This window comes from Williamsia serinedens, assembly GCF_024171725.1.
In the GTDB taxonomy this organism is placed as follows: Bacteria; Actinomycetota; Actinomycetes; order Mycobacteriales; family Mycobacteriaceae; genus Williamsia_A; species Williamsia_A serinedens.
Map to the genome: position 1 here is coordinate 1 of NZ_JAMTCG010000008.1, position 106,218 is coordinate 106,218.

93 protein-coding genes are annotated in these 106,218 nt (G+C 70.5%); 45 read left to right on the forward strand and 48 right to left on the reverse strand.

Annotated features, from left to right (window positions below; genetic code table 11):
• Positions 1 to 290: 290 nt before the first annotated feature.
• From LX12_RS19940 to LX12_RS19950, 3 genes are all read left to right on the forward strand, one after another.
• Positions 291 to 1,799 carry a glutamate-cysteine ligase family protein gene (locus LX12_RS19940; protein ID WP_253656360.1) on the forward strand — a complete coding sequence of 503 codons (1,509 nt, stop codon included), beginning with the start codon at positions 291 to 293 and terminating at the stop codon, positions 1,797 to 1,799.
• On the forward strand, positions 1,799 to 2,851 hold the full coding sequence (locus LX12_RS19945) for a threonine aldolase family protein (RefSeq protein WP_253656361.1): 1,053 nt from the start codon (positions 1,799 to 1,801) through the stop codon (positions 2,849 to 2,851). Before LX12_RS19940 ends, LX12_RS19945 begins: the two co-directional genes overlap by 1 nt.
• Positions 2,852 to 2,942: 91 nt before the next feature.
• Complete coding sequence (locus LX12_RS19950; RefSeq protein WP_253656362.1) at positions 2,943 to 4,928, forward strand: OPT family oligopeptide transporter; 1,986 nt, start codon at positions 2,943 to 2,945, stop codon at positions 4,926 to 4,928.
• Positions 4,929 to 4,934: 6 nt separating this feature from the next.
• Here the strand turns inward: LX12_RS19950 and LX12_RS19955 are convergent, their stop codons facing one another.
• Positions 4,935 to 5,516, reverse strand: coding sequence for a TetR/AcrR family transcriptional regulator (locus LX12_RS19955; RefSeq protein ID WP_253656363.1), 582 nt, complete (start codon positions 5,514 to 5,516; stop codon positions 4,935 to 4,937).
• A gap of 97 nt (positions 5,517 to 5,613) precedes the next feature.
• On the opposite strand from LX12_RS19955, the gene LX12_RS19960 reads away from it, so the two are divergent.
• Genes LX12_RS19960 through LX12_RS19975 form a run of 4 tightly spaced genes read left to right on the forward strand, consistent with a single transcriptional unit; the run spans position 5,614 to position 9,696 of the window.
• The gene (locus LX12_RS19960) at positions 5,614 to 6,753 is read left to right on the forward strand and encodes an acyl-CoA dehydrogenase family protein (protein WP_253656364.1); all 1,140 of its coding nucleotides are present in this window, start codon (positions 5,614 to 5,616) and stop codon (positions 6,751 to 6,753) included.
• An 18-nt stretch (positions 6,754 to 6,771) separates the two neighbouring features.
• Complete coding sequence (locus tag LX12_RS19965; RefSeq protein ID WP_253656365.1) at positions 6,772 to 8,025, forward strand: acyl-CoA dehydrogenase family protein; 1,254 nt, start codon at positions 6,772 to 6,774, stop codon at positions 8,023 to 8,025.
• Between the two features lie 37 nt (positions 8,026 to 8,062).
• Entirely contained in the window at positions 8,063 to 8,920 is an 858-nt protein-coding gene (locus LX12_RS19970; RefSeq protein WP_253656366.1) for an SDR family oxidoreductase, read from the forward strand.
• Positions 8,917 to 9,696: an enoyl-CoA hydratase/isomerase family protein gene (locus LX12_RS19975; protein ID WP_253656367.1), complete on the forward strand. Its 780-nt coding sequence runs from the start codon at positions 8,917 to 8,919 to the stop codon at positions 9,694 to 9,696. Before LX12_RS19970 ends, LX12_RS19975 begins: the two co-directional genes overlap by 4 nt.
• A 21-nt stretch (positions 9,697 to 9,717) precedes the next feature.
• Here the strand turns inward: LX12_RS19975 and LX12_RS19980 are convergent, their stop codons facing one another.
• Positions 9,718 to 10,797, reverse strand: coding sequence for an NAD(P)H-dependent amine dehydrogenase family protein (locus LX12_RS19980; protein WP_253656368.1), 1,080 nt, complete (start codon positions 10,795 to 10,797; stop codon positions 9,718 to 9,720).
• A gap of 344 nt (positions 10,798 to 11,141) precedes the next feature.
• Positions 11,142 to 13,427: a phosphoribosylformylglycinamidine synthase subunit PurL gene (gene purL, locus LX12_RS19985; RefSeq protein WP_253656369.1), complete on the reverse strand. Its 2,286-nt coding sequence runs from the start codon at positions 13,425 to 13,427 to the stop codon at positions 11,142 to 11,144.
• A gap of 116 nt (positions 13,428 to 13,543) precedes the next feature.
• On the opposite strand from purL, the gene eccA reads away from it, so the two are divergent.
• From eccA to LX12_RS20015, 6 genes are all read left to right on the forward strand, one after another.
• A complete protein-coding gene (gene eccA / locus LX12_RS19990) occupies positions 13,544 to 15,343 on the forward strand; it encodes a type VII secretion AAA-ATPase EccA (protein WP_253656370.1) in 1,800 nt (599 codons plus the stop codon).
• A 76-nt stretch (positions 15,344 to 15,419) separates the two neighbouring features.
• Positions 15,420 to 18,875: an ATP-binding protein gene (locus LX12_RS19995; RefSeq protein ID WP_253656446.1), complete on the forward strand. Its 3,456-nt coding sequence runs from the start codon at positions 15,420 to 15,422 to the stop codon at positions 18,873 to 18,875.
• A gap of 112 nt (positions 18,876 to 18,987) precedes the next feature.
• A complete protein-coding gene (locus LX12_RS20000; protein ID WP_253656371.1) occupies positions 18,988 to 20,391 on the forward strand; it encodes an FAD-binding oxidoreductase in 1,404 nt (467 codons plus the stop codon).
• A gap of 125 nt (positions 20,392 to 20,516) precedes the next feature.
• On the forward strand, positions 20,517 to 20,954 hold the full coding sequence (locus LX12_RS20005; RefSeq protein ID WP_253656372.1) for a VOC family protein: 438 nt from the start codon (positions 20,517 to 20,519) through the stop codon (positions 20,952 to 20,954).
• A gap of 13 nt (positions 20,955 to 20,967) precedes the next feature.
• Entirely contained in the window at positions 20,968 to 21,351 is a 384-nt protein-coding gene (locus tag LX12_RS20010) for a VOC family protein (protein ID WP_253656373.1), read from the forward strand.
• Positions 21,352 to 21,408: 57 nt separating this feature from the next.
• Positions 21,409 to 22,161 (forward strand): SDR family oxidoreductase, encoded by a 753-nt coding sequence (locus LX12_RS20015; RefSeq protein WP_253656374.1) that lies wholly within the window; start codon positions 21,409 to 21,411, stop codon positions 22,159 to 22,161.
• Between the two features lie 7 nt (positions 22,162 to 22,168).
• Here LX12_RS20015 and eccCa read toward each other — a convergent pair whose 3' ends face one another.
• Positions 22,169 to 26,185, reverse strand: a complete 4,017-nt coding sequence (gene eccCa / locus LX12_RS20020; protein ID WP_253656375.1) for a type VII secretion protein EccCa — start codon at positions 26,183 to 26,185, stop codon at positions 22,169 to 22,171.
• An 82-nt stretch (positions 26,186 to 26,267) separates the two neighbouring features.
• Between eccCa and eccD the strand changes: the two genes are divergently transcribed.
• The 4 genes from eccD to LX12_RS20040 are packed head-to-tail and all read left to right on the forward strand — an operon-like array spanning position 26,268 to position 30,812.
• Positions 26,268 to 27,821, forward strand: a complete 1,554-nt coding sequence (gene eccD / locus LX12_RS20025) for a type VII secretion integral membrane protein EccD (protein WP_253656376.1) — start codon at positions 26,268 to 26,270, stop codon at positions 27,819 to 27,821.
• A gap of 35 nt (positions 27,822 to 27,856) precedes the next feature.
• A complete protein-coding gene (mycP, locus tag LX12_RS20030; RefSeq protein ID WP_253656377.1) occupies positions 27,857 to 29,314 on the forward strand; it encodes a type VII secretion-associated serine protease mycosin in 1,458 nt (485 codons plus the stop codon).
• A complete protein-coding gene (locus tag LX12_RS20035; RefSeq protein ID WP_253656378.1) occupies positions 29,314 to 30,081 on the forward strand; it encodes a hypothetical protein in 768 nt (255 codons plus the stop codon). The genes mycP and LX12_RS20035 overlap by 1 nt, the downstream gene beginning before the upstream one ends.
• A complete protein-coding gene (locus LX12_RS20040) occupies positions 30,078 to 30,812 on the forward strand; it encodes a pirin family protein (protein ID WP_253656379.1) in 735 nt (244 codons plus the stop codon). The genes LX12_RS20035 and LX12_RS20040 overlap by 4 nt, the downstream gene beginning before the upstream one ends.
• Before the next feature lie 13 nt (positions 30,813 to 30,825).
• Here the strand turns inward: LX12_RS20040 and eccB are convergent, their stop codons facing one another.
• Positions 30,826 to 32,265 (reverse strand): type VII secretion protein EccB, encoded by a 1,440-nt coding sequence (eccB, locus tag LX12_RS20045; protein ID WP_253656380.1) that lies wholly within the window; start codon positions 32,263 to 32,265, stop codon positions 30,826 to 30,828.
• 113 nt (positions 32,266 to 32,378) lie between these two features.
• On the opposite strand from eccB, the gene eccE reads away from it, so the two are divergent.
• Positions 32,379 to 34,178 (forward strand): type VII secretion protein EccE, encoded by a 1,800-nt coding sequence (gene eccE, locus LX12_RS20050; RefSeq protein WP_253656381.1) that lies wholly within the window; start codon positions 32,379 to 32,381, stop codon positions 34,176 to 34,178.
• Positions 34,179 to 34,191: 13 nt separating this feature from the next.
• Here the strand turns inward: eccE and LX12_RS20055 are convergent, their stop codons facing one another.
• The gene (locus LX12_RS20055) at positions 34,192 to 34,545 is read right to left on the reverse strand and encodes a hypothetical protein (protein ID WP_253656382.1); all 354 of its coding nucleotides are present in this window, start codon (positions 34,543 to 34,545) and stop codon (positions 34,192 to 34,194) included.
• A gap of 112 nt (positions 34,546 to 34,657) precedes the next feature.
• Between LX12_RS20055 and LX12_RS20060 the strand changes: the two genes are divergently transcribed.
• Positions 34,658 to 34,966, forward strand: coding sequence for a hypothetical protein (locus LX12_RS20060; RefSeq protein ID WP_253656383.1), 309 nt, complete (start codon positions 34,658 to 34,660; stop codon positions 34,964 to 34,966).
• Positions 34,967 to 35,009: 43 nt separating this feature from the next.
• On the opposite strand, the gene LX12_RS20065 is transcribed toward LX12_RS20060, so the two are convergent.
• The 8 genes from LX12_RS20065 to LX12_RS20100 form a co-directional block, all read right to left on the reverse strand.
• The gene (locus tag LX12_RS20065) at positions 35,010 to 36,116 is read right to left on the reverse strand and encodes a GGDEF domain-containing protein (RefSeq protein ID WP_253656384.1); all 1,107 of its coding nucleotides are present in this window, start codon (positions 36,114 to 36,116) and stop codon (positions 35,010 to 35,012) included.
• A gap of 242 nt (positions 36,117 to 36,358) precedes the next feature.
• Positions 36,359 to 36,661 (reverse strand): WXG100 family type VII secretion target, encoded by a 303-nt coding sequence (locus tag LX12_RS20070; RefSeq protein ID WP_253656385.1) that lies wholly within the window; start codon positions 36,659 to 36,661, stop codon positions 36,359 to 36,361.
• A gap of 31 nt (positions 36,662 to 36,692) precedes the next feature.
• Positions 36,693 to 37,016, reverse strand: a complete 324-nt coding sequence (locus LX12_RS20075; RefSeq protein ID WP_253656386.1) for a WXG100 family type VII secretion target — start codon at positions 37,014 to 37,016, stop codon at positions 36,693 to 36,695.
• Positions 37,017 to 37,101: 85 nt separating this feature from the next.
• Positions 37,102 to 37,887 (reverse strand): ESX secretion-associated protein EspG, encoded by a 786-nt coding sequence (locus LX12_RS20080; protein ID WP_253656387.1) that lies wholly within the window; start codon positions 37,885 to 37,887, stop codon positions 37,102 to 37,104.
• Positions 37,887 to 38,849: a PPE domain-containing protein gene (locus tag LX12_RS20085; protein ID WP_253656388.1), complete on the reverse strand. Its 963-nt coding sequence runs from the start codon at positions 38,847 to 38,849 to the stop codon at positions 37,887 to 37,889. The genes LX12_RS20080 and LX12_RS20085 overlap by 1 nt, the downstream gene beginning before the upstream one ends.
• Positions 38,850 to 38,903: 54 nt before the next feature.
• A complete protein-coding gene (locus LX12_RS20090) occupies positions 38,904 to 39,206 on the reverse strand; it encodes a PE domain-containing protein (RefSeq protein ID WP_253656389.1) in 303 nt (100 codons plus the stop codon).
• A 27-nt stretch (positions 39,207 to 39,233) separates the two neighbouring features.
• On the reverse strand, positions 39,234 to 40,493 hold the full coding sequence (locus tag LX12_RS20095) for a hypothetical protein (protein WP_253656390.1): 1,260 nt from the start codon (positions 40,491 to 40,493) through the stop codon (positions 39,234 to 39,236).
• Positions 40,494 to 40,576: 83 nt separating this feature from the next.
• Entirely contained in the window at positions 40,577 to 40,894 is a 318-nt protein-coding gene (locus tag LX12_RS20100) for a type VII secretion target (protein ID WP_253656391.1), read from the reverse strand.
• Between the two features lie 258 nt (positions 40,895 to 41,152).
• Between LX12_RS20100 and LX12_RS20105 the strand changes: the two genes are divergently transcribed.
• Positions 41,153 to 41,599, forward strand: a complete 447-nt coding sequence (locus tag LX12_RS20105; RefSeq protein ID WP_253656392.1) for a hypothetical protein — start codon at positions 41,153 to 41,155, stop codon at positions 41,597 to 41,599.
• Positions 41,596 to 42,009, forward strand: a complete 414-nt coding sequence (locus LX12_RS20110; RefSeq protein WP_253656393.1) for a YbaB/EbfC family nucleoid-associated protein — start codon at positions 41,596 to 41,598, stop codon at positions 42,007 to 42,009. The genes LX12_RS20105 and LX12_RS20110 overlap by 4 nt, the downstream gene beginning before the upstream one ends.
• Positions 42,010 to 42,024: 15 nt before the next feature.
• On the opposite strand, the gene LX12_RS20115 is transcribed toward LX12_RS20110, so the two are convergent.
• From LX12_RS20115 to LX12_RS20130, 4 genes are all read right to left on the reverse strand, one after another.
• Positions 42,025 to 42,777, reverse strand: coding sequence for a 3'(2'),5'-bisphosphate nucleotidase CysQ (locus LX12_RS20115; protein WP_253656394.1), 753 nt, complete (start codon positions 42,775 to 42,777; stop codon positions 42,025 to 42,027).
• Positions 42,778 to 42,797: 20 nt separating this feature from the next.
• A complete protein-coding gene (gene cysC, locus LX12_RS20120) occupies positions 42,798 to 44,681 on the reverse strand; it encodes an adenylyl-sulfate kinase (RefSeq protein WP_253656395.1) in 1,884 nt (627 codons plus the stop codon).
• Positions 44,681 to 45,604: a sulfate adenylyltransferase subunit CysD gene (cysD, locus tag LX12_RS20125; RefSeq protein ID WP_253656396.1), complete on the reverse strand. Its 924-nt coding sequence runs from the start codon at positions 45,602 to 45,604 to the stop codon at positions 44,681 to 44,683. The genes cysC and cysD overlap by 1 nt, the downstream gene beginning before the upstream one ends.
• 110 nt (positions 45,605 to 45,714) lie before the next feature.
• A complete protein-coding gene (locus LX12_RS20130) occupies positions 45,715 to 46,611 on the reverse strand; it encodes a helix-turn-helix domain-containing protein (RefSeq protein WP_253656397.1) in 897 nt (298 codons plus the stop codon).
• A gap of 105 nt (positions 46,612 to 46,716) precedes the next feature.
• Between LX12_RS20130 and LX12_RS20135 the strand changes: the two genes are divergently transcribed.
• The 4 genes from LX12_RS20135 to LX12_RS20150 are packed head-to-tail and all read left to right on the forward strand — an operon-like array spanning position 46,717 to position 50,877.
• On the forward strand, positions 46,717 to 47,613 hold the full coding sequence (locus tag LX12_RS20135) for an enoyl-CoA hydratase (RefSeq protein ID WP_253656398.1): 897 nt from the start codon (positions 46,717 to 46,719) through the stop codon (positions 47,611 to 47,613).
• Positions 47,613 to 48,785: an acyl-CoA dehydrogenase family protein gene (locus LX12_RS20140; RefSeq protein WP_253656399.1), complete on the forward strand. Its 1,173-nt coding sequence runs from the start codon at positions 47,613 to 47,615 to the stop codon at positions 48,783 to 48,785. Before LX12_RS20135 ends, LX12_RS20140 begins: the two co-directional genes overlap by 1 nt.
• On the forward strand, positions 48,782 to 49,768 hold the full coding sequence (locus LX12_RS20145; protein WP_253656400.1) for an acyl-CoA dehydrogenase family protein: 987 nt from the start codon (positions 48,782 to 48,784) through the stop codon (positions 49,766 to 49,768). Before LX12_RS20140 ends, LX12_RS20145 begins: the two co-directional genes overlap by 4 nt.
• Complete coding sequence (locus LX12_RS20150) at positions 49,765 to 50,877, forward strand: acyl-CoA dehydrogenase family protein (RefSeq protein WP_253656401.1); 1,113 nt, start codon at positions 49,765 to 49,767, stop codon at positions 50,875 to 50,877. The genes LX12_RS20145 and LX12_RS20150 overlap by 4 nt, the downstream gene beginning before the upstream one ends.
• 54 nt (positions 50,878 to 50,931) lie before the next feature.
• Here LX12_RS20150 and LX12_RS20155 read toward each other — a convergent pair whose 3' ends face one another.
• Both LX12_RS20155 and LX12_RS20160 read right to left on the reverse strand, forming a co-directional pair.
• Positions 50,932 to 51,606 carry a response regulator gene (locus LX12_RS20155; protein WP_253656402.1) on the reverse strand — a complete coding sequence of 225 codons (675 nt, stop codon included), beginning with the start codon at positions 51,604 to 51,606 and terminating at the stop codon, positions 50,932 to 50,934.
• A gap of 39 nt (positions 51,607 to 51,645) precedes the next feature.
• The gene (locus LX12_RS20160; protein WP_253656403.1) at positions 51,646 to 52,902 is read right to left on the reverse strand and encodes a sensor histidine kinase; all 1,257 of its coding nucleotides are present in this window, start codon (positions 52,900 to 52,902) and stop codon (positions 51,646 to 51,648) included.
• 169 nt (positions 52,903 to 53,071) lie between these two features.
• On the opposite strand from LX12_RS20160, the gene LX12_RS20165 reads away from it, so the two are divergent.
• Both LX12_RS20165 and LX12_RS20170 read left to right on the forward strand, forming a co-directional pair.
• Positions 53,072 to 53,728 carry a DUF4352 domain-containing protein gene (locus tag LX12_RS20165; RefSeq protein WP_253656404.1) on the forward strand — a complete coding sequence of 219 codons (657 nt, stop codon included), beginning with the start codon at positions 53,072 to 53,074 and terminating at the stop codon, positions 53,726 to 53,728.
• A gap of 151 nt (positions 53,729 to 53,879) precedes the next feature.
• Complete coding sequence (locus LX12_RS20170) at positions 53,880 to 55,124, forward strand: sensor domain-containing phosphodiesterase (protein ID WP_253656405.1); 1,245 nt, start codon at positions 53,880 to 53,882, stop codon at positions 55,122 to 55,124.
• 9 nt (positions 55,125 to 55,133) lie between these two features.
• On the opposite strand, the gene LX12_RS20175 is transcribed toward LX12_RS20170, so the two are convergent.
• From LX12_RS20175 to hsaA, 6 genes are read right to left on the reverse strand one after another with little or no spacing between them, the layout of a single operon-like run.
• Positions 55,134 to 56,285 (reverse strand): sulfotransferase family protein, encoded by a 1,152-nt coding sequence (locus tag LX12_RS20175; protein ID WP_253656406.1) that lies wholly within the window; start codon positions 56,283 to 56,285, stop codon positions 55,134 to 55,136.
• A 19-nt stretch (positions 56,286 to 56,304) separates the two neighbouring features.
• Complete coding sequence (locus LX12_RS20180) at positions 56,305 to 57,087, reverse strand: SDR family oxidoreductase (protein ID WP_253656407.1); 783 nt, start codon at positions 57,085 to 57,087, stop codon at positions 56,305 to 56,307.
• Positions 57,084 to 58,298, reverse strand: a complete 1,215-nt coding sequence (locus LX12_RS20185) for a hypothetical protein (RefSeq protein ID WP_372505112.1) — start codon at positions 58,296 to 58,298, stop codon at positions 57,084 to 57,086. Before LX12_RS20185 ends, LX12_RS20180 begins: the two co-directional genes overlap by 4 nt.
• The gene (gene hsaB, locus LX12_RS20190; RefSeq protein WP_253656408.1) at positions 58,295 to 58,867 is read right to left on the reverse strand and encodes a 3-hydroxy-9,10-secoandrosta-1,3,5(10)-triene-9,17-dione monooxygenase reductase subunit; all 573 of its coding nucleotides are present in this window, start codon (positions 58,865 to 58,867) and stop codon (positions 58,295 to 58,297) included. The genes LX12_RS20185 and hsaB overlap by 4 nt, the downstream gene beginning before the upstream one ends.
• Positions 58,868 to 58,873: 6 nt before the next feature.
• The gene (gene hsaC, locus LX12_RS20195; protein ID WP_253656409.1) at positions 58,874 to 59,791 is read right to left on the reverse strand and encodes an iron-dependent extradiol dioxygenase HsaC; all 918 of its coding nucleotides are present in this window, start codon (positions 59,789 to 59,791) and stop codon (positions 58,874 to 58,876) included.
• Positions 59,792 to 59,846: 55 nt separating this feature from the next.
• Positions 59,847 to 61,028, reverse strand: coding sequence for a 3-hydroxy-9,10-secoandrosta-1,3,5(10)-triene-9,17-dione monooxygenase oxygenase subunit (gene hsaA / locus LX12_RS20200; RefSeq protein ID WP_253656410.1), 1,182 nt, complete (start codon positions 61,026 to 61,028; stop codon positions 59,847 to 59,849).
• A gap of 199 nt (positions 61,029 to 61,227) precedes the next feature.
• Between hsaA and LX12_RS20205 the strand changes: the two genes are divergently transcribed.
• The 4 genes from LX12_RS20205 to LX12_RS20220 all read left to right on the forward strand — a co-directional run bounded on the left by LX12_RS20205 (position 61,228) and on the right by LX12_RS20220 (position 64,836).
• The gene (locus LX12_RS20205) at positions 61,228 to 62,430 is read left to right on the forward strand and encodes a 3-ketosteroid-9-alpha-monooxygenase, oxygenase component (protein WP_253656411.1); all 1,203 of its coding nucleotides are present in this window, start codon (positions 61,228 to 61,230) and stop codon (positions 62,428 to 62,430) included.
• Position 62,431: 1 nt separating this feature from the next.
• Entirely contained in the window at positions 62,432 to 62,806 is a 375-nt protein-coding gene (locus LX12_RS20210; RefSeq protein WP_253656412.1) for a hypothetical protein, read from the forward strand.
• Positions 62,807 to 62,889: 83 nt separating this feature from the next.
• On the forward strand, positions 62,890 to 63,687 hold the full coding sequence (locus LX12_RS20215; protein ID WP_253656413.1) for a VOC family protein: 798 nt from the start codon (positions 62,890 to 62,892) through the stop codon (positions 63,685 to 63,687).
• Between the two features lie 225 nt (positions 63,688 to 63,912).
• A complete protein-coding gene (locus LX12_RS20220) occupies positions 63,913 to 64,836 on the forward strand; it encodes a type IV toxin-antitoxin system AbiEi family antitoxin domain-containing protein (protein ID WP_253656414.1) in 924 nt (307 codons plus the stop codon).
• A gap of 61 nt (positions 64,837 to 64,897) precedes the next feature.
• On the opposite strand, the gene dmpG is transcribed toward LX12_RS20220, so the two are convergent.
• The 3 genes from dmpG to LX12_RS20235 are packed head-to-tail and all read right to left on the reverse strand — an operon-like array spanning position 64,898 to position 67,694.
• On the reverse strand, positions 64,898 to 65,965 hold the full coding sequence (dmpG, locus tag LX12_RS20225) for a 4-hydroxy-2-oxovalerate aldolase (protein WP_253656415.1): 1,068 nt from the start codon (positions 65,963 to 65,965) through the stop codon (positions 64,898 to 64,900).
• Complete coding sequence (locus LX12_RS20230) at positions 65,962 to 66,867, reverse strand: acetaldehyde dehydrogenase (acetylating) (RefSeq protein ID WP_253656416.1); 906 nt, start codon at positions 66,865 to 66,867, stop codon at positions 65,962 to 65,964. The genes dmpG and LX12_RS20230 overlap by 4 nt, the downstream gene beginning before the upstream one ends.
• Before the next feature lie 38 nt (positions 66,868 to 66,905).
• Positions 66,906 to 67,694, reverse strand: a complete 789-nt coding sequence (locus LX12_RS20235; protein ID WP_253656417.1) for a 2-keto-4-pentenoate hydratase — start codon at positions 67,692 to 67,694, stop codon at positions 66,906 to 66,908.
• A 134-nt stretch (positions 67,695 to 67,828) separates the two neighbouring features.
• Between LX12_RS20235 and kstD the strand changes: the two genes are divergently transcribed.
• Together kstD and chsH3 are read left to right on the forward strand one after the other, a co-directional pair.
• Complete coding sequence (gene kstD, locus LX12_RS20240; protein WP_253656418.1) at positions 67,829 to 69,550, forward strand: 3-oxosteroid 1-dehydrogenase; 1,722 nt, start codon at positions 67,829 to 67,831, stop codon at positions 69,548 to 69,550.
• Entirely contained in the window at positions 69,550 to 70,410 is an 861-nt protein-coding gene (chsH3, locus tag LX12_RS20245; protein ID WP_253656419.1) for an enoyl-CoA hydratase ChsH3, read from the forward strand. Before kstD ends, chsH3 begins: the two co-directional genes overlap by 1 nt.
• Positions 70,411 to 70,414: 4 nt before the next feature.
• Here the strand turns inward: chsH3 and LX12_RS20250 are convergent, their stop codons facing one another.
• Positions 70,415 to 71,032, reverse strand: coding sequence for a TetR/AcrR family transcriptional regulator (locus LX12_RS20250; RefSeq protein ID WP_253656448.1), 618 nt, complete (start codon positions 71,030 to 71,032; stop codon positions 70,415 to 70,417).
• Positions 71,033 to 71,135: 103 nt separating this feature from the next.
• Entirely contained in the window at positions 71,136 to 71,267 is a 132-nt protein-coding gene (locus LX12_RS22090; protein WP_301284917.1) for a hypothetical protein, read from the reverse strand.
• A 177-nt stretch (positions 71,268 to 71,444) separates the two neighbouring features.
• Here LX12_RS22090 and LX12_RS20255 point away from each other — a divergent pair, with 177 nt between their 5' ends.
• Complete coding sequence (locus LX12_RS20255) at positions 71,445 to 73,109, forward strand: MFS transporter (protein ID WP_253656420.1); 1,665 nt, start codon at positions 71,445 to 71,447, stop codon at positions 73,107 to 73,109.
• A 201-nt stretch (positions 73,110 to 73,310) separates the two neighbouring features.
• Here LX12_RS20255 and LX12_RS20260 read toward each other — a convergent pair whose 3' ends face one another.
• The 7 genes from LX12_RS20260 to LX12_RS20290 form a co-directional block, all read right to left on the reverse strand.
• Complete coding sequence (locus LX12_RS20260) at positions 73,311 to 74,987, reverse strand: AMP-binding protein (RefSeq protein ID WP_253656421.1); 1,677 nt, start codon at positions 74,985 to 74,987, stop codon at positions 73,311 to 73,313.
• Positions 74,984 to 76,159, reverse strand: a complete 1,176-nt coding sequence (locus LX12_RS20265; protein WP_253656422.1) for a lipid-transfer protein — start codon at positions 76,157 to 76,159, stop codon at positions 74,984 to 74,986. The genes LX12_RS20260 and LX12_RS20265 overlap by 4 nt, the downstream gene beginning before the upstream one ends.
• Positions 76,156 to 76,584, reverse strand: a complete 429-nt coding sequence (locus LX12_RS20270) for a MaoC family dehydratase (RefSeq protein ID WP_253656423.1) — start codon at positions 76,582 to 76,584, stop codon at positions 76,156 to 76,158. Before LX12_RS20270 ends, LX12_RS20265 begins: the two co-directional genes overlap by 4 nt.
• Positions 76,581 to 77,627, reverse strand: a complete 1,047-nt coding sequence (locus LX12_RS20275; RefSeq protein ID WP_372505113.1) for a bifunctional MaoC family dehydratase N-terminal/OB-fold nucleic acid binding domain-containing protein — start codon at positions 77,625 to 77,627, stop codon at positions 76,581 to 76,583. The genes LX12_RS20270 and LX12_RS20275 overlap by 4 nt, the downstream gene beginning before the upstream one ends.
• 7 nt (positions 77,628 to 77,634) lie before the next feature.
• Positions 77,635 to 78,801, reverse strand: coding sequence for an acyl-CoA dehydrogenase family protein (locus tag LX12_RS20280; RefSeq protein WP_253656424.1), 1,167 nt, complete (start codon positions 78,799 to 78,801; stop codon positions 77,635 to 77,637).
• A 1-nt stretch (position 78,802) separates the two neighbouring features.
• Positions 78,803 to 79,852 (reverse strand): acyl-CoA dehydrogenase family protein, encoded by a 1,050-nt coding sequence (locus tag LX12_RS20285; protein WP_253656425.1) that lies wholly within the window; start codon positions 79,850 to 79,852, stop codon positions 78,803 to 78,805.
• Between the two features lie 175 nt (positions 79,853 to 80,027).
• Positions 80,028 to 81,194 carry a beta-ketoacyl synthase N-terminal-like domain-containing protein gene (locus LX12_RS20290; RefSeq protein WP_253656426.1) on the reverse strand — a complete coding sequence of 389 codons (1,167 nt, stop codon included), beginning with the start codon at positions 81,192 to 81,194 and terminating at the stop codon, positions 80,028 to 80,030.
• A gap of 229 nt (positions 81,195 to 81,423) precedes the next feature.
• Here LX12_RS20290 and LX12_RS20295 point away from each other — a divergent pair, with 229 nt between their 5' ends.
• Positions 81,424 to 83,919: a sensor domain-containing protein gene (locus LX12_RS20295; protein ID WP_253656427.1), complete on the forward strand. Its 2,496-nt coding sequence runs from the start codon at positions 81,424 to 81,426 to the stop codon at positions 83,917 to 83,919.
• Between the two features lie 13 nt (positions 83,920 to 83,932).
• Here the strand turns inward: LX12_RS20295 and LX12_RS20300 are convergent, their stop codons facing one another.
• The gene (locus tag LX12_RS20300; RefSeq protein ID WP_253656428.1) at positions 83,933 to 86,122 is read right to left on the reverse strand and encodes an acyl-CoA dehydrogenase family protein; all 2,190 of its coding nucleotides are present in this window, start codon (positions 86,120 to 86,122) and stop codon (positions 83,933 to 83,935) included.
• Between the two features lie 200 nt (positions 86,123 to 86,322).
• On the opposite strand from LX12_RS20300, the gene kstR reads away from it, so the two are divergent.
• The 4 genes from kstR to LX12_RS20320 all read left to right on the forward strand — a co-directional run bounded on the left by kstR (position 86,323) and on the right by LX12_RS20320 (position 90,524).
• Complete coding sequence (gene kstR, locus LX12_RS20305; RefSeq protein ID WP_253656429.1) at positions 86,323 to 86,964, forward strand: cholesterol catabolism transcriptional regulator KstR; 642 nt, start codon at positions 86,323 to 86,325, stop codon at positions 86,962 to 86,964.
• A 56-nt stretch (positions 86,965 to 87,020) separates the two neighbouring features.
• Positions 87,021 to 88,205: an iron-containing alcohol dehydrogenase gene (locus tag LX12_RS20310; protein WP_253656430.1), complete on the forward strand. Its 1,185-nt coding sequence runs from the start codon at positions 87,021 to 87,023 to the stop codon at positions 88,203 to 88,205.
• A gap of 73 nt (positions 88,206 to 88,278) precedes the next feature.
• Positions 88,279 to 88,665 carry a DUF6264 family protein gene (locus LX12_RS20315; RefSeq protein ID WP_253656431.1) on the forward strand — a complete coding sequence of 129 codons (387 nt, stop codon included), beginning with the start codon at positions 88,279 to 88,281 and terminating at the stop codon, positions 88,663 to 88,665.
• Positions 88,666 to 88,745: 80 nt separating this feature from the next.
• The gene (locus LX12_RS20320; RefSeq protein ID WP_253656432.1) at positions 88,746 to 90,524 is read left to right on the forward strand and encodes an acyl-CoA dehydrogenase; all 1,779 of its coding nucleotides are present in this window, start codon (positions 88,746 to 88,748) and stop codon (positions 90,522 to 90,524) included.
• A gap of 4 nt (positions 90,525 to 90,528) precedes the next feature.
• On the opposite strand, the gene LX12_RS20325 is transcribed toward LX12_RS20320, so the two are convergent.
• The 3 genes from LX12_RS20325 to LX12_RS20335 all read right to left on the reverse strand — a co-directional run bounded on the left by LX12_RS20325 (position 90,529) and on the right by LX12_RS20335 (position 93,238).
• Positions 90,529 to 90,861 carry a DUF3140 domain-containing protein gene (locus LX12_RS20325; protein ID WP_253656433.1) on the reverse strand — a complete coding sequence of 111 codons (333 nt, stop codon included), beginning with the start codon at positions 90,859 to 90,861 and terminating at the stop codon, positions 90,529 to 90,531.
• A gap of 94 nt (positions 90,862 to 90,955) precedes the next feature.
• Positions 90,956 to 91,915: a ferritin-like domain-containing protein gene (locus LX12_RS20330; protein WP_253656434.1), complete on the reverse strand. Its 960-nt coding sequence runs from the start codon at positions 91,913 to 91,915 to the stop codon at positions 90,956 to 90,958.
• A 129-nt stretch (positions 91,916 to 92,044) separates the two neighbouring features.
• On the reverse strand, positions 92,045 to 93,238 hold the full coding sequence (locus tag LX12_RS20335) for an FAD-dependent monooxygenase (protein ID WP_253656435.1): 1,194 nt from the start codon (positions 93,236 to 93,238) through the stop codon (positions 92,045 to 92,047).
• A 67-nt stretch (positions 93,239 to 93,305) separates the two neighbouring features.
• On the opposite strand from LX12_RS20335, the gene LX12_RS20340 reads away from it, so the two are divergent.
• Positions 93,306 to 93,767: a MarR family winged helix-turn-helix transcriptional regulator gene (locus LX12_RS20340; protein WP_301284918.1), complete on the forward strand. Its 462-nt coding sequence runs from the start codon at positions 93,306 to 93,308 to the stop codon at positions 93,765 to 93,767.
• Between the two features lie 98 nt (positions 93,768 to 93,865).
• On the opposite strand, the gene LX12_RS20345 is transcribed toward LX12_RS20340, so the two are convergent.
• Positions 93,866 to 96,394, reverse strand: coding sequence for an ATP-dependent Clp protease ATP-binding subunit (locus LX12_RS20345; RefSeq protein WP_253656436.1), 2,529 nt, complete (start codon positions 96,392 to 96,394; stop codon positions 93,866 to 93,868).
• Positions 96,395 to 96,703: 309 nt separating this feature from the next.
• Here LX12_RS20345 and LX12_RS20350 point away from each other — a divergent pair, with 309 nt between their 5' ends.
• On the forward strand, positions 96,704 to 98,134 hold the full coding sequence (locus LX12_RS20350) for an acyltransferase (RefSeq protein ID WP_253656437.1): 1,431 nt from the start codon (positions 96,704 to 96,706) through the stop codon (positions 98,132 to 98,134).
• A gap of 9 nt (positions 98,135 to 98,143) precedes the next feature.
• Here LX12_RS20350 and LX12_RS20355 read toward each other — a convergent pair whose 3' ends face one another.
• Positions 98,144 to 99,085, reverse strand: coding sequence for an SGNH/GDSL hydrolase family protein (locus LX12_RS20355; protein ID WP_253656438.1), 942 nt, complete (start codon positions 99,083 to 99,085; stop codon positions 98,144 to 98,146).
• The gene (locus LX12_RS20360; RefSeq protein WP_372505114.1) at positions 99,082 to 99,534 is read right to left on the reverse strand and encodes a winged helix-turn-helix transcriptional regulator; all 453 of its coding nucleotides are present in this window, start codon (positions 99,532 to 99,534) and stop codon (positions 99,082 to 99,084) included. The genes LX12_RS20355 and LX12_RS20360 overlap by 4 nt, the downstream gene beginning before the upstream one ends.
• A gap of 85 nt (positions 99,535 to 99,619) precedes the next feature.
• On the opposite strand from LX12_RS20360, the gene LX12_RS20365 reads away from it, so the two are divergent.
• A complete protein-coding gene (locus LX12_RS20365) occupies positions 99,620 to 100,468 on the forward strand; it encodes an NmrA family NAD(P)-binding protein (RefSeq protein ID WP_253656440.1) in 849 nt (282 codons plus the stop codon).
• A 6-nt stretch (positions 100,469 to 100,474) separates the two neighbouring features.
• Here the strand turns inward: LX12_RS20365 and LX12_RS20370 are convergent, their stop codons facing one another.
• Positions 100,475 to 101,092: a TetR/AcrR family transcriptional regulator gene (locus LX12_RS20370; protein WP_253656441.1), complete on the reverse strand. Its 618-nt coding sequence runs from the start codon at positions 101,090 to 101,092 to the stop codon at positions 100,475 to 100,477.
• 67 nt (positions 101,093 to 101,159) lie between these two features.
• Between LX12_RS20370 and LX12_RS20375 the strand changes: the two genes are divergently transcribed.
• Positions 101,160 to 102,029 carry an alpha/beta fold hydrolase gene (locus LX12_RS20375; protein WP_253656442.1) on the forward strand — a complete coding sequence of 290 codons (870 nt, stop codon included), beginning with the start codon at positions 101,160 to 101,162 and terminating at the stop codon, positions 102,027 to 102,029.
• Between the two features lie 78 nt (positions 102,030 to 102,107).
• Here LX12_RS20375 and LX12_RS20380 read toward each other — a convergent pair whose 3' ends face one another.
• Together LX12_RS20380 and LX12_RS20385 are read right to left on the reverse strand one after the other, a co-directional pair.
• On the reverse strand, positions 102,108 to 102,869 hold the full coding sequence (locus tag LX12_RS20380) for a VOC family protein (protein WP_253656443.1): 762 nt from the start codon (positions 102,867 to 102,869) through the stop codon (positions 102,108 to 102,110).
• A 44-nt stretch (positions 102,870 to 102,913) separates the two neighbouring features.
• Positions 102,914 to 103,858: an esterase/lipase family protein gene (locus LX12_RS20385; RefSeq protein WP_253656444.1), complete on the reverse strand. Its 945-nt coding sequence runs from the start codon at positions 103,856 to 103,858 to the stop codon at positions 102,914 to 102,916.
• 118 nt (positions 103,859 to 103,976) lie between these two features.
• On the opposite strand from LX12_RS20385, the gene LX12_RS20390 reads away from it, so the two are divergent.
• Together LX12_RS20390 and LX12_RS20395 are read left to right on the forward strand one after the other, a co-directional pair.
• Positions 103,977 to 104,465, forward strand: a complete 489-nt coding sequence (locus tag LX12_RS20390; RefSeq protein ID WP_253656451.1) for an RNA polymerase sigma factor — start codon at positions 103,977 to 103,979, stop codon at positions 104,463 to 104,465.
• Complete coding sequence (locus LX12_RS20395; RefSeq protein WP_253656445.1) at positions 104,462 to 105,718, forward strand: VOC family protein; 1,257 nt, start codon at positions 104,462 to 104,464, stop codon at positions 105,716 to 105,718. The genes LX12_RS20390 and LX12_RS20395 overlap by 4 nt, the downstream gene beginning before the upstream one ends.
• Positions 105,719 to 106,218: the final 500 nt, after the last annotated feature.

Genomic DNA, 106,218 nt, shown 5'->3' on the forward strand with positions numbered 1-106,218 from the left:
CTCAAACGCTACGTAGCCCGCGAGATCTACCACCACATCGCCGCAACACCCGTCCCGCTCGCGGCTTGACTCTTATAGGAGCATCGCTCGGCGGGCATCTTCCGCACGCTCGACGGGATTTTCCGCACGCTCGACGGGCTTTTTCCGCACGCTCGGCGGGCTTTTTGTGCACGCTCGGCGGGGTGTATCGGCACGCTCGGCGGTGAAACGCGTCGACGACGGGTGTGGGGCACCCGACACGGTGTCCGATTCGGTGGCTCGAACCCCCGTGGCGGTGACACGATCGACCGATGGGCGCCGAGGTCAGCAGACGCGAGTTCACCCGGGAGGACCGGCGACGTTTTCGTGCGCAGGTGACGCGCGGTACCGAGGCGATCGCGCGGATGCTCGCCGAGGGCGCCTTCGTCGACACCGACGTCGCGCCCGCCCCGCTGCTCGGCATGGAGGTGGAGCTCAACCTCGTCGACCGCGCCATGAACCCGGCGATGGCGAACGACGCTGTGCTGCAGGCGATCGCCGACCCCGACTACCAGACCGAGCTGGGCCAGTTCAACATCGAGATCAACGTCGCACCGCGCCCGTTCGCCGACGACGCGATGCTCTCACTTGAGAGTGCGCTGCGCGCCTCGCTGAACCGCGCGGAGGCGCAGGCGGCGACCACCGACAACCGGTTGGCGATGATCGGCATGCTCCCAACCGTCCGACTCGAGCACCTGACGCCGGAGTGGATCTCCGCCGACCCGCGGTACGAACTGCTGAACGACCAGATCTTCGCCGCCCGCGGCGAGGACATCGAGCTCGACATCGACGGCGTACCGCTCGGCGGCGTGCGGTCGGGCGAACGGCTCAGCGCCACCACGGAATCCATCCTCCCCGAGGCGGCGTGCACGTCGGTGCAGTTGCATCTGCGTGTGGCCCCGGAGGACTTCGCCGACCACTGGAACGCCGCCCAGGCCATCGCGGGCATCCAGGTGGCCGTCGCCGGCAACTCGCCGTTCTTCGCCGGGAAGGCGCTGTGGCACGAGACCCGCATCCCGGTGTTCACCCAGGCCACCGACACCCGACCGCTCGAGCTGAAGAACCAGGGCGTCCGACCCCGCGTCTGGTTCGGCGAACGCTGGATCACCACGATCTTCGACCTGTTCGAGGAGAACACGCGCTACTTCCCGGCGCTGCTACCGGTGTGTGAGGACGAGGATCCGCTGGAGGCACTCGACGCCGGCCGCATCCCCGCACTGTCGGAGCTGAACCTGCACAACGGCACCGTCTACCGGTGGAACCGGCCGATCTACGACGTCGTCGACGGCGCGGCCCATGTGCGCATCGAGAACCGTGTCCTGCCTGCGGGTCCCAGCGTGATCGACACCATGGCCGACGCCGCGTTCTTCTACGGGCTGATGCGGGGCCTCGTCGACGCCGACCGCCCGCTGTGGTCCCAGATGTCCTTCGACGCGGCGACCGAGAACCTCACCGCCGGTGCGCGCGACGGGCTCGAGGCGCAGATCTTCTGGCCCACGGTCGGGTGGGTACGGCCCGACGAGCTCGCCCTGCGTCGACTGCTGCCCGCCGCCGATCGCGGTCTCGCCGCCTACGGCGTCGGCGACAAGGCCCGGCGACGGTACCTCGGCATCATCGAGGGCCGCTGCCAGAGCCGGCGTACCGGGTCGGTGTGGCAGCGCGAGGCGGTCGTCGCGCGGGAGAAGGCCGGTGAGTCCCGGGAGGTCGCGCTGGCGGGGATGCTGCGCGACTACCTCGAGCGGATGCACGACGGGCAACCCGTGCACACCTGGGACCTGTGATGACGCGGACGATCCTGCGTGGCTACGCCAGCGACAACACCGCCGGAGCCACCGCCGAGGTCCTGGCGGCGATGTCGGAGGCGTCGGCGGGACTCGCCGCCCCGTACGGCACCGACGACCTGTCCCGATCGGTCGTCGCGCAATTCGAGGACGTCTTCGAACGCCCCGTCGACGTGTTCCCGGTCGGGTCCGGGTCGGCGGCGAACGGGATCGCCCTGGCGGCGCTGACGCCCCCGTGGGGCGCGATACTCGCCCACCCCAGCTCGCACATCACCGTCGACGAGGCGGGTGCGCCCGAGTTCTTCACCGCGGGAGCGAAGTTCGTCCATGTCGACGGCACCGACTCGACCATCGACGCCGACGCCCTGGCTGCGGCCGTGACCCGCCGACGGGGTGACGTCCACAGCGTCCAGCCGTCTGTCGTGAGCATCACGCAGGCCACGGAGACCGGCAGCGTCTACTCCCTCGACCACCTGCGCACTCTCGCCGACATCGCCCACGACGCCGGCCTCCGCGTCCACATGGACGGCGCCCGGTTCGCCAACGCACTGGTGACGCTGGGTGTCTCGCCGGCGGAGATGACGTGGCGACTCGGGGTCGACATCCTCTCCTTCGGGGCGACGAAGAACGGGACCATGACCGCCGACGCGATCGTGTCGTTCGACCCGTCCCTGGCGACAGAACTCTCCTACCGCCACAAGCGGGGCGGCCAGCTCACCGCCAAGATGCGCTTCCAGACGGCGCAACTCGGCGCCTATCTGCGCGACGACCTGTGGCTCGCCACCGCCCGCCAGGCCAACGCGATGGCGCAGCGTCTGCGTGCCGGACTCGCCGAGGCGCCCGGCGTAGACGTGCTCGGCGATCCCGGCGCGAACATCCTCTTCTGCCGGTTCCCGGACGGGCTCATCCGGACACTGCAGGACCAGGGCTATACGTTCTACTCCGACCGATGGGAACCGGGCGTCGTCCGTCTCGTGACGAGCTTCGCCCACCGCACGGAGGACATCGACGACCTCCTCGACGCGGTCCGGGCCTTCACCGGTACCCACTGACCCCGCGGCGCCCGTCACGGCGCTTCGGCCACCGACGCGGCGCGCGCAGTCGCATACTCGACGGGCACGTCGACGAGAAGGAGTCACACCGATGGCGTTGAGCACCGCGAGTCGGAGCAGCATCAAGGAGTTGACCGTCCGAGGGGTCATCCTGGGTGGTCTCATCACGCTGGTCTTCACCGCGGCCAACGTCTACCTGGGCCTCAAAGTGGGCCTGACGTTCGCGACGTCGATCCCGGCCGCGGTGATCTCGATGAGCGTGCTGCGCTACTTCGCCGACCACACCGTCGTCGAGAACAACATCGTGCAGACCATCGCGTCGGCCGCGGGCACACTCTCGGCGATCATCTTCGTGCTGCCGGGCCTGATCATGGTCGGCTGGTGGACCGGGTTCCCGTACTGGACGACGGTGGCGGTGTGCGCCATGGGCGGCATCCTCGGCGTCATGTACTCGATCCCGCTGCGGCGGGCTCTGGTCACGGGATCCGATCTGCCGTATCCCGAAGGGGTTGCGGGCGCGGAGGTCCTGAAGGTCGGCGACTCCGCGGCCGGTGTCGAGGACAACCGCGGCGGCCTGCGCATCCTCACCGTCGCCGGCCTCGCCGCGGCGGCGTTCTCGCTCGTCGCCTCGCTCAAGGTCCTCAGCAACTCGGTGTCGGCGGCGTTCCGTGTCGGGTCCGGCGGCACGATGTTCGGCGCGAGCCTGTCGCTGGCCCTGATCGGCGTCGGACACCTGGTCGGCATCACCGTCGGCATCGCGATCTTCATCGGCCTGCTCATCTCCTACGGCGTCCTGGTGCCCATCCGCACCTGGGGCGACCTGCCGTCGGGCGAATCGCTCTCCGACGCCGTGTCGTCGGTGTTCTCCTCCGACGTCCGCTTCATCGGTGCGGGCACCATCGCCGTCGCCGCCATCTGGACCCTGCTGCGCATCCTGCGGCCGATCGCGACCGGCATCGTCGCCTCCGCCCGGTCGGCGCGGCAGCGTCGCGGTGGCGAGACGGTCGACATCACCGAGCGCGACATCCCGATCCAGATCGTCGGCGGTGTCGCGGTCCTCATGCTCATCCCGATCGCGTTCCTGCTCTTCGACTTCGTCAGCGGCACACAGCTCGACGGCAACGCCGGCGGGATCATCGCGGTCAGCCTGGTGTTCGTGTTGGTGCTCGGCCTGTTGATCGCCGCGGTGTGCGGGTACATGGCGGGGCTCATCGGCTCGTCGAACAGCCCGATCTCCGGTGTCGGCATCCTCGTCGCGATCGGCGCGGCACTGCTCATAAAGGTCACCTTCGGCAGCGCCGACCCCGGCCAGTCGACGGCACTCGTGGCGTTCACGCTGTTCACGACGGCCGTCGTGTTCGGTGTCGCGACCATCTCCAACGACAACCTGCAGGACCTGAAGACGGGGCAGCTCGTCGGGTCGACACCGTGGAAGCAGCAGGTGGCGTTGATCATCGGCGTGCTGTTCGGTTCGGCCGTCATCCCGCCGATCCTCCAGCTGATGCAGACGGCGTTCGGCTTCGTCGGCGCACCCGGAGCGGGAAAGGACGCACTCGCGGCTCCGCAGGCGTCGCTCATCTCCTCGCTGGTCGACGGCGTCTTCGGCGGGTCCATCGACTGGGCGCTCATCGGCGTCGGCGCCCTGATCGGCCTCGGCGTCATCCTCGTCGACGAGATCCTCGGCAGGACAACGCGTTTCCGTATCCCGCCGCTCGCTGTGGGCCTCGGCATGTATCTGCCGATCGCGCTGACGATCATCATCCCGATCGGCGCGGTGCTCGGCTTCTTCTACAACCGATGGGCCGACGGACGCGCGAACCCGGGTCGCACCAAGCGGATGGGCACGCTGCTCGCCTGCGGTCTCATCGTCGGGGAGTCGCTGTTCGGCGTGCTGTTCGCGGCCATCGTCGCGGCCACCGGCGACGACTCACCGTTGGCAATCATCGGCGACGGCTTCGACAACCCGGCACAGATCATCGGCGCGATCGTCTTCGTCGCCCTGGTCGGCTGGCTCTACCGGTGGACGTCGCGCACCGCGACCGCTCCGGCACCCGCGGACGCGGCACCGAAGGTCTGACATCCGTCAGGCCATGATGCCGGCAGTCAGGATCCCGGCCAGTTCGCGGTAGGCGGCGGCGTCGTCGAGGCCGGTCGCGGTGTGCACCCCGCGCTGCTGGATGCGCACCATCATGGTCGCGACGAGGTCGGCGGCGAACGCTGCGTGCACGTCGCGGAACGCCCCCGCGCGAACACCCTCGGCGATCAACTCCTGGACGCGGTCCGCGGCGAGTCGGGTGTTCTGCTCGTAGACCTCACGGGCCGGCGCGAAGGCGTCCATGTCCGACATGAACTGCGCCGACGCGGTCCCGAGCTCCTCGCCGACCGCGGACAGGTAAGCGGTGATGCGCTCGCGCGGGTCCGCGACCGCGGCCACCCGGGCCTCGACGGCATCGGTCGCCCGCCGGAAGAAGTGGACGGTACCCGCCCTGACCAGCTGTTCCTTGCTGCGCGCGAGCGTGTAGAGCGTCGTCTTCGAGCATCGCAGGCGCGCGGCGATCTCGTCGAGGGTGAGGTGTGCGAACCCCTCGGCAAGGAACAGGTCGAGGAGGTTGTCGAACAGCTCCTCGCGCCGACGGGTCGCGAAGGTCGGCGTCGTCTCGGTCACGGACGTCGATGATACTGACGCCGCCCTTGCAGTACTGTCGAACCCGGTAGTACTTTCGGACGTACTCCAGTACTACCCATTGTGTGAGGAGCCCGCAGTGCCCGTCGACCGCCTTCTGCCCACCGAGGAAGCGCGCGACCTCGTCAAGCTCACCCAGGAGATCGCTGACCGGGTCCTCGCACCCAAGGTCGACGAGCACGAGAAGACGGCGACCTACCCCGACGGCGTGTTCGCCACCCTCGGCGAGGCGGGGCTGCTGAGCCTCCCGTACCCCGAGGAGTGGGGTGGCGGAGGTCAGGGCTACGAGGTGTACCTGCAGGTGCTCGAGGAACTCGCCGCCCGCTGGGCGACGGTCGCGGTCGCCGTGAGCGTGCACGGCCTCGCATGCCATCCGCTCTTCGCGTTCGGCACCGAGGAGCAGAAGCAGCGCTGGTTGCCGGACATGTTGGGCGGCAGCACGATCGGCGCCTACAGCCTGTCGGAACCACAGGCCGGTTCCGACGCCGCCGCTCTCACCTGCAAGGCGGTCCCGACCGGCGACGACTACGTCATCAGCGGCGAGAAGGCGTGGATCACCCACGGCGGGATGGCCGACTTCTACAACCTCTTCGCGCGGACCGGCGAGGGCTCGAAGGGCGTGTCCTGTTTCCTCGTCCCCGGCGACACCGAGGGCCTCTCCTTCGGCGCGCCCGAGGACAAGATGGGTCTGCACGCGGTCCCGACGACCGCCGCGTACTACGACAAGGCTCGCATCTCCGGTGACCGTCGCATCGGCACCGAGGGTCAGGGACTCCAGATCGCCTTCAGCGCACTGGACTCCGGCCGCCTCGGGATCGCCGCCGTCGCCGTCGGACTCGCGCAGGCAGCGCTGGACGCCGCCGTCGAGTACGCCCACGAGCGCACGACGTTCGGTCGCAAGATCATCGACCACCAGGGCCTCGGGTTCCTCCTCGCCGACATGGCCGCCGCCGTCGACTCCGCACGGGCGACCTACCTTGACGCCGCACGCCGCCGCGACGTCGGTGTCACCTACTCGCGACAGGCCTCCGTCGCGAAGCTCGTCGCGACCGACGCGGCCATGAAGGTCACCACCGACGCGGTGCAGGTGTTCGGCGGTTACGGCTACACCCGCGACTTCCCCGTCGAGCGGTACATGCGCGAGGCGAAGATCACGCAGATCTTCGAAGGCACCAACCAGATCCAGCGCCTGGTGATCAGCCGGTCGCTGGCCCGCTGACCCGACCCGGGAGACCCGATGGACACCACCACTGCCGCCGCCCGATCCACCCTCGAGGACCTGCCCCGCACCGCGGACCGCCTGTTCGACGACTCCCACCTGCCCGCCGAGACCATCGAGATCCGCTCGCAGGCGCGGGACTTCGCGTCATCGGTCCTGCTGCCCCGCGCAGCCGAACTGAACTCGGCGGAGGAGTCGCTGGAGGCATTCCCCCGCAACCTGGTGACGGCAATCGCCGACGCCGGCCTGTACCGCGTCCTGTTCCCGACCGACGTCGGCGGTCTCGGACTCGAGTTCCCCACCCTCGCCGCTGCCGTCGTGCTCGAGGAGCTCGGCTACCACAGCCCCGGCGTCGCGTCGGCGCTCTACGACGGACAGGCGCTCCTCGTCGGCCGGACCCTCGACAACGCCCCGGCTCCGCTACGCGCCGAGTACCTGCCGCGCCTCGTCGCCGGTGAGATCGTCGGGTCGTTCGCCACCAGCGAGCCCGACGCCAGCACCGACCTGTCCGCGGAACAGATGGCCACCGTCGCTCGCCCGGTCGACGGCGGGTACCGCGTCGCCGGACGCAAGCGCTGGATCACGAACTCCTGCGCCGCCGACATCATGACGACGTTGTGTGTCTGCGACGGCGCGCAACTCATGCTGCTGATCGACATGCAGGAACCGGGTGTCACCGTGCTCGCCCCCGACCGTAAGATGGGCAACCGGGTGCAGTTGACGTCCGACGTCATCCTCGACGAGGTCTTCGTCCCGAGCTCGCACGTCATCGCCGAGCCCGGCCGCGGACTGCCCGCCGCACTGGCGAGCTTGTCGGTGGGGCGCATCGGGATCGGGGCCGTGGGCGTCGGGATGGCCCAGGCGGCATTCGATCTCGCCGCGCGACACATGGGGCGACGCGAGGCGTTCGGTCACCGCCTCGGCGAGTTCCAGCACTGGCAGTTCCGATTCGCCGAGCACGCCATCGCACTGGAGTCCGCGCGGTCGCTGTACCAGAAGGCCGCGCGGAAGATCGACGTCACCCAGCGCGCCGAGCCCGAGGCGGCGATGGCGAAGGTGACCGGCAGCCGCGTCGCCGTCGACGTCGCCCGCGACGCCATCCAGGTGCACGGCGGCTACGGGTTCGTCCGGTCGCTGACCGCCGACCCGGTGGTCAACCACCTCGAATCCATCTGGCGCGACTCGAAGATCGGCGAGATCTACGAGGGCGCCAACGAGGTCCAGCTCTGGTCGATCGCCCGCGTCGCCCTCGGACGCGACCTCACCGGCTGACGCCCCCCGACCCTCCCCCGGAACCAGGAGTACCACCGTGGCCACCGAACCCGGCACGCTGCGCGGGCGCACCCTCATCATCTCCGGCGGCAGCCGCGGGATCGGCGAGGCGATCGCCGTCCGCGCCGCGCGCGACGGCGCGAACGTCGCCCTCGTCGCCAAGACCTCCGATCCGCACCCGAAGCTCCCCGGCACCATCCACACCGCCGCGACCGCCATCGAGGAGGCGGGCGGCCACGCCCTGCCGATCGTCGGCGACATCCGCGACGACGACCTCGTCGCCCGGGCCGTCGCGCAGACGGTCGAGCAGTTCGGTGGGCTCGACATCGTCGTGAACAACGCGAGCGCGCTGGACCTCACGCCGTCGGCCGAGCTCGGGATGAAGCGTTTCGACCTGATGCAGAGCATCAACGGACGCGGCACGTTCTCGTTGTCCACCACCGCGATCCCGCATCTGCGCGTCTCCGACAACGCCCATATCCTCAGCCTCGCGCCACCGATCCGCCTCGAGCCGGAGTTCTTCGACCGCACCCCGGCGGCCTACACGCTCTCCAAGTTCGCGATGACGATCGTGACGCTCGGCCTCGCGCGCGAGCTCCGCGGCGACGGCATCGCCGCGAACAACCTGTGGCCCCGGACCACGATCAGCACCGCCGCGGTCCGCAACATCCTCGGCGCCGACCTCATCGCGCGCAGTCGCACCGCGGAGATCATGGCCGACGCCGCGTACGTGATCCTCACGTCGCCGGCCGCGGAGACCACAGGGAACTGCTTCATCGACGACGAGGTCCTCACGGCCGCAGGCGTCGACGACCTCGGCGCGTACCGCGACACCGACCGCGACAGCGATCTCGAGCTCGACTTCTGGACCGAGCACCTCGAGGACGCCCGATGACCGACTCCGAGTACGTGTCCGAGTCCGACGGAGTACTGACGATCACCGTGTCGACGGCCGCGGCGGGCACGTCGTTGGCGCCGGGCGCTCTCGTCGACGGCGCCGCGGCGCTGCGCGAGGTCGCCGGCGGACGACGCGACGTCGGGGCCGTCCTGCTGGTGGGCGCGGGAGCGAACTTCTGCGCGGGCGGCGACGTACGCGCGTTCGCCGGTGCGGACGACCGCTCGCTGCTCATCCGCGACCTGGCCGACACGTTCCACGAGTTCATCCGAGCGCTCCGCGATGCCGACCGGCCCGTGGTCGCAGCGGTCACCGGCTGGGCCGCCGGCGCCGGGATGAGCATCGTCCTGCACGCCGACGTCGCCGTCGCCGGCCCGTCCAGCCGTCTGCGACCCGCCTATCCCGGCATCGGGCTCACACCCGACGGCGGCATGACCTGGATGCTGTCGCGCGCGGTGGGTCCCGCCCGTGCGCGACGGATCATCCTCACCGACGAGATCGTCGACGCCGACGCCGGACTCGCGCTCGGCGTGCTGTCGACCGTCGTGGCCGACGACGACGTGCGGACCACCGCAGCGGACACGGCTCGCACGTTGGCCGACGGTCCACGCGAGGCACTCTCGGCGGCGAAGGATCTGCTGACCGCCGCGCTCACGACCGATCTCGACGAGCACCTCGACCTCGAGGCCGCGTCGATAGCGCGGATGGCCGGACGTCCCGACGGGATCGAGGGCGTCGACGCGTTCGTGGAGCGACGCCGACCCTCGTTCTCCTGACTCGAGTTCTCGCGTCAGGAGTCAGGCCTTCGCGACCAATCCCCGACCGGTGATCAGCGGGAGGTCCAGTGCCGTCACGAGTCCCGGCCGGGCCGCGACCACGGCCTCGACCGCGTTGACGAGACGCATGGCGGTGGTGATCATGCCGGAGATGTTGTGGTCGCCGTTCTCACCCTTGTGGACGAAGTCGACGGTCATCATCGGCTCACCGGTGATCTCGACCCGGTAGCAGCCGTCACCCGTCGTCGGCGTCGGCCAGTCGGGGCGCTGCGCAGGATGGGTGCGGGTGATGTGGTCGAGGACGACGCGCTCGACGCCGTCGACCGTGCCCGCCACCTGGAACCGCACCGCGGCCATCGTCCCGGCGGCGATGTCGACGGAGACGGTCGAGATGTCCTCCTCCGCCGCGTACTTCTCGACGTGTTCGTTGAGCGGCTCGTCGAGCACGAGGTCGAGTCCGGCGGCGATCTGGCGGACGACGCTGCCCCACGCCATCGACAGCACGCCGGGCGTGAAGAGCATCGGCGTCTCGTCGAGCGGCTTGCCGAAGCCGAAGATCTCCCGCATGACGACGGGTTGGTAGTAGGTCGAGTAGTCGGCGATCTCGTAGCACCGCACCTGGTCGATGCGCTGCGACAGACTCGTGAACGACAGCGGCAGAATGTCGTTCGCGAATCCGGGGTCGATGCCGTTGACGTGCAGGCTGGCGTTGCCCTGCACCCCTGCGGCATGCACCCGCTGTACGAGATCGTCGGGGACGACGCCCGTCGGGAACTGCAGCAGCACCGGTCCCGACGAGACGACGTTGATGCCGTTCTCGAGGAAGAACACGAGGTCGTCGATGGCCTCGAAGATGCGGTCGTCGGTCATCGCGGTGTGCACGATGGCATCCGGCTTCAGCGCGATGAGTGCGTCGCGGTCGTTCGTGGCCTGCACCCCGAGGTCGCGTCCGAGATCGGCGAGGTCACCGGCGTCGCGGCCGACCTTGGCGGGGTCGGACACCCACACCCCGACCAGCTCGAGTTCCGGACGTGCGTCGATCCCGGCGATCGCGTGCCGCCCGACCGTGCCCGTCGACCATTCGACCACTCGCAGTGTCATCGCGCCCTCTCGTCTCGCCTGCCCCGTGGGCCGAGAGTAGAACACGTTCTAGTTCACCAGGGTCGGATTGACCGACTCCGATCCGCTCGACCTCACGCCGTTCGTTGGGCAGCAGGAACCGTTGGTTGGGCAGCAGGAACCACCTGTTGGGCAGCAGGGACACCCCGGGCGCAACAACCGCCCGACGAATGGTTCCCCGTGCCCAACGAGCGGTCCCGGGTGCCCGACGAACGGTTCCGGGTGCCCAACGAGCGGTCCCGGGTGCCCAACGAACGGTTCCTGGTGCCCAACGAGCGGGGCGGGATGGCGTGCCGGGACGCGGAGCGGTGCCGGCCGGCGAGGCATCAGCCGAAGAGCGCCGGCAGCGTCCCCTCGTGAACCGAGCGCAGCTCCTCGAGCGACACGGTGAAGTGGTCCTGGATCTCGACGGAATCCATCGCTTGATCGGCGACGCCGACGCGGTCCCACGGAAGCTGTCGGGCGTCGAGCATCGCCGTGAAGCGGGTCTCCTCGGTGCGCGGCACCGATACCAACACCCGACCGGCCGACTCGGAGAACAGGTACACGAACGGGTCGGCACCCTCGGGCAGCACGATCCGGCAGCCGGACTCGCCGGCCAGCGCGGACTCGACGACCGTCGACGCGAGACCGCCCTCCGACAGGTCGTGGGCCGACGAGATCAGCCCGTCGCGCGACGCGGCGGTGAGGATCTCGGCGATCAGACGCTCGCGGTCCAGGTCGACGGCCGGTGGGACGCCACCGAGGTGGTCGTGGACGACCTGCGCCCAGATGGAGCCGTCGAACTCGTCGCGGGTCTCCCCGAGCAGGATCAGCGTCTCCCCCGGCTCGGCGCCGAACCCGGTCGGGATCCGGCGGTGCACGTCGTCGATGACACCGAGCACGCCGACGACCGGCGTCGGGAGGATGGGCGTCGAACCGGTCTGGTTGTAGAAGCTGACGTTGCCGCCGGTGACCGGGATGCCGAGATGCGCACAGCCGTCGGCCAATCCGCGGACCGCCTGCGAGAACTGCCACATCACGGCGGGGTCCTCGGGCGAGCCGAAGTTCAGACAGTTCGTGACCGCGGTCGGCGCCGCGCCGGTGACGGCCACGTTGCGGTAGGCCTCGGCCAGAGCGAGCTGGGCCCCCCGGTAGGGGTCGAGGTAGGTGTAGCGACCGGACGCGTCGGTGGCCAGGGCGATCCCGCGTCCCGACGACTCGTCGATCCGGATGACCCCGGAGTCGGCGTACTCGGCGAGCACGGTGTTGCCGCGCACGTACCGGTCGTACTGCTCGGTGATGAACTTCCGGCTGCACAGCGCCGGGGAGGCGATCATGCGCAGCAACGTCTCCCGCAGGTCGTCCGACGTCGCCGGCCGCGCGAGTCCGGCTGTCGTGGAACCGATCACCTCGTCCTGCCACTCCGGACGCTCCACCGGACGCTGGTAGACGGGACCCTCGTGCGCGACGGTGCGCGGCGGCACGTCGACGACGGTCTCACCGTGCCAGGTGATCTCGAGCCGGTCGCCGTCGGTGACCTCGCCGATGACCGTGGCGAGCACATCCCACTTGCGACAGACCTCCATGAAGGCGTCGACGTTGTCCGGGCTGACGACGGCGCACATGCGCTCCTGGGATTCGCTGGAGAGCACCTCGGCCGGGGTCATCCCCTCGGCGCGCATCGGGACCTTCTCCAGGTCGACGTGCATCCCGCCGTCACCGGCGGCCGCGAGTTCCGATGTCGCGCAGGCGAGTCCGGCACCACCGAGATCCTGGATGCCGATGACCAGACCCGCGTGGTACAGCTCGAGGCAGCACTCGATGAGCACCTTCTCGGTGAACGGGTCACCCACCTGCACCGACGGCAGCTTCTTACGGTTCGGACCACCCTCGCCGGAGTCGTCGAACGTCTCCGACGCCAGCACGGACACGCCGCCGATGCCGTCGAGGCCGGTCCGTGCGCCGAACAGGATGATCTTGTTGCCCGCGCCCGACGCGAACGCCAGGTGCAGGTCCTCGGTGCGCAGCACACCCGCGCACAGGGCGTTCACGAGAGGGTTGCCGGCGTAGCTCGCGTCGAACACGGTCTCCCCACCGACGTTCGGCAGGCCGAGCGAGTTGCCGTAGCCGCCGACGCCGCGCACCACACCGTCGACGACCCGTCGGGTGTCGGGGGCGTCGGCGGGACCGAAGCGCAGCTGGTCCATCACCGCGATCGGACGGGCACCCATGGCCATGATGTCGCGGACGATGCCGCCGACGCCGGTCGCCGCACCCTGGTACGGCTCGACGTACGACGGGTGGTTGTGCGACTCGACCTTGAAGGTGACCGCCCAGCCGTCGCCGATGTCGACCACGCCGGCGTTCTCGCCGATTCCCGCGAGCATGGACGCCCGCATCTCCTCGGTGGTGGTCTCGCCGAAGTACCGCAGGTGCACCTTCGACGACTTGTAACTGCAGTGCTCCGACCACATCACCGAGTACATGGCCAGTTCCGCGTCGGTGGGGCGACGGCCCAGGATCTCGCGGATCCGCGCGTACTCGTCGTCCTTGAGTCCGAGCTCGCGGAACGGCTGCGGGGTGTCGGGGGTGTCGGCGGCGGAGGAGACGGTATCGACCTGTGCGCTCACCGCGCCATCGTAGTGGGTGCGGGCCGTCCCGCTCGTGGGCGGCCGGTGGGCGCCGACGGTCCCCGCGGCTAGGGTGATCGGCGGGCATTCGTAGGTTTGTGCAGCGAGGGGGCGCGGTGGCCGACATCCGTCAGGCACGGCAGTTGTTCGACTTCGGCATCCTGTCGCTCGGCATCCCCGTCGACGGCCAGGAGGCCGCCCGCGACCCCGGCCAGGCGGCACTGGCCTTCCAGCGGGCCTCCGAGCACGCACCCGACATGGCCGACGCCTGGCTCGGCCGGATCGCCTGCGGCGACGACGCCTCGCACAACCTCGCGAGCCTCTACCGGACCCGCGGCGCCCTGCACCAGGAACTCCGTCGGCTGGGGCTGCCGCCCGGGACGCTCGTCGGACGCTTCCCGACGGGCCTGTACATCGACTACCCGATCACGTCGACGACCGACGTGATCGCCGGCTATGCGGCGTCGTTGATCACCGGCCTCGACCACGACGGCGCCGAGGAGGCCCTCGACGAGGTCCCCGCCCACGACGCGACGCCGATCGTCACCTACGTCCGAGCGATGCTGCACTTCACGACGCAGCGCTGGCCCGACGTGCTGTCGGTGCTGTCGAGCGCCGCGGCCACCTGGACCGACGAGTACATGCTCGCGGGCGCGAACGTGATGATCGGTTCGGCGTGTGCACAGCTCGGGATGTTCACCGAGGCGAACCGTCGGCTCGAGCAGGCCGAGTCCGGGCCCATCCCCGCCGCCGTGACCGCCGCGATGTTCACCCACGGACTCGTCCTGCGGGAGGAGGGTCACGAGGACAAAGCCCGTGCCCTCTTCGAGCAGGTCTACTCCCGCGACCCGAACTTCTCCGCGAACGCCGAGGCGCTCCGGGATCCGCGCTACCGCCTCGTCGTCGTCGATCCCGAGCGGATCGCCCGCCGGACGAGGAGGTGGGATCCGTCGTCGGTGCCCGAGGAGCCGAGCGGCATCGACGCCGCCGCGTCCGGCGCAGGCAACGACCGTCTCGCCGAGGCCAAGGCCGAGCTCGACCGGCAGGTCGGCCTCGCGTCGGTGAAGAACCAGGTCGCGAAGCTGTCGTCGGCGGTCGCGCTGGCGAAGGTCCGCGCCGACAAGGGTCTGGCCAGTCAGTCCCGGAGCCTGCACCTCGCCTTCACCGGTCCGCCCGGCACCGGCAAGACGACGATCGCCCGCATCATCGCCAAGACGTACTGCGGCCTGGGGCTGCTGAAGTCCGACTCGATCGTCGAGGCAAGTCGTCGCGACATGGTCGGTGAGCATCTCGGCAGCACCGCACCGAAGACGTCCGCCCTGATCGACCGCGCGCTCGACGGCGTGCTGTTCATCGACGAGGCCTACACCCTCATCCAGACCGGGTTGTCCGGAGGCGACGCGTTCGGACGTGAGGCCGTCGACACCCTGCTCGCGCGGATGGAGGACAACCGCGACCGGCTCGTCGTGATCATCGCGGGCTACGACGGCGAGATCGACCGACTGCTCGCGGCCAACGACGGCCTCGCGTCACGGTTCGCCCGACGGATCCGCTTCGAGTCCTACGAGCCCGCCGAGCTCGCCGAGATCGCGGAGGTCATCGCGAACGCCCGCGACTCCCAGCTGCCCGCGGAGTCGGTGCGCGTGATCCAGGAGGCGTGCGTGCCGCTGTGGTCCACGACGGTGACCGACCAGAGCGGCAACCAGGTCCGCCTCATCGACCTCGCCGGCAACGGCCGCTTCATCCGCAACGTGATCGAGTCCGCGGAGGAGGAGCGCGAGTTCCGACTCAGCTCCGGCGACGTCGACATCACCGACCTCGACGCCGACGCGCTCATGCGGATCGAACCCCGCGACGTGCAGACCGCGATCGACCAGATACTCACGTCGATGAACCTGCACGCCCGCGTGCGCTGAGCCATCCACCCCGCGCGGCGGGCATCTGTCCGATATAACCGGTGTCAGACGCCGTACAGGGGTGCGCGGCGTGGTCATGGCGCAGTCACCGGGGAGTTCGATGGAGTACCGCGTGCTCGGGCCGCTCGCGGTCGTCCGCGACGGCGTCCGCTGCGAACTGGGATCGCCCAAACAGCGGGCGGTGCTCGCGCTGCTGCTCCTCGAACGGGGCCGCGCGGTGTCGACGGACCGACTCTGCGAGGCGATCTGGGGTGACGACCAGCCCGGCAACGCGATGTCGAGCCTGCACGCCTACATCTCCAACCTGCGCCGCATCCTGCGTGACCCCGACTCGGGGACGTCGCCGATCGTGCGCCAGGCCCCCGGTTACCTCGCCGACGTTTCCGCCGAGGCCGTCGACGTCACCCGGTTCCGGGACCTGACCGCACGGGCCCGCGCACTCGGCGACGACGGCCGCTGGGACGAGGTGCTCGTCGCGACCGACACGGCGCTGCAGTTGTGGCAGGGTCCGCTGCTCAGCGACCTCGCCGACCTCCCCTGGGTGGGCGTGTACGCCGCCGGCCTCGCCGAGACGGAGACCGACTGCCGGGAGAACCGGATCACCGCGTTGCTCGCCACCGACCAGCTCACCTCGGCCGTGGCGGAGTCGACGGCGCTGCGGGAGCGGAACCCGTTGCGCGACAGGTCCTGCTGGCTGTCGGCGGTGTCGCTGTACCGCGCGGGGCGGGCGCCCGACGCGCTGGCGGTGCTGCGGGAGCACGCTCGTCACCTCGACGACGAGCTCGGACTGGAACCGGGACCGGAACTGCGAGCGGTGCAGCAGTCGATCCTCACCCACGACCCGGAACTCGCCGCGTGGCCCCGTCGGCCGGGCTGGACCGGCGCGCACGGCACCCAGGCGCCGGAGTCCCTGGGCGAGGAGCCGTCGACCGTGCCCGAGACACCGTCGCCCACCTCCCTCGTGGGGCGCCGGCGCGAGGTGGACGTCATCGACCGTGCCGTCGTCGACGCCCGTGCCGGCACGACGCGGTGGCTGACGTTCGTCGGTCCGCCGGGGATCGGCAAGACGCGCCTCGCCCAGCACGCGAGCACGGCCGCCGGGGGCCGGGTGGTCTGGGCCCGCAACCCCGAGGAGACCACCCCGGCCTGGTGGACCCTGCGACAGGTGGTGCGCGGACTCGACGGCGACGTCGAGACGGTGGTCGCCGCACCCTACGGCGTCGACGCGGACACCGCGCGATTCGCGATATACGAACGTGTGCAGACCCTGGTGGAGGCCGCCGCCCGTCGGGCACCGGTGACGGTGGTGGTCGACGACCTGCAGTGGGCAGATCCGGCGTCGGTCGGCTGCCTGGCCTTCCTCGCCAGCGCGCTGAACGCCCTGCCGGTGCTCGTCGTGCTGACCGTGCGGGAGGGCGAGCACGACGGGTCCGTGACGCGCCTGCTCGCGGCGACCGCCCGCGACACCGGCAACCGACAGCTGTCCGTGCCGCCGCTGAGCCCGTCCGAGGTGGCGGTCCTCGCCGACCAGGTCGCCGAGGAGTCGCTGAGCGATCGTGAACGCGCCGACCTCGCCGAGCGCACCGGCGGCAACCCGTTGTTCGTGTCGGAGTACGCCCGCCTCTCGCGGGACGAACGGGCGGGCGGCGACATCCCCGTCGCCGTGCGGTCCGTCCTCGACCGTCGTCTCGCGTCGCTGCCCGACGAGGTCCGTGAGGTGCTGCAGGTGGCCGCGGTCATCGGCGACGACCTGGATCTGCGTGCGCTCACCGCGGTGTCGGGCACACCCACGGCGACGATCGCCGACCTGCTGGACCAGGCCGCCGACCACCGCATCATCACCGCGTCCGGCGGGGCCGACGGGTACGAGTTCGCCCACGGCCTGCTGCGGCAGGAGGTCCTCGCCACGATGCGGTCGTCGGCGCGACGCCGCGTCCACGCCCGGGTGGCCGAGCACCTCGGCACGCTGCGTCCGACGGGTGACGTCCTCGGCAGACGCGCCCACCACATGGTGGCCGCCGGACCGCTGGTCGATCCGCTCGACGTCGTCGCCGCGTGTTCGGCCGCCGCCGACGACGCCGCGGCACGCTGGAGCTCGGAGGTCGCCGCCCGCTGGTGGCGTACCGCGATCGAGGCCTACGGTCACGTCGAGGCCGACCGTCAGGTCGCGTCGGTCCGCGACGACCTCACGATGTCGCTCCTGCAGGCCGAGTCGCGGGCGGGACGCGGTCAGACCGTCATCGACACCGCGCGGGTGCAGATGCTCGAGGCGATGGACGCCGGCCGCGTCGCGACGACGGGCAAGCTCGCCGCCGCCCTGCTCCGATCCAGCGGCGGGTGGCCGTGGCAGGCGCCCACCGCCGATCCCGGCCCGATCCTCGACGTCCTCGAACAGGCGCGACGGTTCACCGTCGACGACCCAGAGGCACACACCTCGGTGCTGGCGGCGCTCGCCGTCGGCCACTGCTACAACCCCGACTCGACGATCCCGGCCGAATGTCTTTCGCGGGCCGACGAACTCGCCGCCGCGTCCGGGTCGTCGGATCTCGCCGCCGACGCCTTGCTCGGCTACCTGCTCACCTACTCCGGCGTCGCCCAGCACAGCCTCGCCAGCCTCGAACGCATCGCGCGCCTGCAGGCGCTGCATCACACACAGTCCCGCGTCGACACCGTCATCGGCCATTCCATCGCGACCATGGCCGCGATGAACCTCGGCGACATCACCCTCGCCGAGCGCCACCTCGCCGCCGGGATCGCCGGCAGCGAGGAGCTCCGACTGCCGGTCGTCCGCGCGCAGTTGCGGTGGATGGAGTCGACGATCGCACTGTGGCACGGCGACCTCGCCGGTGCGCGCCGCCAGTACCAGGTCGCCCGCGAGGTCCACGAGCAGACGGAACTCTACGTCGCGGGCAGCGGGATGATCGCCCTGATGACCTACGCCTGGGAGCGAGGCGCGTTGGCGGAGTTGGGGTTCGCCTCCGACGACCCCCTGCGGTGGATGCAGACCGTCGTCGACGAGGGCGGCGACAACGGCATGGTGGGCGTCGTGGTCGCGGGCACGGCCGCGATCGCCGGTGCCCGGGGTGACCGGCGGGTCGTGGAGACGATGCTGTCGCGCTGGTGGGCCAATCGCGGCGCCCACGTGTGGACGACCCTCGGCACGGCGACGTTGTTGGCGCACGTCGCGGTCGACCTCGAACTCACCGAGCACTTCGACCGGTTCGTCGCCGACCTCGAGCCGTTCGCCGACCGCGTCGCGATCGTCGGGCAGGTCGGCTGTGTGGGTCCCGTGTCGCTGGCGCTCGCCCGGCTCTACGCCGCGCTCGGCCGCGTCGAGGAGGCGCGGCAGCAGGCCCGGTACGCACTGGAACTCGGTGAGCGCACCGACGGTTTCCCGACGGTGCTGCGCGCGCGGCTCCTGCTCGCCCGCGTCGCCGAGCCGTCCCCGACCCGCGACGCCGAACTCGCCGACATCCGGGCGCGCGCACGCGAGCTCGACATGCTCGGCGTGGCGGCCGCAGTCGGGGCCTGACAGTCCGCCCCAGCGGCTTCCAAGCGCTCTCCAAGCGCCGCGTCGCACTGTTCTCCCCGAGCCCCACACCACTCCGCGGACCGGGCCCGCGCATCAGGAGAGAGAACACACCATGACCACAGTCCTGCCCCCCATCCCGACCGAGACGGCCGGCACCGACGCCGTCGCCGCGCTGCGGTCCGCGGTCACCGGCATCGTCGCCGGCCCCGGCGAGCCCGGCTACGAGAGGGCGATGCCCTGGAACGTCGCCGTGCCCGTCGCCCCCCGTGCGGTGGTGATCGCGGCCGACGCCGACGACGTCGGTGCGACGATGCGGGTGGCCGCCGACCACGGTCTGACCGTGGCGGTGGCCGCGACCGGCCACGGCGCGGTCCCCGTCGACGGCAGCTCGATCCTGGTGCACACCAGCGCGCTCACCGAGTGTGTGGTCGACCCCGCCGGCCGCACGGCTCGTGTCGGCGCCGGGGTGCAGTGGCAGACGGTGATCGATGCGGCGACCCCGCACGGGCTCGCCCCGCTGGTCGGGTCGTCCCCGGCCGTCGGTGTCGTCGGATTCCTCACCGGCTGCGGCATCGGTCCCCTCGTCCGGACGTTCGGGCTGTCGTCGGACCACGTCCGCGCCTTCGAGGTCGTGACCGGCGCCGGCGAGCAGATGCGTGTCACCCCCGACGAGCACGCCGACCTCTTCTGGGGTCTGCGCGGCGGGAAGGGGACGCTGGGAATCGTGACGGCGGTGGAGATCGACCTGCTCCCGGTGCCGCAGTTCTACGGCGGCGCACTGTACTTCGACGGCGCCGACGCCGACGTCGTGCTGCGCACCTGGCGCGACTGGAGCGCCGACCTGCCCGAGCACACCAACACCTCGATTGCGTTCCTGCAGCTGCCCCCGCTCCCCGACGTGCCGCCGCCGCTCGCCGGCAGGTTCACCGTCGCGGTGCGCTACACGTCCGTCGCCGACCCCACCGACGCGGCGCGACTGCTGGCGCCGATGCGCGCTGTTGCGCACTCGATCATCGACATGGTCGACGTCATGCCGTACGCCGCGATCGGGGCCGTGCACGCCGACCCCGTCGACCCGATGCCGTCGACCGAACAGCACACCCTGCTCGCCGAGCTGCCCGACGCGGCCATCGACACCCTGATGACCGGCGCCGGCCCGCAGTCGGGGTCGCCGCAGGTGATCGTCGAGATCCGCCGCCTGGGTGGGGCCTTCGGTCGACCGGCGACCGTCGACAGCGCCTTCTGCCAGCGCGACGCGGAGTACACCCTGCTGGCGATCGGGGTGCTCGCACCCGAGATCGCGGCCGTCGTGCCCGTGCACGCGGCCGGCCTGATGTCGGTGATGGAGCCGTGGTCGACCGGTGGTCGCCTGCCCAACTTCGGCGCCTCCGGCGACGCCGCGCGCATCGCCCGGTGCTACGACGAGGACACCCGCCACTGGCTCGCCGCCCTCGCCGATCAGTACGACCCCGCCGGGGTGCTGCGTGTGGGACAGGTCGTCCGCCGCGCTCCCTGAGCTGATCCACGACGCCCTCCGATCCCCACGGTCGGAGGGCGTCGTCCTGCGACCGTGGCCGCACCGGACCGTTTCGACGACGCGCCCCGGGGAACACACCCGCCGACACCCGGAAGGTGGACGACATGACCCGTTTCCCCCGCCTGGCCAACGTCGTGGTGGACACCCCCGACGTCCGTCGGACGGCCGAGTTCTACCGGCGGCTGCTCGATCTGGTCTACCGCGACGGCGACGAGCCACCCACGGACGGACCCGACACCGCCGACTGGCTGGTCCTCTACACACGCGAGGGCCATCGACTGCTCGCGTTCCAGCAGGCCGACGATCTGCGTGCGAGCACCTGGCCGTCGCCGGACGTCCCGATGCAGATGCACCTGTGCTTCTACGTCGACGACCCCGACCGCCTCGACGCCGAGGCACAGCGGGCGCAGGGCCTCGGCTCGACGCACCGAGTGCACCGCACCGACGATCCCGACGAACCGCTGCACGTCCTCACCGACCCCACAGGGCACCCGTTCTGCCTGTACACCCATCCCTCGGTCCCGCCGGGCAGCCCGCTGTGAGGACGGTGCGGCGGTGAGCTCGGAACTGGTCTGCACGGTGATCGAGACCGGTGATCCCGATGGTCTCGCCCGGTTCTGGTGCACGGCGCTGGGATGGCAGGTGATCGATCGATGGGTCGATGCGCACGGCACCGCATTCGTCGAGGTGGGCCCCGACCGGCCCCGTCTGCTCTTCCAGCAGTCGAGCACGGCCCGCTCGGGTGGGCAGCGCCTGCACCTCGACATCCGCCCGGTGGGCACCACCCAGGCAGCGGAGGTGCGGCGACTGGTCGATGCCGGCGCCGAGATCGTCGACGACGACGCTGCGGTCGGTTGGGTCGTGCTCCGCGACCCCGACCACGCCGTCTTCTGCGTCCTGACCCCGGACGAACGACCGGACACGACGGACGCGGAATGACGGCCCGTCCCGTGACGTCGGTACTGCACGGCAGGTTTTCGGTCGAGGGAGGACGACATGGCAACGGGACGACTGGCCGGCACGGTCGCGGTGATCACCGGGGCGTCGAGCGGGATCGGTGAGGCGACGGCACACGCGTTGGCCCGCGAGGGTTCGACGGTGGTGCTGCTCGCCCGGCGCAGCGATCGACTCGCCGCCGTCGTGGACGCGATCGAATCCGACGGCGGCCAGGCCAGGTCTCACCAGGTCGACGTGACAGACGCGTCCGCGGTCACCGAGGTGATGCGGGCGGTCGACGAGGAGTTCGGTCGCATCGACATCCTCGTCAACAACGCCGGCTACCTCGCGAACGGACCTGCGCTCGAGGCCGACCTGGGCGACTGGCAGCGGATGGTCGACGTGAACGTCACCGGCGTCCTCAACACCACCCACGCGGCGCTCTCGCTGGTGACCCAGGCGGTCGGCCACACACGGGGCGTCGCCGACATCGTCACCGTCAGTTCGCTGGCCGGACGACGGGTGCCGACGCTGGAGAGCAACGTCTACTCGGCGACCAAGCACGCCGTGACGGCCTTCTCCGAGGCCATCCGACGCGAGCTCGTCGCGAAGCACGTCCGCGTCGGTCTCGTCGAGCCCGGGATCGTGCGCAGCGAGATGACCACCGGCGGCGAGAAGTACGCGCCCGACGCGACGCAGGGCGACCCGCTCGTCGCCGAGGACATCGCCGACGCGATCCTCTACATCGTCACCCGCCCCGAGCACGTGGCCGTCGGTGAGATCGTGATCCGACCCAGCGAACAGGAACGCTGACCGCGGCCTAGTCGAGCGGCGGCGACCAGGCGACCTGGATCAGGCGATCGCCCGCGCGGGTGACCAGGACGCCGCGGCCGGGCGGTCGGGGTGCGCTCTTGGTGGTTCCCAGCAGCACACCCTCGTCCTTGGCCGCGCTCATCACGAGACCGTCGACGGAGAGGTCCTTGAGTCGGCCGATCACCGGGTCGAACAGCGAGCGCGACGCACCGCCACTACGTCGCACCAGGATGAGGTGCAGACCGATGTCCCGCGCCTGCGACAACATGTCGACCAGCGGCAGCAACGGGTTCCCCGACGCCACGGCGACCATGTCGTAGTCGTCGACGACGACGTAGATCTCCGGTCCCTGCCACCACGAACGGTCCCGCAGCTCTGCCGCGGTCACGTCCGGCCCGGGCACGCGACCGGCCAGGACACCGGCGAGTTCCTGCACGAGCGGCTCGGCCTGCTGTGCCGACGTCGCGTAGGCGGCCAGGTGGTTGCCCGACACCTCGCCCAACAGCGACCGTCGGTAGTCGACGAGCAGGATCTTCGTGTCGGCGGGACGCCCGTTCTCCACGAGACCACGGACGATGGTCCGCAGCAGCGTCGTCTTCCCGCTCTCCACGTCGGCGAAGGCCAGGAAGTGGGGCTGCGACGCGAAGTCGAGTACCACCGGCGAGAGCTCGGCCTCGTCGATGCCGATCGCCACCTGCGTCGGACGCGGTCCGCCGGGCCCGAACGCCCGCGCGACGACGTCGTCCCGGTCGACACGTTCGGGCAGCATCCGGACCGCCGGCGCCTTCTGATCGGGGTAGAACGCGGCCACTGCGGACACCGCACCGATGACACCCGCGGACAGGTCGTCGGTGCGTGTCGAGCCGTCGAGCCGCGGGATGCCGATCAACATGTGCAGGCGGTCGGGACTCAGGCCGCGGCCCGGACGCCCGATCGGTACCGTCGCGGCGACTTTGCGGTCGACCTCGGAGTCGGCCGGATCGCCCAGTCGCAGTTCGATCCTGGTGCCCAGGAGGTCCTTGACCACCGGGCGGATCTCCATCCACCGCGACGCGCTCACGACGAGGTGGATGCCGTAGGACAGACCCTGCGCCGCGAGGGCGGAGAACGTGTCCTCGAGGGCCTCGTACTCGGCCCGGATCGTCGCCCACCCGTCGACGACCAGGAAGACGTCACCGAACCGCTCGTCGGCCACGCTCGGGTCGCCCGCGGCGCGACGGCGGCGGAACTCCTGCATGGAGTCGATGCCGAGGTCGCGGAACCGGGCCTCACGTCGGCGCAGGACGGTGACCACCTCGGCGACGGTCCGACGGACGCGATCCTCCTCCAGCCGGGTCGTGACCGAGCCGACGTGGGGCAGCCCGGCGAGGCCCGCGAGGGTGCCGCCGCCGAAGTCGAGGCAGTAGAACTGGACCTGCTCGGGGCTGTGTGTGACGGCGGCGGAGAGGATCAGCGTCCGCAGGGTCGTCGACTTACCCGACTGCGGTCCGCCGATCACCGCGGCGTGACCCTGGGCGCCCGCGAGGTCGAGGGTAAGCACGTCCCGACGCTGGTCGTACGGACGGTCGACGATGCCGACGGGGAAGCGCAGTGCCGACACCGACGACGACGCCGTCGACCGCCAGTCACGGACCGGCAGCAGCGCGTCGACGGACGGGGACTCGTCGAGCGGCGGGAGCCACACCTCGTGCGCGGCGCGGCCGTGGCCCTCGAGCTGCGCGACCACCGTGTCGAGGACCGTGACGGCGCGGCCGTCGCGCATCACCGGGTCGTCGACGGTCGGCTCGGGGAGCACGTCGACGATCTGATCGGCGGCAGGACGCACGTCGGGGACCTCGGTGGCGGTGAAGAACCGGATGGGCACCGCAGGCCCCGACCGCCCGGTGACGTCGCCGGTGCGGTGGGTCGTCGTCGACGGGACATAGGGCCCGGACACGTAGGAGGCGTTGAACCGGACCGGCTCCGACGAGTCGCACTTGAGGTAGGCCGACCCGGGGACCGCCGGCAGGTGGTAGGCGTCGGGGACACCGAGCACCGCACGGGATTCGCTGGCGGAGAACGTCTTCAGACCGATCCGGTAGGACAGGTGCGAGTCGAGGCCGCGGAGCTTGCCCTCCTCGAGTCGCTGCGAGGCGAGCAGCAGGTGCATCTGCAGCGAGCGCCCCAGACGGCCGATCATCACGAACAGCTCGGCGAAGTCCGGCTTCTGCGACAACAGCTCGGAGAACTCGTCGACGACGATGAACAGCGCGGGCAGGGGGTCCAGCGCGGCGCCGTTCATGCGCGCCCGCTCGTAGTCGGCGACGTTGGCGAAGTTGCCCGCCGACCGCAGCAGTTCCTGTCGACGGTTCATCTCACCGGCGAGCGCGTCACGCATGCGGTCGACCATCGCGAGTTCGTCCTCGAGGTTGGTGATGACCGCGGCCACGTGCGGCAGGCCGTCGAGACCGAGGAACGTCGCACCGCCCTTGAAGTCGACGAGGACGAGGTTGAGGGCCTCGGGGGCGTGGGTGGTCACCATGGACAGCACGAGGGTCCGCAGGAACTCGGACTTGCCGGAACCCGTTGCGCCGATGCACAGCCCGTGCGGCCCCATGCCGTTCTCGGCCGCCTCCTTGATGTCGATCTCGAGCGGCTGACCGCTCTCGGTGACGCCGACGGGGACGCGCAACCGATCGCGCGGGGTCCGGGGACGCCAGACACGGTCGGGATCGACGTTGCCGGCGTCGGGGATCCCGAGGAGCCGCATCAGACCGGGATCGCGGGGGCCGGTCTCCGCGTCGAGGTTGATCAGTTGCGCGGCCGTGGCCAGCGAGTACCGCGCCATGCGCCGGGCGACGGCCTCGGCGGTCTCCACGGACGCCTGGTCGGCCGCGGCGAAGTTCTCCACACCGAACGCCGACCGCGCACCGAGGACACCCTTGTCCAGCAGCAGCTGCGTGCCGCGACGCGCGGCGAGGGTCAGCGGGTTGTCCGCGAGTCCGAGGACGGTGACCGAGTCGAGGCCGCCGTCGTTGATGGACCGCTCGTCGCCGTTGACGTAGCCCCCGGCGAGCACGACTAGCCACTGGACACGGCCGTCGGTCGGGGATGCGTTGCGGGAGAACCGGGGTCGTTCCGTCAGCTCTGGATCGTGGTCCTCCTCGAACTCTCGCAGCGAGTGGTAGAGCATCCGCGCAGGGCCCGCGCCGTCGCGTCGGGTGGGGTGCTGCAGGTGCGGCAACCACTTCGCCCAGGACCACTCCGTGGTCTCCGGGTCGGCGCACACGATCGCCACCCGGACCAGGTCCGGGCCGTGGAAGGTGCACAGCTGCAGGATCATCGACCGCGCCAGGGCGTTCACCTCGTCGGTGATCCCCTCGATCGTGACCGCCGGGAACGCGCGCAGGGAGATCGCGGTGGGCAACCCGCGGACGACGGCGTGCATGCGGATGAACCGTCGCAGCGCCATCACCGACACCGGCTCGAGGTCCTCCAGCGGGCCGGTCTCGGGGCGGGCGAGCCGCGTCGCGAGCCGCTGTGCCCCGATCCCGAGCCGCACGTGCGCGAAGTCGGTGTCGTCAGACCGCCTCTCCCACATGCGCCGTGACCCGACGGCCGGCAGCAACGACCCGACCGCGGGGTGCGACCACGACAGCGCGCGGAGCTGGTCGTGCGCGGTCTCGTCGACGTCCTTGCGCAGGCGGCCCAGATACCGCAGGTAGTCCTTGCGCTCCTCGTTCAGCTCGGCCGCCCGAGGACCACCGCCGCGGCCGCCGCTGGTCGCGAACATGCCGACCATCGACATCAGCATCATCATCGGGAAGAGCAGGGTGACGGGGTTGCGCAGCGCCGACGACCCGGCGGTGAAGAACAGCGCCATCATCCCGACCATCGCGACCACCATCACCACCGGCAACAGCCGGATCATGATGCTCGCGGGGACCGCGCGGGGGATCTCCGGCGGGGCCTGGACCGCCATCTCGCCGCCGGGGAGTCGGGGGCGCGGGGCCCGCGCCCGACGCACGAATCCCTCGGTGGTCATGACGCGCCCTCCCCACTGCCCCGGATCATTGCGTCGGCTATCGTACGTTCTCGCACAGCTGACAGGGAGGCGCTGGCTGCCGATGACGACCTACCCGCCCGGGCCGGGACCGATGCCGGGCAGTCCCACCGTCGGCGCGGCCATGTCGGCCGGACCACTCGCCGCGAACCCGGCCGTCCGCGACGCCGCCCCGCGACGGACCGACCCGGCGCTCTGCCGGGTCTCGGTGTTGAGCGGTCGCACCCAGGTCGACGTCGCGCTCCCCGCCGACGTCCCCGTCGCCTCCCTCGTCCCCGAACTCGCCGGCCTGCTGCTGCGCAACCAGTTCGGTGAACCCGAGCGGGTCCCCGACGACCTCGCGGTGCGGTGGACGCTCGGCCGGGTGGGTCAGCCCGTCCTCGACGAGACCCGCACCCTCACCGAGTCGGGGATCCACGACGGCGACCTGCTGGTCCTGCGGTCGGAGGGCACCGCCGAACTGCCCACCGTCTACGACGACGTGATCGACGCGGTCGCCGGGATCACCCGCCGCGAGTTCCGGTCGTGGTCGACGACCGCCGCGCGGTGGGTGGGGGTCATCGCCTTCCTCGTCGCGGTCACCGTGTCGGCGGTGCTCACCGTCGTCGCGTCGTGGTCCGGGCACCGCTACGACCTCGGAGGCGTCGCGTTCGCAGCGTTCGTCGTCTTCTTCGTCGCCGACGTCGTCGTGCGCTCGACCGGTGATCGTGTCGTCGGGGCGGCGCTGACGGTCGCGTCGGCGCTGGCCGTCTTCGTCGGGTGCTTCGCGTCCCTGCCCGCCGCCGACCACTCCGCGAACGCGGTGCTCGGCGCGGGCGTCGCGGTGTTGGTGGGGGTGCTGGCACTCCGCGTCACCGCGGGTGAACCCTTCACCCACCTCGCGCTCATCACGGTCGCGACGCTCGTCGCGCTGGGTGCGCTGGGACAGGTGCTCGTCGGCGCGCCGGTCCAGCACACCGCCGCGGTGCTGGCGGTCGTCGCGCTGCTCGTCGCTCTCGTCGCCCCGCGGCTGACGATCCTGCTCGTGCGGCTGCCCGTCCCGACGGTCCCCTCCGCGGGCGCGTCTCTGGACGACATCGATCCGCCGGAGGCCCAGAACATCAACGCCGGCGTGGCGGCGATCGGTGCGGTGGCGCTGCCGGAGACGGCTGCGCTGGAGTTGCGGGCGAAGGCCGCGAACGCGCACATGTCCGGGCTCATGCTCGGGGCCGCGGCCGTCGCGGTGACCAGCGCGGTGATCGTCGCCGTGCCGCGTCCCGACGTGGACTGGAAATCCTTGCTGCTCGGGGTCCTGGTCGCCGCCGCGGTGGTGTTGCGTGGGCGCTCGCACAGCGATCTGGTGCAGGCCGCGGGGATGATCGGGCTCGGTGCCGCGGGTCTGCTGGGTGTCGTCGCGGCGCAGTCGGTCGCCGGCTCGGTGTGGGTGATCCTCGCGGTCGGTCTTGTGCTGGTGGTGTCGGCGGCGTCGTTCGCCTTCGGCGTGATCACCCCGTCGATGGAGTTCTCCCCCGTGATGCGACGGATCGGCGAGATCCTCGAGTACCTCGTGATCACCGCGACGGTGCCCATCGCGGCGTGGGTCATCGGCCTATACTCCTTCGCCCGCGGCGCGTGGTGAGGGGTGGGTCTGCTCGACGAGGGCTGAGTGCACTCGTGCGCGTCGGCCTGGCCGCGGCCATCGGTGTGACGGCCACCGCGGCCCTGCCCCTCGCCGGGACCGCGACCGTCGGTGTCGCGCAGGCGCTGACGCCCCCGACGATCTCGGGCCCGGTCCCGTCCGACGGCCCCGTCGCACCGTCGGCGCCGACCCGTCAGACCTCGCTGTGCTCGGAGCTGGTCACCACCAAGGCCGACCACATCGCGCGACCGGCGAGCCTGCAGGCCCTCGACATCGACCGGGCGTGGGAGTTCTCCCGCGGAGCGGGCCAGCGCGTGGCCGTCATCGACACCGGCGTCTTCCGGCATCCCCGGCTCGCGGTCGTCCCCGGCGGCGACTACGTCTCGTCCGGCGACGGGACGCGGGACTGCGACGGGCACGGCACCCAGGTCGCCGGCCTCATCGCCGCGAAGCAGTCGGCCGACGACGGGTTCGCGGGCGTCGCACCCGACGCCACGATCATCGCCATCCGTCAGTCGTCGGCGAACTACGGCCCCGCGGATTCCCGCCAGGAGTCGTCGTCGGCGCCGGTCCTGCCCGAGGGTGCCTCGCAGGGAGCGGGAGATGTGACCACCCTCGCGCGGGCCGTCGTGCGCGCGGTGAACCTGGGTGCCACCGTCATCAACATCTCGGTCTCCGCGTGCGGTCCGGCCGGCAGCGACCTCGGGGACCGCGCTCTCGGTGCCGCGGTGCGGTTCGCCTACGACCGGAACGTCGTCGTCGTCGCGGCCGCGGACAACACGTCGAGCGGGAGCGGCGGTGCCTGCGCCCAGAACACCGCGGCGGCCCAGGGCGGCCGCGACCCGGACCCGTGGGCGTCGGTGACCACCAAGGCGTCGCCGGCCTGGTTCACCCCCTACGTCCTCAGTGTCGGTGCCGTCGAGGACGACGGAGTGCCCGCGAACTTCTCGCTCGCCGGGCCGTGGGTGACCGTGGCGGCGCCGGGGCGGGACATGGAGTCGCTGAACACGGCGGTGAACCCAGCGATCATCGACGGGCGGAAGACCGACCAGGGAACCGATCCTCTGAGTGGTACCAGCTTCGCCGCACCATTGGTCTCCGGCCTCGCGGCGCTGATCCGGTCCCGGTTCCCGCAGCTGACCGCCGGGCAGGTCATCAACCGCATCACGCGGACCGCGCACCATCCCGCCGACGGTCGCGACGGCACGGTCGGGTACGGCCTCATCGACCCGGTGGCCGCGCTGACCACGACGACCCCCGACTCCCTCCCGTCCGGCGCCGATCCCGCCGACCCGCGAACGGGCGACTCGCGCAACGTCTTCGCCGCCGAGCCGCTCCGCCCTGCGCCGGCGTCACCCGGCCCGGGCGCCGTTCCCCGCTACGTCGCCATCGGGGTGGCTGCCGGTGCCGGCCTCCTCGCAGTGCTCTCCTGGACGCTGATGCGACGACGGACGGGCGAGCGACGCCGATTGCGCGAGGGCATCGACTACTGATGGCCGCGAGCGATGCGTGGACGCTGCGCACGCTGCACCTCGGCCGGCTGTGGGCTGACGCCGACGGCGTGGACTTCCCGCCCGAGTTCGCCGCTGCGGACGCCGATCTCGCGAGGCTGGGTGACGACTCCCCCGGGCCACGGCTCGCCGAGCTGAACGGACCCCGACGCGACGCGATCGACGTCCTGACGCGACCGCTCGTCACGATCGGGGTGACGAGCCTCGACGCGCGGAAGCCGTTCGACGACCCCGGCCACCACCTCCGTCTCGTGTCGGCGACCCGGGACATGACGACGGTGGTGATCGCGCGCCAAGAACTCGTGGGGTCTGTGAGTCTCGGTGGGCCGGTGTCGATGACCCGACACACCGCGGCCGACTGGACGCGCGACCTCGTCGCACTGCTGCCCTGCTCGTCGGGCGCGGGCTCCCTCCCGACCGACACCGACGTGGCCTTCCGACGGTTGCCCGGTGTCGACACGAGCAGCATCGTCGTCGTGGAGGAGCCGACGTACCCGTCGGCGGCGTCCGCCTTCGCCCGGGACGACCCGGCGACCTGCGGGTCGCTGCGCATCCAGGTGGGTTCCACCGTCGACGGTCACCGCCCGACAAGCGTCGAGGTCCGCTTCCGCGACATCGTCGACGACGGCCGCTACATGGTGGTCGTCGACGAGCCGGGTGTCGCGATGGGTGTCGACGCCGCGCGTCTCGCGACGATGCTCAACCGCGTCGTGAACACGGTGCGTCGCAGGCACGGTGAGAACACGTGAGGATCGAGGTGATCCGCGACCGGGATCGGCACCACTGGACCGACGGGGCGGTGACCTCCGCGCAGTCGTTCCCCGCCACGGGCAACTTCGATCTCGCCGCCAACGCCCACGGGGTGTTGATGGTCCACAACGACGACGTCGTCGACACCGGCGCGGGGTTCGACACCCACCGGCACGAGAACGTCGAGATCGTCACCTGGGTGCTCGACGGGGCGGTGGAACACCGCGACTCGAAGGGCAACCACGGAGTCCTCACGCCCGGCCTCATCCAGCGGATGTCGGCAGGCCGAGGGATCACACACTCCGAACGGAACGCGTCCACGCGGGCGGAGGACGTCGCCGCGCATGTCGTGCAGATGTGGCTGCCGCCTGACGCCGACGGCCGTGACCCGTCCTACGCCGAACACGACTTCACCGCCGAGCTCGCCGACGGGGCACTGATCCCCGTGGTGTCGGGTCGGGCCGCACACCGGGACAGCTCGGCACTCGACATCGGCAACCGCTTCGTCGCATTGCACGCGGCCCGGCCCCGTGCCGTTCAGAGCGTGACGCTGCCCGCCGCACCGTTCGGTCACCTGTTCGTCGCGCGCGGTGCGGTCGTGCTCGACGGGACCGGACAGCTCGACACCGGCGACGCGGTCCGCACCACCGACGCGGGCGAACTGCTGGTGACCGCCACCGACGACGCGGAGATCCTCTTCTGGGAGATGCACGCGTCGTTCGATCTGTAGACGCGACCCGCCCTCAGGACCCTGCGTCGGGAGCGACGTCCGAGCGTTCGACAAGTGCGGAGTTGCGGGCCAGGGCCGGCCCCGGAGGCATCAGCTTGACGATGGGGTACGGGGCCGCGAGCGGCGTCGGCATCCCCAGGGCGACGGCCGAGGCATCGGGGACCCCGTACCGGACCCCCGTGTCCGCCACCAGGAAGTCCGAGGCCGCACGCGTGCTGCCGGGATCGCTGCCCGTGGTGCGGACGAAGTAGTTGGTCCCCGGCGGCACGTAGGTGACGTCGGCGCCGAGGCCGTCGGTGCGCGCACCCACCGTCGGCAGCAACGCCTTGGCGTTCGCGACGGGGAAGTCGGGTTCGAGGGCGACCGTCGTCGACGCCTGCGCGTCACCGTCCTTGCGCCACTGGAAACACAGCGCCTTCTGCCCGGTGCCGTCGACCTCGTCGGGCGCGGTGTCCGGGTACCCATCCACGTCGAGCGGGGAGACCGGCGGGATGGAGGTGAGCGCGCCGGGGCTCACCGTGAGCGGCTGCCCGCTGGTGGGGGTGGCGGCACGGATCAGGTCGGCGACGAACGGGGAGACCTTCTGCACGCCTGACGCCAGCAGCACGTACAGCTGATCCTGTTGTCCTGCACCCGTGTCGAGACTGGACACCCGCAGGATCGAGCCGACACGGGCACCGTCCAGCGCGAACCGGGATGCGTCGCCCGCCCCGGGTATCCGGGGCGCCACGATCGCCCGTGACGCTGGGATGGCGTCCAGCAGAGCCGGACTCACCGACCGCGCCGCTACCGACTGCAGTCCGAGCGCCTGCCGGACGACGAGGTCGTCGGGGTCGATCTGTGCCCGGGTGCCGCGGTAGATCACGAAGTACTGGTCCCCGTTGCGCACGTACAGCGCGTCCGACGCGCGGAGCGCACGTGCCCCCGTCCCGGGAGCCGGCGTCCCGGCCACCACACCGACCGTCGGCGCGCCGTCGGGGTCGCGGGGCTCGTCGAGGCGGTCGCACACCGACCACACCGACAGGCCGGGGCCGCCCGTCGCGGACAGATCGCTCGGCGCACCCGGGATGCCGATCTGCGATCCCCGCGGGTAGTCCTTCAGCACGGAGTCGCTGACGGAGTTCGGCTTCTCCGCCTTGCCCGCCACCAGCCGTGCGGAGGCGAGGTTCAACGCCGGGTGCAGGCGTCCGTCGACGATGACGTAGAGCTGCCCCGACTGCTTGCTCATCACGATCGTCGAGTCGCCGACCGACCCCTGGGGCTTGAAGATGCTGACCGCGACGGCACCACCCACGACCACCAGGGTGAGCACCAGTCCCGCGATCAGCGACTTCACGTGACCGCTCATCGGGTCGTGGATCATGCGGACGTCGCGGCGGACCAGAGCGTGCTCCAACCGCCGCAGCAGGAAACGGTAGCCGCTGACCTGCGACTTCGTCGTCCGCTGTGCCATCACCTGCCCCCGTCCACCCGTGCGCTCGCGACCCGGCCCGGCCGCCGCCGACGCCGTCGCCGCGACCCGCGGCAGCCATTCAGCTGTACAGAACCGTTGCTAAGGTAACCGACGTGGCGCACCCGACCCGGCCCGGCTCCTGGGCCCGCACATCGGCTCCGGTGCGGGTGCTGCCCCTGTGGTCGGTCATCGCGGCCGAGGTGGTCGCCGTCGCCGTCTTCGCCGTCCTGCGGGCCGTCGGTGTGGGGCTCCCGGTCGCCGTCGCCGTCACCGTCGTCGTGGGTGTCATCGGTGCCGCCCTCGCCGTCCGTGCACCGTCGGACATCTCGGTCTACGGCCGGGTCGCCCGCCGGCTCGCGTATCTCCGTCGGGTGACCCGGACCGCCGACGACCCGCCCATCCCCTTCGATCTCCCCCAGCCCGACGGCACGGGCATCGGCGCCCGGTGGGCCGACGACCGTCTCATCACCGTCATCCGGATCGCCCGCCCGGTGGCCCCGACCGCGCTCGTCCCGACGAACTCCATCGTGGCGAACTCGGGCCTCTCGCTGGGTGTCGTGGCACGGGCGTTGTCGCAGTTCGACATCGAGCTGGAGTCGATCGACGTCGTCGCGCACGGGTGGCGATCGCGCGCGGCCGCGCACCTCACCGGCCCCTACTCCACCCTGACCGCCAACCTCCCGACCGTGCCGCAGCAGGACGTCTGGGTGGTCCTCCGTCTCGACCCGCTGCTGTGTCCGGACGCCATCGAGGCACGCGGTGGCGGGCCGACCGGCGTGCTGCGCACAGCCATCACCGCGACCCGGCGCGTGGCCAACCATCTCGCCCACGAGGGGTACCGCCCATCGATCCTGTCCGCGGCCGGGATCACCGCGATGGCTGCACAACTGGTCGATCACGCCCGCGTGGAGGACGCCGCGGAGGGCTGGACGTCGATCGCCGACGGCTCGTACTCCACGACCTCCTACGCGCTGACCCGGACCATCGACGAGGATTTGGGCACGGCGGTCTGGATGACGCCGAGCCTGTCGACGACGTGCGCCACCCGGTTGCGCAGGGCGGGAGGTGATTTCGAGGTCTCCACCGTCGTCCGCTTCGCCGCGGTCGGTGAGCTCTCGCGGACGCCGCCGCCCGAGCTGCGTCGTCTCGACGGTCGGCAGCGCGCAGCGCTGAACAGGACCCTGCCGATCGGTCGCGACGACATCGCCGCACTTCCCCGTGACGTCCTCGACCTCGCGACCCTCGACGGGATCCGTGTCGTCGACGGAGGACACGGGCAGTTGTTCGGCGCCAACGTGGACGGCGAGGCGCTGGCGATCCCGCTGTTCGGGTCCGACGTCCGCCGCGTCGACGTGTACGGCTCGGCGTTCCTGGCGCAGCAGATCGTGGTGCGGGCCATCGCCGTCGGCGCGCGGGTCGTCATCCGCACCGACCGACCCGACGCCTGGGCGCCGCTGGTGGCGAACGTGAACGACCCGCGCACCCTGTTCATGTTCTCGTCGCCGATCGAGCAGCGACACACCGTCGCCCACTACACGCTCTGCATCCTCGACGCGCGCGAGGCGACCGAGGACTCGACCGTCGGGACACAGCTGCGGGTCCACCGCACCGCCGGGATCCCGGAGCGTCTCGACGAGACGTCGGACGTGGCCATCTACCAGGACAACCGCGACCAGACGCGCGCCTACGTCGTGACCCGCACCGAGACCTGCGCCGCGACCCTTGTCGCCCTGCCCGCGGAGGGCTCACTGATCGACGGGGGTCGGCCGGTGCGTCGGCCACAGCAACCCACACCTGCCGGCGTCGCCCGGCCCGACCGGGGTGTCGACGATCGTCCTCCGATGCCGTCGCCGGCCGGCGTCCCACCGGCGTACCCGGACCGCCGGAGCCGCCACTCGCTCGACGGCGAGTGAGGTCGCGTGGGCATCACTGCCCGTAGGTGTACCGCAGGTTCGCGAACACGAGATCGCCGATCCGCGTGCCCATCCGGCGCATCTCCTCATCGCCCGGGATCGGCGGGTCGACCATCAGGGTCCACCGCACAGAGGCGTCCATCGGCCCCTCCAGATCGAAACGGATCCGCGCGTCGGGGCGGCTCGCCCAGAGCGACGACCACACGACGAGCGTCGGCCGTTCTGCCACCAGGGTGGTCGGGATCGTCTCCCCGTCGAGCAACATCAACCATGGGCGGCCGTTGTGCTGCAATGGATCCGCGAGATCGTCGAAGACCACCCACGCGGGCGGCGGAAGGCTGTTCAGCCGGGAGGCGACGACGTCCATCCCGGGAACGGTAGGCGTCCGCCGCGGTGGGAGCGACGGAATTCTCTTGCGTGCTGCCGACGCCGCCCGGCATGGTCGTCACGCACCACCGCCATCAGAGAGGAGATCCACCATGAGACCGGACACTTACCCGGACGAGTGGCGACCCTCCGCGGACGACGGGCCGGTCGAGCTGGTCGTCGACGGCGAGCTGTTCCTGCTCGAGGTGCAGGCGGGCGGCGGTTCCCACTGCACCTGGGTGCCAGGGCCGAACTCCGGCTACGGGTTCAGTTCTGGGGCCACGCGAGTGGCCTGGAAGACCGAGTCCGGACTGCCACCGGCGCCGCTCCCGGTTCCGCTGCCGAGCATCGCCGACCACCGACGCTCGATCCGTGAGTTCCTCGACGAGATCGATCCCGAGATTGGGTATCTCGCCGACTGACGTCGCGCCGATCCGGCCCGGCCGGGCGCGGATGACCGCCGCCTCAGAGGTCGCCGAGGGCCGTCGCGCTCGCGATCTGGTGTGAGCGTCCGCCGCCGTCGCGCTTGGCGACGTAGAGCGCGGTGTCGGCGATGACCAGGGCGACCTGCAGGTCGTCGACGCCCCCGCGTCGCAGGGTGGTGCCCCAGACGCTCACGGTGAGCCCGGCGATGGCGGCGGCGCGGACCGCGCCGCACACCTCGTCGGCGAGGGTCGGTCGCGCGGACACCGAGACGATGCCGAACTCGTCACCGCCGAGACGCCCGACGACGGACGTGTCGCCGAAACGGCTCAGCACACCGGCCACCTCGCGGAGGGCGAGGTCGCCACGGTGGTGGCCGTGGGTGTCGTTGAACTCCTTGTAGCGGTCGATGTCGACCAGCAGCACGGAGATCGGCGCGTCGTCGGAGGTGGTCTCGACCAGACGCGCTGCGTGGTAGTCGAATCCCCGTCGGTTCCACAGTCCCGTCAGCGGGTCGGTGTCGGTCTCACTCCGTTGGGCGCGCAGTCCGTTCTTGATGTGCCCGGAGAACACCGCCAACAGCAGGGTGGTCGCGTTGAGGCCGATGATGCCGCACCCCGCCGCGCCGACGGCCGCCAGTCTGCTTGGCACGAGATCGGACTCGACGAGGCGCACGGCCATCACCACCAGATAGCCGTTGATCCACACGGTGTGAAAGGCGAGCGCTGCCCGGGTACCGAAGAAGGCTCCGAACGCGCACACGGGGGCGAACAGCGGCGCCCCGACGATCCCGAGCAACGGGTTGTCGACCGACGCGTGCACCGCCGAGGTGCCGACGTCCGCCCATGCGAGGAAGGCGAACCCACGCCATCGCACGGAGGGATCGTCGGGTGACCACCACAGCGTGTCGAGGTCGATGGTCCGGAACCAGATGGCGACCGGGACCGTGGTCGCGCAGAAGACGAGGGTGGTCACCTGGCCGGCGGTCGTGGTGATGAGGCCGGGTGAGAACACGGCAGACAGACCGACGACACCGAACAGCACGATCACGACGCAGATGGCCCACTGGAGCGGACGCCGGTCCACCGGGATCGTGGACAGGATGTGGTGCTGCTCGGCGGTGAGCGAGCCAAGTCTCTTCTCCGACATCGCCCCCCCGGTTCGTCGGACGTCGGACCAGATGGCCGCGTGCTCATCGATCCGACCTGTGCTGCAGGTGTGACCACGGTAACGCGTGCCACAACCACTCCGTCGGCCCCGCGTTCGCACGTTGGACCGGAACCCGACGTACACCGTTCACCGGATGGCCCCGCACCGCTCCAGGTCACCCGACGACGACGGGCGGTGCGCCGGTTCGGCACACCGCCCGTCGTGGCGGTCCGAGGTGTGGCTCAGGCGTTGAAGGTCCGGGCCACCGCACGCTCGGTGTCGGCCATGTTGCCCTGGCCGTCGCTCGCCGCGCGGATGATCTGCGCGAGGACGCCCTGGATCTCGGTGACGTCGTTGGTCCACTTCTGGTGCACGGTCCGGAAGGCGGCCGACGCCTCGGACTGCGGGTCCCAGCTCTGCTCGATCTGGCGGCGGATGCCCTCCATCTCGTTGTTGAGCTGGTTGAACTGGTTCATCTTCGAGGAGATCTCCTCGAGCAGCCCGGTCAGCTGGGCGGTGTTGTAGACGATGAGGCCGTCGCTCATGGTGTGTCTGCCTTTCTGGGGGGTGGAAGGATCAGGAGAGGTTGAGGCCGCCCGCGGAGCTCCGCAGACTCGCCGAGGCGTCGGTGTCGGTGCTGGAGTAGTTCTTTGTGCCCGCGTTCACGCTCTGCAGCACCTCCTGCATCGTCTGCTGCAGCTTCGTCGACCCGGCCTGGTAGCGCGCGTTGACGTTCTGGAACTCGCGCGAGGCGTCGCCCGCCCAGATGGAGGCGTGCCCGGCCTGCTGGACGACCGACTCGGTCTGCCGCAACACGGAACGCATGTGGTCCTGGAGCGCCTCGGCCTTCTGCCGGAGTTGGTCGACTGACCCGGTGTCGATGTTGGTGCCCTGTGCCATCAATCTCTTCCTTCGTCGTGTCCGAATCCACGGACGCCTGTGGTGTGACGAGAGAGGTTCCCCCGCCGATCCCAGCCGGCGGTCATCAGACGCCCCCGGGAAGTGTGTGTGCGAGTTGCCGGAGCGCGGCGGCCACGCGGCCGCCGTCACCCGGCGCGATGGACGTCCACCGCTCGCCGGACACCGACGGCGTCGCGACCGAGAGCACCCGACCCCGCTGGGTGTCGAACACCGCGATCACCGTCCGACGCACGGGATCACCTGCCATGGCAACGATCTCGGTCTGACCGACCGAGTCGCAGAGCGAGGCCGCCAGGACGCGCGCGGCCGACTCCGCCAGTCCAAGCGCGAAGAACGCGGCTGCGTGATCGGTCTCGTCGATGCACCCGTGCAGGGCACGGTCGAGGACGTGGCTGGGGTACCGGACCTCGGGGACGACCGCACCTGCGGTCTCGCCGATCAGCGCACCGACCTCGGAGCGCAGCAGTCGGGCGTCGTCGCCGGCGACGACCTCCCGCGCCACGAACTGCGAGCCGTTGCGGGACAGGAAGAATCGACGGTCGCCGGACGCGACGAGACACACACGCAGGATCTGGGTGACGTCGATGCGGCGCATCTCGACCAGCCAGTCGGGGTTCGCGGTCGCCGTGAGAATCGCGCGCACATGCAGATCGACGTGGCCGGCGTCGTCGATGACACCCCTCCCGACCAGGGACGCCACGGCGTCGGCCCGCGACGACACGGTGAGACCGTCGTCGGCGGTCTCCTCGATCCTGAGGACCGTCGGCATGGTCTGCAGACCGAGATGGTCACAGAGGGTGAGCATCTCGACCAGGGAGAACGAGTGGACGACGTCGGTGTCGATGACCATCACGCTCCCTCCCGCTCGGCGACCCCGAGGACCGACGGCGCCGCGGGCACGTGTCCGTCCGCGACGGCGTCCTGTACAGAATCATAGTTCGTGGCCACGACAGGCGTGGGGGTGGCGCCCGAGTGGGACGCGGAGGCCATCGGCGCGACGGGGCCGACGACCGGGGAGCCGGCGACGGTCGCCTCCGCGGACTGTCCCACCACCGTCACCTCCTCACCGGCGACCGGTACCGCGCCCTGGTGTGCGGCACGGGCGGTCTGCGTCGTGTACTCATTGGACGCACGTGGGCCCAGACCGGTTCCACTCAGGGAGGCGATCGCCATCATCGCGCCCTGCGCGGCGGCGACCGCGGCCGAATCCTGTTCGGCCAGCCGCGCTTGCGCCGCATCACGCTGGGCCGCGGTGGCCGGGGCGTGCACGAGACCCGTCGGCGCGGGCGCCGACTCCCACGGCTTCGCGACGGGGGTCGTCGCCTGCTCGTAGGTCTCCATCACGCGCGACGCCTGCGCCTTCATGCCCATCGCCTGCTCGTCGAGTCGAGCGATCCCACCCGCGATCAGCGCCGAGGGAGGCGCGACGACGGCCTTGAGCGCCGCCTCCATCTGACCGACCGCGGCGATGACCCCGGCGTCGGGCATCGCGGCGACGGCGACGGTGTGCGCGATCGCCTGTCGCTCAGCGGCCTTGGCGTTGGCGCGGGCGTCGTCGGCGACTGCCTGCACCCACGTGGCCATCGTGTCGACGGCGTCGAGCACTCCCGCGCGGGTCGAGCCCGTCCAGCCCTCGTCGACGATCTTGCGGACCGCAGCGAACTCCTGCTGCAGCTCCTGCAGCGTGGACGCGATCGTCCCCCAGGCCATCGCGGCCTCGAACATGGGGCGTTCGCCGGCGCCGGTCGAGAGCTGACGGCTCAGCTGCTCGGCAGGCCGCACCTCCCACCGCACCCCGGTGAATCCCACCATGGTCGTTCGTCCCTTCGGTCGCGTCGATCAGGTTGTCGTGCAGAGCCTCTCGGCTCAGATGCCGGACAGGTCGCTCGCGACCGTCTGGTCGGTCGTGGCGATGGTCGTCGATCCGTCACGCAGCGCAGCCGCGACGTCACGGATCCCGGCCACCCCCTTGGTGATCTCCGCGTCGAACGCGTCGGCCGAGCCGGTGAACGACGCCGCGGCGGCCCGCGACACCTCGTCGGAACCGGCAGGGGCCGTACGCAGCTCGTCGCCGTGGGCGCTCACCGTGCGCTCGAGTTCGGCGGCGATGGCCTCGAGACGGCTGACAGCCTTCTGCAGATGGGCGGGGTCGACGGCGATGTCGCTCATGGTCGGTTCTCCTCCTGTGACGATCGGTCAGCCGTCGAGTTCGTCGGGGCTGTCCCAGATGGACTGTGCTGTGGTCGGTTCGACACCGCCGAGCACCGACGGCGAGGCAGCTGGGCTCTCGCCGACGACCTCGTCGGTGTGGCGCGCGTCGACGGACGTCTCGCGGTCGGCGGTGTGGGCCGACGAGCTGGAGGCCGACGCCCCAGCGGCACCGGCGGCGCCCATCGGCATCCCCGCGGGTCCGACCGTCCCGGTGCTGGTCGCAGACGTCCGGTTGACCACCTCGTCCTGAGAGGTGGAGCCCGACCGCGACGAGGAGGGGGCGACGGGCGCTTCGGCGGGGCGTGTGCCCAGTGGCGGCGTGGACCCACCACCGCCACCGAGGCCCCCGACCGCTCCGACGCCTCCCGCACCGCCGCCGCCGACGCCACCGGCACCGGCCGCGCGGCCACCGGCGGCATCGCCGGCCCGGGCGGCGAGGGTCTCGGCACCGGCCGGCACGCGGCCGAGCGACGACGCGCGGCCGAGACCGCCGCCCACGCCTCCGACCGCGCCGATGATCGACTGGACGGGGCTGGTGACCGCCTGCACCGCGGACGACGCCATGCCGGGGACCGCGGCTGCGGCCTGCGGCGCCGCGGTGATCGGGATCGGGTGGCCGGAGATCGTCATGTTCGCGGTGTGCGCGGTCAGCTCCGCGCGGGTCTCGGCGACGACGGCCAGACCTTCACTGAGGTGGGTGGTCGCGGACGCGATGATGCCCGCCTGGCCGATCGGGGTGACGGCCGCCGGGATGAGCGGGACGAGAGACGCAGCGAAGCTCGCGATCACACCCTGCAGCAGGGCGACACCCTTCGCGACGCTTGCCGTCGCGGTCGCGACGATGCGCGAGATGTCCCCGCTCTGGGTGCCGGTCTCGACGTTGTTGACGTTGGCCTGGGCACCGGTCGCCATCGCCGCCGAACCCCCGGCGCCGGCCCAGAACGGCGTCACCGCGGACATCGCCTGCGACAGGACGCCGAAAACACTCTCGAACGCCTTCTGCAACCCGTCGAACAGCTGCGTCGGGTCGAACGGCGCGCCGGCCATGTTCCCCGACCCGAACCCGGACAGCAGGTCGGTCAACGGCTTGAACAGCGACGCCAGGTCGATGGTGGGCAGCGGCGGCATGGCCGGGAGCGGCGGCATCGACGGCATGGGCGGGAGCGGCGGCAGACCGAGGTGCTTGGTGAGGATGTCGCTCACCGGCATGTGGAGCAGCGGCGCGACGGGGCTGCTCTCCAGCATGTCCATCACACTCGGCCCCGGCCCACCCGGGCCGGGGACGCTGGGGCCGTGTCCGGGTGCCGGCGCGTGGCCCGCACCCTCGGTCACAGCGGTGCGCTCGCGGAGTTCAACGCGTGGCGGGTGTCGCCGTCAGTGACCTGGTAGCTCTCGGCGGCGGCGAACGCGGATGCGGCACTGCCCTGGTGCACGGCCACCAACGCCGCGGTGGAGACGGCGTTCGCGAACTGCGCGCCACCGAAGCTCGCGAGGAAGTCCTGGCCGATGAGTCCGAACACGGGCACCATCACGGCGACGTTCGCCGCGAGGTCCATCGCGCTCGCACTGTCGATCGCCGCACCGACCGCCGACACGGTGGTGCCGTAGGTGCGGATCGCGTCGGGTTCGACGGACAGGTTCGTCATGGTGGTGGACCCCCAAGGTCTGTTCTCGGACGTCGGACGCCTGTCCGACGAGCGGTTCGGTGGCAGCCTATCCGACGCCGGACAGGTCTTCCACACGATCATTAGGGATCTTCATCATCTCGCAGGATCCCTCACTTCGTTGGACGCGAGCGGCCCAGGATCGGTTCCACCCATTTCGCGAGAACCTGCCCCGCCTGCCCTGTGGACAGCCGCCCGCACCGCGCGACCGCACGATCGTGCGGGTGCCATCATGACTGCGTGCGCCGCTACATCGACCCCGACGACTTCGACGACGACCCCTGGGAGGACGACGACGAGGACGCGGACACCGCGACGGTCACCGCAGACGAGGCGGGCCCGCCCGAGACCGAGGTGGCACTCCCCACGGTCGGCCGGGCGTCGACGCCGACGGGGTCGGTCGAGGTCCGCACCACCATGCAGGGGCTACCGACCGCGATCCACATCGAGGCGTCGGAGATGGATCGCTCGGCGACGCGCATGGCCCGGACGATCCTTCTCCTCTGCCGACAGGCCGGCGCCCGGGCGGGCGCGGCGCATCGCGCCGAGCTGCTCGCCCAGGGCCATCCCCTCGAGGCGGTGTCCTACCTGCAGCTCCCCTCCGACCGGGACGCCGCCGCCATCGACCGTGAGGTCGACGACTTCTTCGACGACGAGGACACGAGCACGTGGATGAGGCGCGCATGAGCGAGCAACGGTTCCCGCCGCGGGCACCCCTGCCCGACGCGCCACCCATGCCGCCGTCGTTCCCCATCTCCTTCGACGACATCGAGGCGAGCGCCCGACGCGCGCTCGACCGACTGCAGTCGACGTCGGAGAACATCGCCGCGATCCGTGTCGAGCACAGCGACGAGGACGAGCTCGTGACGGTCGTGGTCGACGGCACCGGCGCGCTGGTGGACCTGCGCATCGCTGAGGACGCGATGTCGTTGACACCGCAGGCACTGGGACAGCTCGTCGTCGACACGGCGACCGCCGGCGCGGGACGCGCGTTCGCCGAGCTCGGTGGACACATCACCGCGTTCACCGGGGCCGCCGCGGACGACCCCGGCCCGCAGGGCCTGCTCGACCGTCACCGCCCGGATCCGGAGGGCTGAGCGGGCAGGCGTAGGTCACCTGATCGCGTCGAGGACCTTCTCCTGCAGGTCCGCCCGGCACACGACGAGGTCGGGCAGGTAAACGTCGGCGTTGTTGTACTCCAGCGGCGACCCGTCGACGCGGCTGCACCACAGGCCGACGGCCCGGGCGACGGCGATCGGTGCGGCCGAGTCCCACTCGTACTGGCCACCGGAGTGGACGTAGACGTCCGCCTCGCCGCGGACGACGGCCATCGTCTTCGCACCGGCCGAGCCCAGCTGGACCACCTCTCCGTCCACGGCGGCGGCGGCCGGGTCGGCGAGTGGCTGCGGTCGCGACGCGCTCACCACGACGCGCGGCGTGGTCGACGACCGCGCCGGCAACAGGCCCGCGACGGGCTCGACCGACGACTGGTCGGTCGTGTACGTGACACCGAGGTCGGGCAGCGCGACGGCACCCGCGACGAGACCGGACCCGCGGTGCCACAGGGCGACGTGCACGGCCCAGTCGGCGCGGTCGGGCATGCCGAACTCCCGTGTGCCGTCGAGGGGATCGATGATCCAGACGCGATCGGCGGCGAGGCGACGACGGTCGTCGGCGCTCTCCTCCGACAGCACCGCGTCGTCGGGTCGCTCCTCCCGGACCCGGGAGACCAGGAGGTCGTTGGCCTGTTCGTCGCCGGCCGCGCCGAGCTCCTTGCCCGACAACCCGCTGTCGGACCGCAGCCGGACGAGCAGTTCACCGGCGGCGGTGGCGAGCTCACCGGCCAGTCGGGCGTCAGCACCCATCGCCGCGGTTCCCGCTGACGTCACAGACCGAGATCCCGGATGATCGCCTCGGCGACGTCGCCGGGCGTGCCGTCGGCCGGGGTGACGACGAGATCGGCGTGCTCGGGCCGTTCGTAGGGCGAGTCGATGCCGGTGAAGTTCGTGACCTCACCGCGACGCGCACGGGCGTAGAGGCCCTTGGGATCCCGACGTTCACATTCCTCCAGCGGCGTGTCGACGAAGACCTCGTGGAAGGTCAACCCACTCGCGTCGTGGATGTCACGGGCGCGCCGGCGCTCCGCCGCGAAGGGACTGATCAACGACACTATGGCAACGGCGCCGGAATCGGCGAACAACGCGGCCACCTCACCCGTGCGGCGGATGTTCTCGCGCCGGTCGGCGTCGCCGAACCCCAGGTCCGAATTGAGGCCGTGCCGCAGGTTGTCGCCGTCCATGAGGTAGGCCGGGCGCCCGGCCGCGACGAGACGACGCTCGAGTTCGACGGCGAGCGAGCTCTTGCCCGACCCCGACAGGCCCGTCAGCCAGATCGTCGCCCCGGCGTACGGACGCTGGTCGCGGCTGACTTTCGACCCGTGCCAGACGATGGTCGCGCCGTGGTTCACCGGACCGGTGATCATCCCCGCGCCGACGGTCTGGTTCGTCGTCTCGTCGACGAGGATGAAGCTGCCGGTGTCGCGGTTGCGACGATAGGCGTCGAACATCAACGGCTGCTGGGCATGCAGCGTGACGCGCCCGATCTCGTTCAGCGACAACGTGTCCGCGGTCTCGTCGCGATGCAGGGTGTTGACGTCGAGCCGATAGTCGACGGCGGTCACCTGCGCGCGGGTCTGTGTCGTCGTCGATGCGACGACGTAGCGGTTCCCCTCTGTCAGAGTGGTCGCCTCGGAGAACCAGCAGACCATCGCGTCGACGTCGCGTCCCACCCACGGCCGGTTGTTCGGCCGGGCGATCATCTCGCCGCGGGTGATGTCGATCTCGTCGGTCAACGACACCGACACGGCCATGGGCGGGAACGCCTCGGCGACCGGTGCGCCACCGGGGCCCCAGATCTCCGCGATCCGGGACGTGAAGCCGCCGGGCAGGACGACGACGTCGTCGCCCGGACGGAACACCCCGCCGGCGACGCTGCCCGCGTAGCTGCGGTGGTCGTACCCGTCGGCGCGCTGCGGCCGGATGACGTACTGGACCGGCAAGCGGGCGTCGATGAGGTTGCGGTCGGAGGCGATGTGCACCTCCTCGAGGTGGTGCAGCAGGGGGCTGCCCTGGTACCACGGCATGTTCGTCGACCGCTCGACGATGTTGTCGCCGAGCAACGCCGAGACGGGGACGAACGTCAGATCGGTGACGTTCAGCTTCGACGCGAACGAGGCGAACTCCGCACGGATCTCGTCGAACCTCTCCTGGGAGAAGTCGACGAGGTCCATCTTGTTCACCGCCAGCGTGAGATGCGGGATCCCCAGCAGCGACGAGAGGAACGCGTGCCGTCGGGTCTGCTCCAGAACGCCTTTCCGGGCGTCGATGAGGACGATCGCGAGGTCGGCGGTGGATGCCCCCGTCACCATGTTCCGCGTGTACTGCACATGACCGGGCGTGTCGGCGACGATGAACTTCCGTCGTGGCGTGGCGAAGTAGCGGTAGGCGACGTCGATCGTGATGCCCTGCTCGCGTTCCGCACGCAGTCCGTCGGTGAGCAGCGCCAGGTTGGCGTACTCGTCCCCGCGCTCGGCGCTGGTCCGTTCGATGGACTCCATCTGGTCGGTGAAGATCGACTTCGAGTCGAAGAGGAGCCGGCCGATGAGCGTCGACTTCCCGTCGTCGACGCTGCCGGCGGTCGCCAGCCGCAGGAGCTCCTTGCGGCCGAGATCGACCGGCGCACCGGTCGCCTCGTGATCGGTGACCGTCATCAGAAGTACCCCTCCTTCTTGCGATCTTCCATGCCGGACTCCGAGATCCGGTCGTCGGCACGGGTCGCGCCGCGCTCGGTCAGGCGGGTCGCGGCGACCTCGTCGATCACCTGCTCCACGGTCGATGCGGTCGACTCCACGCAGCCGGTGCACGTCGCGTCCCCGACGGTGCGGAATCGCACGGTCTCGACCCGGGTCTCCTCCCCCTCCTCCGGTTCGAGGAACCGCGTGCGTGCCAACAACATCCCGTCTCGCGGGATCACCTCGCGTTCGTGGGCGTAGTAGATCGGGGGCAGGTCGATGCGCTCTGCCCCGATGTACTGCCAGATGTCGAGTTCGGTCCAGTTGCTCAACGGGAACACCCGGATGTGTTCACCCGGGGCGTGCCGGCCGTTGTAGAGGTTCCACAGCTCGGGTCGCTGACCGCGAGGGTCCCAGGCGCCGAACCGGTCCCGGAAGCTGAACACCCGCTCCTTGGCGCGCGCCTTCTCCTCGTCCCGGCGCGCACCGCCGAAGACGGCGTCGAACCGGTTCTCGGCGATGCCCCGCAGCAGGGCGGTGGTCTGCAGACGGTTGCGGCTCGCCCCCCGACCGGTCGGCTCGACCACACGGCCTGCGTCGATGTCGTCCTGGACCGACGAGACCACCAGGCGCACACCGGTCTCGGCGACCACGCGGTCGCGGTAGTCGATCACCTCGTCGAAGTTGTGCCCGGTGTCGACGTGCATCAGCGGGAAGGGCATCGGGGAAGGCCAGAAGGCCTTCCGGGCGATGTGGAACATCACCACCGAGTCCTTGCCGCCGGAGAAGAGCATCCCCGGCCGCTCGAAGGTCGCGGCCACCTCGCGGAAGATGTGCACCGACTCGGCCTCGAGGGCGGCGAGGTGGGAGAGCTCGTACGAGGGCGCGGGGGGTGCTGTCATGCCCGGCTTCCGATCTGTCGTGCGTCGACTATTCGAACCATTGAGTCGACTATCCGAAGAAACTGTAGGTCTCGGCGGAGAACACCGTCAACCGGGCACACGGTCGCGTGTCAGCCGGCCGCCGCGAGGACGTTCCCGGCGCGCTCGGCCGCGTCGCGGAGCAGGGCGGCGACGCGTCGGATCTCGGACGTGGACAGCCGCGCGAACGGTTGCGCCGCCAGGGACATCGTCACCGCCTGACCCCGCCCACGCGACCCGACCGGCACGGAGATCGTCGCGACGGAGATCTCCCCGCCGCCGTCCAGCTCGTCGTCGGTGACGTCGATCGTCGCCAGCTCGGCGTAGGCGGCCGCCAGCGAGGCCGACAGTCCGTCGACGACGAGGTCGTCCCCGAGTGCCTGCAGCGCCGAGTGCACCCGGACCAGCGGCCGCGACAGCCGGTCGACGGTGAATCCCCGTCCACGGACGTCGGCGAGGACCGCGTCGAGCCGCGAGACCAGTCCGACCCCCGCCGGCTCCGCCACCCGCATCCACTCCGCGCGCACGTCGTCGTCGGCCCAGGCAACGTACTCACGGCCGAACGGGGCGATGACCGGCAGCGCCAGCCCGGGCGCCACCTGCGACAGCACCGACGCGGGCGCGACGGTGTCGGTGACGACGAGGAACCGGCCGCGCAGCGTGGCCAACGAGACGGGCATGTCGAGATCGCGGCCGAGCCCGCGCAGCAGGTCGTCCAGCACCCGGCCGGGAGCGCGGCCGCGGGCGAACACCGAACCCATCCGGTCCCCCAGTCCGTAGGTGGTGTCGACGTCGTCCCGGTGCACCCATCCGCGCTCCACGAGCGTCGCGAGGATCGCGTGACCGGTCGCCCGCGTGATCCCCTGCGCCCGGGAGATCTGTGCCAGCGAGAACCGTCGGTCGGGTTCGACGGCGAGCATCTCCATCACGTCGACGACGCGGTCGGTGGGCGGCGACACCGCCCTGTCGCGCACTCCGTCGTCTCCCATGGGCGCCGATGCTACGTCGAGCGTCGAATCCCTCGTTCGATTATGCGAACAGTCGCGCCACGTCCGGCTTTACCAACCAAGCACTTGCTAGGTACTGTCCGAGGTATGTCCGAGACCCCCATCCCACCGCCTCTGACCGGCGACGACCTGACCGCGGACTCGGCTCCGGTGGCCTATGAGGTCGCGAACGGGGTGGCCTACGTGACGCTGAACCGACCGGAGTACCGCAACGCGCAGAACTCCGTGATGACGTACTCGCTCGACGCCGCCTTCGTGCGTGCCGTCGACGACGCGGCGGTCAAGGTCATCGTGCTGCGGGCGAACGGCAAGCACTTCTCGGCCGGCCACGACATCGGTACCCCCGAACGCGACTTCCACGTCCGGTACCCGAACACCGCCTCGCTGTACTGGGATCACACCGACCGATCCGGTGGGGATCAGCGGCTCGCGCGCGAGATCGAGGTCTACGTCGGGATGTGCCGCCGCTGGCGGGAGATCCCCAAGCCGGTCATCGCGCAGGTGCACGGGGCGTGCATCGCGGGCGGTCTGATGCTCGCCTGGATCTGCGACTTCATCGTCGCCTCCGACGACGCGTTCTTCTCCGACCCCGTCGCCCGCATGGGGATCCCCGGTGTCGAGTACTTCGCCCATGCCTTCGTCCTCGGACCCCGCCGCGCGAAGGAGCTGTTGTTCACGGGCAAGCGCTTCACCGCGGCGCAGGCCGCCGACTGGGGGATGGTCAACCACGTCGTCCCCCGCGACGACCTGCAGTCCACGGTCGACGGCATCGCGGCCGAGATCGCCGAGATGCCGCAGCTCGGGCTGGCCCTGTGCAAGAAGGCCGTCAACATCTGCGAGGACCAGATGGGACTGCGGAACGCGATGAACTCGGTGTTCGGGTGGCACCACTTCGCACACAGCGCGAACGCGGAGGCCGACGGCGACTCGCTCGGCGGCATGGACGCGAGGTCGATGAAGGCCAGTGCGGGCGGGGGCGCCTGATGGACCTCGACTTCGACCCGGACGTCGTGCGGTTCCGCGCCGAGGTGCGGGAGTGGTTGCGCGACAACGTCCCCAGCACACCCCTGCCGTCGATGGACTCGGCCGAAGGGTTCGAGGCCCACCGCGAGTGGGAGCGCCGGATGGCCGACGCTCGCTGGTCGGTGGTCAGCTGGCCCGAGGAGTTCGGCGGCCGCGACGTCGATCTCGTGCACTGGCTGGTCTTCGAGGAAGAGTACTACCGCAGCGGCGCGCCGGGCCGCGTCAGCCAGAACGGCATCTTCCTGTTGGCGCCCACGCTGTTCGAGCACGCCCACCCCGACCAGCTCGCCGCGATCATGCCGCGCATGGCCCGCGCCGACGACATCTGGGGCCAGGCGTGGAGCGAGCCGGAGGCCGGCAGCGACCTCGCCTCCCTGCGGTCGACGGCCACCCGGACCGACGGGGGATGGCTGCTCAACGGGCAGAAGACGTGGAGCTCGCGGTCCAGCTTCGCCGACCGCGGGTTCGGGTTGTTCCGCTCCGATCCCGAGGCGACCCGCCACCGTGGGCTGACCTACTTCATGTTCGACCTGCGCGCCGACGGTGTCACCGTGCGCCCCATCGACCAGCTCGACGGCGAGCCCGGGTTCGCAGAACTGTTCCTGGACAACGTCTTCGTCCCCGACGATCCCGACCGACCCGGCGAGTCCGGTGTCATCGGTGCCGCGAACGACGGGTGGCGGATAGCCATGAGCACCGCGGCCAACGAACGAGGCCTGTCGCTGCGTTCACCCGGACGGTTCCTCGCGACCACCGACCGCCTCCTCCAGCTGTGGCGACGTACCCGCGACGACGCCCCGGACGGCACCGCCGACCGCGTCGTCGACGCGTGGATCGGATCACGGGCATACGAGCTGTCCACCTATGCGACGGTGAGCCGGCTGCTCGGCGGCGGTTCGCTGGGCATCGAGTCGTCGATCAACAAGGTGTTCTGGTCCGAGTGGGACATCGCGACGCACGAGACCGCGCTGGACCTGCTCGGCGCCGACGGCGAACTCGCGGACGGGCCCGACTCGGGCTGGCTCGCCGGCTACCTGTTCTCCCTGTCCGGCCCGATCTACGCCGGCACGAACGAGATCCAACGCAACGTGATCGGCGAGCGACTGCTCGGACTGCCCCGGGGAGACCGATGAGATTCCTGCTCGAGACCGAACACGCCGACCTCGCGTCGAGCATCGACGCGATGCTGTCCCGCGCCGACGTGCCGAAGATCGTCCGTGCGCTCGTCGACGGCGACGCGCAACCCACGGCGGACCTGTGGTCGCGCCTCGCCGACACCGGCGTCACCGCTCTGCTCGCCGACGAGGAGTTCGGCGGGATGGGCGCGGGCGCGGTCGAGATGGTCGTCGCCGTCGAACAGCTGGGGCGTCACTGCGTGCCCGGACCGGTCGCCGAGTCCACCGCCGTCGTGCCGTGGCTGCTGTCGGCGACCGGACGCCGAGACCTGCTGGAGCCGCTGTTCGCCGGGCAGCCCGCGACGATCGCGCACGACCTCCTGGCGCGGCGCGCCGCCGACACCGCCTCGTGCTCGACCGTGCTCGCGATCCGCGGGTCCCGTCTCTCCACCGCGACGGTCCGCGACACCCACCGTTCCGTCGACCCCACGCGCACCGTGTCCGACGTCGAGCCGGACGAGACGGTGGCCGACGACGTCGACGCACGCCGGGCCGGTGATCTCGGCGCCCTCGCGACCTCGGCGCAGCTGCTCGGGCTGGCGTCCGGGATGCTTGCCCTCGCGACAGACCACGCGCGGTCGCGGACACAGTTCGGACGCCCCGTCGGCTCCTTCCAGGCCGTCAAGCACCACCTCGCGGACGTGGCCATCGCCGTCGAGATGGCCCGACCGCTGGTCCACGGCGCGGCCCTCGCCGTCGACGCCGAGGGCGCCACCGACACGGTCCCCACCGACGTCACCCGCGACGTGTCCGCGGCGGCGGTCGCCTGCGGGCGCGCCGCGGATCTGGCCGCACGCACGGGGCTGCAGACGCTCGGCGCGATCGGCTACACACGCGAACACGACCTTTCGCTATACCTCACGAAGACCCGGGCGCTGCTCACCGCATGGGGCACCCCCGCTCTCCACCGTCGTCGTGTCCTGGAGGCGATCGCCCCGTGAGCGACGTGCTCGACCCGTCGGACTCCCCCGGCGTCGACACCGACGAGCAGGCCGCGCTGCGGTCGGCCGTCGCCGACGTGCTGCGACGACACGGCGGATCCGACCGCCTCCGGGCGGCGATGGCCTCCACCCCCCGATCCGACCTCGACCTGTGGCGGACGCTGACCCAACAGGTGGGCGTCGCGGCACTCGCGATCCCCGAGAGGTTCGGCGGTGTCGGCGCGAGCCTCGTCGAGACCCACATCGTGCTGGAGGAGCTCGGACGTGAGCTCGCGGCGGTCCCGATGCTCGGGTCCGCGGTCCTGGCGGCGCAGGCCGTCCTGCTGACCCGGGACGACGAGGCCGCCGAGCGGCTGCTGCCGGGCATCGCCGAGGGCGAGACCGTCGCGTCGGTCTGCTGGGCCGACGTTGCCGGCTGGGGTCGGGGCGGCGTGGTCGCCGACGGCGGCCTGCTGACGGGCACCGCGCACTACGTCCTCGACGGCGAGTACGCCGATGTCCTGCTCGTCATCGCCCGGTCGGGCGGACAGACCACCCTGCACGAGGTCGCCGCCGACGCCGAGGGCGTGACCCGTACCGCGATGCCCCTCATGGACCCGACGCGCGCCCTGGCCACCGTCACCTTCGAGGACACGCCGTCGACCGTGATCGCGGCCCCGGGTGACCTGGTCGACCGCCTGCTCGCCGTCGGGGCGGTGGCCCTGTCCGCCGAGCAGGTCGGGGTCGCGGCAGGCGCGCTCGACCGCACGGTCGCCCACACCTCGACACGCACCCAGTTCGGCCGGCCCATCGGCTCGTTCCAGGCGCTGAAACACCGGATGGCCGACATGTTCGCAGCCGTGGAGACCGCCCGATCGGTGTCCTACGACGCGGTCGACGCCGTGGTCCGCGGCAGCCACGACGTCGACGAGGCCGTCGCCGCCGCGCGGATGCTGTGCTCCGAGACGGTCACCTCGGCCGCGGGCGAGGCGGTCCAGATGCACGGCGGGATCGGCATCACCTGGGAACACGACATCCAGCTCTTCTTCAAGCGCGCGCACGCCACGACGTTGCTCCTCAACCGACCGTGGACCCACGCCCCGGTGATCGAACAGGCGGCCGGACTGTAGCGGCAATCGGTCACGGCCTGTGGTGCGGTGAGTCCCCTTCCCTCACAGCGCGCATCAGATGACCAGTCCTCCGCGCAGGGCCTCCAACGCCGCCTCGACGCGCGTGGTGACACACAGCTTCGTATAGATGTGCGACAGGTGGGTCTTCACCGTGGTCTCGCTCAGATACAGGTCGCCGGCGATCGCCGCGTTGGTGGCGCCCGAGGCGAGCGCCCGCAGGATCTCCCTCTCGCGATCTGACAACGTCGCGACCGCGCGTGCAGACGCCGAACGGTCGGGGCCGCTTCGTCCGCCGGTCGCACTCGGGCCGGTGGCTGCGACGATCTCGCGCAGCGACTGCTCGCTGAACAGCGTCGTCCCGCTCGCGACCGCGCGCACCGCCATGCCGAACGACTGCGGGGGTTCGTCCTTGCGGATGAAACTGTGGGCACCGGCGCGGATGGCCTCCAGCACGAGGTCGTCGACGTCGAGCGCCGTCATCGCGACCACGCGAGGCGGATCGGGTTCGGCGATCAACGTCGCGATGGCCTCGATCCCCCCGACTCGCTGCATCTTCAGATCCATCAGGACAACGTGCGGGCGGTGCTGGGCGAGCGCCGCCGGGACCTGGTCACCGTCGTCGGCCTCGGCGACCACGCGGATGTCCCCCGAGGCGGCGAAGATGTCGGCGAGACCGCGACGCACGAACGGATCGTCGTCGACGACGAGGAGATCGATGGGCGCTGTCATGGTGTGCCGATCGTAGGCAGCGACCCCGACATCGGACTGTCAGGAGTACCAGGGCAGCCAGGCGCTCACGACGAACTCGTCGCCGGTTCGGCCGGCGGTGAACGACCCACCGGCGCTGGTCACCGCCTCACCGATTCCGCGGAGTCCGGTCCCGGTCCCCGCCGTCGACGGCGCAGACGTGCCGGTGCGCGTGCGGACCTCGAGGCGGAGCCCGCGCTCGGGTGACCCGTGGACCGACAGACCCACCGGCGAACCGAGTGCGTGCCGTGAGGCGTTCGTGAGGGCCTCACGCACCACCCGGTAGGCCACGTGTCCCGACAACGGTCCGATCGGATCCGGCGGTACATCGACGAGCAACGTCACGTACACCCCGGCTGACCGTGCCGACGCGACGAGATCGCTCACTCCGTCGAGGTTCTGCGCACCCGACCCCGCGTCCGCGCCCGCCTCGCCCCGCAGCACGCCGATGATGCGTTTGAGTTCGTCGAGCCCGTCGTGAGCCGTCTTCTGGATCAACGACGCCGAGTTCGCCACCCTCTCGGGACCTTCGGTGCTGTTGACCTGGAGACCGCCGGCGGTCAGCGAGATCCGGCTCAGGGTGGCCGCCAGAGTGTCGTGCATGTCGCGGGCGATCCGCGCACGTTCGGCAGACACCGCCATCTCCGCGCGCATGACCTCGGACACGCGCGTCTGATCGTCGAGAGCCGTGGCGACCACGGTCAGCTGACTGCTGGTCCTTCGCTGGACGGCCACGGCGACCACCAAGGCGACGAGAACGGAGGCGACCGCGAACGCCACCCAGATGGGCAGGTCCCACTCCGGCACCGGACCGTCCTCGGGCATCCGGACGCCGATGGTCAGCACCGAGTAGTCCCGGCGACGAAACGAGTCGTAGAGCAGCGATACCACGCAGGCCGCCCACACCGCGCCGGTTGCGATGACGAGCCGACGGTCACGCACACACGACGCCACCGCGTACAGCGCTATGAGAGCTGCGGTTGCGTCGGTGGCGAAGAAGAGCGGTGCGGCCACTGCGGCGGCGAGCACCCGGAAGGGGTGTTGGTGTCGCCACACGAGGGCGATCGCCGCTGCGACGTTCAGGACGAACCCGAGCGACACGTTCCACACCGGCGTCCCCGCGGCCCCCGCCAGCCCCGCGGTCATCATCGTCAGGAAAAGGCTGACCGCGACGGCAGCGACAGTCGCCAGCCGGCGCCGGATGCGACCGGGCGCGGCGGTGGAAGCCTTCTGCGGCCACGACGACGCCGATGGCGACACCGGGCCGATGGGGATCATGGCCGCGACGGTACGGGTGGCTTCCGACAGCCACCATCCGGCGATCGGTCGGGTCGGCGCGCGCCGCGTCGGACCGATCGGGTGAGTACGACGGACCGATCGGTGGATGTGATCGGCCGTGTGGTCGCGGTGCAGTGGTCGAGAACATCGACAGCCGAGAGGTACTGCCATGAACCGGAACCCGTCCGATCCCCACCAGCCCGAGTCGTTCGTCTCGCCCTACCCCCCGCCGGCACCGCGCAGGAACTGGTTCGCACGCCACAAGGTGCTGACCGTGCTCGGTGTCCTCGTATTGCTCATCGTGGTCATCTCGGTCGCGTCGAACGGTGGAGGCTCGACGGAGTCCCCGGACGCGGCTCCCGCCGGCAGCACGACGGCGCCTGCCTCGGCCGGTGCTCCTCCGACCGCCGCAGAGTCCGCGTCCGCGGCCCGACCGGGCATCGGCGCACCGGCGCGTGACGGCAAGTTCGAGTTCGTGGTGCGCGGCGTCCGCCCCGGTGGGACGAGCATCGGCCCCGATTTCATGGCCGAACGTGCACAGGGCGAGTTCCTGCTCGTGGACCTGACCGTGCGCAACATCGGCGACAAGGCCCAGAGCCTCGACATCTCGTCTCAGAAGGTCCTGTCGGCACAGGGAACCGAGTACTCGCCGAACACGGCGGCCACCATCCAGGTCGACGACGCCGCGGTGTTCTACGAGCAGATCAACCCCGGCAACGCTCTGCAGGTGACGGTGGTCCACGACCTCCCCCGCGGCACCGACGCGACACAGATCGAACTGCATGACTCGGTCTTCTCGGGTGGCGTGACCGTCGACCTCCGCTGAGGCCCCGACGGCGGTTCACGTCCGGGCACCACCCGACGACCCGGGACTGGACCGCCGTCGGCCCGTTCCCCGACCTGTCCTGTCGCGGGAACTGATGGCACGCGTGCGGAACAGTGACAGATACCAGCGTCCCCCGACTACCATTCGGACGATGACCGACGGTGCCGCGTCCCGCGCCGGGCACGCCACCAATTACCTGCGTGACGGTGCGGTGAGCCGCACCCTGTCGACGACCCTCGAGCTCGCCGCGATGGCGGTCGGTTTCGCGCAGGCCCGTCTGCACATCCTCGACGAGCACCACCAGTACGTGCTCGCCGCCTACGGTGACGCCGACAGCGTCGGGCTCGTCGTCGATCGCGAGTCGACCACATGTCGCGCCGTCGTCGACTCTGCCGAGCCCCTGGTCATCGCCGACGCCACGACGGCGACGGCAGACCCCGCGCTCGTCACGCCGCTCACGGCGGCGGGTCTCCGCACCTACGTCGGGGTGCCCCTGTTCAGCCGGGAGCACACGGCGATCGGCACGCTCTGCCTCACCGACACCGACCCGAAGGCCGTCAGCGGCAGCGACGTCACCCTTCTGCAGAAGTACGCGCGCGTCGTCGAGGAGCAGCTCGAGCTGCAGCGCGACCGCACCCGACTACCGGACGACACGGGGCTCGACGACGTCGCGGCCGCCCTCGCCCGCGGTGAGATCCAGCCGTGGTTCCAGGCCATCGTCGACCCGTCCGACGGCACGGTCCAGGGGTTCGAGGCGCTCAGCCGGTGGATCCACCCGCTTCACGGTCCGCTCACCCCGGCACACTTCCTGCCGGCTGTCCGCGCGACGGACATCATGCTCGACATCGATCTCGACATCCTGCGGGCGGCGGCCACCGCGCTGCACGGCCAGGCGAGCACCGTCGGCGACGACGTGCTGCTGCACGTGAACATCGAGGGCGGCCATCTGCACCGTCCCGCCCGGCTCGCCCGACTGCTCGACGCCGTCCGCGACGCCGCCCTCCCGAGCGAGCGACTCTGTGTCGAGATCATCGAGTCGACGGTCGGCGACGACGACAACACGCTCTCCGCGCTGGAGGCGTTGCGCAGCAACGGGGTCCACGTCGTGGTCGACGACCTCGGACGCGGGTGGTCATCTCTCTCGCGGCTCGTGCACTGGTCCATCGACGGGTTCAAACTCGACGCGTCGCTGACCTCGTCCCTCGGCAGCCCCGCCGTCGATCACCTGCTGCGCGGGCTGATCGAGCACGGGAGGGCCAACGGCCTCATGGTGATCGCCGAGGGCATCGAGACCCCGCAGCAGCGTGACGCCCTCGTCGAGCTCGGATGCCCGGAGGCGCAGGGCTTCCTGTTCCAGCGGCCGGGACCGGTGCCGACGATCCCGCCGACGCTCTGACGCCCGGTGTCAGGGTGTGGGCACGAGCCCGTCGAACGTCTCGTCGACCATCTCCGTCGTCAGTCCGTAGTCCGCGAGGTCGTAGTGGTGCTTCGGGGCGCGCGGACCCTTCTTGCTGTCGGCGTCCATCGCGGTCACGGCCGCCCGCGCCTCGTCGGTGAACGGGATCCCGGCAGCGGCGTAGATGTCCTCGACCACGCCGACGGGGTCGCGGCGGAGGTCGTCGAAGTCGACGTCGACGAAATGCCCTGCGTCGTGGCGTGACCGGGCGTCGGCGAAGCGGCGCAGCCCCCGCGACCAGAGTTCGAGCTGGGTCCGCCCGATCGTCTCTCCGACGAACGTGGTGGACCATCCCGCGGTGGCGCTCTCCGCCAGAGAACACATCGACGCGACGATGGTTCGTGGCGCCCGGTGCGTCTGCACGATCACCGCGTCGGGGTAGACCGACAGCAGTTCGTCGATCGCGAAGAGGTGACTGGGGTTCTTGAGGACCCAGCGCTTCTCGGCGTCGGGGGAACCGATCAACTGCAGGTTGCGCTTGTGACGCCGATAGGCGTCGATCCAGTCCTGCCCGTCCAGCCACCGGGAGTAGCTGGGCAGGTAGGCGAGCGACTCGTACGAGATGGACTTCATGGTCTGGCGGAGCAGCTGCCAGCACTCCTCGACGTCGCCCGCGCTCATGTAGTGCAGCCCCATGAACTCGGGGTTCTCCACGTGGTGCTGCTCGAAGTTCGCGTTGATCGCCTGGTAGACGGGATCCGACTCCCACGTGTCGCGCGGCGGCCGCGGCTGCGGGTATTCGGTCAGCCACATCTCGAGCCCCTGGTGCCCGGGGTCGGCGGTGAGCAGTCGGTGCAGGGCCGTGGTGCCCGTCCTGGGCAGGCCGGTCACGAAGATCGGTCGCTCGACGGGGATCCCGGCGTGCTCGGGGTGGTCGGTGAACGCCTTCTCGCTGAGCAGACGCGCCACGAGCGCCCCTTTGAGGAAGAAGCGGGACATCTTGCTGCCCAGCTCGGTCAGGCCGGCCTCGGAGCGGTACGAGTCCAGCAGCACGCCGAGCGCCTCGGTCGGGTCGTCCGCGCCGAAGTCGTCGAGTCCGGTGGCGCGGGCGGCCGAGACATGCAGGTCCTCGACGGTCCCGACGTCGGTACGAGGTGTCATCGCGGTGGTCCTCCGATGTCTAGCAGTGGTATTCGCCGCAGTTGACGTCGAGTGTCTGGCCGGTGATCGCGCTCGCCCAGTCCGACGCGAGGAACACGACGGCGCGCGCGATCTCGTCGGGTTCGGGCAACCTCTTGAGGTCGGAGTTCTTCGCGGTGTCGGCGTAGACGTCGTCCGGAGAGATGTCGTACTTCTTGGCGATCTCGCCGAAGTACCACTGCAACTGGTCGTCCCAGATGTAGCCGGGGGCGACGCTGTTCACCCGGATGCGCCGCTCCCCCAGTTCGGTGGCCAGTGTCTGCGACATCGCGAGCAGCGCGGCCTTCGCCAGCTTGTAACTGCCGTAGCGGGGTTCGCTGTGCCGCAGGACCATCGAGTTGATCATCACCACCGCACCCCCGGTCGCGGCCAACGGCTCGGTGAACGCCTTCGTGACCCGGAGTCCACCGAGGACCGTCAGGTCGAGGCTGTCGGTGATCTGTCGGAAGTCGGTGCGGCCCAGCGGCTTCATAGACGGGAGGGCGAACGCGTTGTTGACCAGGGCGTCGACTCGCCCGAACTCGGCCGTCGTGGTCTCCACGAGACGCTGCACACGGTCGTCGTCGGTGATGTCGGTGGGGACGACGAGCGACCGACCCCCGGCGGCGTCGATCTCGTCGGCGACCGCCCGTAGACGCTCCTCGGTGCGGGCCGCGAGCACCACCGCTGCGCCGGCGTGCGCCGACTGCAGTGCGATGGACCGGCCCAGGCCGGGACCGACCCCGCTGACGACGACGACCTTGCCGTCGAGCAGGCCGCTCATCCGAGCATCCGATCGGCGAAGGCGCGCTGCCGTGCGGCGATGCGCTGTCGCCACCCGTCGGCGTCGATCACGTTGTGGTCGTGGAACAGCAGGTGATCGGCGACCTCGTCCAGGCCGACAACGACCGCGGTCGGACCCTCGGTGACGGGCTCGTCGACGCGTTGCCACCGGAACTGCATGATCCCGCGGGTGCGTCCGGTGGTCTCGATCCAGTTCGCGACGCCGGGATCGTTGTGGGAGACCACCATCCGGATCATCCCGTCGGGGTCGACCTGGGCCTGGTGGGAGTTCAGGCTCGTCTGGTGGTGGACGTAGTCGAGCGAGATGTACCACAGGCTGCCGAGCTGGAAACCCTGGTACGGCGCAGCCGACTTCGGCACCGTGACGACGATCGCCTGGTCGTCGGCGAGGTCGAAGTGTCCTACCGACGAGTACTGCGTCGCCAGGCCACCCGGCGTCTGCCGCGGCTCGGTGAGCGTGTTCACGGGCAGGTCGAGGTAGAACCACTTCGGGAAGTTGAACCAGGTGTCGATGCGGGACAACAGCATCTTGGCCGCCACGCGATAGCGCTTGCGCAACAGGGCCATGTCCGCCTCGACGGGTGCGGTGCCGACGGTGTCGGTGCGTTCGATGGCGATCGATCCGCGCGTCGCGGTCCAGTCGGAGTACACCTCGCGGACCGCGAGTGTGGTCGCCCCGTCCGGCAGGACGAAGTGGTCGGTACCCGGTGTGCCGGCGCCCGCGGGACCCAGGGTGAAGGCGAACGTGCCGTCGGCGCCGATCGTGAGTCGGCGGTCGTCGAAGGCGGTGTCGCCGTTCGGGACGGTGTCGGCGTCGTAGTGTCCGGCGATGACCTGGAAGCTGAGGTCGGCGGTCGTCCCACGGCGGCCACGGATCAGGTAGTGCCCGTCGGGCTCGAGATCGGCACTCCAGTACAGGGTGTCCGGGTTGTCGAGACCCATCTTCGTCCAGGGCCCGGTGGCGGTGACGAGATACGGGTGGCTGTGGTTGCGGGCCCAGGCCAGCTGCATGATCGCCTGCACGCACTGAGCCAGGTAGGTGTACCCCTCGGCGCGGTCGACCTCGGAGCGGATGAACTCCGCTGTCGCGATACGGCGTTCGGCCTCGCGGATCGCGTCGGCGAGGTCGGCGGTGAGGTCGGCCGGCGGTGCGGCGTCGACGGGGCTCGTCACGGCGTCGGGTGCGGTCACAGCCAGGTGTCCCCTCCGGTCCAGGTCAGGAAGTTCTCGAGCTCGGCCTGCGCGGGCGTGACGCGGGGGTGCTCGGTCGACAGGTATCCGCCGCGGTAGAACAGCAACGGCTTGTCCTGCAACACCTCCCCGAGCGTCTGCACCCGGCCGATCACGACGAAGTGGTCGCCGCCGTCCTCGACACGCTCGACGGTGCAGTCGACCCAGGTGAGACTGCGCTTGATCACCGGGAGGCCGCTCGGCGACGGGTCCCACTCGACGGTGCGGAACTTGTCCTCACCCGGGGCACCGAACACCGCGCTGACCTCCTGCTGGTGGTTCGAGAGGACGTTGACGCAGAACCGCCCCGTGGACTCGATGACCTTCCAGCTGCGGGAGGTGCGTTGTGGACAGAACAGGACCAGCGGCGGGTCCAGCGAGAGAGCGGCGAACGACTGGCAGGCGAACCCGACCGGTTCGTCGGCGTCGTTCAGCGTGGTGATGACCGTGACGCCGGTGCAGAACTGCCCCATCGCGGTCCGGAACTGGCGGGGGTCGAAGTCCTGGGTGCCCCGGGAGACGTGGGTCATCGTGGTTCAGGCGTTCTTCAGTCCCACCGAGAAGTCATGGCCCCACAGGCTGACCGCGGTGCTCTCCCGAGCGATCCAGGCGTTGTCGTCGACGGTGCGTCCCTCGCAACCGAACTCGACGTCGAACCCGCCGGGGGTCTTCATGTAGAACGACAGCATCAGGTCGTTGACGTGCCTGCCCAGGGTGGCCGACATCGGCACCTTCTTGCGCAACGCGCGGTCGTGCGCGAGGCCCACGTCGTCGGAGTTCTCGACCTCGACCATGAGGTGCACGATGCCCGTGCTGTTCGGGATGGGCAGGAACGCGAGGCTGTGGTGCCGCGGGTTGCACCCGAGGAACCGCAGCCACGGCACCTCGTCGCCCTCGTTGCGGCCGACGGCCTGCGGGGGCAGTCGCATCGAGTCACGCAGCTTGAAACCGAGCACGTCGCGGTAGAACTCGAGCGCGGCGCGGTCGTCGTCCGTGGTGAGGACGACGTGCCCGAGACCCTGCTCCTCGGTGACGAACCGGTGGCCGTAGGGGCTGACGATGCGTCGATGCTGCAGCGCCACACCGTGGAACGCCTCCAACACGTGGCCGCTGGGGTCGGAGAAGACGATCATCTCGACGACCTGGCGGTCGACCAGCTCCTCGTCCTTGGCCTCGCGATAGACGACGCCGGCTGCCGACAGTCGGTCGCGGACATCCTGCAGCGCCTCGGCGTTCGGGCACTCCCATCCCGCGGACGCGAGTCGGTCGTGTTCGCCGGGGACGATCACCAGCCGCGCCGGGAAGTCGTCCATACGCAGGTACAGCGCGCCGTCGACGGCTCCCTTGCCCTCGATCATGCCGAGGACCTTGAGACCGTACTCCCGCCACGCGGCGACGTCGGTGGCCTCGATCCGCATGTAGCCGAGCGAGGAGATGGGGCAGGACGCAGTCATGCTCAGAACCGTTTCCGTCGTCGTGTGCGGTGTCCGGGGTGAGGCGCGAGGCGCCTCAGACCATCGTGTCACCGATCGGGATGCCGAACTCGCCGTTCGCGTAGGCCTGGTAGGCACGCTCGGCGTCGTTGGCGGCATGCACCCGACCGGCATGCGCGTCACGCCAGAACCGTTGCAGCGGTTGGTCGCTGTCGAGAGCGCGGGCGCCGGCGGCCTCGAAGAGACGGTCGATGGCCGAGATGGACCGCTGCGAGGCACGGACCTGGTCGCGGCGGGCACGCAGGCGCATCTCCATCGGCACCTCCTGCCCGGCGAGGATGCAGTCGTACTCGTCCTGCACGTTGCCCGACAGTTGTCGCCAGGCGGCGTCGATGTCGCTGGCGGCCTCGGCGATGCGCACCTTGCCGAACGGGTCGTCCTTCGCCTTCTCGCCGGCATAGGCGGCGCGGACGCGCTTGCCCTGCGCCTCGACGTGGGCGGCGTAGGCGCCGTAGCCCATGCCGACGACCGGGGTCGAGATGACGGTCGGATGGATCGTCCCCCAGGGCATCTTGTAGACCGGCGCGGTGTTGTTCTCCAGGCCGGGCGCCGTGCCCGTCGCCATCGCGCGGAAGCTGAGCATGCGGTGCGACGGCACGAAGGCGTCCTTCACGACGAGCGTGTTCGACCCGGTGCCCTTCAGTCCGGCGACGTGCCAGACGTCGCGGATCTCGTAGTCGCTGCGCGGCAGGAGGAAGCTCACGAAGTCGACGGGCTTGCCGTTCTTGAAGACCGGGCCGCCCACGAACGTCCACTGCGCGTGGTCGCACCCCGACGACCAGTGCCACTCGCCGTTGACCTTGTAGCCCCCGTCGACGACCTCGCCCATGCCCATCGGGGCGTACGAGGAACCGATGCGGACGGACGGGTCGTCACCCCAGACCTCGTCCTGCGCCTGCTGCGGGAACAGGGCCAGGTGCCAGTTGTGGATGCCGAGGATCGACGAGACCCAGCCGGTGGACCCGCAGGCGCTCGCGATCCGACGGACGGCCTCGTAGTAGGTCACGGGGTCGACCTCGTAGCCACCCCACTGCGCGGGCTGCACCAGCTTGAAGAAGCCGACCTCGTCGAGCGCGTCGATCGTCTCGGTGGGGATCCGACGCTGGTCCTCGCACTCCTGTGCGCGCTTCTCGATCTCCGGGAGCAGGGCGCTGATCCGCTCCAGGACCTCGGCGCCGGCCTCACTCCGCTGCGACATCGTTGCACTCCTACGGTCGGTGACTGTTCGACGACCAATATTAGAACACGTTCTCATTTGTGTCGAGTACTGCGCTTTTGCCGACGTCAGGCCAGGAAAACGCTGCGATGCCAGTGGCGTCGAAACCCGCATTTTTGTAACATGTTCTCATTGTGTACGCGCTCGACGTCCCGCGTCGGCGATCACCAGGAGGTAGGCGATGACCACATCGCACGACGACGTCGCGGTCCGCGAGATCGACACCGGCACCCCACCGACCCGGTTCGCGCGGGGCTGGCACTGCCTCGGCCTGCAGTCGGAGTTCACCGACGGGAGGCCGCACGCCGTCGACGCCTTCGGGACCAAGCTCGTCGTCTGGGCCGACGCCGAGGGTGAGGTGAAGATCCTCGACGCGTACTGCCGGCACATGGGCGGCGACCTGTCCCAGGGCAGCGTCAAGGACGGCAACATCGCCTGCCCGTTCCACGACTGGCGGTGGAAGGGCAACGGCCGGTGCGCCGGGGTGCCATACGCCAAGCGCGCGCCGAAACTGGCGAAGACGCGGGCCTGGCCGACGATGATCCGCAACGGTCAGGTGTTCGTCTACAACGACCCGGAGGGCAATCCCCCGCCCGAGGACGTCGTCATCCCGGAGATCGCCGAGTTCGGAACCGACGAGTGGACCGGCTGGACCTGGAACCGCATCGTCATCGAGGGCTCGAACTGCCGCGAGATCATCGACAACGTCGTCGACATGGCGCACTTCTTCTACATCCACTACGCCCTTCCGGACTACTTCAAGAACGTCTTCGAGGGCGAGACCGCCGCGCAGTACATGAACTCGCGCGGTCGGCCGGACATCGCGTTGACGTCGGCGTACGGCGACAGCTACCTGCGCTCGATCGCCGCGTACTACGGGCCGTCCTACATGCTCAACCCGATGCATCAGACGTACGGGGACTACGCCATCGAGACCATCCTCACCAACTGTCACTACCCGATCGACAACAACTCGTTCGTGCTCATGTTCGGTGTGATGGCCAAGAAGCCGGAGGGTCTCACCAGCGAGCAGGCGGCCGGGATGGCCGCGAAGATCGCCGAGGGCGTCGAGGTCGGGTTCCTGCAGGACGTCGAGATCTGGAAGCACAAGAGCCGCATCGACAACCCGCTGCTCGTCGAGGAGGACGGCCCGGTGTACCAGCTGCGCCGCTGGTACGAGCAGTTCTACGTCGACGTCGCCGACGTGACGGACGAGATGACACAGCGCTTCGAGTACGAGATCGACACGACCAAGGCCCTGGAGAACTGGGGTGTGGAGATCGAGGACAACCTGCGTCGTCAGGCCGCGGGCGAGGACACGGAGGAGTCGGTGCGCGCCGAACAGGACAAGCTCAGGGCCACCAACGACGCGGCGAAGGTCTGACATGACCCGCTCGGTCGAGTCGCAGGGGTGGGCGAAGGCACCTGCGTTCGACGACGATCCCGCCCGTCGGGCCGCGATCGATGCCCACACCCGTCGGGACAAGGCGCACTACCTCGACGGCGGACTGCACGAGATCGAGTGTCGGGCGTGCCACGCGTGCGTCCTGGTGAAGAAGACGTCGACGTCGCAGACGAGCGTGCAGTGGACGGCTGCCGCGCGGGCGTCGTGCTCGGAGTTGCGATCGGTGGCGGAGGCGGGCGGCAACCCCGCGATGACCCCGACGTGCGGGCGGCTGTCGGCCAGCATCGACCACGGCGTCGCGGAGGGGATCATCCCGCCGCACGGGCCCACCGACGACCCGGACGGATACCTCTAGCCCGGGGTTCGTCGCCCGGCGATGATTTCTCGGGTCGGTCCCGGTCTGTACCGGTGACATCCCCGACTCGAGAGGATCCGACGATGACCGAGTACTCCGCGCCCGTCGGCGCGCCCATCTGGTTCGACCTGATGAGTTCCGACCCGGCGCGCGCCGCCGAGTTCTACGGCGAACTGTTCGGCTGGGAGGTGGAGGCGCCCAGGGCCGAGTTCGGCGGCTACCAGAACTTCACCCGTCATGGCAGTCGCATCGCCGGGATGAGCCCGGTGATGGACGGCGCCGGCGTCCCCGCCGACGTGTGGTCGGTGTACCTGCACACCACCGACGCCGCGACGACCGTCGCCGCGGCCGAGAAGGCCGGGGCGCAGGTGATGTTCCCTCCGATGGCGGTCGGGTCCGAGGGGACGATGGCCATCGTCCTGGACCCGGCCGGCGCGGCGATCGGGTTCTGGCAGCCCGCCGACCACGCGGGCTTCAGCACGTGGGGTGAGCACGGCGCGCCGTACTGGTTCGACTGCCTGTCGAAGGACTACGCGGCGTCGACCGCGTTCTACCCGGCGGTCACGGGGGTGTCGCTGCTCGAGGTGGGGACCGGTGGAGATCCCGACGCGGTCGGACCGGACCACTACTCGCAGATGATGTTCGGGGAGACGGGGTACGGCGGGATCATGGACGCCGCGACACTCCTGCCGGCGGAGGCGCCGTCGTTCTGGCAGGTGTACATCATGGTCGACGACGTCGCGGCGACCACCGACGCGATCACCCGCCTCGGCGGAGAGGTCATGATGCCGGGCGAGGACACCCCCTACGGCACCCTCGCGTCCGCCAAGGACCCCATGGGCGCGATCTTCTGCTACGCCTCGCCGCCGCCGGGCATGTAGACCCGCGGTCTGCTCGCGATTTCGCGCCGAGTTCGGCGCGGGTTCGCCCGCTCGGCGCGGGTTCGGCGGTGGGCGCCAGACCCGCGCCGTTCACGCGGCCCCGCGCCGTACCTGCGCACCCGCGTCCAGTGAGCCGACCCGCTTCGAAATCGGCGCGGGTCCGCCTGTTCGAGGCGGATTCGGCGTTCTGCGGATCCGAACGGGTCCGGGCGACGTCCAATGGACATGTTCAGCTTCCCCACCGATCGGCACGGCATCGTGCTCCGCAGTCGCGCCGTCGCGGCCGGCGTCAGTGACAGCGAGTTGTCTCAAGCGGTGGCCCGAGGTCACCTCGTCCGGCTGACGCGCGGCGCGTTCGCCGTGGCCGTCGCCCGAAAACCGCGGGAGCACCACCGGCTCGCGGCGATCGCGGTGGCGGCCGTGTCGACCGGCGCCATCCTCAGCCACCAGTCGGCGGCGACCGTCCTCGGCCTCGAGATGCTCCGACCCGATCTCGAGCGTGTGCATCTCACGGTCGCCCTCGGCTCGGGTGCCCACCGCACAGCGACTCGTCACGAGCACGAGGCCGAGCTCGGTCCCGACGACGTCGTGGTCCGCGACGGGATCCGGACGACGTCGCTCGAACGCACGGCGGTGGACGTGGCGTGCACATCGTCGGGGGGTTCCCCCGGCGCGCTCGTCGTGTTCGACTCGGCGCTCCGCCTCGGGGCCGATCGCGGTGCCATGGAGGCGATGCTGCTCGGCGCACGACGCGGGGTCGGCCCGGCGCGCCGCGCTCTGCGTGATGCTGACGCCCGCGCCGAGAACCCGGGCGAGTCGTGGGGGCGTGCGCAGATGATCAGCGCCGGGCTGCCCGTCGACGACCTCCAGCACGAGTTCCACGACGAGAACGGTGAACTCATCGCCCGCACCGATTTCGCCTGGGGCGACGTCCTCGTCGGCGAGTTCGACGGGATGGTCAAGTACCAGAAGCACCTTCGACCCGGCGAGACCCCGTTCGAGGCCATGCGCCGCGAGAAGGAGCGCGAGGACGCGCTCCGCCGGATGGGGATCATGGTGATCCGTTGGACCTGGGACGACCTGGTGACCGGTCGCGTGGTGATCATGGTCCGCGACTGGCTCGACCGCCTCGGGGTGATCGCCGCCTGAACCGCGCGCTTCGCGCGAACCCGCGCCGAGCACGACGCGGGTTCGCCGGCACGGCGCGAGTTCAGACCCCGGCGTTGGCGTCCTGCTTCTTCTTCAATTCCAGGGCGATGTCGATGAGTTGGTCTTCCTGGCCTCCGACGAGTTTGCGGGCGCCGGCCTCGAGGAGGATGTCGGCGACCTTGACGCCGTACTTGTCGGCGTGACCCTCGGCGTGCTTGAGGAACGAGCTGTAGCAGCCGGCGTAGCCCATCATCATCGCGGCGCGGTCGACGAGGCACTCGGTCGGCATGATCGGCGCGACGACATCCTGGGCGGCGTCGGCGATCGCGGCGAAGTCGATGCCGGTGCGGATGCCGAGCTTGTCGCACACGCCGACGAACGCCTCGACCGGCGTGTTGCCCGCACCCGCACCGAAGCGGCGCACCGACCCGTCGATCTGCTGCGCCCCGGCACGGATCGCGGCGATCGAGTTGGCGACGGCGATGTCGAGGTTCTCGTGTCCGTGGAACCCGATCTGTGCGTCGTCGCCGAGCTCGGCGCGCACCGCCGACACCCGATCGGAGACCTGCTCGAGCACCAGGGCACCCGCGGAGTCGACGACATACACGCACTGGCATCCGGCGTCGGCCATGATCCGGGCCTGCGCGGCGAGGACCTCGGGCGGCTGGGAGTGACTCATCATCAGGAACCCGACGGTCTCCAACCCCAGCTCGCGGGCGAGCCCGAAGTGCTGGATGGAGACGTCGGCCTCGGTGCAGTGGGTCGCGATCCGGCAGATCGACGCGCCGTTGTCCTGCGCGGCGCGGATGTCGTCCTTCACCCCGAGACCCGGCAGCATCAGGAACGCGATCTTGGCCGTCGTCGCCGTCTCCACGGCCGCCCGGATCAGTTCCTGCTCGGGAGTCTTGGAGAACCCGTAGTTGAACGACGACCCGCCGAGGCCGTCACCGTGGGTCACCTCGATCACCGGCACTCCGGCGCCGTCGAGCGCGGCGACCACCGCACGCACCTCGTCGACGGTGAACTGGTGCCGCTTGTGGTGACTGCCGTCGCGCAACGACGAGTCGGTCACCCGGATGTCCAGCGTGTCGCTGTAGGCGCGGGCATTCGCCATCAGATCGGTGCTCATGCGGGGACTCCCAACTTCTGCTTGGCCAGTTCCTCGCCGACCTTCGTCGCGGCGGCGGTCATGATGTCGAGGTTCCCGGCGTAGGGCGGCAGGAAGTCGCCCGCTCCCTCCACCTCGACGAAGATCGAGACCCGCGCCATGCCGCCGTTGACCACGCTGGGCGGGTCGAACTGCGGGTCCTGCAGCAGCCGGTAGCCGGGGACGTAGGTCTGGATCTCTTTCTCGCGCCGGTGGATCGACTCGGCGATCGCGTCGGTGTCGGCGTCCTCCGGGATCGCGCAGAAGATGGTGTCGCGCATGATCATCGGCGGGTCGGCCGGGTTGAGGATGATGATCGCCTTGCCGCGGGCGGCGCCGCCGATCGTCTCGATGCCCTTGCTCGTCGTCTTGGTGAACTCGTCGATGTTCGCCCGCGTGCCCGGCCCCGCCGAGACCGACGCGACCGACGCCACGATCTCCGCGTACGCCACCGGAACCACCGACGACACCGCGTGCACCATCGGGATCGTCGCCTGACCACCGCAGGTGATCATGTTGGTGTTCGGCTTGTCCAGGTGCTCGCGCAGGTTCGCCGGCGGCACCACGGCGGGTCCGACGGCAGCCGGGGTCAGGTCGACGGCGGTGATGCCCGCCGCCTCGTACCGCGGCGCGTACTCGCGGTGCACGTAGGCCGACGTCGCCTCGAAGATGAGGTCCGGCAGCTCCGACGACGCCAGCAACTCCTCGGCCCCACCGGACATCGTGATCAGACCGTGGTCGGCGGCGCGCTTCATCCCCTCGGAGTCCGCGTCGATCCCCACCATCCAGCGCGGCGCGATGACCTCCGAGCGCTCCAGCTTGTACATCAGGTCGGTCCCGATGTTGCCCGACCCGATGATCGCGGCGGTGACCTTCTCCGGCACTGTGCCTCTCCTGCCCTGCTCGTGGATGTCGCTGCAGCTCAGCGGAAATCGATGGTGACGCTGCCCAGTCCGGTGAACTCGGCGCGGAAGTGGTCGCCCGCACGGATGTCGATCGCCCGGGTCGCCGTCCCGGGCAGGATCACGTCGCCGGCCTTCAACCGCACGCCGAACGAGTCGACCTTGCGGGCCAGCCACGACACCGCGTTCAGCGGGTTGCCCAGCACCGCCGAGGAATTGCCCTTCGCGACGACCTCACCGTTGCGCTCCAGTACCGCGTCGATGTCGCCGACGTCGATCTCGTCGATCTCCACGCGCTCGCGACCCAGAACCCACCCCAGCGACGACGCGTTGTCGGCGATCGTGTCGCACAGGGTGATCTTCCAGTCGCGGATACGGGAGTCGATGAGCTCGATGGACGGGACGACTGCCGCGACCGCGTCGATCACGTCGCCGTTGGTGCAGGTCGCCCCGGGCAGGTCCTCGCCCAGCAGGAAGCCGACCTCCACCTCGACGCGCGGGAAGCAAAATGCACTCGCGTCGATCGGCGTGCCCTCGTGGTACTGCATCGTGTCCAGCAGATGGCCGTAATCGGGTTCGTCGACGCCCATCATCTGCTGCATCGCCTCCGATGCCAGCCCCACCTTGTGCCCGGCGATCCGCGCCCCGGCGTCCAGGCGACGACGGATGTTGATCAACTGGATCTCGTAGGCGTCCACCACGTCCAGATCGGGGTGCGACGCCGTCGGCGGATCGACCGCGACACCGGTCTCCTCGGCACGGGCGAGGTCGGCGGCGATCCGCGTCCGGACGTCGTCGGCGACCGACATGCGCACTCCCTGCTGTCGTGGACGGGTCCTCGTCCTGCGCGATCCGCGGGGGTGGAGAACGGCCCACGGGCTGGTATAACTGGCTCGAGCGGCAATTCTATAACGTGTTCTAGAAATGAGGGAAGGGCCACCCCATGACCAGCGAAAACGCCTCGACGGAGGCAGAGCTGCAGGCGGCCTACGACGTCGTCGTGGTCGGCTCCGGTGCGGCCGGGATGAGCGCCGCGATCACGGCGGCCTCGCGCGGTCTGTCGACGGTGCTCATCGAGAAGGCGCCCCACTGGGGCGGGTCGACCTCGCGCTCCGGCGGCGGCGTCTGGATCCCCAACAACTCGGTGCTGCGTCGCGACGGCGTCAAGGACACCGACGCAGCGGCGCGGGAGTACGTGAAGGCCATCGTCGGCGACGTCGTCGCCGAGGAGAAGATCGACACCTACATCGACCGCGGGCCCGAGGCGCTCGACTTCCTCATCGACCACTCGGCCATCGACCTGGAGTGGGTGAAGAACTACTCCGACTACTACCCCGAGGCACCCGGCGGTCGGCTGCACGGGCGATCGTGTGAACCCCGCCCCTTCGACACCCGCAGGCTCGGGCCCGACGCGAAGACCCTCCACCCGCCGTACACCAAGGCGCCGATGAACGTGGTGGTCAAGCAGTCCGACTACCGGTGGATGAGCACAGGCCTGCGGCACTGGCGTGGACCGGTGAAGATGATGGCGGTCGGCATGCGCACCATGGGCGCGAAGATGACCGGCAAGCGGATCGTCGGCATGGGTGCCGCGCTCATGTCCGGCCTGCTGATCGGCCTGCGTCGCGCAGGTGTCCCGATGTTCCTCGAGACGCCGCTGCTCGACCTCGTCACCGAGAACGACCGGGTCACCGGCGTCGTCGTCGAACACCGCGGCGAGCGGCGGACCATCACCGCTCGACGGGGAGTCGTGTTGGCCTGCGGCGGTTTCGAGCACAACGAGGAGATGCGCCGCAAGTACCAGCGTGATCCGATCGGCACCGAGTGGACCACGGGCGCACCGTCGAACACCGGCGACGGGATCACCGCGGGACTGAAACTCGGTGCGTCCGTGTCGTTCATGGAGGACTCCTGGTGGGGCCCGACGATGATGCTGCCGCGCGGACCGTGGTTCGCCCTCGCAGAGCGGTCGTTGCCCCGGAGCTTCATGGTGAACACGCGCGGTCAGCGGTTCATGAACGAGTCCCTGCCCTATGTCGAGGCGGTGCATCGCATGTACGGCGGGGAGTACGGCCAGGGCGACGGGCCCGGGGAGAACGTGCCCGCGTGGCTCGTCTTCGACCAGGGCTATCGCGACCGCTACCTGTTCGCGGGCGTCCCGGGACGTCAACCGCTGCCGAAGAAGTGGCTCGCCTCCGGCTCGATCATCAAGGCCGACACCATCGCCGAGCTGGCGGCCAAGATGGACGTGCCGGCCGACGCCCTGCAGGCGACCGTCGAGCGGTTCAACGGCTTCGCGCGCAGCGGCGTCGACGAGGACTTCCACCGCGGCGAGAGCGGCTACGACCACTACTACGGCGACATCACCAACAAGCCGAACCCGGGTCTGGGCGAGTTGGACAAGGCGCCGTTCTGGGCCGTGAAGATGTACCCGGGCGATCTCGGGACGAAGGGCGGCATCGACACCGACACGTCGGGTCGTGCGCTGCGGGCCGACGGGTCGGTGATCGACGGGTTGTACGCGGCGGGCAACACCAGCTCGCCGGTGATGGGGCACACGTACGCCGGGCCCGGCGCGACGATCGGACCCGCCATGGTGTTCGGCTACCTCGCAGCGCTCGACATGGCCGCGCAGACGGTGCCGACCGACGCGACGGCGGTCTGATGCCCATCGATCTCGACACCGCCCTCGGCGCCGGTCTCGGCGCCCGCACGTTCTCGTGGAACGCGTCCGACGTCGCGCTCTACAACCTCGCGGTGGGCGCCGCCCGTGATCCCCTCGACACCGAGGGGCTGCGCTACGTCGACGACCGGGCACCGAAGGTCTTACCCACCTTCGCCACGGTCGCCGCCGGCTTCCACGACGCGGAGCCGCCCACGGTGTCGTTCCCGGGAGTCGAGATCGACCTCGCGAAGGTGGTGCACGGCAGCCAACACGTGACCACGCACCGGCCGCTTCCCGCATCGGGGACGGCGACCACCCGCACCCGGATCGCCGAGATCCAGGACAAGGGGTCGGCGGCGGTGATCATCCAGGAGTCGAAGACCACCGGCGACGACGGCCTCCTGCTGTGGACCGCACGCTCGGCGATCTTCGCCAAGGGCGAGGGCGGGTTCGGCGGCGACCGTGGTGCGTCGACCCGTGTCGACTACCCCGACAGCCCACCCGACCACGTCGTCACCGTGCCGACGCGACCGGATCAGGCTCTGCTGTACCGACTCTGCGGCGACCGCAATCCGTTGCACTCCGATCCGGCGTTCGCCGAGGGCGCCGGGTTCCCGCGGCCGATCCTGCACGGGCTCTGCAGCTACGGCGTGACGTGTCGTGCGGTGGTCGACGAGGTCTTCGGCGGCGATCCCGGTGCCGTGGGCTCGTTCGGTGCGACGTTCGCCGGTGTCGTGTTCCCCGGGGAGACCCTGCGGATCTCGGTGTGGGACCGCGGATCCGATCTCGTCGCGACGGCGGTCGCGGTCGAGCGGGACGACGCCCCGGTGCTGGGCAACGTCGTCGTCGAGAAGGCCTGAGCCGTCAGCCGACGCGGCTGTGCGTCGCGATGAACCCGTCGACCGCGGCACGGGCGGCGGCGTCGTAGTCGAAGGACGGCAACGTGCTCAGTCGCCCCATCGCGAGCGGCCCGATGAGCAGCGCCATCGCGACGGTGCGGTCGACGTCGCCGAGGAGGTCGACGGCGTCGGGCGTGGACAGCACCTCGTCGAACGGGCGCAGGAACTGGTCGGCGACACGCTCGCGGAGCGTGAGCATCTCGGTTCCCTCCGCGCCCCGCACGCGGTCGAGGGACCCTGCGTCGAGGTCGACACCGAGCGACAGCCACGCGAGGACCGTCGTCGTCGCCGGCACGTCGGCGATCAACCGGGCCTGGGAGAGAACGAGTTCGGTGAGCCGGGCCCGGACGGAACCCGACGCGGGCGGCGTCGGCGCCGGCGGGATCACGACGGCGAAGGCGGCGGCGACGAGTTCGGTGGTGCCCGCGAAGTGGCGGTAGAACGTCGCGCGCGAGACGTCGGCCGCACCGATCACCGCGTCGACGGTGACCCCCGCCGGACCGTGGTCACGGACCAGTGCGGCGGCGGCGTCGACCAGTTTCGCCCGCGACTGCGCCGGGCGCGGGTCGGTCCGTCGGGTGATGGGACACCGCCTCTCGCCGTGTGGGATCGATTCCGGACACGACGAGACTACCTGTCTCAAAAATGCTGTTACTGTCGGAACAGCAGGTGAGGCGCGGTCCGCCTCAGCCCATCGACCCGACGACCAGCAGCATGCCGATGACGAGTCCGACGAGAGGGGCGAGCATGGCGACGATCCGCCAGAAGCGCATCGACGTGCTCGAGTGGGATGTGTCGCGGGGCAGGGTCGCGGCCATGATCACAGTTCCTTTCGCACCCGGGGCACCGTCGACCCGGAATGAGTGATCTTGTGACTACCGACAACCAGAGTGACAGGCGTTACACACGATGCACGGTATTGACCTCGCGTTTCGTGATCACGATCGCACAACGGCGCGATGACCCGCGGTCGAACTGAGCAGGGACGGGAAGCGATGACGACCACGACGACCCCGAGGACCGACACCCCGGAACGCCTGACGTGGCGCGTGGTCTGGCTCATCGTCGTGGCGTGCTCGGCGCTGAGCGCGGTGGTCGCGGCGATGGCCTCGCTCAACGTCGCGCTCTCCGAGATCGCCCCGGACATCGGCGCCGACTCCGCGCAGATCACCTGGCTCGTCGACGGGTACACGCTGACGCTGGCGGCGTTGCTGCTGCCGTGCGGCGCCCTCGGTGACCGGTTCGGTCGACGCGGCGTGCTGGTGGTCGGGTTGGTGATCTTCGCGATCGCGTCGGCGATGGCGATCGTGCTGTCGACGCCGGAGGAGATCATCGCGACGCGGGTCGTCGCGGGAGCCGGTGCGGCACTCGTGATGCCGGCGACGCTGTCGCTCATCACCTCCGGCGTGCCGGAGAACAGGCGCCCACTGGCCGTGGGCATCTGGGCCGGGGTCGCGGGCGCCGGCGCGATCCTCGGGTTCCTCGTCACGGGCGTGCTGCTCGAGTTCTTCTCGTGGCATTCCATCTTCATCGCGTTCGCCGCCGCCGCGGGGACGATGGCCGTGCTGTCCTTGACGATCGGCAGTTCGCGGGACGCGAACCCACCCCGCTTCGACATCCTCGGCTCGATCACGTCGGCAGTGGCGGTGGCGGCGTTCGTCTTCGGCCTCATCGAGGGGCCGATCCGTGGATGGGCCGACCCGCTCGTCCTCCTCGGGCTGATCGGGGGGCTCGCCCTCGCCGGCGTCTTCGTGTGGCTGCAGTTGCGGGGCACCCGGACCCTGCTCGACGTCCGGCTGTTCCGCCGCCGCGCGTTCGGCGCCGGATCCTTCGCCATCGCACTGCAGTTCATCGGGTCGTTCGGTGTGTTCTTCCTGGTGCTGCAGCGGTTCCAGATCATCATGGGCTACTCCCCGCTGAAGTCCGCGCTGGCCCTGGTGCCGCTCGTGGTCGTGGTGATGGTGATGTCGTTGGTGGGCACATGGGCGGCGGTGCGTTTCAGCTTCCGCGCGGTGCTGCCGACGGGCATGTTCGTGTTCGGGATGGCGATCATCGTCCTCGGGATCTTCGACACCGACACCTACTGGGTGATCGCCTGCCAGCTCTCGGTTCTCGCGTTCGGCATCGGACTCGCCACCGCGCCGGCCACCACCGGGATCATGGTGTCGACGCCGGCCGACAACCAGGGCGTCGCGTCGGCGGTCAACGACACGTCCCGCGAACTCGGCGCGGCGATCGGGATGGCGCTGGCGGGCAGCATCGTCGCCGCGGGGTTCACGACGCGCATCGCGGGGACCGTCGAGAAGACGCGCGAGCAGCTGCAGGGCGTCGCGCAGCAGCTGACGTCGTCGGGTCGCGGCGCGGAGGGGCAGGCCATCCTCGGCCAGATCGACACGATCACCGACCGCCTCGGCAAGTCCCTCGCCGAGGCGTCGGCGGTCGCCGACCAACTGCGCCAGAAGATCCCGGGCCCGGTCGCCGACACCATCTCCGCCGGGGCCCGGGACGCGTTCCTGCACCCGATGAGTCAGGCGTACGTCGTGCTCGGCTCGATCGTCGTCGTCGGCTCGGTGATCCTGGCGTTCTGGACCCCGACCCGCATGCCCGACGCCGAGGACGCCGCACCGATCGACACCGGTGTGCCCCGCGCGAAGGACTGACCCGCAGCGTCGGACGGCGCCGTCGGACCACCGGCACCCGACCCGTTCGTCGGGCGCCAGGAACCGTTCGTCGGGCAGTCAGGACACGACGACAGCGTCCGACGCTCCCGAGAGTGTTCCAACCGCCCAACAGGTGGCTCCAACCGCCCAACGGGTGGCTCCGGCTGCCCGACGAACGGCTCCGACTGCCCAACAGGTGGCTCAGGCGGAGGTCGTCTCCAGCGCGGCGGTCGCGGTGGCACCGGCCCAGCGGTAGTCGGCCTTGCCCGCCGGGGTGCGCTTCACGGTGTCGACGGCGACGACCAGTCGCGGGACCTTGTACCCGGCCAGGGTCTGCCGGCAGTGGGTCTGCAGCTCCTCGAGCGTCGGCGGTTCCGCGCCGACGGGCGCCGAGATCACGGCCGCCACCTTCTGGCCGAATCGTTCGTCGGGCACACCGACCACCAGGACGTCATGGACGTCGGGATGTGCCTGGACCGCGGCCTCGACCTCCTCGGGGAAGACCTTCTCGCCGCCGGTGTTGATGCAGCCCGAACCGCGGCCGAGGAACACGATGCTGCCGTCCGCCTCGAGGCGTCCCATGTCACCGAGGATGGCCGCGCGACGACCGTCGGGCAGGGTCACGAACGTGCGGTCGGATTTCTCGGGATCCTTGTAGTAGCCGAGCGGCACGCGGCCGACGCGGGCGATGTAGCCGATCTCGTCGGACCCCGGTTCGACCGGACGCAGTCCCTCGTCGAGCACGGTCATGCCCGGGCTCGGCGCCGACCGCAGCGTGCCGTGCTCGTCGATCAGGAGTTCGCCGTCGTTGCCGGTCTCCGAGGCGCCGAAGTTGTCGCGGAACCACAGGTCCGGCTTGACCGCGCGCATCCGCTCCCGGACCGAGGTCGACCAGATGGCGCCGCCGTTCGTGATCGACAGCAGGCCCGCGACATCGAGCGTGCCCGCGGCCTGACGCCGTTCCATCTCCTCGACGAGGGGCGCGCCCATGCCGTCACCAACGATGAGGATGATCTGCACGCCGTTGTCCTCGACGGCGTCGAGGACCTTCGACGCGACGAAGTCGCGCTGCAGCACCAGCCGCCCACCGTTGATGAAGAACATGAACATCGAATAGATGGCGGCGCCGTGCATCAGGGGCGCGGCGAGCAGGAACGACAGCGGCGCGAAGGTGCTCGCGTTGTGGGCGATCGCCGCGAGGTCTTTCAGCGGGACCGGACCGTACGGATTCCCACCCGACAGCGGCTTGTGGAAGAAGTCGTCGTGACGCCACATGACGCCCTTGGGGTAACCCGTGGTGCCACCGGTGTACAGAAGGTAGAGCTGATCACCGCTGCGGGGTGGGAAATCGCGTGCGGTGCTCTGCCCCTCGAGATCGACGGACACCACCGACACGTCGTCGCCGGCCACGGCGGCCAGCTCGTCGACGACCTCACCCACCACCAGGACGGTCCGCACCCGACTGCCCGACAACACCGACGCGAGCGTCCGTTGGTGCTCGGGCAACTCGACGAACACCGCTGTCGCGTCGGCGTTGTCGAGGATGTAGGTCAGCTCGGCCGGCGTGTAGCGGTAGTTGACGTTCACCGACGTGGCGCCGATCTTGAGCAGCGCGACCATCGCATACACGTGCTCGAGGCTGTTTTTCAGGTACAGCGCGACGTGGTCGCCGGGACCGATCCCCTGCGCCTGCAGGAGATGTCCCATGGCGTTCGAGCGCTCGTCGAGTTCGCGGTAGCTGACGTCGGTGCCCTCGTACCCGATCGCCGGCCGGTCCGGCACGGCGTCGGCGATGGCCTCGAAGATGTCACCGAGGTTGAAGTCGGTCTCGACCTCGGCGGCGCTCTCGGCGGTGGACGGCAGGGTGGTGTCGGTCATGACGTGAGAACCAATCCGCTGGTGGGGACTCCGGTGCCGGCCGTGACGACGGCGCAGCGGGCGTCGGGGACCTGGTTGACCGAGGTCCCGCGCAACTGGCGGACGGCCTCTGCGATGCCGTTCATCCCGTGGATGTACGCCTCGCCGAGCTGACCGCCGTGGGTGTTGAGGGGCAGACGTCCCCCCACCTCGAGGGCGCCGGGCTCGCGGACGAGGTCCTTGGCCTCACCGCGACCGCAGAACCCCAGCTCCTCGAGCTGCATCAGGGTGTACGGCGTGAAGTGGTCGTAGAGGACCGCCACGTCCATGTCGTCGGGACGCAACCCCGACTGCTCCCAGAGCTGCCGGCCGACGAGACCCATCTCTGGCAGGCCGGCGAGGTCGTCGCGGTAGTAGCTGGTCATGATGAGTTGGTCCTGACCGCTCCCCGACGCCGCGCCCGCGATCGTGATCGGCGTGTGCGGCAGGTCCTTCGCACGCTCGGTCGACGTGATCACCAGCGCGACACCGCCGTCGGACTCCTGGCAGCAGTCGAGCAGGTGCAACGGCTCGGCGATCCAGCGCGAGTTCTGGTGGTCCTCCAGCGTGATCGGCTTGCCGTGGAAGAAGGCGTTCGGGTTGACCGCGGCGTGCTTGCGGTCGACGACGGCCACCCGACCGAAGTCCTCACTGGTGGCGCCGTACTCGTGCATGTAGCGCTGGGCGACCATCGCCACGAACGCGGCCGGTGTGGACAACCCGTGCGGGTAGCTGAAGGCGTTGTCGGTGCCCGACGAGTTGTCCTGCGCCGCCAGGCCGGCGTTCACCTGCCCGAAGCGCATCCCCGACCGCTCGTTGAACGCGCGGTAGGCGACGACGACGTCGGCGACACCGGTCGCGACGGCCATCGCCGCCTGCTGCACCGTGGAACACGCTGCGCCGCCGCCGTAGTGGATCCGCGAGAAGTAGGTGAGCTCGCCGATGCCGGTGGCTCGTGCGACGGCGATCTCGGTGTTGGTGTCCATCGTGAACGAGACCAGACCGTCGACGTCGGCGGGCGTGAGACCCGCGTCGGCGACCGCCGCGGTGACGGCCTCGGCGGCCAGGCGCAGCTCGCTGCGGCCGGAGTCCTTGGAGAAATCGGTGGCACCGATGCCGACGACGGCGGCCGCTCCCGACAGCGTCGCGGTCATCGCGCACCTCCCGCGGTGTGGTCGAGGACGACCGTCACCGTCGAGGTCACGTGCTTGCCCAGCGCGTTGGTCCCGACGACGTCGACGGTGGCGACACCGTCGTCGACGCCCGTCACCGTGCCGGTCAGGACCACGGTGTCGTAGGCGTACCAGGGGACTCCCAGTCGCAGTGTGATGGACCGGATCCGGGCCCTTTGGCCGGCCCAGTCGGTGACGAAACGCCCCACCAGACCGGTGTCGGTGAGGATGTTGACGAAGATGTCCTTCGACCCCTTGGCCTGCGCCAGGTCGCGGTCGTGGTGGACGTCCTGGAAATCGCGGGTGGCCAGGGCGGTCGACACGATGAACGTGGGCGTCGCCTCGATCCGCAGCTCCGGCAGGACGTCGCCGACGGCGACCTCCGGCGGCGCCGTGGGTGCGGTCATGACTGTCCTCCGGTCTCGCGGGCACGCCACGCGTAGAGGGTCCACGGTCCGTCGGCGCCGGGTGGCCCGTCGGGATCGGCGGGGAAGTCGAGGAACTCGACCTCGACCGACAGTCCTATCCGGACCGTCGACGGGTCCACGCCGCGGAGCTGGCCGAGCATCCGGACGCCCTCGTCGAGCTCCACGAGCGCGACGACGAACGGCAGGGTGCGGCCGGGGACCCTCGGTGCGTGGTGGACGACGAAGCTGTGGACGGTGCCCCGCCCGGACGCCACGACGTGGTCGGTGGGCTCGCCCGGAGCCGCCCAGAGCGCGGGGACCGGCGGGTGCACCAGCGTCCTGTCGGGGCGCCGCTGGATCCGCAGCTCGTGTGCTCGCACCCCTTCCCAGAAGAACGTCGTGTCGCGGGACGCACTGGGGCGCATCATCGTCGACGCGTCCAGATCGGAGGTGTCCGCACCCGCCGAGGACACGATCCCCGTCGCCACCTCGGACCGCGCCGCGGCCGGCGGTCGGAACTTGAGGATGCGGAAGTCCATCTCGGCGACCACCTCGTCGCCGACACGCCACACGTTCCGCGTGGTGAAGAACCATCCCTCGCCCAGCCCGGTCGTCTTCGGGCCGACGACGTCGGTCAGCTCGGCCGACAGCGTCACCTCCTCGCCGGGAGACAGGTACCGGTGGTAGGTCGAGTCGCAGTTCGTCGCGACGACCGAGGTGTACCCGGCCTCGTCGAACAGCTCCGACACCGCGCCCAGCGGGTCGTCGTGGGTGCGACGGCCGTGCAGACCCCGCATCGTCCACACCTGCGCCATGGCCGGTGGCGCCACCACACCGTCCCAGCCGGCCGCACGCGCTGCGGCGTCGTCGGCGTAGATCGGGTTCGTGTCGCCGATCGCCTCGGTCCAGTTGGCGATCATCGGCGTGTTCACCGGATCACGGCCCGCGACGGGCGAACTCGCCCCCCGGGCGCGGATCGCGTCGGTCGCCTCGCGGATCCGGTCGGCCTCGGCCGACGCGGGTCGTTCGCTCTGCAGGGTCACCGGCGGCTCACCGCGCCGCTCGGGGCAGGCCCAGACCGGCGGTCGAGATCATGTCGCGCATGACCTCGTTGACCCCGCCGCCGAAGGTGATGACCGAGTTCCGCTTCTGCTGTGCGTCGAGCCAGTCGACGAGTGCCGCCGTCTCGGGGTCGGTGAGATCGCCGAAACGCCCGACGATCTCGTCGACGATGCGGCCGATCCGCTGGATGCGCTCGGTGGCGAACACCTTGGTCGCTGCGGCGTCGGCCATCGAGATCGCCTCGTTCCCCGACGACGCGACCTGCCAGTTGAGCAACTCGTTGATGCGCGCGTTGCCCGCGATCTCGGCGAGCGCGCGCTTGACGTCCGGGTGCTTGGCGGGCACCGTGCCGTCCGCCCCGGGACGCTCGGCCCACGCCGCCACCCGCGCGAGGATGCCCTCCATGCGGCCCGCGGGTCCGAGCATGACGCGTTCGTGGTTGAGCTGTGTGGTCAACAGCTTCCAGCCGCGGTTCTCCTCGCCGACGAGCATGCCCACCGGCACGCGCACGTCGGAGTAGTAGGTCGCGTTGACGTGGTGCGCACCGTCGGCGGTGATGATCGGGGTGAAGCTGTACCCGGGGTCGCTGGTGTCGACGATGAGGATCGAGATGCCCTTGTGCTTCGGGGCATCGGGGTCGGTACGGACGGCCAACCAGACGAAGTCGGCGTCGTGACCGCCCGTGGTCCAGAGCTTCTGGCCGTTGACGACGTACTCGTCGCCGTCGCGGACCGCCGCGGTGCGCAGCGACGCGAGGTCGGTCCCGGCGCCCGGCTCGCTGTAGCCGATCGCGAAGTGCACCTCGCCGGCGAGGATCGCGGGCAGGAAGCGGTCCTTCTGCTCCTGCGTCCCGTACACCTGCAGCGTCGGCCCGACGGTCTGCAGCGTCACCGCGGGCAGCGGGATGTCCGCGCGGGCGGCCTCGTTGACGAAGATCTGCTGTTCGATCTCGCCGAACCCCTTCCCGCCGTACTCCGTCGGCCAGCCGACCCCGAGCCATCCGTCGGCGCCCATCCGACGGATGACCGCCCGGTAGGTGGGACCGTGGCGCTCGGTGCGCATCACGGCCTGCTCCTCGGGCGAGATCAGTGACGAGAAGTACTCGCGCAGTTCGGCCTTCAGCGCGCGTTGCTCGGGGGTGAGGTCGATGAACATCTCAGAACTCCTGCTCGGCGAGCTCGTCGAGACGGGCGGTGGCCCCACCGACGAGTCGCGCCAGATCCTTGACGACGGAGAAGTACCGGTGCAGCGGGTAGGTGATGTCCACACCGACCCCGCCGTGCAGATGGGTCATGGTGCGGACGGTCGCGGGCAGCTCGGAGGCCAGCCACCACGTCGCGAGGGCGAGGTCGCGGTCGGCGTCGAGGCCCTCGGACAGCCGCCACCCGGCGGCGGTGACCGCGAGGTTCATCGACCGCCCGATGACGTAGATGTCGGCGATCTGCTGGCTGACGGCCTGGAACGTGCCGATCGGCTTCCCGAACTGCTCACGCTGCGTGACGTGGTCGGCGGTGATGCGGGTCGCGCCCGCGATCAGGCCGTCGGCGTAGGCGGCGAGGGCGTAGCGGAAGAGGTCGCGGACCAGCCGGGCGTCACCGGCGAGCCGCGACGCCTCGACGTCGACGGCGACGTGGTCGAAGGTGAGGGTGTACTCGCCCCACCCCGAGGAGGTCGGGGTGCGGGTCGCGCCGACACCCGGCGCGTCGAGGGGGACGAGAACCGCCCCGGTGTCGGTCGTGACGACGACGGCCCCGGCGGTCTCGGCGTGCAGGACACCGGTCTTGGTGCCCGTGACCCGGCCGTCGACGACCGAGGTCTGGGGACTGGCGGTGAGGGCGGCGCCCGGTTCGGACACGGCGACCGCGACATGCCCGCCCGCGGCGACGATCTCGGCGATCCTGCCGGCGGCCGGGGTGTCACCCGCGGCGACGGCGGCCACGAGCGTTCCCGGCGCAGGTGTCACGGCCGCGTTCTCGCCGAGCGACCGCAGCAGTGGCGCGAGGCCGAGGATGCCGACGCCGTCACCGCCCCGACTCTCCGGCAGCGCCAGGACGGTCACGCCGGCGTCCCCCATCGCCGACCACAGCCGGGTCTCGAAACCACCGACGCCGTCGAACCGGTCGTCCCAGGTCGGTTCGTGTCGCCGCAACACGTCGGTCGCGACGTCGGCGACGGCGACCGCGGTCGGATCCGGCGTGAAGTCCATGCTGCGCGTGCTCCCTCTGACTGACAGGCACGGCAGCAGTCCTGGTCAGACCGCTGCCCCAGCCGAAATCTAGAACCTGTTCTAGTTATAGCAGCGATCCCCGCGCAAACACAGGGGCGCGTCGGGGAGGCGGTGCGTCGACCCCGGTCGCACCGTCTCCCCGACGGCCGTCATCTCATGCCACCGGGGCGACAACCAGCGCAGCGCTGTACCCCCCCATCCCGAGCGACGTCTTGAGCGTGAGGCCGGGCTCGGCGCGGGTCACACCGTCGAGCAGGGCGTCCGTCGTCGGGGCCGACACGTGCGGGGAGGCCGGGATCTGGCCCCTCTCGAACCCGAGGAGCGACGCCGTCAACTCGACCGCGCCCGCCGCCGCCTGGCAGTGCCCCGCCAGCGGCTTGACGGAGAAGACCGACGCCCCGGGGATCACGTCGGCGAGGATCGAGCCCTCGGCGGCGTCACACTGGGCGGTGCCCGGCCCATGCGCGTTGAGGTGTCGGACGTCACGACCGTCGATCCCGGCCGACTCGATCGCCTCGTCGACGCACCGGCGCACGTGGACCAGCGACGGGTCGATGGAGGTGGGGTGGAACGCGTCGTGCGCCATCGCCCCACCGAGCACGTCGCCGTACCCGTCGACGTCGTCACGATTCGTCATCGTGAATGCGATGGAGGCCTCGCCGAAGCTGAACCCGCGGCTGCCCTCCTGGAACGGACGGCAGGCGGACAGCGGTTCGTCGTCGGTGATCGCCACCCCGAGTCGGGTGAACATGCCGACGATCTCCGGTGTCGCGGAGAGGTCGGTGGCCACCACGAGGACGTCGTCGACCATTCCCGCGTCGAGCCAGGTCCGCGCGGTGATCACCGCCGCCGATCCCGACGCGCACATCGACGACACGCTCATCACCGGTCCGTGGAACCCGTGCTCGGCCATCAGCAGCGACAGCGCCGTCGACGGGGTGACCGCGACGTACTGCCGTCCGGAGAAGGACCCCGCCGGAGCAGCGAACATGGGGTACATCGCGGTGTCGCCCATGACGGCCGCGTGCACGACCCCGACCCGCTTGCCGGGGGTCCATCCCCGCGCGTACGCGTCCTCCAGAGCCTCCCGCGCGGCGTGGCGCAGCGCTCGCGTGTAGCGGGTCGCCCCGTCGGCGGGCAGGCCGCCCTCGGGGATCATCGAGACCCAGCCCGGCTCGTCGTCGGCCATGCCGAAACCGGCGCGCAACGTGGCCGCCGGCTTGCCCGAGAGGAGCCCCTCCCAGAGCCGCTCCCTGCCCCATCCGTACCCCGTGACCGCACCGACCCCGGAGATCCGCGCGCGGTGTGTGGTGTTTCCCATCGTGAACTCCTTGTCGTCCCTTGCGATAAGCGATCGCATATCGCACATCGGCCCAGGTCAGGGCCTGATGTCCACGATGTCGCACAATGGGGGGACACGGCGAGCGCAGGACATCTCACAAAGGAGGGCGCGTCCGCTTTCACCGGTTCCCACCGTGAGATATCGCTGTGCGGGAGAATGCGTGGTGCATCACGCCGGAGCACGCGCACGCCGAGGGGTCGGAGAGGTCGTGGATGACGATGACGGTCGGGACATCGTGGCGCCGGCGGCCATGCCCATGACCAGCCCCACGTCCTCGTCGGTCGCCGAGCGGTACCGGCTGCTCCTCGAGCTCAGCCCGGACTCGATCGCCGTCCACCAGGCGGGCGAGATCGTCTACGTGAACTCCGCCGCGGTGCGCTTCGCGCGGGTCGACTCCCCCGAGGCCCTCATCGGCCGCCCCATCTCCGACTTCGTCCACCCCGACTCGCTGCCCCGCATGCTCGAACGCATCACCGGCATGGGCGACGAGGCGGGGGCGTCGACGGTCCCCGAGGAGATGTTGATGACCAACTTCTCCGGGGAGACCCGCACGATGGAGGTCACGTCGGTCCGGACGGTCTGGAACGACGCCCCGGCCTACCAGGTGATCATGCGCGACGTCGCGGCGCAGAAGGCCGCCGAGATCGCCCTGCGGCACCAGGCGGCACTCGTCGACCACGTCAGCGACGCGGTGATATCCCTCGACTCCGAGCTGCGGATCCGGTCGTGGAACGAGGGCGCACGCCGCCTCTACGGCGTGACGCCCGCGGCGGCGGTGGGGCTGCCCTTCCCCGTCGTCGTCGACGCCGACGTCGACCCTCAGTCCATCGTCGCGACCGGCGGGTCGATGGACGCCGTGCACCACCGGGGCGACTCCGGCCGCCCCATCCTGGTGCATCTGTCCGTCACCGCCCTCGGTGACGGGTACCTGCTCGTCGGGGCCGCGACGCGACGACCGCTGATCGAGCGGCTCGGGACGATCGTGACGTCCCTGCACCAGGCGGTCGTGGTGGTCGAGGAGGACGGGAGGATCGCGCTGGCCAACCCGGCGGCCCTCACCATCCTGGGCCTCACGGCCGCCCAGGTCCCCGGTGCGGCCCTGGACTCGGTGCACCTCGACTTCCCGGACGACGCGACGTCACCGATCGTCTCGTGCCTGCGGACGGGGCGCCCTGTCGTCGACCGGCTGGCCTCTCTCACCACCGATGCGGGCCGTCGCTGGCTGTCCTGCAGCGTGCGGGCCATCGACGACGACGTCGACGTGCAGGCGGCACTGGTCTCCATCGTCGACATCACCGACCGGCACGAGCGGACGTCGCAGCTCGCGTGGGAGGCCAACCACGACTTCCTCACCGGCCTGCTCAACCGCGGCGGTGTCCTGCGGCGTCTGGCCGTCCAGCTCGACGCGCTGAGCGAGCCCGACGACCGCGTCGCGGTGTTCTATCTCGACCTCGACAACTTCAAGCTCGTCAACGACTCGCTCGGCCACGCCGCCGGCGACGAGGTGTTGCAGGAGATCGCGCGACGTCTCGACGGGATCACCCCGGCGGGGAGTTCGATCGGCCGGATCGGCGGCGACGAGTTCGTCATCGTGTCCCCGCTGTCGTCGGACTACGCCGACACCATCGAGCGTCAGAGCCGACGGGTCCACGACGCGGTCAGCGGACCGATCTCTCTCGGCTCGCGCAGCGAGCGTCTCACCATCAGCATCGGTGTGGTGGTCGCCGCGCTCGGTGACAGCCGCTCCCCCACCGACCTCCTCCGCGACGCGGACATCGCCCTCTACCAGGCCAAGATGGAGTCCAGTTCGCAGACGCCCTACGTGCGCTTCCGCGTCGCGCACCGCGAGGACCTGCAGCGCCGCCAGCGCATCGAGCAGAACCTGCGGTCGGCGATGCTCGCCGACGCCACCGGTCTGCGACTCGACTACCAGCCGCTCGTGACCACCACCGATCACCGACTCGTCGCGGTCGAGGCGTTGTTGCGGTGGGACCACCCGGATCTCGGGCGCATCTCGCCGGCCGAGTTCATCCCGATCGCCGAGATGACCGACCTGATCGGGCTCGTCGGCGACTTCGTCGTCCGCACCGCCACCCGCGAGTTCACCGAGCAGTCATGGACGGGCGACATCACGTTGTGCGTCAACGTGTCCCGTCGGGAACTGACCGATCGCAGCCTGTTGTCGCGCCTCAACCGGGCCCTGGTCGCGACAGGACTCGCGGCCGAACGTCTGTGCGTCGAGATCACCGAGAGCGCCATCGGGGTCAACGACAGCCGTGCGACGTCGACCGTCGCGGCCGTGCGCGAACTGGGGATCCAGGTGGCCATCGACGACTTCGGTACGGGCGCATCGTCGTTGAACCAGCTCTACCGGCTGCCCATCAGCATCCTGAAGACGGCCAAGCCGTTCGTCGACGCCCTCGACGAGAGCGTCGAGGCACAGGCCATCCTGTCGAGCATCGTGGCCATGGCGCACGCCACCGGGATGCGTGTGGTGGCCGAGGGCGTCGAGACCTCGAGCCAGGCGGTCAAGGTCGCCGGCGTCGGGTGCGACTTCGCGCAGGGCTACTACTACGCGACGCCGCGGTCCCTGGCCGACATCGAGCCCCTCGCCCGACGGGGGGCGACGACCACGGGCCGCACCGCCGACCCGTCCTCGCCGTCGCCCGGGTTCCGCGACGACCCGGAAGCCGGGACCGACTGATCAACAGTGGTTCTCAGCGCGGCAGGCCGAGGATGCGTTCGGCCGCCGCGGTCGCGAGCACCTGGGTGGTGCCGCCCGCGATGGTCAGGCATCGGTTGCGCAGGTAGAGGTCGGCGGCGTCGGACATCGCGAGGCCGTCGGGCCCCAGCACCGACAGCGCGAACTCGGGCACCTCCTGACGATGCCGGGCCCCGATCAGCTTGCGCACACTGGAGACGGCCCCGGGGTCGGTCCCGGCGAGGCGTCGTACCACCGACCGCGCGTCGAGCACGCGGCCGATCTGGGCGTGCACACTCAGCCGGCCGAGACGATCCGTCGCCACCGGGTCCAGCGGTGTGCCGGCGCGATCGAGTTGCGCCAGCAACGATTCCATCTCCCTGCCCAGCCCGGAGCCGCCCATGGCGACGCGCTCGTTGGCCAGGGTGGTCCGCGCCAACCGCCACCCGTCACCGGGCGCGCCGACGATGCAGTCGTCGGAGACGAACACGTCGTCGAGGAACACCTCGTTGAACAGCGCGTCGCCGGTGATCTCCCGCAGCGGACGGACGTCGACGCCCGCCGACCGCATGTCGACGAGGAAGTAGCTGATCCCCTTGTGCTTCGGCACGTCCGGATCGGTGCGGGCGAGGCAGATGGCCCAGTCGGCGATGTGGGCCTCCGACGTCCAGATCTTCTGCCCGGACAGCAGCCACCCCCCGTCGGTGCGGACGGCCTTCGTGCGCAACGATGCGAGGTCGGACCCGGCCTCGGGTTCGCTGAACAGCTGGCACCACACCATCTCCCCGGCCAGGGTGGGGCCGACGAACCGGTCCCGCTGCGCGTCGGTGCCGTGCTCGAGGATCGTCGGGATGGCCCAGCCCGCGATGACGATGTCCGGGCGGGTGACACCGGCACGGTCGAGTTCCTCGTCGACGAGGAGCTGCTCGGCGGGTCCCGCACCCAACCCGTGCGGCCGCGGCCAGTGGGGCATGAGGTACCCGGTCTCGGCGAGGGCGCGGCGACGGTCGTCGGCGGCCGCGATGCGCTCGCAGGTGGCGCGGACGTCGGCGCGCAGATGCTCGACCTCGGACAGGTCGACGTCGACCCGGCGCCGCGCGCCCGACGTGACGGCGGCGGCGACCTCCCGGTGCCACCCCGACGTGCCGTCGAGCTGCTGGCGCAGTCCGAGTGCCGCGCGCAGGTAGAGGTGCGCCGGGTGGTCGAAGGTGAACCCGATCCCGCCGAGCACCTGGATGCAGTCGGCGGCGTTCTCGACCGGCAGGTCGGCGGCGGCCGCGGCGGCGACCGCCACGGCCATCGCCACCTGCTCGGGGTCGCCACCGTCGCGCCCGTCGGCGACGGCGTGCGCGACGTCCCACGCCGCGGCCGTCATCTCCTCGCTCCGACAGAGCATCTCGGCGCAGAGGTGTTTGACCGCCTGGAACGACCCGATGGGCTTGCCGAACTGCTCGCGGAACCTCGCGTGCTCGGTGGCGGTCTCCAGCGTCCAGCGCGCGAGCCCGGACGCGTACGCGGCGAGGCCGGCCACCAGCAGCGCACGCACCGTGGCGGCGTCGGCGTCGAGCACCGCGTGGGCGGGCACGCCGACGCCCCGCAGCGAGACGACCGCGACGGGGTCGGTGCCGTCGACCGCGGTGAGGGACTTGGTCTCGACACCCGGCCCGTCGGAGTCGACCACCACCCACCGCGGGCGGTCGTCGACGGTCACGGCGAGCAGCATCAGCCCGCCCGGGAAGAGTCCGACGGTGGTCAGATGGTCGGCGTCGACGATCAGCCCGCCGTCACCGGCGTCGCGGGCGGTGACCGACTCCCGCGGCGCGCCGGTGAGCATCGCGGGGACGAGTCCGACGGGCAGGTCGCCGCCCATCACGGCCTGGGCCAGCTCCGACGCGGCGTCGGCGGTCGCCCCCTCCGCCCGCGCCAGGAGATCTGCGACGACGGCGGTCGCGACGAGCGGGCCGGGCACCAGGTCGTGGCCGCACTGCTCGAGCATGACGGCGAGGTCGACGACGGACGCCCCGAGACCGCCCGCCGCCTCGGGGACGGTGAGGGCGAAGAGACCGAGATCGGCGGCACCGGGCAACACGGCGGGCCCCTGACCGTCGAGGGCACCGCGCACGGCGGCGGTGGCTCCGGCGCGATCGGCCCAGGTGCGGACGGCCTCGGTGAAGGACGCGTGGTCGGTGGAATCGGCGATCGACATCGTCGCGAGCTCCCTCGTCGTGCGTGTCAGACGAACTAGAACGTGTTCTAATCATGCCATGCCGATCCGAGCCGCGAATCGCCGTTCCCCCACCGTGGGGAATATCGTGAACCGATCGGATCAAGGTTCGCCGACGGGATCGGGGGGCAGTCGACGTCGGTCGGCCGTCTCGTCCCGCGGCGCGCGAGTGAGGAATTGAGATGGCCACCCCGGCGACACCCGGCGCGACGACATCCGCGCCCACCGCGGCCACCGAGGCGGATCTCGGGTCCACCGCGCAGCGCGAACGGCGACGCCGCATCCTCGACGCCACGCTCGCGCTGGCCAGCAAGGGCGGCTACGACGCGGTGCAGATGCGCGCCGTCGCGGACAAGGCCGACGTCGCCGTCGGCACCCTGTACCGCTACTTCCCGTCGAAGGTGCACCTGCTGGTCACCGCGCTCGCCCGGGAGTTCGCCCGCGTCGAGTCGCGCGCGGACCGCTCGAAGCTGCAGGGCGACACCGCGGTGGAGCGGCTGCGCCACGTCCTCGACCTCATCACCCTGGCCATGCAGCGGGACCCGCTGCTGACCGAGGCGATGACGCGCGCGTTCATGTTCGCCGACGCGTCCGCGGCCACCGAGGTCGACGCGGTCGCCGGCATCATCGACCGCCTCCTCGCCGGGGCCATGGCCGACGACGAGCCCACCGAGGAGGACCTCAAGATCGCGCGCGTCATCTCCGACGTGTGGATGTCGAACCTGGTCCAGTGGTTGACCCGCCGGGTGACGGCCACCGACGTCACCAGCCGTCTCGAGCTGACCGTCGAACTGCTGCTCGCCGGGCGCGAGTCCCGCGCCTGAACCCCGACGGGGAGAACGGGTCCGCGCACGGACCCCACGTGGCAGGGTCGGTGCCCATGACCGACTCGTCGACCTCGCCCGCCGTCGCGGCGATCGCCCTCCCCCGCCTCGCGCACATCGGATCCGGCGCGCTGGAGCGTCTGGGGTCGGTGGTCGAGACTCTCGGCGTGCGACGGCCCGTCGTGGTCACCGACCGGTTCATGGTGGACACCGGCGTGGCGGCCCGTGTCGTCGAGCTCCTCACCGCCGCCGGGGCCACGCCCACCGTGTTCGACGGGACCGTCCCCGACCCGACGACCGACTCCCTGCGACCCGGCCTCGAGGTGGTGCGGGCCGCCGACGCCGACGCGGTGATCGGGCTCGGCGGGGGCAGCCCGATGGACACGGCCAAGGCCCTCGCCGTGCTGTCGCGGACGGGTGGCGAGATCGCCGACCACCGCGCACCCGGCGCCTACACCGGGCCCGCGCTGCCGATCATCGCGATCCCGACCACCGCGGGGTCGGGGTCGGAGGCGACCCAGTTCACCGTCATCACCGACAGCGCCACCGACGAGAAGATGCTCTGCCCTGGACTGTCGTTCCTGCCCGTCGCGACCATCGTCGACGTCGACCTCACGATGTCGATGCCCGCGCGCCTCTCCGCCGACACCGGCGTCGACGCCCTCACCCACGCGATCGAGGCCTACGTCAGCCGCAAGGCCAACCCGTTCAGCGACGGACTGGCCCTGGCCGCGATGCGCACGGTCGCCGGGGCGCTGCGGCGGGTGTGGGCCGACGGCACCGACCGCGACGCCCGCGCGGCGATGATGGTGGCCGCGACGCAGGCGGGGATGGCGTTCTCGAACGCGTCCGTCGCCCTCGTCCACGGCATGAGCCGCCCGATCGGGGGTCACTTCCATGTGGCTCACGGACTCTCGAACGCGATGCTGCTGCCCGCCGTGACTCGCTTCTCGGTCGACGCCGCGGTCGAGCGCTACGCCGACTGCGCCCGGGCGATGCGCGTCGTCACCGACGCCACGGAGGACCGCTCGGCGGCGCACGCACTCGTCGACGAGCTCACCCGGCTCTGCGCCGACGTCGAGGTGCCGACGCCGGAGTCCCACGGCATCGACGAGACACGCTGGGAGGAGCGCCTGCCCGTCATGGCCGAGCAGGCGCTGGCGTCCGGGTCACCGGCCAACAACCCGCGCGTACCCGACGCACAGGAGATCGTCGCGCTCTACCGCGAGATCTATCGCTGAGTGGAAACCCCCACCCTCGGGCGGTGACGATCCCCTGATCGCCGGGGCACCGGCGGCCTACCGTCTACAGGCCATGAGCACGCCGTACCCACCGCCGGCCCCGTGGGCCCCCGCCCCCGCCGTCGCGCGACGACCGACGCGTACCGCGGACGTCGTGGTGACCAGCCTCCTGATCGCCGCGCACGTCACCGTGTTCGGCGCGGCGGCGTTCTTCAGTCTCTTCTACGCCATGGCGAGCGATCCCTGCGGCAGCGGGACAGTCTGCGACACCGGCAAGATCGGGCAGGCGTTCTTCCTCACCGACGCGGTGGGCCTGGTCGTGATGCTGGCCGCCTCCACCGCCGCGGTGCTGCTCATGCTGCGCCGTCGGATCGCCTTCTGGGTCCCCCTCGTGGGGATCGCCGCCCAGGTCGGCCTGGTCGCCCTCTCCTTCGGCCTGCTCGGCCAGGTGGTGCCCTGAGCCCGACGTGACCGGCCGCGGGGGTGGGCGCATCATGGGCAGCAGGCGGATCGCCCGCCGACGAGAGGAATCGCTGAACCATGGCCGAGCCGCTGTCCCGTCGTGACCTCGACTTCCTGCTGTACGAGTGGCTCGACGTGGTCGCGCTGACCGAGCGGGAGCGCTTCGCCGAGCACTCGAAGGAGACGTTCGACGACGTCCTGTCGCTCAGCGCCGACATGGCCGTGCAGCTGTTCGCGCCGCACAACAAGAAGGCCGACCAGAACGAGCCGTACGTCGGCGACGACGGCCGCGTCGTGATGATCGACGAGGTGCACGAGGCGCTCGCGGAGTTCCGCAAGTCCGGGCTGACGGCCGGGTCGTTCGACGAGGAGCTCGGCGGACTGCAGCTGCCCAACGTCGTGGGCCGCGCGTCGTTGGCGTGGTTCCAGGCGGCGAACCCGTCGTCATCGACCTACCCGTTCCTGACGATCGGCAACGCCAACCTGCTCACCGAGTACGGCACCGCCGAGCAGGTCGACACCTGGGTGAAGCCGATGGTGGAGGGCCGGTTCTACGGGACGATGTGCCTGTCCGAGCCCCAGGCCGGGTCGACGCTGGCCGACATCACCACCAAGGCCGTCCCCGCCGACGACGGCAGCTGGCGACTGACCGGCACCAAGATGTGGATCTCCGCCGGCGAGCACGAGCTCAGCGAGAACATCGTCCACCTGGTCCTGGCGAAGACGCCCGGCGCTCCGGCGGGCGTGAAAGGCATCTCGCTGTTCATCGCGCCGAAGTACCTCGCCGACGGCACCCGCAACGACATCGCGCTCGTCGGGCTCAACCACAAGATGGGCAACCGTGGGACGACGAACTGCCTGCTCAACTTCGGCGACGGGACCCATTCGCCCGCACCGGAGAAGGGCGCGGTCGCCTATCTCGTCGGCGAGGAGCACCTCGGCCTGACCTACATGTTCCACATGATGAACGAGGCCCGGATCGGCGTCGGGTTCCTCGCCACCGCGATCGGCTACGCGGGCTACCTGACCTCGCTGGAGTACGCGAAGACCCGCACCCAGGGGCGACCGCTGGACAACAAGGACCCGAGCTCGCCGCCGGTACCGATCATCGACCACGCCGACGTGCGGCGGATGTTGGTGGCGCAGAAGTCCTATGTCGAGGGGGCTCTCGCCCTGGGGTTGTACGCCTGCACGCTCGTCGACGAGGAGCAGACGACCGACGGACAGGCCCGCGCCGACGCCCACCTCCTGCTCGACGTGCTCACGCCGATCGTCAAGAGCTGGCCGTCGCAGTGGTGTCTGGAGGCCAACAATCTCGCCATCCAGGTGCACGGCGGCTACGGCTACACCCGCGACTACGACGTCGAGCAGGCCTACCGCGACAACCGGCTCAACCCCATCCACGAAGGCGCGCACGGCATCCACGGCCTCGATCTGCTGGGCCGCAAGGTCGTCATGAACGGCGGAAAGGGTCTGCAGCTGCTGGTGTCCACGATCACCGCGACCGTCGAGCGCGGCGAGGCGGCCGGTGGCGAGGCGGCGGAGTTCGCCGCGGCGCTGCGCACGGCCGTCGACCGGCTCGCCGAGGTGACCGTCGCCGTGTGGTCGGCCGGGGACGTGACCGTCTCGCTGGCGAACGCGACGGTCTACCTCGAGGCCGCCGGACACGTGGTCATCAGCTGGATCTGGCTGGAGCAGCTGCTCGCCGTGGGCGAGAAGCAGGGCGACTTCTACGACGGCAAGCGCGCCGCCGCCCGCTACTTCTTCCGCTACGAGCTGCCGAAGACCGGGCCCCAGTTCGACCTGCTCGCCTCGCTCGACCGCACGACGGTGGACCTGGACCCGGCCTGGCTCTGACGCGTCACTTGAGCGGGTCGTGACCCCAGTTCATGAGCGAGTAGCGCCATTTGGTGTCCGTGACGTCACCGTCGGGTTCCTGCGCCTGGTGGCGGTGGACGTAGCCGACGACCTTGCGCATGTGCTCGGCGTCGTCGTCGGTGAGGTCGCTCTTCTTCGTCTGCAGGATGTCGACGATGCGTCGGCCCGACGCGTGACCGGTCGACTCCCCGCCGTCCTTCGACTGGCCGACCGACTTCGACTCGTCGGTGTCGAGGAACTCGTCGAGTTCCTTCGCGGTCATGTTCACGGCGTCCTGCCAGTCGTCCCACACGTCGGCGACGGCGTCGTTCGTCATTGTCAGGCTCCTCGGATGACGGAAGGGGCGCAGCCGGTGTGCTGCGCCCCTTCTGGGTAACCCGTCGCGCGGGGTCTCATTCCCCCCGCGGATGTCACTCGACGCCCACGATGTCCTTGGCGATGCTCGCGAGCTGCGTCTGCGCGGCGGAGATGACGCCCTGGCGGTCCTTGTGCGCCTCCTCGTACTCGACGACGAGACGGATGTCGGACGGCTTCTGCAGCTCCTTCAGCGCCGCCACGGCCGCGCTCACGGTGAGCGAGTCGTAGTCGGCGATCGGCAGGTCCTCGGCCGACACGGTGCCCGTGGCCACGCGCGCGGTGTGGATGGTGTCAGCGATGACGGTGGCCCCGGTGTCGCGGGCCGCCTCCTCGGCCGCCTCGAGGGCGGCGTCACGGCCGGCGGTGAGCGTGACGGCGACGGTCTCGGTGGTGTCCTTCGCCGCCGACCGCAGGCCGGTGATCCGCTGCGGGATCTTCGCGACATGGTCGATCACATGGTCGGCACCACGGGCCACGACCGTCCCGGGCAGGGCGACGGCGTTCGCCACCACGCCGCTCACCCACTGGACCGGGGTGCGACGCAGCGCGGCGGGTTCACCGATCGCCTCCTCGGCGAGGACGGTGGTCAGCCAGTCGACCGTCGCGCCGTGCGCGTCGATCAAGCTGTCGGCGAGGTCGACGACGGACGGCAGGTCATGGGCGGTCGCGAGGGCCTTCAGGTACTTCGCGCGGCCGAGCAGCTGGTACTCGAGCTGCAGGTCGCCGAGCAGCGCCTCGTCGAGCGGCTGCGCCTGCTCGATCACGGACTTCGCGGCGGCGACGCCGCGGCCGATCAGGGGACGGATGACCTCGGGGAGACCGCCGACCTCCCGCAGAGCCTCCTCGATGGCGACCGCACGGACTCGGCCGTTCTCGGCGTTACGGCGCAGTTCGTCGACGACGGCCTCGGTGCGGGCCTGCAGGACGCGCGTCTGCGCGATCTGCACCTCGGTGTGGGTCAGGGTGAGCAGCACGCTGAGCTGCGAGCGAACCGGCGTGGTCGAGACGGGCATGGTCGGACCTCCTGTGTGTCGGTTGTCTGGTCGTCTGCAGTGCAGTCGGGTCTGACCCTCCGATCGACACGGTTTCGTGGCGGAGGTCACGCGTTCCCCGGCACATCCACCTCACCGATCACACGCAGCTCAGGGTGTCGGGACGAGGTGCTCCTCCACGCGGTAACCGGTCACCCAGGCCTGCGAGCGCTCGGTGACGACGAAGCGGAACACCACCCGCATGACCGCCTCGGTGACGACCCGTTGCATCGATCCGGGGGTCTTCGCCGACGACGACCGCGCTCCCATCGCGACGATCTTCTCGACGCGGCGGCGTCGAGCGGTGTCGAAGGCGGAAAACGCCGATGCCGGGTCGTCGGCGTGGCGGTCGAGGAGGTCGCCCATGATCACCGCGTCCTCGAGCGCCATCGACGCACCCTGGCCGGAGCTCGGGGACGGGGCGTGGATCGCGTCGCCGATGAGGCCCAGCCGCCCTCGATGCCACCGCGGCACCGAGGGCAGGTCATGCGTGTTGTCGGCGGCGAGATCCAGACGTCCGACCGCGATGAGATCGGCGAAGGGGCTGTCGTCCGCCGCGGCCAGGTCGACGAGGTGGGCGCGCCACTCGTCGGACGACGTCGTGGCGCGCTCGTGATCGGACACCGCGGGCCGGGGCTCGTTCGCGAACCAGACCACACGGCCGTCGGCGATCGGCAGGGCGCCGAAGAACGCTCGCCGCCCGAACACGAAGGTCCACACACCCGGCGTCAGACCGTGATCGGCGTGGTCGACGGTGACTCCTCCGAAATTCACCAGACCGAGATACCGACCGCTCGGCGCCTGCGGATCGATCGCGCGCCGCACCACGGATTGGATGCCGTCGGCCCCGACGACCACGTCGGCCGACAGCGACGTGCCGTCGTCGAGGCTGATCGTGGCGGCATCGGGTCCCGACGACGCCGTGGTCACCCGCGCGCGCTCGACCACCTCGACGCCGCGCCGTACCGCGAGATCGAGCAGCGTCGCGGCGAGTTCAGGCCGGCGGAACGAGAGTGCGGGGGTCCCGTCGGTGAGCGGTGCGCCGGCACCGATCGTCCCCAGCCGTCGCCCCGTCGCGCCGAGGACGAGGTTGCCCGCGGTCGGCGACCCAAGGGCACGAACGGGGTCCAGAGCGCCGACCGCGGCCAGCGCCGAGAGTCCGTTCGGTGTCACCGTGAACCACGATCCCGACCCGCGCCCGTCGGCCGGCGTCCGTTCCACGACGGTCACATCCCACCCGCGGTCGCGCAGTGCCATCGCGAGCACCGGACCGCCGACTCCTCCCCCGACCACCAGGACGTGCATGCCAGAATCCTTTCTACGAGAGTCGTACGTTTCGACAATCGAACTATTTGATGATCGAAAGGAAAGCATGGCAGCCCGGTCCCGTCAACAGGCCGTCGCCGAGGTGGGCACGGCGATGCAGCGCTACCAGCGCAGCGTGCAGGCCTTCGACGACGCGGTCGGGCGGCGTCTCGGGCTCGGTCCGGCCGATCTGCGGTGCCTCGACTGGCTGTCCGAGGGTCCGTTGACGGCCAAGGAACTCGCCACCGCCACCGGTCTGCGACCGGCGGCCACCACGGCGCTCATCGACCGATTGGAGGCCAAGGGACTCCTCCGGCGATCGCCGTCCCCCGACGACCGCCGTCGGGTCCTCGTCGAGATGACCGAGGAGGGACGGGACCGGGTGTGGGAGGCCTGGGGTCCGATGGTCGTCGAGGGGCAGCGCCTCTTCGACGGGCACACGGTCGCCCAACTCGACGCCCTGACCGAGCTGCTGGAGCGCATGACCGCGCTGACCGAGACCCACCGGTCGCGCATCGCCGGTGACTGATCCCTGATGCGACCGACCCCGGACACGACGAAGGGGCGCAACCGGATCGTTTGCGCCCCTTCGCGGCTCAGCGGGTCAGGTCACCCGTCAGCGCTCGACTACTCCGCCGCCTTGGTCAGCTCGACCGGCGACTCCGGCAGCTCGACGGGCTTCTTTTCACCCTTGAAGGTGAACACGGCACCGTCGCCGTCGCCCTCGCCGTCCCAGTTGTCGACGTCGACCAGCACGATCTGACCAGGGGTCAGCTCGTTGAAGAGGATCTTCTCCGACATCTGGTCCTCGATCTCGCGCTGGATCGTGCGACGCAGCGGGCGGGCACCGAGCACGGGGTCGAAGCCGCGCTTGGCGAGCAGCGACTTGGCCTTGTCGGTGACCTCGAGGGCCATGTCCTTGTTCTTCAGCGCGGTCTCCACACGGTTCAGCATGAGGTCGACCATGGCGATGATCTCGTCCTGCGTGAGCTGGTGGAAGACGACGATGTCGTCGATGCGGTTGAGGAACTCGGGCCGGAAGTGCTTCTTCAGCTCGTCGTTGACCTTTTGCTTCATCCGCTCGTAGTTCGACTGCGTGCCGTCACCGGAGCTGAAGCCCAGGCCGACCGCCTTGGAGATGTCGGACGTACCGAGGTTCGAGGTGAAGATGAGCACGGTGTTCTTGAAGTCGACCGTGCGTCCTTGACCGTCGGTGAGACGGCCGTCCTCGAGGACCTGCAGCAGGGTGTTGTAGATCTCCGAGTGCGCCTTCTCGATCTCGTCGAACAGCACCACCGAGAACGGCTTGCGGCGCACCTTCTCGGTGAGCTGGCCGCCCTCCTCGTAGCCGACGTACCCGGGAGGGGCACCGAACAGCCGCGAGGCCGTGAAGCGGTCGTGGAACTCGCCCATGTCGATCTGGATGAGCGCGTCGTCCTCGCCGAACAGGAAGTTCGCCAACGCCTTCGAGAGCTCGGTCTTACCGACACCGGACGGGCCGGCGAAGATGAACGAGCCCGACGGACGCTTCGGGTCCTTCAGACCGGCGCGGGTACGACGGATCGCCTTCGACACGGCCTTGACCGCGTCCTCCTGGCCGATGATCCGCTTGTGCAGCTCGTCCTCCATACGGAGCAGACGGGTGGTCTCCTCCTCGGTGAGCTTGAACACCGGGATGCCGGTCCAGTTGCCGAGGACCTCGGCGATCTGCTCGTCGTCGACCTCGGCGACGACGTCCATGTCGCCCGAACGCCACTGCTTCTCCCGCTCGGCGCGCTCGGCGACGAGCTGCTTCTCCTTGTCGCGGAGGTTGGCGGCCTTCTCGAAGTCCTGCGCGTCGATCGCGGACTCCTTCTCCTTGCGCGCGCCGGCGATCTTCTCGTCGAACTCGCGCAGGTCCGGCGGCGCCGTCATCCGACGGATGCGCATGCGCGCGCCCGCCTCGTCGATGAGGTCGATCGCCTTGTCCGGGAGGAAGCGGTCGTTGATGTAGCGGTCGGCCAGCGAGGCGGCCGCGACGAGCGCACCGTCGGTGATGGACACCCGGTGGTGGCTCTCGTAGCGGTCGCGCAGACCCTTGAGGATCTCGATGGTGTGCTCGACCGACGGCTCACCGACCTGCACCGGCTGGAACCGGCGCTCAAGGGCGGCATCCTTCTCGATGTACTTGCGGTACTCGTCGAGCGTGGTCGCACCGATGGTCTGCAGCTCACCGCGGGCCAGCTTCGGCTTCAGGATCGACGCGGCGTCGATCGCACCCTCGGCGGCACCCGCGCCGACGAGCGTGTGCAGCTCGTCGATGAACAGGATGATGTCGCCGCGGGTGTTGATCTCCTTGAGGACCTTCTTCAGGCGCTCCTCGAAGTCACCGCGGTAGCGGCTGCCGGCCACCAGCGACCCGAGGTCGAGGGTGTACAGCTGCTTGTCCTTGAGCGTCTCCGGCACGTTGCCGTTGACGATCGCCTGCGCGAGGCCCTCGACGACGGCGGTCTTGCCGACGCCGGGCTCGCCGATGAGGACCGGGTTGTTCTTGGTGCGGCGGCTCAGCACCTGCATGACCCGCTCGATCTCCTTCTCGCGCCCGATGACCGGGTCGAGCTTGGCGTCGGCGGCGGCCGCGGTGAGGTTGCGGCCGAACTGGTCGAGCACGAGCGAGGTCGACGGCGTGCCGGACTCGCTGCTGCGCCCGCCGGTGCCCGCCTCCTGCGGCTCCTTGCCCTGGTAGCCCGAGAGCAGCTGGATGACCTGCTGACGGACACGGTTGAGGTCGGCGCCGAGCTTCACCAGCACCTGCGCCGCGACACCCTCGCCCTCACGGATGAGGCCGAGCAGGATGTGCTCGGTGCCGATGTAGTTGTGGCCCAGCTGCAGCGCCTCGCGCAGCGACAGCTCGAGCACCTTCTTGGCGCGCGGGGTGAAGGGGATGTGGCCCGACGGTGCCTGCTGGCCCTGGCCGATGATCTCCTCGACCTGGCTGCGCACACCCTCGAGCGAGATGCCGAGCGACTCGAGCGACTTGGCCGCGACACCCTCGCCCTCGTGGATCAGACCCAGGAGGATGTGCTCGGTACCGATGTAGTTGTGGTTGAGCATCCGCGCCTCTTCCTGGGCGAGGACGACAACCCGGCGCGCGCGGTCGGTGAACCGTTCGAACATTGTTCTCCCTTACGACGTGAGTGGCTCCCGACGCGGACGTCGGGGAAGCCGTGTGGCGTGCGATCGCGGGGAGGCGTGTGGATACACGTCACCTGCGTCGACGTCCTGCGTCCACTGTAGTGGCCGCGTCCGGACGACACCGGGGTTGTGCCGTCGTCCGTGCGGGTCCGAGCCCGACAAGTCCGTCAACGGCGCAGGTGGTGGCGCCCATCCCGGGGCGAGTACGCCGTCAGCGAACGACGCCGATCGCCGCGTCCGTGCACGCCGACAGCACTTTGCCAGGAAGAAGTCGTATCGTCAGACCTCGCGATGGTCCTCCCCGGCTCGCGCGTGACACCCGCGTCGACGCGCTCCCCCGCCCCGGACCCGCCGGTCGGACCGCCGGAAACGGACGAAACGGCCTTCACGCCTCCGCAGCCGGTGCGGACGAAGGACAACCACCTCCACCAGATCGACTTCGTCCGCCTCGTGACGTTCGCCGGCGTGATCCTCGACCACGTCATGATGGGCCCCGCGGCGCCCCAGGCCTCGTCGACGGTCGGCGGCGTCGAGGTGTTCCTGCGCTACACCCGCTACGGGTTCTTCGCGCTCACCGGGTTCGTCCTGACCTACCAGTACCGCCACCGCGACCTGAAGGTCGCGCCGTTCCTGCGTCGACGGTTCAAGCTCATCGGCCTGCCGTTCGTGGTGTGGAGCCTCTTCTACTGGCTCTACGGCCACTACCTCGGCGGCGGGCTGACGAACATCGCCGACACCGTCCGCAGCGCGCACGACGCCGCACTCGCCGGCAAGAGCCTCGTCTACGACCTCATCACGGGCACCGCCTGGTACCACCTGTACTTCCTGTCGGTGAGCATGCAGATCTATCTGGTGTTCCCGATCGCCCTGTGGGTGCTGCGGCGCACCTGGGGCAGGCACCGCTACCTGCTGGCGGGGAGCTTCGCGATCCACGCGGTCCTGTTGCTGATGATGGTCCGCCCGCAACACGGCATCTTCACCCACGGTGTCGTCGGTCTCGTGTGGCGGCATCTCGAGGTGACGATCTTCCCGTACCAGTTCTTCATCCTGTCCGGCGCGATCGCGGCGATGCACTTCGAGGCGTTCCAGTCGTTCGCCCGCCGCCGGCGCGCACAGGTGTTCGCCGTCGGTCTCGTCGTGGTCGCGGCCACCCTGGGCTATTTCCTCTGGCTCGTGCACCACGGCGAGGAGATGTTCCGCGCGACGAACGTCTTCATGCTGCACAACACCTTCGCCTACGCCGCGATCATCGCGATGCTCTACTGCCTCGGGACGCTGTGGCAGGAACGCCGCACCCCCGGGTCGGTGGTCGCCCGGTTCATGCGCACCGCCGCCGACCGGTCGTTCGGCATCTATCTCGCGCATGCGATCGCGCTCGACGTGGTGCAGCGCTACATCGTCGTCGACGTGCGGACGAACTCGGCGGTCGTCATCGTCGTCGACTACCTCGCGACCGTCGCGGTGACGATCCTGATCGTCGAGGCGCTGCGGCGGTCGCCGCTCAGCCTCGTCACGACCGGTCGGTCGATGATCGACCCGGCCGCGCAGCGCGTCTCGCGATCCGCACCGGTCGGTCTGGCGGCGGTGGTCGTCGGTGTCGCGCTGCGCTACAGCGTCGCCCCGATCGCCGGGACGGCGATCCTCGGCACCGGCGTGCTCCTCCTCGTCTCGGCGGCGTGGGTCGCGTGGCGGCGCAGGGCGTCCACGCCGGCCGTCGCCTGACCGCCTCCCTCAGCTCGGCGTCGAGGTCGGGAACAGTCCCGAGTCACGGATCGCGCCCACGGTGAGGTCCGCCATCGCGGCACGGCCCGCGGCGTTCGGGTGGTACGGCGCGGGCGGGACGAACGACGACACCCACGGCGACGACGAGCAGACGGTGTGTCCCTCCGCCGCGGCGGCCGCGTCGACCAGGATCGCGCCCGACTGTTCGGCGGCCGCGCGGGTCGCCGCGGTCAGACGGTCGAAGGTCTGCACGGTCTCCATCGCCTGCTCGCGCGTCAGCGGGACACCCGCACACAGCGTCGCCTGCGGGTCCAGCACGGGGATGTAGTCGACGATGACGACGACGGCGCGGGGTGCGCGGGCACGGACCGCGTCCACGACCGCGACCATCGCGTTCTCCAGCGCGGTGTACTCACCCGGGGCGGACAGCGACGACGGCCGTTCGGGGTGACAGTGCCGCGGTCGACGAGGCTGTCGCGACGGCTGGTTCGCGCAACTGAGGTCGGTGAGGCGCGGGATGTAGTGGACGTCGTTGCCGCCGGTGGTGATGGTGACCAGGCCGGTGTCCGGGGTGACGGCGTCGATCTGCGGACGGTCGGCCCGACCGGGCTGGGCCCGCCGCAGGATGTCGGGGATGGTCGATCCCGAACAGGTGACGTCGGTCAGGTCGAAGCCCTCCGCCGCGGCCACGCGGCGCGGGTAGTCGTCGCCGCTGCGGATGCAGCGCCGGTCGACGATGTCGGACGAGTCCGGCCCCGCCGCATACGAACTGCCGAGCGCCACGTACTGCACCGGGTGACGGCCGACCACGACGCTGTCGGGCGTCATGGCCTCGTCGTCGGTGGCGGGCGCGCCGCCCCGCCAGGGCGCCGCGAGTGCGATGACGACCACCACGACGGCCACGACCACCCCCACGACGGTCAGTCGCCGTCGTCCACGCCTGATCCTCACCGGGTCCGCGTACCCCCGGCGGCGACGGGCGCGTCGTGGTCCTCGTCGTGGTCACGACGGGCCTCGACGACCTCGGGCACGGCAGCCTGCACCGTCTCGATGAGGCCGACGATCGGCACGGACACGCGACGACCGAGGTCGGTCAGCGAGTACTCGACGCGGGGCGGGATGGACTGCAGGACCGTGCGGGTGACGAAACCGTCCCGCTCGAGGGATTGCAGCGTCTGGGACAGCATGCGCTCGCTGACGCCGTCGACCCGGCGGCGCAGGGCGTTGAACCGGAAGTCGCCCTCGGCGAGCGCGGCGATCGCGAGGACGGCCCAGCGCGTCGTCAGGCCCTGGAGGATGTCGCGCGAACTGCAGTCGCGCGCGAAGACATCCGCCTCGAGGGAGGGGTCGAACTCGTCCGCGTGCACCGGCTGATCATAGCCGACCAGGTGGCGCCGCATGCATCCGTGTTTGCACATGCAGTTTTGTTAGTGCTATTGATGAGTCACCGCAACGCGCGGGACGACCCGGACGAAGGAGACACCCATGACCACCTACGCCGTGACCGGCGCCACAGGACAGCTCGGTTCCCTGGCGATCGACGCGCTCCGCGCCCGGGGTGTCGCACCCTCGGACGTCGTCGCGATCGTCCGTGATGCCGGGAAGGCGTCCGGCCTGCGCGACGGCGGGGTCGACGTCCGCGTCGCCGACTACGCCGACGGTGCCGCCGTCCGCGCCGCGCTCGAGGGCGTCGACCGCCTGCTCCTCGTCTCCGGGTCGGAGGTCGGGTCGCGGGTCCCGCAGCACACGACGGTCATCGAGGCCGCGCGGGACGCCGGCGTCGGCCTGATCGCGTACACGAGCATCCTGCGCGCGACCGCGAGCGGGCTGGCGCTCGCCCGCGAGCACGTCGAGACCGAGAAGGTCCTCGCCGAGTCCGGCGTCGACCACATCCTGCTGCGCAACGGCTGGTACTCCGAGAACTACGTCGCGGCGCTGCAGCCCACGCTCGACGGCGGCGTCCTGTACGGCGCCGCGGGCGACGGGCGCGTCGCACCCGCCGCGCGAGCCGACTACGCGACGGCCGCCGCGGCCGCCATCGTCGACGGCACTCCCCGCGTGTACGAACTCGCCGGCGCCGAGAGCCTGACCTACGACGACATCGCCGGGATCCTCGCCGAGGTGTCCGGGAAGCCGGTGCGGTACCAGGACCTGCCTCAGACCGATTACGCCGCCGCGTTGGCACAGAACGGCGTGCCCGCCCCGATGAACGAGGTCCTCGCCGACTCCGACGCCGGCGTCGCCCGCGGCGAACTCGACGGCGACGCCACCGATCTCACGGGCCTCGTCGGAGATCTCACCCCGTTCCGCGACGTGGTCCGCGCGGCTCTCTGACGTGACCTACCCGGCCGCGAACGAGTCGATGAGACGGTCGAGCACGACCAGCATCTCGGCCCGTGCGCGGTCGGGGTCGTCGGCGGCCGCGACGTAGAGCGCGGCCTCGTCGATGGCAGCGATGGCGACGTGGGCGAGGGGACGGGTCGGCTGGTCCGCGACCGCACCCGTCGCGACCGCGGCCTGCAGCAGGCCCACCACGAGAGACATGCCGAACTGTTCGCCACGGGCCCGCCACTCCTTCCAGCCCAGCACCGAGGGCGCCTCGACCAGGACGATGGTCTGGGCGATCGGATCGACGAACGCCTCGAGGAACACTCGGGCTCCCAGGCGCATCGCGGCGAGCGGATCGGTCTCGCCGGATTCCGCGACGCGCGTCGCGATGCCCTCGGTGATCTCCCCCTCCACCTCGTCGAACACGGCGACGAACAACCCCTTCTTGTCCTCGAAGTGGTGGTAGAGCGCGCCGCGGGTGACCCCTGCGGCCGCGACGACGGCCTGGGTGGAGACGTCGGCGAAGGGCGCCGACCCGAACAGGGGTCGTGCAGCGGCCAGCAACGCCCTACGGGTGGCCGCGTTCCGCTCGGACTGCGTGCGTCGTCGCGGCTGATCGTTGACTTCCATACCGTCTGTATGTAACTTTCATGCAGGCTGTTTGTATGTAACTTTCGACGACGAGAGCGTATCCGAGATGACCGGTCACCCCGCCCCCGCACAGTTCACGTCGGATCTCGGTCCGATCCCCTACCGCGTCGCCGGACCCGACGACCCCTCCGCGCCGACGGCCGTGCTCGTGCACGGGGTGCTCGCCGACGGTCGACTGTGGTCGCACGTCGTCGATCGGCTGGTCGACCGCGGGGTGCGCTGCGTCGTCCCGGACCTGCCGCTCGGCGCGCACTCGACAGCGATGGACGCCGGCGCGCCGCTGTCCCCCCGGTCCGTCGCCGCGGCGATCGCCGGGCTCCTCGCGCACCTCGACCTGTCCGACGTCACGCTCGTCGGCAACGACACCGGCGGCGCGCTGTGCCAGTTCCTCCTCGCCACGGACCCGAGTCGCGTCGGACAGGTGGTCTTCACCAACTGCGACGCCTTCGACGTCTTCCCGCCGCGGCCGTTCCGCGAGGTGTTCGCACTGCTCCAGCGACCTGCGATCCTGCGCGCGATGATCCCGACGATGCGACTGACGGCCCTGCGCCACAGCCCCCTCGGCTACGGACTGCTGGCGCACGGCCCCGACAGCGCCCTGACCCGCTCCTGGATCGACCCCCTGCTGTCCAGCTCCGCAATCCGTCGCGACCTGGTGACGTTCCTGCGCGCGATCGACCCCGCCGAGCTCGACGGCGTCACCCGGTCACTGACATTCGACGGTCCGGTCGCGCTGGCATGGGGTTCCGACGACCGGTGCTTCACCCCGGACCTCGGCCGACGGCTCGCCGGCGTCTTCCCCGACGCGGAGTTCACGCCCGTGCCGGACGCGCGCACCTTCGTGCCACTCGACGCCCCGGATGCCGTCGCCGACGCGGTGGTCGCTGTCGCGCGGAGGTCGGCCGCACGGTCCTGACCGCGCTGACGTGGGCGCGCTCCCGCGACTGCGATCGCAGTCGCCGGAGTCGACGGGTGTCGCGAGAGCGGCGGTGGGTCAGTGCAGCACCGACAGCACGTTGCCGGACGGGTCGGCGAACCAGGCGATGTCGGGGCCCATCCCGGCCGACCGTCCCCGCATGACTCCCTTGTCGTCGCAGGGCATGCCGTCGTATCGCAGCAGCTCGACACCCTTCCTCGCGAGATCGTCGACGGCGGCGTCGATGTCGGGGACGGGAAGGTTCAGGACGGTGAAGCCCGCGGATTCGTGATCGGGCTTCGGGTAGACGATGACGCGGGTGCGCCGGTCGAGGTGAAGGGTGAGCAGCCCCATGTCGTTGCGGTCGACGCGCAACCCGAGGACGTCACCGTAGAAGGCGGCCGCGGCATCGACGTCGCGGACGGCGAACCCGCTGAACGGTGTCATCGAGGCCTCCTGCGCCTCGCGCTCCATCGCGTCGGACAGCCGGATGATCTGCACGAGGTTGCCGTCGGGGTCGATCGCCGTCGCGAACCAGTTGCCGCCCCGCTCCTCCGGGCGTGCGTGCCACCCGAGACCCTGCTCGTCGACACGGACGGCGGTGGCCGGGACGTCGTCCACCTCGACGTTGAGGATCACGCGGGCGGGTTCGGCCGCGCGTCCGGTCACGTCGTCGCGGGAGTCGATCATCAGGTAGAAGCCGTCGAGGTCGACGACCTGATACCCGTCACCGTCGCCGACGTGCTCGACGGACGCCTCGAACACGGCTGCGTACCAGTCCCGCAGCCGCGCGGGGTCGTCGCTGGAGAGCAGGGCGCTGAACACGGTTCCGGTGGCCATGTCGGTACTGACCGGCGCGGCGCCCGGAACTCATCGGTGCGGTGTCAGCCGGGCAGCCCCGGGGCGACGGGAACGCACGGGACGGGCACGGGGTGCGCGGGGTCGAGGGCGTTCCGCACGATCGCGACGGTCCGCGGCGAGGCCACCAGCGACAGGTGGTCGGAGCGGTCGGCCGCGCAGGTGTTTTGGACGACGATGTTCGTGGTGCGCGGGCCGGGGACGAGGCCGTCGGTCCACGGTTCGACGATGCCGTCGTACCGCGTGAGCACGTTGGTGTAGTCGATGCCCGGCGAGTACGGGCTGCCGCCGGCGTTGATCGCACGGATGAAGGACGAGCCGTAGTCCTCTTCGTTGCACTCGGGGTACGGCCAGGCACTGGCCGGGAGCCCGATGCCCGTGATCGCGGCGACGGCGTCGTCGCAGGCCGAGGAGTCCTGTCCCTTCCAGTACGGCGCCAGCGACACGTACTTGCCGACGACGGGCGCGCCGCCGCGGTAGCGCACCCAGTACTGCGGCATCAACGTGCCCTCGGAGTGTCCGACGATGTCGACCTTCGCCGCACCGGTCGCGGCGCGGACACGGTCGACGAAGGCGCCGAGCTGTCGGGAGCTGTCGACCATGCTGATGAACCCGCCGAGACCGGAGATCGGGTACGGGCTCCCGGGCAGCGTGCCGTAGGTGAGGGCGAAGACGCAGTACCCGGCGTTCGCGAGCGCCGGGCCGAGGGTGGCCCAGTTGGTCTGCCGGTTGCCCCCGGTCCCGTGGACCAGGATCACCGGGTCGGGGTGAGCGGCGGTCGGCCGGCACGCGAAGTCGTTGGTGCCGGGGGCGGATCCGCCCGGGTGAGCGAGTTCCTCGCGCGCGCCGGCGAAGAAGTCGTACGGGACCGGCAGCGGGGTGCGCGCCGAGGCCGGGGCGACGAGCGAGGTGCCGAGCGCCACGAGCGCGCACAGAAGGACGGTCAGCCGGAGAGCGGGACGGACGTGCACGGCAGTCCTCTTTCGTCGTGGGGCAGGGCCCGGCCCAGTTTCTCACCGATTCGACCGACGGAAAGTGCCGTCCCGCGACGACGATGTGGTCGTGACTGATGGACCCGGTCCCGAGGCGGTGCTGGCGGTGTACGACGAGGCCCTCCCCGCCGTCTACGGCTACGTGGTGCGACGCTGCGGTGATCGCGCGGTCGCCGAGGACGTCACGTCGGAGACGTTCCTGGCGGCGATGGACACGATGCGGCGACCGGACCCGCCGACGCCGACCGTGCCGTGGTTGATCGGCGTCGCACGCCACAAACTCGCGGACCACTGGCGACGGCAGGCACGGACACCCGAACCGGTCGGTGACACCCCCGACGCGGGACACGACGACTGGGACGTCGAGCTCGACCGTCTCGTCGCGGAGTACACGCTCGCGCAGTGCACCCCGCTGCACCGCGCGGTGCTGACGCTGCGCTACGTCGACGACTGCACGGTCGGGCAGTGCGCCGAGGCGCTCGGACGCAGCGTCGCCGCCACAGAGTCACTGCTGACGCGGGCCAAACACGAGTTCCGCACGCGCTATCCCCACGAATCGCAGCCCACGAGAGGAGGCCGACGATGAGCCCCCGCGACCCGCTGGCCGTCCTGCGTGCCGACGACGACCAGCCCATGACCCCCGACGCCACGTTCACCGAGCGGCTGCGCGAGCGGCTGCGGCGCGGCGTCGACCTCCCGGAAGGAGTCGACATGTCCGTCACCCTCGACGCCCCCGCGGCGGCCGCTCCCGCGGTCGAACGTCCCGGCGCCCTGCCGTATCTCGCCGTCGCCGACGCACCGGCCGCGATCGACTGGTACGTCGAGCACCTCGGCGCCCGGTTGCGCGGTACCCCGATCACCATGCCCGACGGGCGGATCGGACACGCCGAGCTCGAGATGGGCGGCGGTGCGGTGTATCTCGCCGAGGCGTTCGCGGAACTCGGGCTGTCGGCACCGGCGCCCGGAGCGGTCTCGGTGAGTCTCATGCTCGCCGTCGACGACGCCGACGCGGCCGTCACCGCGGCCGCTGCCGGCGGCGCGAGGGTCCAGCGCGAGCCCTACGACGCGCACGGATCCCGCACCGGTGTCGTGATCGATCCGTTCGGTCACCGCTGGATGCTGTCGTCGCCTCTCTCCGTCGAAGCCGTTGCCCCCGAGCGGGTCCGGCCCGGCCATGTCGTCTACCTGTCGCTGTGGTGCCCCGACGCCGGACGGGCGGCGGCGTTCTACTCGTCGGTGCTCGGCTGGGTGGTCGAGGACGGTCAGGTGACGAACCTGTCGCACCGGCTGGGCATCTCGGAGGCACCGGACCGTCGCACGATCTTCGCGGTCTACGCCGTCGACGACCTCGATGCCGCCCGCCGCGCGACGATCGACGCGGGCGGCCGGGTGCCGGAGAACACCGCGGAGCGCCACGGCGCCGTCGACCTCGTCGACGCGCAGGGGGTGGAGTTCGCGGTCACCGTGCCCGACGCGTCGCAGAGGAGGGGCGAGATGCACCCGTCGGGCCACGGCGAACTGACCTACCTCACCGTGTACACGCCCGACAGCGCGACGCATCGGGACTTCTACGGTCGGGTGCTCGGGTGGGAGTTCACGCCCGGCCGCATCGACGACGGCTGGGAGGTCGTCGACAGTCGCCCGCAGATCGGCATCGGGGGCGGGGCCGCGACGTCGGAGGCGATCGCGATGTGGGCCGTCGACGACATCGAGGCGGCGGTCGAGCGGGTGGTCGCGGCAGGAGGTCGGGTCACCGATCCGGTGTCGCGCCAGCCCTACGCGACGACCGCCGCATGCGTCGACGACCAGGGCATCCGCTTCTGGCTCGCCCAGTACTGACCCCCGGGACGCCGCACCCCACCTCGCCGAGCGTGCCGATACACGCCGCCGAGCGTGCGGTAGATTTCGCCGACCGTGCGGTAGATCCCGTCGACCGTGCAGTACCGCACGACCGACTGCATCGAGTGCACCGTCGGCGGGATCGAGTGCACGCTCGCGGGGATCTACTGCACAGTGATACTCGATGGGCCCGGTTCAGGGGTGGGTCTGGCTCATTTCTGCACTGACACGACCTGGCTGTTGTCCTTCGAGCGATCGGTCGACTCGCCCTTGGGCCTGGGCGCATCTGTCCGGGGCCGTCAGCGTGCTCCCGGCCGGTCCGGGTGTGGCTTGATAGGAGCCTGACGACACACGGCAATGTCTCGTCACTGTTCTGTCCACCCGGCCCGACCGGTCGCGTGCGGCCCACCTCCTAGCCCAAAGGTGACCCATGGCCAGCATGACAAAACCGCCGTCGGAAAGCAGTGCCGATCGGGTGTTCGTCGGGATCGACACCCACA

What these genes read in the sequence shown, in the direction of transcription:
- LX12_RS20220 (WP_253656414.1), top strand. Translation starts at nt 63,913, where the DNA reads ATGTTCAGCTTCCCCACCGATCGGCACGGCATCGTGCTCCGCAGTCGC.
- LX12_RS20065 (WP_253656384.1), bottom strand. Translation starts at nt 36,116, where the DNA reads ATGTCGGAGAAGAGACTTGGCTCGCTCACCGCCGAGCAGCACCACATC.
- LX12_RS20145 (WP_253656400.1), top strand. Translation starts at nt 48,782, where the DNA reads ATGAGATTCCTGCTCGAGACCGAACACGCCGACCTCGCGTCGAGCATC.
- LX12_RS20345 (WP_253656436.1), bottom strand. Translation starts at nt 96,394, where the DNA reads ATGTTCGAACGGTTCACCGACCGCGCGCGCCGGGTTGTCGTCCTCGCC.
- LX12_RS19975 (WP_253656367.1), top strand. Translation starts at nt 8,917, where the DNA reads ATGACCGACTCCGAGTACGTGTCCGAGTCCGACGGAGTACTGACGATC.
- dmpG (WP_253656415.1), bottom strand. Translation starts at nt 65,965, where the DNA reads ATGAGCACCGATCTGATGGCGAATGCCCGCGCCTACAGCGACACGCTG.
- LX12_RS20350 (WP_253656437.1), top strand. Translation starts at nt 96,704, where the DNA reads ATGGTCCTCCCCGGCTCGCGCGTGACACCCGCGTCGACGCGCTCCCCC.
- LX12_RS19995 (WP_253656446.1), top strand. Translation starts at nt 15,420, where the DNA reads ATGGCGCAGTCACCGGGGAGTTCGATGGAGTACCGCGTGCTCGGGCCG.
- LX12_RS20055 (WP_253656382.1), bottom strand. Translation starts at nt 34,545, where the DNA reads ATGGACGTCGTCGCCTCCCGGCTGAACAGCCTTCCGCCGCCCGCGTGG.
- kstR (WP_253656429.1), top strand. Translation starts at nt 86,323, where the DNA reads ATGGCCACCCCGGCGACACCCGGCGCGACGACATCCGCGCCCACCGCG.
- hsaA (WP_253656410.1), bottom strand. Translation starts at nt 61,028, where the DNA reads ATGTCGCAGCGGAGTGAGGCCGGCGCCGAGGTCCTGGAGCGGATCAGC.
- LX12_RS19950 (WP_253656362.1), top strand. Translation starts at nt 2,943, where the DNA reads ATGGCGTTGAGCACCGCGAGTCGGAGCAGCATCAAGGAGTTGACCGTC.
- LX12_RS20320 (WP_253656432.1), top strand. Translation starts at nt 88,746, where the DNA reads ATGGCCGAGCCGCTGTCCCGTCGTGACCTCGACTTCCTGCTGTACGAG.
- LX12_RS20235 (WP_253656417.1), bottom strand. Translation starts at nt 67,694, where the DNA reads ATGTCGGTCGCCGACGACGTCCGGACGCGGATCGCCGCCGACCTCGCC.
- LX12_RS20300 (WP_253656428.1), bottom strand. Translation starts at nt 86,122, where the DNA reads ATGTCGATCGCCGATTCCACCGACCACGCGTCCTTCACCGAGGCCGTC.
- LX12_RS20090 (WP_253656389.1), bottom strand. Translation starts at nt 39,206, where the DNA reads ATGAGCGACATCGCCGTCGACCCCGCCCATCTGCAGAAGGCTGTCAGC.
- LX12_RS20375 (WP_253656442.1), top strand. Translation starts at nt 101,160, where the DNA reads ATGACCGGTCACCCCGCCCCCGCACAGTTCACGTCGGATCTCGGTCCG.
- LX12_RS20170 (WP_253656405.1), top strand. Translation starts at nt 53,880, where the DNA reads ATGACCGACGGTGCCGCGTCCCGCGCCGGGCACGCCACCAATTACCTG.
- cysC (WP_253656395.1), bottom strand. Translation starts at nt 44,681, where the DNA reads ATGACGGTCACCGATCACGAGGCGACCGGTGCGCCGGTCGATCTCGGC.
- LX12_RS20005 (WP_253656372.1), top strand. Translation starts at nt 20,517, where the DNA reads ATGACCCGTTTCCCCCGCCTGGCCAACGTCGTGGTGGACACCCCCGAC.
- LX12_RS20255 (WP_253656420.1), top strand. Translation starts at nt 71,445, where the DNA reads ATGACGACCACGACGACCCCGAGGACCGACACCCCGGAACGCCTGACG.
- LX12_RS20000 (WP_253656371.1), top strand. Translation starts at nt 18,988, where the DNA reads ATGACCACAGTCCTGCCCCCCATCCCGACCGAGACGGCCGGCACCGAC.
- eccD (WP_253656376.1), top strand. Translation starts at nt 26,268, where the DNA reads ATGACGACCTACCCGCCCGGGCCGGGACCGATGCCGGGCAGTCCCACC.
- LX12_RS20180 (WP_253656407.1), bottom strand. Translation starts at nt 57,087, where the DNA reads ATGAGCGGCCTGCTCGACGGCAAGGTCGTCGTCGTCAGCGGGGTCGGT.
- cysD (WP_253656396.1), bottom strand. Translation starts at nt 45,604, where the DNA reads ATGACAGCACCCCCCGCGCCCTCGTACGAGCTCTCCCACCTCGCCGCC.
- LX12_RS20395 (WP_253656445.1), top strand. Translation starts at nt 104,462, where the DNA reads ATGAGCCCCCGCGACCCGCTGGCCGTCCTGCGTGCCGACGACGACCAG.
- LX12_RS20130 (WP_253656397.1), bottom strand. Translation starts at nt 46,611, where the DNA reads ATGGGAGACGACGGAGTGCGCGACAGGGCGGTGTCGCCGCCCACCGAC.
- LX12_RS20325 (WP_253656433.1), bottom strand. Translation starts at nt 90,861, where the DNA reads ATGACGAACGACGCCGTCGCCGACGTGTGGGACGACTGGCAGGACGCC.
- LX12_RS20175 (WP_253656406.1), bottom strand. Translation starts at nt 56,285, where the DNA reads ATGACACCTCGTACCGACGTCGGGACCGTCGAGGACCTGCATGTCTCG.
- LX12_RS20215 (WP_253656413.1), top strand. Translation starts at nt 62,890, where the DNA reads ATGACCGAGTACTCCGCGCCCGTCGGCGCGCCCATCTGGTTCGACCTG.
- LX12_RS20070 (WP_253656385.1), bottom strand. Translation starts at nt 36,661, where the DNA reads ATGAGCGACGGCCTCATCGTCTACAACACCGCCCAGCTGACCGGGCTG.
- chsH3 (WP_253656419.1), top strand. Translation starts at nt 69,550, where the DNA reads ATGCCCATCGATCTCGACACCGCCCTCGGCGCCGGTCTCGGCGCCCGC.
- LX12_RS20260 (WP_253656421.1), bottom strand. Translation starts at nt 74,987, where the DNA reads ATGACCGACACCACCCTGCCGTCCACCGCCGAGAGCGCCGCCGAGGTC.
- LX12_RS20330 (WP_253656434.1), bottom strand. Translation starts at nt 91,915, where the DNA reads ATGCCCGTCTCGACCACGCCGGTTCGCTCGCAGCTCAGCGTGCTGCTC.
- LX12_RS20210 (WP_253656412.1), top strand. Translation starts at nt 62,432, where the DNA reads ATGACCCGCTCGGTCGAGTCGCAGGGGTGGGCGAAGGCACCTGCGTTC.
- LX12_RS20160 (WP_253656403.1), bottom strand. Translation starts at nt 52,902, where the DNA reads ATGATCCCCATCGGCCCGGTGTCGCCATCGGCGTCGTCGTGGCCGCAG.
- eccB (WP_253656380.1), bottom strand. Translation starts at nt 32,265, where the DNA reads ATGGCACAGCGGACGACGAAGTCGCAGGTCAGCGGCTACCGTTTCCTG.
- LX12_RS20165 (WP_253656404.1), top strand. Translation starts at nt 53,072, where the DNA reads ATGAACCGGAACCCGTCCGATCCCCACCAGCCCGAGTCGTTCGTCTCG.
- LX12_RS20340 (WP_301284918.1), top strand. Translation starts at nt 93,306, where the DNA reads ATGGCAGCCCGGTCCCGTCAACAGGCCGTCGCCGAGGTGGGCACGGCG.
- hsaB (WP_253656408.1), bottom strand. Translation starts at nt 58,867, where the DNA reads ATGACCCACGTCTCCCGGGGCACCCAGGACTTCGACCCCCGCCAGTTC.
- LX12_RS20035 (WP_253656378.1), top strand. Translation starts at nt 29,314, where the DNA reads ATGGCCGCGAGCGATGCGTGGACGCTGCGCACGCTGCACCTCGGCCGG.
- LX12_RS20115 (WP_253656394.1), bottom strand. Translation starts at nt 42,777, where the DNA reads ATGGGTGCTGACGCCCGACTGGCCGGTGAGCTCGCCACCGCCGCCGGT.
- LX12_RS20110 (WP_253656393.1), top strand. Translation starts at nt 41,596, where the DNA reads ATGAGCGAGCAACGGTTCCCGCCGCGGGCACCCCTGCCCGACGCGCCA.
- LX12_RS20095 (WP_253656390.1), bottom strand. Translation starts at nt 40,493, where the DNA reads ATGCTGGAGAGCAGCCCCGTCGCGCCGCTGCTCCACATGCCGGTGAGC.
- LX12_RS20335 (WP_253656435.1), bottom strand. Translation starts at nt 93,238, where the DNA reads ATGCACGTCCTGGTGGTCGGGGGAGGAGTCGGCGGTCCGGTGCTCGCG.
- LX12_RS20360 (WP_372505114.1), bottom strand. Translation starts at nt 99,534, where the DNA reads ATGCGGCGCCACCTGGTCGGCTATGATCAGCCGGTGCACGCGGACGAG.
- LX12_RS22090 (WP_301284917.1), bottom strand. Translation starts at nt 71,267, where the DNA reads ATGGCCGCGACCCTGCCCCGCGACACATCCCACTCGAGCACGTCGATG.
- LX12_RS20310 (WP_253656430.1), top strand. Translation starts at nt 87,021, where the DNA reads ATGACCGACTCGTCGACCTCGCCCGCCGTCGCGGCGATCGCCCTCCCC.
- eccCa (WP_253656375.1), bottom strand. Translation starts at nt 26,185, where the DNA reads ATGACCACCGAGGGATTCGTGCGTCGGGCGCGGGCCCCGCGCCCCCGA.
- LX12_RS19980 (WP_253656368.1), bottom strand. Translation starts at nt 10,797, where the DNA reads ATGACACTGCGAGTGGTCGAATGGTCGACGGGCACGGTCGGGCGGCAC.
- LX12_RS20060 (WP_253656383.1), top strand. Translation starts at nt 34,658, where the DNA reads ATGAGACCGGACACTTACCCGGACGAGTGGCGACCCTCCGCGGACGAC.
- LX12_RS20205 (WP_253656411.1), top strand. Translation starts at nt 61,228, where the DNA reads ATGACCACATCGCACGACGACGTCGCGGTCCGCGAGATCGACACCGGC.
- LX12_RS20270 (WP_253656423.1), bottom strand. Translation starts at nt 76,584, where the DNA reads ATGACCGCACCCACGGCGCCGCCGGAGGTCGCCGTCGGCGACGTCCTG.
- LX12_RS20140 (WP_253656399.1), top strand. Translation starts at nt 47,613, where the DNA reads ATGGACCTCGACTTCGACCCGGACGTCGTGCGGTTCCGCGCCGAGGTG.
- LX12_RS19945 (WP_253656361.1), top strand. Translation starts at nt 1,799, where the DNA reads ATGACGCGGACGATCCTGCGTGGCTACGCCAGCGACAACACCGCCGGA.
- LX12_RS20285 (WP_253656425.1), bottom strand. Translation starts at nt 79,852, where the DNA reads ATGGACTTCACGCCGGATCCGACCGCGGTCGCCGTCGCCGACGTCGCG.
- kstD (WP_253656418.1), top strand. Translation starts at nt 67,829, where the DNA reads ATGACCAGCGAAAACGCCTCGACGGAGGCAGAGCTGCAGGCGGCCTAC.
- LX12_RS20315 (WP_253656431.1), top strand. Translation starts at nt 88,279, where the DNA reads ATGAGCACGCCGTACCCACCGCCGGCCCCGTGGGCCCCCGCCCCCGCC.
- LX12_RS20290 (WP_253656426.1), bottom strand. Translation starts at nt 81,194, where the DNA reads ATGGGAAACACCACACACCGCGCGCGGATCTCCGGGGTCGGTGCGGTC.
- LX12_RS20015 (WP_253656374.1), top strand. Translation starts at nt 21,409, where the DNA reads ATGGCAACGGGACGACTGGCCGGCACGGTCGCGGTGATCACCGGGGCG.
- LX12_RS19940 (WP_253656360.1), top strand. Translation starts at nt 291, where the DNA reads ATGGGCGCCGAGGTCAGCAGACGCGAGTTCACCCGGGAGGACCGGCGA.
- LX12_RS20280 (WP_253656424.1), bottom strand. Translation starts at nt 78,801, where the DNA reads ATGTTCATCGACCTCACCCCCGAGCAACGCGCGCTGAAGGCCGAACTG.
- hsaC (WP_253656409.1), bottom strand. Translation starts at nt 59,791, where the DNA reads ATGACTGCGTCCTGCCCCATCTCCTCGCTCGGCTACATGCGGATCGAG.
- LX12_RS20365 (WP_253656440.1), top strand. Translation starts at nt 99,620, where the DNA reads ATGACCACCTACGCCGTGACCGGCGCCACAGGACAGCTCGGTTCCCTG.
- LX12_RS20100 (WP_253656391.1), bottom strand. Translation starts at nt 40,894, where the DNA reads ATGACGAACCTGTCCGTCGAACCCGACGCGATCCGCACCTACGGCACC.
- LX12_RS19965 (WP_253656365.1), top strand. Translation starts at nt 6,772, where the DNA reads ATGGACACCACCACTGCCGCCGCCCGATCCACCCTCGAGGACCTGCCC.
- LX12_RS20265 (WP_253656422.1), bottom strand. Translation starts at nt 76,159, where the DNA reads ATGACCGCGACGCTGTCGGGAGCGGCCGCCGTCGTCGGCATCGGTGCC.
- LX12_RS20155 (WP_253656402.1), bottom strand. Translation starts at nt 51,606, where the DNA reads ATGACAGCGCCCATCGATCTCCTCGTCGTCGACGACGATCCGTTCGTG.
- LX12_RS20380 (WP_253656443.1), bottom strand. Translation starts at nt 102,869, where the DNA reads ATGGCCACCGGAACCGTGTTCAGCGCCCTGCTCTCCAGCGACGACCCC.
- LX12_RS20370 (WP_253656441.1), bottom strand. Translation starts at nt 101,092, where the DNA reads ATGGAAGTCAACGATCAGCCGCGACGACGCACGCAGTCCGAGCGGAAC.
- LX12_RS20075 (WP_253656386.1), bottom strand. Translation starts at nt 37,016, where the DNA reads ATGGCACAGGGCACCAACATCGACACCGGGTCAGTCGACCAACTCCGG.
- LX12_RS20135 (WP_253656398.1), top strand. Translation starts at nt 46,717, where the DNA reads ATGTCCGAGACCCCCATCCCACCGCCTCTGACCGGCGACGACCTGACC.
- LX12_RS20080 (WP_253656387.1), bottom strand. Translation starts at nt 37,887, where the DNA reads ATGGTCATCGACACCGACGTCGTCCACTCGTTCTCCCTGGTCGAGATG.
- LX12_RS20085 (WP_253656388.1), bottom strand. Translation starts at nt 38,849, where the DNA reads ATGGTGGGATTCACCGGGGTGCGGTGGGAGGTGCGGCCTGCCGAGCAG.